Origin of the sequence: Zobellia galactanivorans (genome assembly GCF_000973105.1) — a bacterium.
Taxonomy (GTDB): domain Bacteria; phylum Bacteroidota; class Bacteroidia; order Flavobacteriales; family Flavobacteriaceae; genus Zobellia; species Zobellia galactanivorans.
This window is the reverse complement of record NC_015844.1, coordinates 5,263,249-5,378,591: the sequence shown is the minus strand read 5'-3', so window position 1 is coordinate 5,378,591 and position 115,343 is coordinate 5,263,249. Positions and strand designations below refer to the sequence as shown.

95 protein-coding genes and 2 pseudogenes (2 of these 97 only partly in view) are annotated in these 115,343 nt (G+C 41.8%); 56 read left to right on the top strand and 41 right to left on the bottom strand.

From position 1 onward, the window contains the following. From ZOBGAL_RS21915 to ZOBGAL_RS21865, 11 genes are all read left to right on the top strand, one after another. Positions 1-983, top strand: the 3' portion of a protein-coding gene (locus tag ZOBGAL_RS21915) for a glycoside hydrolase family 117 protein (protein ID WP_231854779.1). Its footprint begins 166 nt before the window's first position; only the last 983 of its 1,149 coding nucleotides appear in the window; its start codon lies beyond the left edge, outside the window; the stop codon is at positions 981-983. A gap of 13 nt (positions 984-996) precedes the next feature. Then, on the top strand, positions 997-2,013 hold the full coding sequence (locus ZOBGAL_RS21910; protein WP_013995984.1) for a (R,R)-butanediol dehydrogenase: 1,017 nt from the start codon (positions 997-999) through the stop codon (positions 2,011-2,013). Positions 2,014-2,043: 30 nt separating this feature from the next. Next, positions 2,044-2,808, top strand: coding sequence for an SDR family NAD(P)-dependent oxidoreductase (locus ZOBGAL_RS21905; protein WP_173427297.1), 765 nt, complete (start codon positions 2,044-2,046; stop codon positions 2,806-2,808). Between the two features lie 45 nt (positions 2,809-2,853). After that, positions 2,854-4,242, top strand: a complete 1,389-nt coding sequence (locus tag ZOBGAL_RS21900; RefSeq protein ID WP_013995982.1) for a sulfatase — start codon at positions 2,854-2,856, stop codon at positions 4,240-4,242. 13 nt (positions 4,243-4,255) lie between these two features. Next, the gene (gene aldA / locus ZOBGAL_RS21895; protein ID WP_013995981.1) at positions 4,256-5,710 is read left to right on the top strand and encodes an aldehyde dehydrogenase; all 1,455 of its coding nucleotides are present in this window, start codon (positions 4,256-4,258) and stop codon (positions 5,708-5,710) included. Further along, complete coding sequence (locus tag ZOBGAL_RS21890; RefSeq protein ID WP_013995980.1) at positions 5,711-6,805, top strand: mandelate racemase/muconate lactonizing enzyme family protein; 1,095 nt, start codon at positions 5,711-5,713, stop codon at positions 6,803-6,805. A 37-nt stretch (positions 6,806-6,842) separates the two neighbouring features. Continuing rightward, on the top strand, positions 6,843-7,886 hold the full coding sequence (locus tag ZOBGAL_RS21885; protein ID WP_013995979.1) for an aldose epimerase family protein: 1,044 nt from the start codon (positions 6,843-6,845) through the stop codon (positions 7,884-7,886). A gap of 60 nt (positions 7,887-7,946) precedes the next feature. Further along, complete coding sequence (locus ZOBGAL_RS21880) at positions 7,947-8,963, top strand: L-rhamnose/proton symporter RhaT (RefSeq protein WP_013995978.1); 1,017 nt, start codon at positions 7,947-7,949, stop codon at positions 8,961-8,963. A 115-nt stretch (positions 8,964-9,078) separates the two neighbouring features. Beyond that, complete coding sequence (locus ZOBGAL_RS21875) at positions 9,079-11,616, top strand: glycoside hydrolase family 2 TIM barrel-domain containing protein (protein WP_013995977.1); 2,538 nt, start codon at positions 9,079-9,081, stop codon at positions 11,614-11,616. Between the two features lie 306 nt (positions 11,617-11,922). After that, positions 11,923-13,224 carry an MFS transporter gene (locus ZOBGAL_RS21870; RefSeq protein ID WP_013995976.1) on the top strand — a complete coding sequence of 434 codons (1,302 nt, stop codon included), beginning with the start codon at positions 11,923-11,925 and terminating at the stop codon, positions 13,222-13,224. 31 nt (positions 13,225-13,255) lie between these two features. Beyond that, positions 13,256-14,416 (top strand): mandelate racemase/muconate lactonizing enzyme family protein, encoded by a 1,161-nt coding sequence (locus ZOBGAL_RS21865; RefSeq protein ID WP_013995975.1) that lies wholly within the window; start codon positions 13,256-13,258, stop codon positions 14,414-14,416. A 9-nt stretch (positions 14,417-14,425) separates the two neighbouring features. On the opposite strand, the gene ZOBGAL_RS21860 is transcribed toward ZOBGAL_RS21865, so the two are convergent. The 5 genes from ZOBGAL_RS21860 to ZOBGAL_RS21840 all read right to left on the bottom strand — a co-directional run bounded on the left by ZOBGAL_RS21860 (position 14,426) and on the right by ZOBGAL_RS21840 (position 18,136). Beyond that, positions 14,426-14,689: a hypothetical protein gene (locus ZOBGAL_RS21860; RefSeq protein WP_013995974.1), complete on the bottom strand. Its 264-nt coding sequence runs from the start codon at positions 14,687-14,689 to the stop codon at positions 14,426-14,428. 100 nt (positions 14,690-14,789) lie between these two features. Next, positions 14,790-16,511, bottom strand: a complete 1,722-nt coding sequence (locus tag ZOBGAL_RS21855; protein WP_046288143.1) for a phytoene desaturase family protein — start codon at positions 16,509-16,511, stop codon at positions 14,790-14,792. 114 nt (positions 16,512-16,625) lie between these two features. Beyond that, on the bottom strand, positions 16,626-17,279 hold the full coding sequence (locus ZOBGAL_RS21850; RefSeq protein WP_231854778.1) for an SGNH/GDSL hydrolase family protein: 654 nt from the start codon (positions 17,277-17,279) through the stop codon (positions 16,626-16,628). A gap of 46 nt (positions 17,280-17,325) precedes the next feature. Beyond that, positions 17,326-17,796: a hypothetical protein gene (locus ZOBGAL_RS21845; RefSeq protein ID WP_013995971.1), complete on the bottom strand. Its 471-nt coding sequence runs from the start codon at positions 17,794-17,796 to the stop codon at positions 17,326-17,328. A gap of 70 nt (positions 17,797-17,866) precedes the next feature. Next, positions 17,867-18,136 (bottom strand): hypothetical protein, encoded by a 270-nt coding sequence (locus tag ZOBGAL_RS21840; protein WP_046287649.1) that lies wholly within the window; start codon positions 18,134-18,136, stop codon positions 17,867-17,869. Between the two features lie 149 nt (positions 18,137-18,285). Between ZOBGAL_RS21840 and ZOBGAL_RS21835 the strand changes: the two genes are divergently transcribed. The 8 genes from ZOBGAL_RS21835 to ZOBGAL_RS21800 all read left to right on the top strand — a co-directional run bounded on the left by ZOBGAL_RS21835 (position 18,286) and on the right by ZOBGAL_RS21800 (position 27,101). Then, a complete protein-coding gene (locus ZOBGAL_RS21835) occupies positions 18,286-19,425 on the top strand; it encodes a Gfo/Idh/MocA family protein (RefSeq protein WP_013995969.1) in 1,140 nt (379 codons plus the stop codon). Positions 19,426-19,683: 258 nt separating this feature from the next. After that, positions 19,684-21,222, top strand: a complete 1,539-nt coding sequence (locus ZOBGAL_RS21830) for a PhoX family protein (protein ID WP_013995968.1) — start codon at positions 19,684-19,686, stop codon at positions 21,220-21,222. 85 nt (positions 21,223-21,307) lie between these two features. Next, positions 21,308-23,155 (top strand): cytochrome-c peroxidase, encoded by a 1,848-nt coding sequence (locus tag ZOBGAL_RS21825; RefSeq protein ID WP_013995967.1) that lies wholly within the window; start codon positions 21,308-21,310, stop codon positions 23,153-23,155. Positions 23,156-23,270: 115 nt separating this feature from the next. Then, positions 23,271-24,389 (top strand): fasciclin domain-containing protein, encoded by a 1,119-nt coding sequence (locus ZOBGAL_RS21820; RefSeq protein ID WP_158499758.1) that lies wholly within the window; start codon positions 23,271-23,273, stop codon positions 24,387-24,389. A 197-nt stretch (positions 24,390-24,586) separates the two neighbouring features. Beyond that, on the top strand, positions 24,587-25,447 hold the full coding sequence (locus ZOBGAL_RS21815; protein WP_013995965.1) for an AraC family transcriptional regulator: 861 nt from the start codon (positions 24,587-24,589) through the stop codon (positions 25,445-25,447). Positions 25,448-25,544: 97 nt separating this feature from the next. Beyond that, positions 25,545-25,928, top strand: coding sequence for a hypothetical protein (locus tag ZOBGAL_RS21810; protein WP_013995964.1), 384 nt, complete (start codon positions 25,545-25,547; stop codon positions 25,926-25,928). A gap of 105 nt (positions 25,929-26,033) precedes the next feature. Next, positions 26,034-26,231: a hypothetical protein gene (locus tag ZOBGAL_RS21805; protein ID WP_013995963.1), complete on the top strand. Its 198-nt coding sequence runs from the start codon at positions 26,034-26,036 to the stop codon at positions 26,229-26,231. A gap of 21 nt (positions 26,232-26,252) precedes the next feature. Then, the gene (locus ZOBGAL_RS21800; RefSeq protein ID WP_013995962.1) at positions 26,253-27,101 is read left to right on the top strand and encodes an SDR family oxidoreductase; all 849 of its coding nucleotides are present in this window, start codon (positions 26,253-26,255) and stop codon (positions 27,099-27,101) included. 12 nt (positions 27,102-27,113) lie between these two features. Here ZOBGAL_RS21800 and ZOBGAL_RS21795 read toward each other — a convergent pair whose 3' ends face one another. Both ZOBGAL_RS21795 and gap read right to left on the bottom strand, forming a co-directional pair. Next, positions 27,114-28,208, bottom strand: coding sequence for an aldose epimerase family protein (locus ZOBGAL_RS21795; RefSeq protein ID WP_013995961.1), 1,095 nt, complete (start codon positions 28,206-28,208; stop codon positions 27,114-27,116). A gap of 128 nt (positions 28,209-28,336) precedes the next feature. Beyond that, positions 28,337-29,326: a type I glyceraldehyde-3-phosphate dehydrogenase gene (gene gap / locus ZOBGAL_RS21790; protein ID WP_013995959.1), complete on the bottom strand. Its 990-nt coding sequence runs from the start codon at positions 29,324-29,326 to the stop codon at positions 28,337-28,339. Positions 29,327-29,925: 599 nt separating this feature from the next. Here gap and ZOBGAL_RS21785 point away from each other — a divergent pair. The 3 genes from ZOBGAL_RS21785 (at position 29,926) to ZOBGAL_RS21775 (ending at position 34,596) form a co-directional block, all read left to right on the top strand. Continuing rightward, on the top strand, positions 29,926-31,188 hold the full coding sequence (locus ZOBGAL_RS21785; RefSeq protein WP_013995957.1) for a TolB-like translocation protein: 1,263 nt from the start codon (positions 29,926-29,928) through the stop codon (positions 31,186-31,188). A gap of 178 nt (positions 31,189-31,366) precedes the next feature. Further along, on the top strand, positions 31,367-33,241 hold the full coding sequence (locus ZOBGAL_RS21780) for a PorP/SprF family type IX secretion system membrane protein (protein WP_013995956.1): 1,875 nt from the start codon (positions 31,367-31,369) through the stop codon (positions 33,239-33,241). 713 nt (positions 33,242-33,954) lie between these two features. Continuing rightward, on the top strand, positions 33,955-34,596 hold the full coding sequence (locus tag ZOBGAL_RS21775) for a response regulator transcription factor (protein ID WP_013995955.1): 642 nt from the start codon (positions 33,955-33,957) through the stop codon (positions 34,594-34,596). A gap of 604 nt (positions 34,597-35,200) precedes the next feature. Here the strand turns inward: ZOBGAL_RS21775 and ZOBGAL_RS23985 are convergent. The 3 genes from ZOBGAL_RS23985 to ZOBGAL_RS21765 all read right to left on the bottom strand — a co-directional run bounded on the left by ZOBGAL_RS23985 (position 35,201) and on the right by ZOBGAL_RS21765 (position 37,552). Next, positions 35,201-35,584: an RlmF-related methyltransferase gene (locus tag ZOBGAL_RS23985; protein ID WP_013995952.1), complete on the bottom strand. Its 384-nt coding sequence runs from the start codon at positions 35,582-35,584 to the stop codon at positions 35,201-35,203. Then, positions 35,500-36,156, bottom strand: a complete 657-nt coding sequence (locus tag ZOBGAL_RS21770) for an RlmF-related methyltransferase (protein WP_013995951.1) — start codon at positions 36,154-36,156, stop codon at positions 35,500-35,502. The genes ZOBGAL_RS23985 and ZOBGAL_RS21770 overlap by 85 nt, the downstream gene beginning before the upstream one ends. Positions 36,157-36,256: 100 nt before the next feature. Next, positions 36,257-37,552 carry an APC family permease gene (locus tag ZOBGAL_RS21765; RefSeq protein WP_013995950.1) on the bottom strand — a complete coding sequence of 432 codons (1,296 nt, stop codon included), beginning with the start codon at positions 37,550-37,552 and terminating at the stop codon, positions 36,257-36,259. A gap of 354 nt (positions 37,553-37,906) precedes the next feature. Between ZOBGAL_RS21765 and ZOBGAL_RS21760 the strand changes: the two genes are divergently transcribed. The 8 genes from ZOBGAL_RS21760 to ZOBGAL_RS21725 all read left to right on the top strand — a co-directional run bounded on the left by ZOBGAL_RS21760 (position 37,907) and on the right by ZOBGAL_RS21725 (position 54,350). After that, complete coding sequence (locus tag ZOBGAL_RS21760) at positions 37,907-38,539, top strand: nitroreductase family protein (protein WP_046288140.1); 633 nt, start codon at positions 37,907-37,909, stop codon at positions 38,537-38,539. A gap of 41 nt (positions 38,540-38,580) precedes the next feature. Continuing rightward, a complete protein-coding gene (locus ZOBGAL_RS21755) occupies positions 38,581-39,771 on the top strand; it encodes a DegT/DnrJ/EryC1/StrS family aminotransferase (protein WP_013995947.1) in 1,191 nt (396 codons plus the stop codon). An 88-nt stretch (positions 39,772-39,859) separates the two neighbouring features. Further along, the gene (locus ZOBGAL_RS21750; RefSeq protein ID WP_013995946.1) at positions 39,860-40,645 is read left to right on the top strand and encodes a 3-keto-disaccharide hydrolase; all 786 of its coding nucleotides are present in this window, start codon (positions 39,860-39,862) and stop codon (positions 40,643-40,645) included. A gap of 378 nt (positions 40,646-41,023) precedes the next feature. Beyond that, positions 41,024-44,098, top strand: coding sequence for a SusC/RagA family TonB-linked outer membrane protein (locus ZOBGAL_RS21745; RefSeq protein ID WP_013995945.1), 3,075 nt, complete (start codon positions 41,024-41,026; stop codon positions 44,096-44,098). Positions 44,099-44,116: 18 nt separating this feature from the next. Continuing rightward, complete coding sequence (locus tag ZOBGAL_RS21740; protein WP_013995944.1) at positions 44,117-45,778, top strand: RagB/SusD family nutrient uptake outer membrane protein; 1,662 nt, start codon at positions 44,117-44,119, stop codon at positions 45,776-45,778. A 97-nt stretch (positions 45,779-45,875) separates the two neighbouring features. After that, complete coding sequence (locus ZOBGAL_RS21735) at positions 45,876-47,927, top strand: glycosyl hydrolase 115 family protein (RefSeq protein ID WP_013995943.1); 2,052 nt, start codon at positions 45,876-45,878, stop codon at positions 47,925-47,927. Between the two features lie 13 nt (positions 47,928-47,940). Further along, the gene (locus tag ZOBGAL_RS21730; RefSeq protein ID WP_013995942.1) at positions 47,941-50,253 is read left to right on the top strand and encodes a GH92 family glycosyl hydrolase; all 2,313 of its coding nucleotides are present in this window, start codon (positions 47,941-47,943) and stop codon (positions 50,251-50,253) included. Between the two features lie 62 nt (positions 50,254-50,315). Then, positions 50,316-54,350 carry a hybrid sensor histidine kinase/response regulator transcription factor gene (locus ZOBGAL_RS21725; RefSeq protein ID WP_013995941.1) on the top strand — a complete coding sequence of 1,345 codons (4,035 nt, stop codon included), beginning with the start codon at positions 50,316-50,318 and terminating at the stop codon, positions 54,348-54,350. Between the two features lie 19 nt (positions 54,351-54,369). Here the strand turns inward: ZOBGAL_RS21725 and ribB are convergent, their stop codons facing one another. The 11 genes from ribB to nhaC all read right to left on the bottom strand — a co-directional run bounded on the left by ribB (position 54,370) and on the right by nhaC (position 66,342). Beyond that, a complete protein-coding gene (ribB, locus tag ZOBGAL_RS21720) occupies positions 54,370-55,500 on the bottom strand; it encodes a 3,4-dihydroxy-2-butanone-4-phosphate synthase (RefSeq protein ID WP_084724411.1) in 1,131 nt (376 codons plus the stop codon). Positions 55,501-55,508: 8 nt separating this feature from the next. Then, the gene (locus tag ZOBGAL_RS21715) at positions 55,509-56,999 is read right to left on the bottom strand and encodes an LptF/LptG family permease (RefSeq protein WP_013995939.1); all 1,491 of its coding nucleotides are present in this window, start codon (positions 56,997-56,999) and stop codon (positions 55,509-55,511) included. A 79-nt stretch (positions 57,000-57,078) separates the two neighbouring features. Beyond that, a complete protein-coding gene (locus ZOBGAL_RS21710; protein ID WP_013995938.1) occupies positions 57,079-57,723 on the bottom strand; it encodes a LolA family protein in 645 nt (214 codons plus the stop codon). A 26-nt stretch (positions 57,724-57,749) separates the two neighbouring features. Continuing rightward, entirely contained in the window at positions 57,750-60,143 is a 2,394-nt protein-coding gene (locus ZOBGAL_RS21705) for an FtsK/SpoIIIE family DNA translocase (RefSeq protein WP_013995937.1), read from the bottom strand. Positions 60,144-60,252: 109 nt separating this feature from the next. Then, positions 60,253-62,202 carry an LTA synthase family protein gene (locus ZOBGAL_RS21700; RefSeq protein WP_013995936.1) on the bottom strand — a complete coding sequence of 650 codons (1,950 nt, stop codon included), beginning with the start codon at positions 62,200-62,202 and terminating at the stop codon, positions 60,253-60,255. 53 nt (positions 62,203-62,255) lie between these two features. Continuing rightward, positions 62,256-62,624 (bottom strand): diacylglycerol kinase, encoded by a 369-nt coding sequence (locus tag ZOBGAL_RS21695; protein ID WP_013995935.1) that lies wholly within the window; start codon positions 62,622-62,624, stop codon positions 62,256-62,258. Then, positions 62,617-63,123: a thiol peroxidase gene (tpx, locus tag ZOBGAL_RS21690; RefSeq protein ID WP_013995934.1), complete on the bottom strand. Its 507-nt coding sequence runs from the start codon at positions 63,121-63,123 to the stop codon at positions 62,617-62,619. Before tpx ends, ZOBGAL_RS21695 begins: the two co-directional genes overlap by 8 nt. A gap of 189 nt (positions 63,124-63,312) precedes the next feature. Continuing rightward, on the bottom strand, positions 63,313-63,570 hold the full coding sequence (locus tag ZOBGAL_RS21685; RefSeq protein ID WP_013995933.1) for a DUF6952 family protein: 258 nt from the start codon (positions 63,568-63,570) through the stop codon (positions 63,313-63,315). Then, a complete protein-coding gene (locus ZOBGAL_RS21680; protein ID WP_013995932.1) occupies positions 63,551-63,865 on the bottom strand; it encodes a thioredoxin family protein in 315 nt (104 codons plus the stop codon). Before ZOBGAL_RS21680 ends, ZOBGAL_RS21685 begins: the two co-directional genes overlap by 20 nt. 104 nt (positions 63,866-63,969) lie before the next feature. Next, positions 63,970-64,614 (bottom strand): peroxiredoxin, encoded by a 645-nt coding sequence (locus tag ZOBGAL_RS21675; RefSeq protein WP_013995931.1) that lies wholly within the window; start codon positions 64,612-64,614, stop codon positions 63,970-63,972. A 249-nt stretch (positions 64,615-64,863) separates the two neighbouring features. Beyond that, a complete protein-coding gene (gene nhaC / locus ZOBGAL_RS21670; RefSeq protein ID WP_013995930.1) occupies positions 64,864-66,342 on the bottom strand; it encodes a Na+/H+ antiporter NhaC in 1,479 nt (492 codons plus the stop codon). 131 nt (positions 66,343-66,473) lie between these two features. On the opposite strand from nhaC, the gene lpdA reads away from it, so the two are divergent. After that, complete coding sequence (gene lpdA, locus ZOBGAL_RS21665) at positions 66,474-67,880, top strand: dihydrolipoyl dehydrogenase (RefSeq protein WP_013995929.1); 1,407 nt, start codon at positions 66,474-66,476, stop codon at positions 67,878-67,880. 83 nt (positions 67,881-67,963) lie between these two features. On the opposite strand, the gene ZOBGAL_RS21660 is transcribed toward lpdA, so the two are convergent. Next, entirely contained in the window at positions 67,964-69,148 is a 1,185-nt protein-coding gene (locus ZOBGAL_RS21660) for a heparan-alpha-glucosaminide N-acetyltransferase domain-containing protein (RefSeq protein WP_013995928.1), read from the bottom strand. 221 nt (positions 69,149-69,369) lie between these two features. On the opposite strand from ZOBGAL_RS21660, the gene ZOBGAL_RS21655 reads away from it, so the two are divergent. The 8 genes and pseudogenes from ZOBGAL_RS21655 to ZOBGAL_RS21620 all read left to right on the top strand — a co-directional run bounded on the left by ZOBGAL_RS21655 (position 69,370) and on the right by ZOBGAL_RS21620 (position 79,371). Next, on the top strand, positions 69,370-69,903 hold the full coding sequence (locus ZOBGAL_RS21655) for an NADPH-dependent FMN reductase (RefSeq protein ID WP_013995926.1): 534 nt from the start codon (positions 69,370-69,372) through the stop codon (positions 69,901-69,903). Between the two features lie 10 nt (positions 69,904-69,913). Then, a complete protein-coding gene (locus ZOBGAL_RS21650; protein ID WP_013995925.1) occupies positions 69,914-71,212 on the top strand; it encodes an anthranilate synthase component I family protein in 1,299 nt (432 codons plus the stop codon). A 61-nt stretch (positions 71,213-71,273) separates the two neighbouring features. Then, positions 71,274-72,581 carry a tRNA lysidine(34) synthetase TilS gene (gene tilS, locus ZOBGAL_RS21645; protein WP_013995924.1) on the top strand — a complete coding sequence of 436 codons (1,308 nt, stop codon included), beginning with the start codon at positions 71,274-71,276 and terminating at the stop codon, positions 72,579-72,581. Next, on the top strand, positions 72,578-74,545 hold the full coding sequence (locus ZOBGAL_RS21640; protein ID WP_013995923.1) for a protein-disulfide reductase DsbD family protein: 1,968 nt from the start codon (positions 72,578-72,580) through the stop codon (positions 74,543-74,545). Before tilS ends, ZOBGAL_RS21640 begins: the two co-directional genes overlap by 4 nt. Before the next feature lie 465 nt (positions 74,546-75,010). Then, positions 75,011-77,410 (top strand): penicillin acylase family protein, encoded by a 2,400-nt coding sequence (locus ZOBGAL_RS21635; RefSeq protein WP_013995922.1) that lies wholly within the window; start codon positions 75,011-75,013, stop codon positions 77,408-77,410. A 51-nt stretch (positions 77,411-77,461) separates the two neighbouring features. Further along, positions 77,462-78,301: pseudogene (locus ZOBGAL_RS21630) on the top strand (YifB family Mg chelatase-like AAA ATPase); the annotation flags it as partial. 57 nt (positions 78,302-78,358) lie between these two features. Then, on the top strand, positions 78,359-79,069 hold the full coding sequence (locus ZOBGAL_RS22975; protein WP_013995920.1) for an SOS response-associated peptidase: 711 nt from the start codon (positions 78,359-78,361) through the stop codon (positions 79,067-79,069). Positions 79,070-79,104: 35 nt separating this feature from the next. Further along, the gene (locus ZOBGAL_RS21620) at positions 79,105-79,371 is read left to right on the top strand and encodes a hypothetical protein (protein ID WP_013995919.1); all 267 of its coding nucleotides are present in this window, start codon (positions 79,105-79,107) and stop codon (positions 79,369-79,371) included. A gap of 167 nt (positions 79,372-79,538) precedes the next feature. Here ZOBGAL_RS21620 and ZOBGAL_RS21615 read toward each other — a convergent pair whose 3' ends face one another. From ZOBGAL_RS21615 to ZOBGAL_RS21590, 6 genes are all read right to left on the bottom strand, one after another. After that, positions 79,539-80,072: a hypothetical protein gene (locus ZOBGAL_RS21615; protein ID WP_013995917.1), complete on the bottom strand. Its 534-nt coding sequence runs from the start codon at positions 80,070-80,072 to the stop codon at positions 79,539-79,541. Then, complete coding sequence (locus ZOBGAL_RS21610) at positions 80,069-80,581, bottom strand: hypothetical protein (RefSeq protein ID WP_013995916.1); 513 nt, start codon at positions 80,579-80,581, stop codon at positions 80,069-80,071. The genes ZOBGAL_RS21615 and ZOBGAL_RS21610 overlap by 4 nt, the downstream gene beginning before the upstream one ends. After that, positions 80,578-81,441 carry a DUF6371 domain-containing protein gene (locus ZOBGAL_RS21605; protein WP_013995915.1) on the bottom strand — a complete coding sequence of 288 codons (864 nt, stop codon included), beginning with the start codon at positions 81,439-81,441 and terminating at the stop codon, positions 80,578-80,580. Before ZOBGAL_RS21605 ends, ZOBGAL_RS21610 begins: the two co-directional genes overlap by 4 nt. Further along, entirely contained in the window at positions 81,426-82,892 is a 1,467-nt protein-coding gene (locus tag ZOBGAL_RS21600; RefSeq protein WP_013995914.1) for a hypothetical protein, read from the bottom strand. The genes ZOBGAL_RS21605 and ZOBGAL_RS21600 overlap by 16 nt, the downstream gene beginning before the upstream one ends. Further along, positions 82,892-83,179, bottom strand: coding sequence for a hypothetical protein (locus tag ZOBGAL_RS21595; protein ID WP_013995913.1), 288 nt, complete (start codon positions 83,177-83,179; stop codon positions 82,892-82,894). Before ZOBGAL_RS21595 ends, ZOBGAL_RS21600 begins: the two co-directional genes overlap by 1 nt. Before the next feature lie 160 nt (positions 83,180-83,339). Next, positions 83,340-83,933 carry a recombinase family protein gene (locus ZOBGAL_RS21590; RefSeq protein ID WP_013995912.1) on the bottom strand — a complete coding sequence of 198 codons (594 nt, stop codon included), beginning with the start codon at positions 83,931-83,933 and terminating at the stop codon, positions 83,340-83,342. 665 nt (positions 83,934-84,598) lie between these two features. Between ZOBGAL_RS21590 and ZOBGAL_RS23645 the strand changes: the two genes are divergently transcribed. After that, entirely contained in the window at positions 84,599-84,742 is a 144-nt protein-coding gene (locus ZOBGAL_RS23645) for a hypothetical protein (RefSeq protein ID WP_013995909.1), read from the top strand. Positions 84,743-85,017: 275 nt separating this feature from the next. Here the strand turns inward: ZOBGAL_RS23645 and ZOBGAL_RS23640 are convergent, their stop codons facing one another. The 7 genes from ZOBGAL_RS23640 to ZOBGAL_RS21555 form a co-directional block, all read right to left on the bottom strand. After that, positions 85,018-85,158 (bottom strand): hypothetical protein, encoded by a 141-nt coding sequence (locus tag ZOBGAL_RS23640; RefSeq protein ID WP_013995908.1) that lies wholly within the window; start codon positions 85,156-85,158, stop codon positions 85,018-85,020. An 8-nt stretch (positions 85,159-85,166) separates the two neighbouring features. Continuing rightward, positions 85,167-85,499: a hypothetical protein gene (locus ZOBGAL_RS21580; protein ID WP_013995907.1), complete on the bottom strand. Its 333-nt coding sequence runs from the start codon at positions 85,497-85,499 to the stop codon at positions 85,167-85,169. 5 nt (positions 85,500-85,504) lie between these two features. Then, on the bottom strand, positions 85,505-86,029 hold the full coding sequence (locus tag ZOBGAL_RS21575; RefSeq protein WP_052725630.1) for a Panacea domain-containing protein: 525 nt from the start codon (positions 86,027-86,029) through the stop codon (positions 85,505-85,507). A gap of 209 nt (positions 86,030-86,238) precedes the next feature. Beyond that, positions 86,239-86,811, bottom strand: a complete 573-nt coding sequence (locus ZOBGAL_RS21570; protein ID WP_013995905.1) for a type II toxin-antitoxin system VapC family toxin — start codon at positions 86,809-86,811, stop codon at positions 86,239-86,241. Positions 86,812-86,815: 4 nt separating this feature from the next. Further along, on the bottom strand, positions 86,816-87,688 hold the full coding sequence (locus ZOBGAL_RS21565; protein WP_148560738.1) for a hypothetical protein: 873 nt from the start codon (positions 87,686-87,688) through the stop codon (positions 86,816-86,818). Between the two features lie 137 nt (positions 87,689-87,825). Next, a complete protein-coding gene (locus ZOBGAL_RS21560; protein WP_013995903.1) occupies positions 87,826-89,436 on the bottom strand; it encodes a recombinase family protein in 1,611 nt (536 codons plus the stop codon). Positions 89,437-89,772: 336 nt separating this feature from the next. Continuing rightward, complete coding sequence (locus tag ZOBGAL_RS21555) at positions 89,773-90,036, bottom strand: hypothetical protein (RefSeq protein ID WP_013995902.1); 264 nt, start codon at positions 90,034-90,036, stop codon at positions 89,773-89,775. Between the two features lie 517 nt (positions 90,037-90,553). On the opposite strand from ZOBGAL_RS21555, the pseudogene ZOBGAL_RS21545 reads away from it, so the two are divergent. Then, positions 90,554-91,252, top strand: a pseudogene (locus ZOBGAL_RS21545) (YifB family Mg chelatase-like AAA ATPase); the annotation flags it as partial. A gap of 862 nt (positions 91,253-92,114) precedes the next feature. Here ZOBGAL_RS21545 and ZOBGAL_RS21540 read toward each other — a convergent pair. Both ZOBGAL_RS21540 and ZOBGAL_RS21535 read right to left on the bottom strand, forming a co-directional pair. Beyond that, positions 92,115-92,678 carry a hypothetical protein gene (locus ZOBGAL_RS21540; protein ID WP_013995898.1) on the bottom strand — a complete coding sequence of 188 codons (564 nt, stop codon included), beginning with the start codon at positions 92,676-92,678 and terminating at the stop codon, positions 92,115-92,117. 17 nt (positions 92,679-92,695) lie between these two features. After that, positions 92,696-93,139 (bottom strand): hypothetical protein, encoded by a 444-nt coding sequence (locus ZOBGAL_RS21535; RefSeq protein WP_013995897.1) that lies wholly within the window; start codon positions 93,137-93,139, stop codon positions 92,696-92,698. Positions 93,140-93,422: 283 nt separating this feature from the next. On the opposite strand from ZOBGAL_RS21535, the gene pxpA reads away from it, so the two are divergent. From pxpA to ZOBGAL_RS21460, 15 genes are all read left to right on the top strand, one after another. Next, positions 93,423-94,166, top strand: a complete 744-nt coding sequence (gene pxpA, locus ZOBGAL_RS21530; RefSeq protein ID WP_013995896.1) for a 5-oxoprolinase subunit PxpA — start codon at positions 93,423-93,425, stop codon at positions 94,164-94,166. Continuing rightward, on the top strand, positions 94,163-94,900 hold the full coding sequence (pxpB, locus tag ZOBGAL_RS21525; protein ID WP_013995895.1) for a 5-oxoprolinase subunit PxpB: 738 nt from the start codon (positions 94,163-94,165) through the stop codon (positions 94,898-94,900). The genes pxpA and pxpB overlap by 4 nt, the downstream gene beginning before the upstream one ends. Continuing rightward, on the top strand, positions 94,893-95,732 hold the full coding sequence (locus ZOBGAL_RS21520; RefSeq protein ID WP_013995894.1) for a 5-oxoprolinase subunit C family protein: 840 nt from the start codon (positions 94,893-94,895) through the stop codon (positions 95,730-95,732). Before pxpB ends, ZOBGAL_RS21520 begins: the two co-directional genes overlap by 8 nt. 425 nt (positions 95,733-96,157) lie before the next feature. After that, positions 96,158-97,834, top strand: coding sequence for a dihydroxy-acid dehydratase (gene ilvD, locus ZOBGAL_RS21515; RefSeq protein ID WP_013995893.1), 1,677 nt, complete (start codon positions 96,158-96,160; stop codon positions 97,832-97,834). An 82-nt stretch (positions 97,835-97,916) separates the two neighbouring features. Next, positions 97,917-99,650 carry a biosynthetic-type acetolactate synthase large subunit gene (ilvB, locus tag ZOBGAL_RS21510; protein ID WP_013995892.1) on the top strand — a complete coding sequence of 578 codons (1,734 nt, stop codon included), beginning with the start codon at positions 97,917-97,919 and terminating at the stop codon, positions 99,648-99,650. 28 nt (positions 99,651-99,678) lie between these two features. Beyond that, on the top strand, positions 99,679-100,260 hold the full coding sequence (locus ZOBGAL_RS21505; protein WP_013995891.1) for an O-methyltransferase: 582 nt from the start codon (positions 99,679-99,681) through the stop codon (positions 100,258-100,260). A gap of 350 nt (positions 100,261-100,610) precedes the next feature. Then, positions 100,611-101,141, top strand: a complete 531-nt coding sequence (gene ilvN, locus ZOBGAL_RS21500) for an acetolactate synthase small subunit (protein WP_013995890.1) — start codon at positions 100,611-100,613, stop codon at positions 101,139-101,141. 95 nt (positions 101,142-101,236) lie between these two features. Further along, positions 101,237-102,712 (top strand): ketol-acid reductoisomerase, encoded by a 1,476-nt coding sequence (ilvC, locus tag ZOBGAL_RS21495; RefSeq protein ID WP_013995889.1) that lies wholly within the window; start codon positions 101,237-101,239, stop codon positions 102,710-102,712. A gap of 77 nt (positions 102,713-102,789) precedes the next feature. Then, positions 102,790-104,040, top strand: a complete 1,251-nt coding sequence (gene ilvA / locus ZOBGAL_RS21490) for a threonine ammonia-lyase (RefSeq protein ID WP_013995888.1) — start codon at positions 102,790-102,792, stop codon at positions 104,038-104,040. A 138-nt stretch (positions 104,041-104,178) separates the two neighbouring features. Continuing rightward, positions 104,179-105,759: an NADP-dependent glyceraldehyde-3-phosphate dehydrogenase gene (locus ZOBGAL_RS21485; protein ID WP_013995887.1), complete on the top strand. Its 1,581-nt coding sequence runs from the start codon at positions 104,179-104,181 to the stop codon at positions 105,757-105,759. A 278-nt stretch (positions 105,760-106,037) separates the two neighbouring features. Next, positions 106,038-107,237, top strand: a complete 1,200-nt coding sequence (locus tag ZOBGAL_RS21480) for an MFS transporter (protein WP_013995886.1) — start codon at positions 106,038-106,040, stop codon at positions 107,235-107,237. A gap of 295 nt (positions 107,238-107,532) precedes the next feature. Next, complete coding sequence (locus ZOBGAL_RS21475; RefSeq protein WP_013995885.1) at positions 107,533-108,384, top strand: helix-turn-helix domain-containing protein; 852 nt, start codon at positions 107,533-107,535, stop codon at positions 108,382-108,384. A gap of 235 nt (positions 108,385-108,619) precedes the next feature. Next, positions 108,620-109,456 carry a helix-turn-helix domain-containing protein gene (locus ZOBGAL_RS21470; protein WP_013995884.1) on the top strand — a complete coding sequence of 279 codons (837 nt, stop codon included), beginning with the start codon at positions 108,620-108,622 and terminating at the stop codon, positions 109,454-109,456. A gap of 118 nt (positions 109,457-109,574) precedes the next feature. Then, complete coding sequence (locus ZOBGAL_RS21465; RefSeq protein WP_046287640.1) at positions 109,575-109,934, top strand: hypothetical protein; 360 nt, start codon at positions 109,575-109,577, stop codon at positions 109,932-109,934. A gap of 302 nt (positions 109,935-110,236) precedes the next feature. Next, on the top strand, positions 110,237-110,812 hold the full coding sequence (locus ZOBGAL_RS21460) for a hypothetical protein (RefSeq protein WP_013995882.1): 576 nt from the start codon (positions 110,237-110,239) through the stop codon (positions 110,810-110,812). A 157-nt stretch (positions 110,813-110,969) separates the two neighbouring features. On the opposite strand, the gene leuB is transcribed toward ZOBGAL_RS21460, so the two are convergent. The 4 genes from leuB to leuC form a co-directional block, all read right to left on the bottom strand. Further along, on the bottom strand, positions 110,970-112,025 hold the full coding sequence (gene leuB / locus ZOBGAL_RS21455; RefSeq protein ID WP_013995881.1) for a 3-isopropylmalate dehydrogenase: 1,056 nt from the start codon (positions 112,023-112,025) through the stop codon (positions 110,970-110,972). A gap of 211 nt (positions 112,026-112,236) precedes the next feature. Further along, positions 112,237-113,754, bottom strand: a complete 1,518-nt coding sequence (locus ZOBGAL_RS21450; RefSeq protein WP_013995880.1) for an alpha-isopropylmalate synthase regulatory domain-containing protein — start codon at positions 113,752-113,754, stop codon at positions 112,237-112,239. Between the two features lie 131 nt (positions 113,755-113,885). Beyond that, the gene (leuD, locus tag ZOBGAL_RS21445) at positions 113,886-114,482 is read right to left on the bottom strand and encodes a 3-isopropylmalate dehydratase small subunit (protein ID WP_013995879.1); all 597 of its coding nucleotides are present in this window, start codon (positions 114,480-114,482) and stop codon (positions 113,886-113,888) included. Between the two features lie 39 nt (positions 114,483-114,521). After that, positions 114,522-115,343, bottom strand: partial view of a 3-isopropylmalate dehydratase large subunit gene (leuC, locus tag ZOBGAL_RS21440; RefSeq protein WP_013995878.1) — the 3' portion only. Its footprint extends 594 nt past the window's final position; the window shows 822 of its 1,416 coding nt (coding positions 595-1,416); its start codon lies beyond the right edge, outside the window; the stop codon is at positions 114,522-114,524.

The window sequence follows — 115,343 nt, the reverse complement described above, 5'->3', positions numbered from 1 at the left end:
CTTTAAAGGGGGATTTGGCTTATGAGGAAGGTGTCGTTCGTCGTGATCCAAGTGCCATAATCAAAGAGAATGGAAAGTACTACGTGTGGTATTCTAAAAGTACCGGGCCAACGCAAGGTTTTGGTGGGGATATTGAAAAAGATAAGGTTTTTCCGTGGGATCGATGTGATATTTGGTATGCTACCTCCGAAGATGGTTGGACGTGGAAAGAAGAAGGTCCCGCAGTAACAAGAGGTGAAAAAGGGGCTTATGATGATCGCTCCGTTTTTACCGTTGAGATCATGAAATGGGAAGATAAGTACTACCTCTGCTATCAAACGGTAAAATCACCCTATAATGTCCGTGTTAAAAATCAAGTAGGTCTGGCTTGGGCGGATTCTCCCGACGGGCCATGGACCAAAAGTGAAGAGCCTATTTTGAGTCCTGCCGATAACGGAGTGTGGAAGGGTGAAGAGCAAGATCGTTTCGCCGTGATTAAAAAAGGTGATTTTGATAGCCATAAAGTACATGATCCATGTATTATACCTTATAAGGGGAAATTCTATCTCTATTACAAAGGGGAACAGATGGGTGAAGCGATTACTTTCGGCGGAAGACAGATACGTCATGGTGTGGCCATAGCCGACAATCCCAAAGGGCCTTACGTGAAATCTCCATATAACCCTATTAGCAATAGTGGTCATGAAATCTGTGTTTGGCCTTATAACGGAGGTATTGCTTCGTTGATCACTACAGATGGTCCTGAAAAGAATACGATCCAGTGGGCTCCAGACGGAATTAACTTTGAAATTAAATCGGTAATACCAGGGGTCAATGCCCATGCTATCGGACTGAACCGAACAGCGGATGTTGAAAAGGAACCGACCGAAATTTTACGATGGGGATTGACGCATATATACAATAATGGCGATTACCAGAGTATCATGCGTTTTTCTTCGGAAAGAAAAACACGTCACGTAGCTAAAGGAGTAAAAAAACAATAGGAAAATAAGTTTGATGAAAGCAACTGTTTACAAAGGAAACAAAACCTTTTCCGTAATCGAGAAGGAAATTGAAGCACCGGAAAAAGGTGAGGTTAGAATTAAAGTGGCCTATTCAGGAGTGTGTGGCACCGATGTGCATATCTATCATGGTATGATGGACAAGCGGGTGGCCATGCCTCAGACCATTGGTCATGAAATGTCGGGAATCATCGACGCCGTTGGCGAAGGGGTTGAAGGCTACGCGGTTGGCGATAAAGTTGTGGTCCGTCCCTTGGACGATCGTTTGGTAAAGGCTTCCGATAAAGGCTTTAACCATATTTGCGAAGATTTAAAATTCATCGGTATCGATAGTCCGGGTTCTATGCAGCAGTATTGGAACGTACCTGCCTTCGTCCTTCATAAACTAAAGGCGGAGACCGATTTAAAATTGGCCGCTTTGATCGAGCCCCTATCGGTTGCTACCCACGACGTTCGTAGAAGTGGTTTGGTAGCCGGTGAAACGGCCGTGGTTTTGGGCGGCGGCCCTATAGGTCTTTTGGTGGCCATGGTAGCTAAGGAAGTAGGGGCAAACGTCATCGTTTCAGAAGTGAACGAAAAACGTATCGCTAAGGCCCAGTCAATGGGATTACATGCCGTAAACCCTACGAAGGTAGACCTAGTAGAGTATGTGAAGGAGCAAACCGATAACCGTCGTGCCGATGTGGTTTTTGAAGTTGCAGGGGTACAGCCTGCTTTGGATATTATGTGTGAGGTTGCCGGTATTCGCGGGCGAATCTTGATGGTGGCCATTCATGGGGAAAAGAAACCGGTAGACCTTTTCAAGTTTTTCTGGAAAGAATTGAGCCTGATCGGGGCTAGGGTATACGAAAAGGAGGACTATGAAAAATCAATCGATTTGATTACAAAAAACGAACTGCCCTTCGAGGATATGATTACCGATGTTCAGCCATTGAGCAATATTCAACAAGTATTTGAAAATATAGATAATAATCCTGATGGTATGAAAGTACTTATGGATTGTCAACAATAATTAAAGGGAAACAACGCATAGAAAATGAGCATATTGAATCAATTTAGCCTGAAAGGAAAAACAGCTTTGGTAACGGGGTGTAAAAGAGGTATAGGAAAGGCTATGGCCGTAGCATTGGCAGAAGCGGGAGCCGATATCATAGGGGTTAGCGCCTCTTTGGAGAAGCATGGTAGTATGGTAGGGCAGGAAGTCGAGGCCACGGGAAGAAAATTTAAGGCATACACTTGTGATTTTAGTAATAGGGAAGCTTTATATGAATTTATAAAGGAAGTGAAAAACGATTTTCCTAAAATCGATATCCTAGTAAATAATGCAGGTACCATTCTTCGGGCCCCTGCAGTTGAACATTCCGATGAGTATTGGGATAAGGTAATCGAAATCAATCAAACGGCGCAATTTGTCCTTACCCGCGAAATCGGTAAGGAGATGGTGGCCCGAGGGGAAGGTAAAATTATTTTTACGGCTTCGTTGTTGACATTCCAAGGTGGTATTACAGTGCCTGGTTATGCGGCCAGTAAAGGGGCGATCGGTCAGATGACCATGGCCTTTGCCAATGAATGGGCGGCTAAGGGAGTGAACGTAAATGCCATAGCGCCAGGTTATATCAGTACCGATAATACCGAGGCTTTAAGGAACGATCCTGAAAGATCGGCGTCTATTTTGTCGCGAATACCAGCTGGTAGATGGGGTAAACCTGAAGATTTTGCGGGACCTATAGTCTTTTTAAGTTCAGATGCAGCGGCTTATATGCACGGTGTTACCATGTTGGTAGACGGTGGCTGGATGGGAAGATAATGGTACCGGGAATTGTAAAAAATAATCCACAAAAAATATAGAAAAATGAAATGGTCAAGACGTGTGTTCTTGTTCTTTGCGTCTTTCACTATGCTCTTTAGTGGCTGGGCCCAAGACAAACCGAACATTGTTTTTATATTGTCCGACGATGCCGGTTATGCCGATTTCGGATTTCATGGGAGTAAAGAATTCAAGACGCCCGAACTAGACAAATTTGCAAAAAATGCCGTACGCTTCTCGCAGGCCTATGTGTCTGCGGCCGTGTGTGGTCCGTCAAGGGCGGGACTCCTAACCGGAAAGTATCAGCAGAAATTTGGGTTTGAAGAGAACAACGTTCCTGGTTTGATGAGTAAAAACGGTCTTACGGGTGACGATATGGGCTTGCCCCTTGATCAAAAAACTATTGCCGACTACCTAAAGGAACAGGGGTATAGAACAGCTTTGTTCGGGAAGTGGCATCAAGGGAATGCCGATCGGTTTCATCCGACCAAACGCGGTTTTGACGAGTTTTATGGTTTTCGCGGAGGTGCAAGAAGTTATATGCCCTTCGGAGCCGATAACGAACTTACGAGAAACGAAGATAGGTTAGAACGTGGTTTTGGAGGTTTTCAAGAACACGAAGGCTATCTAACGGAGGAATTGGCCGATGAGGCCATTGCATTTATCGAGAGGAACCAGAAGAATCCGTTTTTTGTTTACTTGGCTTTTAATGCGGTACATACCCCAATGGAAGCAAAGGAAGAAGACCTTAAAAAGGTCAAAGGCCTAAGCGGAAAAAGAAAGACGCTAGCGGCAATGACCATTGCCATGGATAGGGCTTGCGGTAAGGTTTTGGACCGGATCAAGGCATTGGGCCTCGATAAGAATACACTAATTGTTTTTACTAACGATAACGGTGGGCCATCGGATGCAAACGAATCTTCGAACCTTCCTTTAAGCGGCACCAAGGCCAACCATTTAGAAGGGGGGATTCGCGTTCCTTTTCTAATGTCATGGCCCGGTAAATTAAAGCCGAATACGGTTTATGAAAACCCAATTAGTACATTGGACCTATTGCCGACTTTTGTTACGGCGGCCGGTGGTGACGTCAATGCTATCGACGGATTGGACGGGGTAGACCTCCTGCCTTACCTACAAGGAAAAAAGCAAGGGAGGCCACATGAAACACTGTATTGGAAAAAAGAAGCTAGGGGAGCCATTAGGCATAACGATTGGAAGCTGGTACGCTTTCCCGATCGCCCTGCGGAACTCTATAATATTAAGGAAGATATATCCGAAACTAATGATTTAGCTTCTAAATATCCTCAAAAAGTCCGTGAACTTTATCAAATGCTCTTTAATTGGGAATTAACCTTGGAGCGACCTCTTTGGCAATTGGAAAGAAGGTTTGAAGGTCTTGCGGCCAAACGAATGGATTCATATAGAAAACACTAATAATTAACGAAAAATGTCAGGAATTAAAGAATACCAACTATTTATCGACGGAAAATGGGTTACCTCAACCTCAGGTGAGACCATAGATATTATAAACCCATCTACCGAAGAGGTCGTTGCAAGGGTTCAGAACGGTACGGTCGAAGAGGCCCATCTAGCGCTACAGGCGGCCGAAAAGGCCCAAAAGGAATGGAAGAAATTACCGGCCCGTTCGCGTGCCGAGCTCCTGTATAAGTTGGCCGATGAGATTAAGGCGAATTCCGATTTCTTGGCCGAGCTCTTGGTCAAGGAACAGGGGAAACTGCTAAAAGTAGCTAAGGGGGAAGTGGCTGTTACCGCTTCTTTTATTGAATATGCTTGTGAAGGGGCTAGAAGAATCGAGGGGGATATTGTGCCTTCCGACAACCCTAACGAGCAAATTTGGATCCAGAAAATACCTCGCGGCGTAGTGGTTGCCATTACCGCTTGGAATTTCCCATTGGCCTTGGCCGGTCGTAAATTAGGTCCAGCCTTGGTTGCCGGAAATACTATCGTTATAAAACCGACTTCCGAAACGCCTTTGGCTACTTTGGAATTGGGTAATCTTGCGAAAAAAGTGGGTATTCCAGATGGGGTCATCAATATATTGACCGGTCCGGGTAGGGCCATGGGTAATGCCCTTGTTGAAAGTCCTATTACTAAAATGGTGACAATGACCGGTTCTACGCCCGTGGGTCAGTCTATTGCCAGGGCCGCGGCACAAAACCTTACGCACGTTCAGTTGGAACTTGGAGGGAAAGCTCCTTTTATTGTTTTTGAAGACGCCGATATCGATGCCGCTGTAGACGCTGCCCTACACTCGCGTTTTGATAACTGTGGACAGGTGTGTACCTGTAATGAAAGAATGTACGTTCATGAGGGCATTTACGATGCCTTTATGGAAAAATTTATCGCCAAGACAAAGGCTATTAAGGTAGGTGACCCTATGTTGGAGGATACCGATATGGGACCTAAAGTAAATGCTTCCGAATTAAAGCATATGGAGCATTTGGTTGCCGTGAGCCTAGAAGAAGGTGCGACTTTGGCTACAGGGGGTAAAAAACTTGAAGGTGGTGCTTTTGAAAAAGGATTTTGGTTTGAGCCTACGGTTTTGACCAATGTAACCCAAAATATGACCATTGTTCATGAAGAATCTTTTGGGCCAATTCTTCCCGTCTTGAAATTCAAGACTTTTGAAGAAGTGGTCGGTTATGCCAATGACTGTGAATACGGACTTGCGGCCATGGTCTTTACCAATGATATGAATACCATCATGAAGTGTAATGATGAGTTGGAATACGGTGAAATCTACGTAAACCGTGGTCATGGTGAACAACACCAAGGCTTCCATAACGGATATAAGCTAAGTGGCTCGGGAGGTGAAGATGGGAAGTACGGCTTTGAGCAGTACATGGAGAAAAAGACGTTTTATATTAGACACAAGGCATAAATGGGTACAAGTATAAAATCGGTTGACTGTAAATTGTTCAGGGTTCCCTTGCCGGAAGTTATGAACGATGCCAAACACGGAGACCATACGCATTTTGAACTGATTACTTCTACGATCACTTTAGAAGATGGTAGTACGGGCACTGGATATACCTATACGGGTGGAAAAGGAGGAAATGCCATTAAGGCCATGGTCGATTACGATATAGCACCGGCCTTGATAGGTAAGGACGGTTCCGATATTGATGGGATTTACGATTTTCTTGAATGGCACATGCACTATGTAGGTAGAGGGGGTATCGTTTCCTTTGCCGTTTCTACGATAGATATTGCACTGTGGGATATCCGTTGTAAGAAGGCCGAAAAACCACTTTGGCAAATGGCCGGTGGTGCGGGTAATACCTGTAAAGCTTATTGTGGGGGAATTGACTTACAGTTTCCTATTCCAAAACTTTTGAAGAATATGGAGGGCTATTTGTCGGCGGGTTTCAACGCGGTCAAGATTAAGATCGGAAGGGAAAATCTCGATGAGGACATAGAGCGCATTAAAGCGGTACGTGAGTTCATCGGGCCCGATGTGACCTTCATGGTCGATGCCAACTACTCAATGACCGTTGATAAGGCCATTGAGGCTATTAACCGCTTTAGGGAATACGATATCACTTGGTTCGAAGAACCGATTATTCCTGATAACTATATAGGTTTCTCACAAATTGCCGATGCTACAGGCTTTCCTTTGGCTATGGGCGAGAACCTGCATACCATCCATGAATTTGAATATGCCATGGATCAGGCAAAATTATCCTTTGTACAGCCAGATGCTTCAAATTGTGGTGGAATCACAGGTTGGTTGGCCGCCGCACGGTTGGCCGATAAGCATAATATTCCAGCCTGTTCGCATGGAATGCAGGAACTACATGTGAGTTTGGTATCCGCCCAACCGAATTCAGGTTGGCTAGAGGTACATAGTTTTCCTATTGACCAATACACCAAAAGACCGTTGGTGGTAGAGAACCATCTTGCCGTAGCACCAGATACGCCAGGGGTAGGAGTGGAGTTCGATTGGGAAAAACTGGCAGCTTTTCAATCGAAATAAATAATTCTGACTAGAACATTCAAAAACGCTTACGATAATGAAAACGACACAGACAGATTTCGGTGTATTGAGCGGTGAAAACATTTACCGCTATACTTTAGAGAACGATAATGGGCTTAGTGTAAAGATTTCCAACTATGGGGCTACCATTACCTCTATTCTTTTACCGCAAAAGACAGGGAAAACGGATGAAATCGTTTGTGGTTTTGATACGTTCGAGAGCTATTTCTCCGAGGCCTATCAAGCCAATGCCCCATATTTTGGGGGAACGGTTGGCCGCTATTGCTCGCAAATAAAAGATGCCCGATTTTCTTTGAATGGAAAGGAATACCAATTGGCAAGAATAGTTGGCGATAATAACCTGCACGGAGGAAAAATCGGTTTCGATAAAAAAATATGGAAGGTAAAGGCGTTTTCGCCTGAAGTTGCCAGTGTTCAAATGGAGCTTGAGAGTAAACATTTGGAAGAGGGCTTTCCAGGAAATGTTACGGTTCAGGTGACCTTCACATTGACCAATGACAACGAACTTAAAATACGGTATGGGGCTATCACCGACCAAGACACGCCTTTTACGATTACGAATCACACCTATTTTAATCTTTCGGGCTTTGCTGAAAATGTTGAGGGTCACACCGTAATGGTAGATGCCGATACCAAACAGCTTTGGGATGAAACCGGAGCTGCCACTGGGGAAAACGTCTCTGTTGCGGGCAAGGTCGACGACCTGCGCTCTCCAAAGACCATAAAGGAAGTACACGAGGCTATGGGCGATGGCTTTGAACATTTTTACCTCTTTGAGGATAAGGGGTTTGAACTGGGTAAAGTGGCAGAAATTAGTGAACCTAAAAGTGGTCGCACCATGGAAGTTTTCACCACGGAACCCGGAATGTTACTCTACACCGGAAAATATACTTCAGATGAGCTCAAAAGAGAATCGGGATTGCAATACGGTAAATATCGCGGCTTTTGCTGTGAAACTCACCGCTACCCAAATGGCCCCAATATTTCAGACGCCCCGAAGACAATCTTAAAAGTGGGGGAGGATTACGATAGTACGACGATTTTTAAATTCAACTGGTAAACCAAACACGGCCTGGTATGCCCGAACCGGTGTACTTGGCCCCAATTAAATATTATAGTTATGACCGAAGGTGTATTATGGGCGATTTTCGCCGGATTGATGTTGGGCCTTTATGCCCTTCCCGAAAAATTTACAAAAGGTTTCAAGTATGAGAATACATGGAGTCTCTTCTTTCTTTTGACCATGTTCGTTGTGCCGATTATTGCTTCTTTGACCCTTATCCAGGGTTTTGGGGAAATTTTCGGAAATATGCCGACCGATATATGGGTGAAAATGGGCCTTACCAGTTTCCTTTGGGGAATTGGGGTTATGATGTGGAGTAAGGCCATTAACCATATTGGTCTCTCCCTTGGTTTTTCCATCTTTATCGGAACCATAATTTTGGTAGGCTCCCTATTGCCGTTTATTGAAGACGGACTTCCTCCCTCAAATGTATTGACCTTTATTTTGCTCGGTATTCTAGTAGTGTTGTTAGGGGTTATCTTAAACGGTAAAGCCGGACTTACCCGAGAAAAGGACGAAGCTAAAATAGCCTCCGAAGGTGCGCCGGCCAAAGGTTCAATGGTGACCGGCATTATGATCGCCGTTGTTGGTGGATTATTGGCCACGGGCTTTAGCTATGCCAATGCCGCAGGTCGACCTTACTTGCATGAGGCCAGTGTGGCCCAGGGCAATGCCGATTGGATAACGGCCGTAGCCGTAATGTTCCCGATCTTTATTAGTGGGGGTATCGTTATGACCGCCTATTTCCTATGGCAATTGAACGCTAAAAATGCATGGGGGGAATTCAAGACTCCGGCTTTCGGAAAAAACCTGTTTCTGATATTGATCATGGCGGTTTTTCATTATGCCGCATCCGCCCTTTTTGCCTATGCAGCCTTTAAGTTGGGGGCATCGGGGAATACGGTCGGATATGCCATTTTTAATACGGCTTCCGTAGCTACCGCCATCGTTAGCGGTATCGTAACAAAAGAATGGGTAAGTGCCTCCCCCAAGGCCAGGAATCTTTTATACGGAGGTCTTGGTTGTATGGTGGTAGGTATCATAATTGTAGCATATGCCAATGGTTTAGGATAATGATGGTTCCGTTTTTGACAAGTAAAAATATTGTTCTTTAGTAGTTGAGTCCGGTTGTTTGTTCCTATTCAATCGGGCTTTTTTTATTTCAGGCTTTAAAATAAAGATTAGACCTATGATAAAACACTTTTTATACGTAGTAATTACAGCCGTGTTGCTCTCTTCATGTGGCCGCGAGCCGTCAAATGACTCGCAGTTTAATGTTATGACCGATTTTAATTTCGATTGGGAGTTTCGTTTGGTCGATTCAACGGGGCAAAACGATGATTGGAAAAATATTAGGCTTCCTCATGATTGGAGTGTAGAGGCTTCTTTTGATTCTATAAACGGGGAAGGGGCTACGGGATACCTTCCAGGAGGTGTGGGAATATATCGTAAAAAATTCCCGCTTCAATTGAAATCGGATGAAAAGGCCTATATCTTGTTCGACGGCGTCTATAACAATTCCGAGGTTTCCCTAAACGGAAAGGAAGTAGGGGAACATCCCTATGGATACTCTCCGTTTTACTACGATATCTCGCCCTATTTGAATTCGGAAAAAGATACCAACCTGATAGAGGTGAAAGTAGATAGAACCCGTTATGCCGATAGTCGTTGGTACACCGGTTCGGGTATTTACCGAGACGTAAAACTCTTGGTGAAGAACAAATTGCATATACCTATTTGGGGCGTATTCGTAACCACCCCGAAAATAGAGGAAAAACAAGCGGAGGTGTCGGTGTCGGTTCAAATTCAGAATGATTTTCCTGAGGATAAAAAAGCGGAACTCCGAATGGAGATTTATACTAGGGACGGGCAAAAAGTCAACAGTCATATACAACCTATTGAGGTTCGAGGGAATAATCAAAGCCTTCAATTACAGTCTGTATCCCTTGAAAACCCAATTTTGTGGGATGTCGATAAGCCTTATCTCTACAAAGTGGTAAGTTCAATTCTTTATGAAGGAAAGCTCATAGACCAACAAGAAACTGCTTTTGGTGTACGGTCCATCCGTTTTGACCCTGATCAAGGTTTTTTCCTTAACGGTAAAAATCGAAAAATAAAAGGGGTTTGCTTGCACCACGATGGTGGATTGGTAGGGGCGGCCGTACCCGACGGTGTCTGGAGAAGGCGTCTACAGAAGTTAAAGGAAGCGGGGTGTAACGCCATCAGAATTTCTCACAATCCCGGCTCACAAGCGTTTTTGGACCTGTGTGACGAAATGGGCTTTTTGGTGCAGGACGAGTTCTTTGATGAATGGGACAATCCGAAGGACAAAAGAAAAAATATGAACGAGCAGAGTGTAGACTATATCACAAGAGGCTATACCGAGCATTTTCAAGAGTGGGCCGAAAAGGACTTAAAGAATACGGTTTTGGCCCATAGAAACCATCCGAGTATCATTCAATGGAGTATCGGGAACGAAATAGAATGGACGTATCCGCGAAATGCCGAAGCTACCGGTTTTTTCAATAATATGGAATGGCAGGGCAATTACTTCTTTTCAGAGCCACCGTATTCGGTAGAACAGATAAAAGAGAAACTCAACACCTTGCCCAAGGAAAAATATGATATTGGGGTAACCGCTAAAAAATTGGCGAAATGGACCCGGGAATTAGATACTACGCGATATGTTACGGCCAATTGTATTCTGCCCTCCGCAAGTCATCTCTCAGGCTATGCCGATGCACTCGACGTAGTAGGCTACAGTTATAGAAGGGTGATTTATGATTATGGCCACAAGAATTACCCGGATAAAGTCATCATGGGAACCGAAAATCTACCGCAATGGCACGAATGGAAAGCGGTGATGGAGCGCCCATTTATTTCCGGCCTCTTCCTTTGGACGGGAATCGATTATATGGGCGAATCGAATGGAGGTTGGCCCAAAAAAGGTACTCAAAGCGGTTTATTGGATCAGGCCGGTTTTGAAAAGACTTCGTACCACATGATGAAAACTTTGTGGAACGACGAACCGCATTTGCACCTGACCACACAGTCTTTAGACAAATCGATCTATAAATTGAACGAGGCGGGCGAGCCCGTGGAAAAGAAAGAGAACGGGTGGGAGAAGGCACTGTGGTTCTGGCATGAAAGTAATGAATATTGGAACTACGAGACCAACGAACCGACCGTTGTAGAGGTCTATTCCAATTGCGATGAAGTGGAACTCTTTTTAAACGATGCTTCGCTAGGCAGAAAACAACTTAAGGATTTTGACGATCGCATTTATAAGTGGTCTGTGCCCTTTGTTGCCGGTGAGCTTAGGGCGGAAGGTTTTATAAATGGAAAGAAAGTAGGGGCAGAGGCTTCATTAAAGACGGCTCAAGTGCCTTATGCCGTTCAACTTTCCGTAGATAAGAACCAACTATCTGCCAATGCCTACGATGTGGCCCATATAGTGGCCCAAATTGTAGATGAAAAAGGGAACCCTGTAAGACATGGTAACGCTGAAATTTCTTTCTCCATTACCGGCGATGTAAGATTGTTGGGGGTAGACAATGGTTCGGCCAGGAATGTTCAAGATTACCAATCGACCAAGATCGTAACCGATAAGGGGCGCTGTCTTCTTATCGTACAATCGAATTTCAACGTAGGCGACGTAAGGATAGCAGCAGAATCAGAAGGGTTGAAAACGGGTGAGTTGATGTTGAAGCTCAAGGCAGTGGACTAGTAAATGGTAATTTCAAGGAAAGCCCTGTTTCTTAAGGAATTGGGCTTTTTTTGTTTTGGGTGTTAGGTAGTAACCAACTAAGGAATCTCCATAGAGACCGGTCATGGGATATAGATGCGTTGTCCTATATTTTTATAACGAATTCGCTAGGGGATAGTATGTTTTAAAACGAACTTATCAGACACTAAATTATATTAATTGTTATCTTGACGCTTTTAAATTTGAGTGTTGGATTTTTACACCGTTTGTTTCTGAACAGATAAAGGGAAGCACTTGAAAATCAACCTAAAAAACACAACCGATTCAATGACCGATTTACACCTGAATGAAAAATCTTCACGGAAGCGTTACAATATACTGGCCATGGTTTTTATTACCGTGGTGATCAATTATTTGGATAGAAGTAATATCTCGGTAGCGGCTTTTGCCATGAAGGAAGATATTGGCCTGAGCAATGTGCAAATGGGCTATGTTTTTTCGGCCTTTGGATGGACCTACGCTTGCCTTCAGATTCCGGGAGGGATTATCGCCGACAAATTTCCGACACGCATATTGTACTCGTTGATAATGGCATTGTGGTCCGTAGCGACCTTGATACAGGGTATGGTAAGTTCTTTTGCGGCCTTGATAGGCCTTCGGGCCAGTATTGGGGTGTTTGAGGCGCCTTCCTACCCAACGAACAACTTAGTGGTGACCAAATGGTTTCCTGAAAACGAAAGGGCCTCTGCAATAGCGGTGTATACCTCGGGCCAATTTCTAGGTTTGGCCTTCTTGACCCCGGTACTTGTAGCCATACAGAGTTATTTTGGTTGGCGCGGACTTTTTATTATTTCCGGGATCATCGGTCTGGTATGGGCGGCTATCTGGTATTTTTTCTACCGAGACCCGAAAGACTATAAGTCCATCAGTAAAAAAGAACTTGAGTACATCGAAAAAGGGGGAGGTCTGATCGGTAAGAACGATGTGAAAAAGGAAGAGAGGAAAAAATTTGACTGGAACGATTTCAAACAGGCTTTTATCTATAGAAAACTCTGGGGACTTTACATCGGTCAATTCTGTTTGGGAGCTACCACCATTTTCTTTTTGACTTGGTTTCCGACGTATTTGGTAGAGTTTAGGGGATTGGATTTCCTAAAATCGGGATTTTTGGCTTCCATTCCTTTTTTAGCGGCATTCTTCGGGGTGCTTCTATCGGGCTTTACTTCTGATTATTTGATTAAAAAAGGCTATTCCGTAGAAATTTCACGAAAGACCCCTATCATCATTGGAATGCTTTTATCTACATGTATTATTGGGGCGAATTATACAGATAGTACTTTCTTCGTAATACTATTTTTAGCTGTCGCATTTTTCGGTAATGGATTGGCAAGTATCGCTTGGATATTTATTTCGCTTATGGCACCTAAAAAACTAATAGGACTTACCGGCGGGGCGTTTAACTTTATCGGTGGTCTTGCAGGTATAGTTGTACCCATTGTTATTGGCTATTTGGTTGAAGATGGCGATTTTAGCCCAGCTCTTTTCTTTATTGGGGGAATAGCATTGCTCGGATTTATATCTTACACCTTTATAGTAGGTAAAGTGGAACGTATCGTGCCAAAAAAATAATAAAATAAAAACATAGTAAATAGGCATTTTTATGAAAATATCAGCAATAAAAACATACCCTATCAATGTAGGTTTTGGAAGTCAGTTGGTCGTTAAGGTTGAAACGGATTCCGGAATATACGGATGGGGAGCTTCCGGTCTTTCCGGTAGGGAATTGGCCGTTATAGGGGCCATAGAACATTTTAAAGGTTTTTTGATTGGGAAAGACGCCCGAAATATTGGTGCTCTTTGGCAAGAAATGTACCGAGGACAGTATTTTGAAGGCGGAAGAGTACTTACGGCGGCTATTTCCGCAATCGACATTGCGCTTTATGATATTAAGGGAAAAGCCCTTGGTGTACCGGTATATGAACTTCTAGGAGGTAAACATCGTGACTATGTAGATTGTTTTGCTTCGGTTCGTTTTAGAACAAGGGAGGAGCTCTTTGAGTATTCTAAAACTTGTATTAAAGAGGGGTGGACCATGCTTCGTTTGGCACCTGCCGAGTTTGAAGCCGAGGGAGATAAAGAGCTTTTTGAACCTCGCCAGTCCATTGCTATCATAGCCGAATGGCTTACGGACCTGCGTAAAGAAGTGGGTACGGCTATTACCATAGGCATCGATTACCATACAAGACTTACTCCGGCACAGACGTATTCGTTCATGAAACGTATGCCGCCGGGAACATTGGATTATATAGAGGAACCTATCCGTGATGAAAACCCCGAAGCCTATGAGAACCTTCGTAAAATGGTTGATATCCCTTTTACCATAGGTGAGGAGTTTTCCAGTAAGTGGCAGTTTCTACCTTTTTTGGAAAGGAACTTAACACAATATGCACGTATAGACATTTGTAATGTAGGCGGGATTACAGAAGCGATGAAAGTGGCCAGTTTGGCGGAAGCACATTATATTGATTTGATGCCACATAACCCATTAGGGCCCATTTGTACGGCGGCTACCATCCATATGGCGGCAGCTTGTCCTAATTTCGGTTGGTTGGAAGAAATGAATACCCCTGCACAGTATATGGGTACGGATGCTCCTGAATTCTATCCGATACGACCTATATTGAACGGGCCGACCTATCCCGTATTGGATACCCCGGGACTTGGAGTGGAATTTAATGAGGAATTGGCACAGGAACATACTTTCAAACCAATTGAAATACCAAGATTACGACGTAAAGATGGCTCGTTTACCAACTGGTAATAAAACATACTATTCAACGAATTCCATTAAGACAAAACGGTGGGGTTGATATACATTTTTGGAAATGTCATAAATTGGAAAGACCGTTGAAGTAGATCGCCTCTTGCCATTGGCATCATTGCGGTCTTGACGAATAGCGAGGAAGGCCCACTTATTTCCAGCTTCGATCGCAACCACTTTACCAAGCTCACCAAAGTTTGAATAGGGGATGGCCATTTCCATGGTCCATCCCTTATCGATATCGGATTTACGTTCTTGGTCTTGACTGCTCACTTAAAAAAGGTCGATTGCGGTAAACCTTTTGTGTAGGGTGAAGCAAAATCAAATGATTTAAAGCTTAGTTTAAATTTGATTTACCTTTAAAATGAAGGGTTTATGAGTTTATTTCTTGGGTTTTGCTCTTTGTTCTCGCAGTTTTGACCGCTATTTTCTTCAGCATCCACTCCGGATAATCGGAAGCATCTTCGGCTTCGTAGATTCTAATATGTTGATCTTCTTGTGGTTTTTTAAGTTCATCAGGGTCACAACCTAGAATTTGGGCAGCCGTATCTACGCCTGAATGCGAAACTCCCGCTACACCATGGGAAAGAATGCTTGCGCCGCATAAGTATAGATTTTCTATTTCACTTTTTGCCTTGTAGGCAAAGGGACCAATATGTTTTAGGCTTTTCTCGGTCCCGTAAATATTACCATCGGTGGTGTTGACGTAATACTTATTGGTCAAAGGGGTTCCCAAATCTTTCTGAACGATGTGTTTGCTGATGCCGGGTATGGCCTTTTCTAAGCCGTTAATCATCTTTTGCATCAATAATTCTTTAAAATCCAAGTAAGCTTGAGAGCGTTCTTGACCTTCGTTTTTGAACTTTTCAAAGGCTTTGTAGTCAACCAGGGTAATAGCCTCGATACTATGGTGCTTCCCGTCAAAACTTGAAGGATCTTTTAAAGTGGTACAGCTAACGAACATTCCCTCAAAAGCATCGCCTTGGGAAATATCGGAAGCTAGCATACTGTCGTAAAAATCGTCGGTGTCTTTATTGGGCATCATCCAAATATTACCGGAGTCGAGGCCTGCTGCGCGAAGGTCCATATCGACTATCAAAAACAACATTAGAGATGTACTTGAATATTTGGTGTTCGCCAGTTTTTTTTGAAATTTACGACTTAGGTTTTCCCTTCCTACCAAATCGTTATAGGTAATACCCACATCGGCATTGGAAACAATATTTCCCGCGTACAAATTTTCGCCATTCGACAAGGTTACTCCTACGGCCTTTTTTTGTGTATCCCCTTCAAGAAGTATTTTGCTTACCGCGGTCGAGGTGCGGAGCTCACCACCATTTTTTTTGAGGGTATTGGTCATGGCTTTAATAAGTGCGCCACCTCCGCCCATGGGGTAGTAACCGCCATCGAAATAATGGTACATAAGGGCACTGTGCATCACAAAAGGTACTTTTTTTGGCTGTACCCCGTGGTCTCCACATTGAATGTTGAGAATGTTTTTTAGAAGCGGATTTTTTATGTGCCACCCAATTACCTTTCTTACGCTGAACATTCCGTATTTGCCAAAGTGTTTGGTTTTGAAGGGAATAGTGAGTTTTTGCCAGAATCCTTTGAAATAGGGAAGGGAGTAAAGCTCTTCACTTACTTTTCTGGTAAGGTGAAGGTAGTTGTAAATCTGTTTTTTTTCTTTTGGGAATCGTGCTGATAATCGCTCAATAAGCAAATCGAGATTAGCGGGAAAATCAAATCGTTCTTGACCAATGCGTACATGTTCGTAGGCGTCGGGATTCATTCTAAAGAACACCAGTTCGTTGGCAATGCCCAAGCCCCTGTACAGATCGTTGGTAGCTTCACCTTCGGCCATGAGCCCAACGTAATGCACGCCCGGAGTAAACCGATGTCCGTTCAAGTAAAAACTATGGCACCAACCTCCGGGAACGTCGTGTTGTTCGAGAACGACCACCTTTTTTCCGGCCCTAGCCAAGCAAATGGCCGTCGCAAGTCCGCCCGCTCCGGAACCGATTACTATGGAATCGTAGGTCTGGGCGGCATCTTTGGTTCGCGTTGCACTGGAATCCTGGTTTGTGTTTTGCATTGGCAAGTTTAAAGGGTGAAATTCAAAATAGAATGACATATCCTAAGATATGTATAAAAAACGAAAGCATTTTCACGCTTTAAACGGGCCTCCGGTGTAGAAAAATAAGCTTTTCTATTTTTTTAAGGCCTGTGCTATGGCTTTTTCTACCATAGGCTCCATTACTTTGTAACCTTCCACGGTAGGGTGTACACCGTCATTGGCATACTTTTTTGGTAGGCCGTTGCGTTCATCTGCCAATGCGGAAAAATAGTCAAGATAGATATGTCCTTTTTCATCGGCATATGCCTTGATCATTTTGTTTAGGTCTACTATTTTTTGGGCAGGTTCCATTCCCGGTTTCCACGGATAATCGAAGGCGGGTAGGGTGGAAGACAGTATCACTTTGATATCATTGGCCACCGCTATTTCGGCCATTGATTTTATGTTGTCCATGATCATATCAAGGGTAGAGGGCCCTGTATTTCCTGCAATATCATTGGTGCCGGCCAACAAGACCACTACTTTGGGCCGAAGGTCGATTACATCCTGTCTAAAACGAAGGAGCATTTGTGGCGTGGTCTGGCCACTGATACCTCTGTTGATATAGGGTTTGTTCGCAAAAAACTCAGGTCGGGAGTTCAGCCATCCTATGGTAATGGAGTTTCCCATAAAAACGACCCGGTTTTCATTTGGGGCCGGTTTGGCCAATTTGGCGTTTTCTGATTGAAAATTGGCTAAATTCGGCCAATCTTGTCCTTTTATCCCATTGATTATTCCTAGTCCCATTAAAAAAGCAAGTAAAAGTGATTTTTGTTTCATTGTCTTCGGTAGGTTATTTTTTCTGATTGTTGAACTGCTTTTTGTCCTCCAAGCTCAAGGGCACCTCTTCGGTAAATTTTCTTTCTGAGGGTTTTTGCATAAAAAGGTATACGACCAAGAAAATCGCGACGACCAAAAACAAGGCATTGCCACTTGGATTATAGGCAAATATGGCAAGAATGGCAGGCCCTTCTAACAGGGCGTATTTTGTAATGGATGCGGACTGGTATTTTCCGAGTTTTAAGGATAGGCTATCGTTTTCATCAATGGTCTGTAATTGCTTTTTAAACAAGAACTGGCTCAAGAAATACCCCAAGGCCCCAACTACGGGAACCACGTAAATGTACATATCGTTCGGGTCTGCATTGGCTATAAAACTACCGTTGTTAAGATAGGTTATCACGCCAAAGACAGCAATGCCGCCAACCAATGCAAGGTGAATAATAGATAGGGTTTTAAGAGATGCAGAAGGATTCGGGTCCATTAAATGTAAGTTAAACTGCTTATAAAGGTAGCTAATCAACAGGAAAGATAAAAAATTAATTAGGCGGTCACTACCCTACGATGAACCAATAGATGTAATAAAGAATGCTAAAGGCGGCTACTATGGATAGGGAATAGATAATGATTTCAATACTTTTATTGTTTTGGTGCTGTTCTTTAATTTTTTGCTTCAGTATCGCCCGCTCTTTACTATTTAGCTTTTTAAAATCAACCTCATTTTTATAGAGTTTTCTTAAACCTTTGAATTTTCGTTTTTTAAGAAGAGTCCTGTTTTGTTTTAAACTGCTTATGACTTGCGCCATGAAACCTTCACTAGCCATAATTTAGTTTTAGGTATAGGTATCCGTTCAGACGTATAAGTTACAAAGTATATAAGTAGATATTTCTTTGCTACTGAACTTAGGTGATGGAATAGGGGGAACCTAATTTATATGTATTTTAGGAGAGGAAATTATAAAAGGGACACAAAATGAAAAAAATATCAAGAAGAAGTTTTAATACAAAGTTGTCGCAAGGCATTGCCGGAACCGCGATTATAGGAAGTGTTGGATTGGGTTATGGGTTTTCACCTAGAAAAGAAAAAAAGAAACTGGGCATTGCCTTGGTGGGGTTGGGAAGCTATAGTGGCGGACAGCTGGCTCCCGGCTTACAAGATGCGGAACATTGTTATTTGGCGGGTATTGTTACGGGAACCCCGGCAAAGGAAAAGGAATGGATGGCGAAGTACAACATTCCTAAAAAGAACGTGTACAACTATGAAAACTTCGACTCCATCGCCAAAAACCCCGATATTGATATCGTTTACGTGGTACTTCCCAACAGTATGCACGCGGAGTTCTGTATCCGTGCGGCAAAGGCGGGCAAACACGTTATTTGCGAGAAACCCATGGCGGTAAGCGTAGCGGAATGTGATGCCATCATTAATGCGTGTAACGAGGCGGGGGTTAAACTATCTGTGGGCTATCGCATGCAGTCGGATCCCTATACCAATGAAATTAAGCGCTTGGTAAAGGAAAAACCTTATGGTAGCGTACGTTATGTGTCTTCCGATGCAGGTTATATCTCACGGGGCAATCCCGATCAATGGCGATTGAACCATGCGCTTTCGGGTGGTGGTGCCTTAATGAATATGGGGGTTTACTCCATACAGAGTAATATTTACGGTACCGGACAAAACCCGGTATCCGTTTCCGCACAGGAATTCAGTTCAAAACCGGAGTATTTTAAGGATACCGATGAGACCATTACGGCCCAGATGGAATTCCCAGAAGGGGTAGTGGGCAATTTGTTCACTTCACATAATGCCAATGCCAACCGACTTTTCGTTTCGTTCGAAAAAGGCTGGGCAGAATTAAACCCTTGCCATAGTTACGGACCTTTGAGCGGACGCACATCGAATGGTAAGGAAATAAAATTCCCACACCAGAGCCAGCAAAAATTGCAGATGGACGATTTTGCAAAGCACATAATGCTAGGGACGACCAACTATGCGCCAGGTGAAATGGGCAAGCGCGATATGATAATTGTAGAGGCCATTTATAGATCCATTAAGGAAGGCGGGAAAAGGATTCCTCTCGATTTAGGGGATATGGGTATCGTACGCGAATAGGTTTTCTTCTACACATAGAATTTGAAAGGGACGTTTTTGAAAACGTCCCTTTTTTTGTTTGAAGGCTTACCTCTAATCTGATTTTCCCTCCAAAACCACGCTGTTATTTAGAATCAAAATAGATGGTAACGTTAAGCTAACGATTTAACGTAATGATGAACTTTAATTTAAGGTAACACCATGGTCAGTTAACAATATTTGGGTTTTGCTAAGATATTTTTGTTCCAAATTATTGTAACAAATAACCAAAAGAACAAAATGAAAACAGTATCTAAAATGTTATTACTGGCAGGTTTGGTGGCAACTACTTCCTGTGAAAAACTTGAAAACTATCTTGGCCATGGCAATCAGGGGGAAGAAGAGGGGACCATCTTCGAGAACAAATCCGAGCTTGAGCCTTTAGTGGCCATTAACTCGAACTTCAACTTTGTCAAGGCATATTCTTTAATTAGTTCAACCGATATTTTGGAAGACGGTTTTCAATTGGTGGGTGCCCAAGATGGTGCTGGTTTTTTGAAAGATGGTGATGGATATATGTACGTTGTGAACGCAGAAGACGATTACGCTGTTAGCCGTATTCACTTGGATAAAAACCTCAACCCAATAGGAGGTGAATGGTTGTTGAGCTCCGGTGTTGCAGATTTTGCCCGTCAATGTTCCGGTACCATGTGGGAAGCCGATATTCACGGTGGGCCAAGGGATATATTCCTTTCTGCTTCTGAGAGCTTTCATTACGATGTTAAGGGAATAGACCCTCATGTTGCCGTACCTACACCGACCGCAGATTTTGGTCTGGATGCATTGGGCGAATTCTCATGGGAGAATGCGGTTCCTTTACCACGGGATACGTACAAAGGAAAAACGGTTATCATCGGTGGCGATGATGATTCATCGGGTTCGGAAGGACAGGTTACACTTTACTATTCTGAAAATGGCGATGCCGATTTCAATAATGGTAAAATTTATGTTTTGAAATTTAAGGAAGTGGCTTCTGGTTCTACCGATGCCAATGGAAACCCAATTGCTCCAATGGCAGTTGAAGAAGGTGTGATCTACAATGAAGGTCAGTTGGCTTTTGGGGAAACCTATGAAGTGGAATTTGTTGAAATCGAAAATGGTGCCGATTTGACCAAAAACGAAATGGAAGATGCTTGTGTTGCCGTTGGCGCCTCCGCTTTCATGCGTGTTGAAGATGTAGATTACCAAAAAGGCTCTATAGACAATGCAAGAAACGTATTCTTTGCCGTAACGGGTAGGGGTCCGGGCAGGGGCACGTATAACGACTGGGGTACCGCCTACAAATTAGAGTTGGATGAAGATTCTCCTTTGACGGGTAAATTGACCCAAATTATAAGTGGTAACACCGATACGAACAATATGGACGGAAACATTTCGAGACTTCAGAGTCCGGATAACATTACCGTTACCGAGAACTTTGTTTACCTTCAAGAAGACCCCAACTCTTTTGATAGGGGGCATGCCGCTGCAATCTACCAAACCGATTTAAATGGTAACAATGCCAAAGTCGTATTGGAATTGGTGGTTAGAAATGACCTTGATCCCTCTGGAAGCACTGGTTTCAGTGGAGAGTTCGGTGCCTTGGTCGACATATCCGATAAAGTTGGTGTCGATGATACTTTCCTATTGAACCTACAGCCCCACTACTGGCAGAATGACGACTTCAAGAGTAAAGACGGCCACGATATGGAATCTGATAGGCCTGATGCCATTGCCGCAGGTGCCAGGGAAGATAATCAGGGTGGACAAATCGTTATCTTAAAAGGTTTGCCTAGATAAGACCTTGCTATATGATGTTGAAAGACCTCCATGGATTGCATGGGGGTCTTTCCCTATTTATAATTTTCTTTCAATTTACCGAGTTATGTATAAATCGATTTTCTTTCTTACACTACTATTGGGTTCTTTCTCCTGTAAAAATCAAAATGAGCAATTGGCTACGGTTCTTAAGACCGAGAATGTCGACTGGGGCTATGCCCAAAAATACTACCATAAAAATATGACCGAGGCCGTTGAGTTGATCGATGCCTTGAGTAAAGTGGATGCGGAGAGCGATGAGGCCAAACGAATCTTTACGGACCTCCGTATAGCCTTTAAAAAAGCGGAACCCTATGCTTCTTACCTGAACCCTGAAGTCGGACATCGTGCCAATGGCCCGGCCCTGCCTGTATTTGCGGAAGACACGGAACGTGTGCTAAACCCTATAGGGCTCCAAAAAATAGAGGAATCTATTTATGAAGGAGGGGAAGACCCGGCAATTTTTGTACGGGAGACCCAGCTGACCAAGGGCCTATTGGTAAACCTGATGCAAAACGTGGGCGAACGCAAATTGAATGCCGAACGTTTTTTTATCGCTACCCATCAACAACTCTTACGGATCATAAGTATGGGTATTTCTGGCTTTGATACTCCTGTGAGTCAATTGGGACTTTCCGAAACCGTAGTGTCGCTAGAGAGTTTAAAAGAAGTGTATGACCATAGTCTAGGTGAACTTATAAAAGAAAAAAATGCGGAATTGGATACGGAGTTCCTCCTTAACATAGCGCGGGCGGTCGCTTTTATTGAAAAGAATGCCGATTTCAATGCCTTTGATCGCTATACCTTTATTCGAGAGTATATGAGCCCCATTACCCGAAACTGGGTGGCCATACGAAAGGAGAGCGGACTATGGGAAGGGGTGAACAACAAACCTTTTAATTTTGATGCCCCCACCTTTTTTGAAAAAGACGCTTTTAACCTAGAATACTTCACTCCCCCGATCAATAGGAACCCGTCCGAAAAACAGATCGCCTTGGGCAAGAAATTGTTTTTAGATCCCAATCTTTCGCAGTCGGGCACGATGGCCTGTGTTACCTGTCATATGCCAGATAAGGCCTATACCGACGGAAAAATGGTCAGTATCGGGAATAATGGGAGTCCGTTGCAACGCAATGCCCCCACCTTGATCAATTCGGCCTTTCAAAAAAGTTTTTTTTGGGACGGACGTGCCGAGAATATTTTAGATCAGATTTCATCGGTATTTAATAATGAACAAGAATTCAATACGGGCGTACACGAGTTTTCCACCGATATTCTAAAAGATAGCACCTACCATGTTTTGTTCGAAGATGCCTTTGGTAGAATTTCCAATAGAAATACAGATATTATAAAGGCGATTTCATCGTATATCTCTACTTTGAACGGTTTTGATTCTAAGTTCGATAAAAACATGAGAGGTGAAGAAGATTCCTTCTCCGCCGAAGAAAAATTGGGTATGAACCTGTTTATGGGGAAAGCCCTTTGCGCTACCTGCCACTTTATTCCCTTGACCAACGGTACGGTACCTCCCTTTTATGCAGAAACTGAAAAAGAGGTTATTGGGGTTCCGGAAACCAAAGCGAACAAAACTTTAGACGATGATTTGGGTTTCTATTGGCGCTACAATAAAGAAGAACATTTGGGCATGTTCAAAACCCCAACGGTACGGAATGCCGAATTTACCGCACCTTATATGCACAATGGGGTTTACAATACCTTAGAGGAGGTTATGGATTTCTATAACAAAGGCGGTGGCGGCGGAATGGGATTCGACTTACCGCACCAAACTTTGCCATTTGATGAGCTGAACCTGACCGAAAAAGAGCAGCAAGCACTCATTGCATTTTTGAAAACCTTGTCCGATACGAATGTTGAGGAAGGGGAAATGCCTCAATTGGCCAATGCTACCTCCTAAGTGTTTGGGGCTGCACTTACAAATTTAAACTTTAACTAACCTAGAATTAAAGAAAAGCACGAATTACAACTTATATAAAGAAGTACTTTGTGGCTAGATACTAAACCGCATGAAAATGAAGACTACAAAAGGATTTCTTAAAAATTTGGCGATGCTGCTTATGGGAGTATCAATGGCCATAGGATGTTCAAAAGGAAATGATATTGCCGATGATGTTGAGAAGGAAATTAGTAAAGAGGAAGACAAGACCGAGGAAACTGCAGGGGAGACTCCTGGGGAAGAGGCGACTGATGATGAAACCTTAGTGAATGCTGCCGAGTTTATTCAATCGGAAGATAGTTTGACCATTGCTGTCGAAGCCTTGGAAACTATTGACGATGCCCTTGTGGAAAAACTTTCGGATGAAAACGGAAAGCTTACATTTTTTGTGCCGAGCAATGAAGCCTTTACCGAATTCTTAGCTTCCTTAAAGGAATATACCGATGTACTTGATTTTGATGAAGAGCTCGAAAAAGAGATCCTTGCGCAAGTATTGAAGTACCATGCAATTATAGGAGGGGCCAATTTTTCTACCGAACTCTCCAACGGTTCCATTTTGGAGACCATGCAATCCGAAGAAATTAAAATTACGGTAGATGGCGACGTGTATATTATTGATACTACGGAGATGCAAGCCAAAATAACCACGGCCGATATCGAGGTGGCCAACGGGGTTCTCCACATCATCGACAAGGTTTTGATACCGGAGTCCGTGCTGGAGGCCTTGTTCCCGAAATCATCCTTGATCGATTTGGTAAATGAAAGCGATGACTTGTCAATGTTCGCAGAGGCCATTGCGGAAGCCGGATTGGAAGGTAGGTTCAATGATGGCGATTACACGGTTTTCGCCCCAACAAATACTGCAATCGAGACCCTGTTCAAAACGCTTGGGGATGACTATAATTCTTTTCAGGACTTTTCAAGTATTCTAGAAAAACAGGCTTTAAAAGAAATTATTCTAGGTCATGTGCTAGAACAAGTGATAGCCCGTAATGATTTAAAGGTAGGGGTGTTACCTACGCTGATTTCCGGTGATTCAATAGAGGTGGTAGAAGGGGCAGGTGGCTTGGCGATACAAGATGCTTCTGATGAGCAAGCCAATTTTGTTGAGTTCGATATTGAAGCTTCCAACGGGATCATACATACCATAGATAAAATTCTTATTCCCCAAAAAGCGTTATTGTTGCTCAACTAGGTCGTTTTTCTCTACAGTGAAATAAAAATACCTTGTAACTCGAAAACATCGGGTTATGGAAAATGGGGAGCTTTGGTTTTGGTTAAAAAGAAAAAGCTAAAGCGACTGCTTTTGTGCCAGTTGTCAGACTTTAGGCTTCTGTTTTAAGCGAATCGTCTTAACTTAGCATATTCGATAAGCAAGAAAACCAAACGGCATTGAACAATATCCCCAGTATAGCATTTGAAGGGCAAGAGCACATAAGGGACTTTGATGTTTTGAGCATGGCTGAACTGTCCGCTAAAATAGACAAAGGTCTAGACCATAATCCGTGGCAGCCGCACCGTATCACTTTTTTTGCCCTGCTCTTGGTGACCGAGGGGAGTGGGTACCATAAAATCGACCTTAAAACCTATCCGGTAAAAAGAGGGAGTGTCTTAAAAATAGCCAAGGGACAAGTACATGCTTTTCAAGAGGATATCAACTACCAAGGCGCCTTGGTTATCTTTACCGAGGATTTTATCCTAAAATATTTCTCAAAGTTCTCTGTTGAATATATTTCCCATCTCTACAACTACCACCTTTCCGAACCCTTGGTGGAAAATACCCGATTGGAACCCTTTCTTAAACAATTAGGGGAGGAATTCAAACGTGGGCCTAGTGTGGCCCAACAGAACATTCTCGCCAAAATTCTTGAACTGTACTTGTTAAGACTGGAGCGCGATGATGCCTCCAATTCCTTGGTAAGGCAAAATCAGCCTCATTACCCCTTGTTTCTTGAATTCAGGAATTTGGTGGAAAAGCAGTATGTGAAGACGCGAAATGTAAAGGATTATGCAGAAATGCTGCACGTTTCTACCGCACATTTGAATCAGGTCGTAAAAGAGTTTACCTTGAATACGGCCAAGCATTTTATTGACGGATTTGTGATTCTCGAAACAAAAAGAGCCATTGCGAGTACCAATTCCAGCCTAAAGGAAATCGCCTATGCCATGGGCTTTGATGAGGTAACGAACTTTACCAAATTCTTTAAAAAGCACAGCGGCATTACTCCAAAACGGTTCAAGGCCGAATTTTAGCGCCCCTGTTCGCATATTTACCATTCTTTTAGAACATTTACCTACCTGGGGGTGCCGTACTGTACCAACTTTGTACCCAACTTAAAATCTTGGAGAAATGAAAACAAAATGGGCTAGCTGTATTTGGCTTGTCTTGTTTGGTGTCGGACTTGGTTTTGGTCAGGGTAAGGCCATGGAAGTAAACAACTATCGGTTCGGACAGCCGGAACATTATTTGGATGGCTACTCCATGAACTTTCAGTATCAAAATGGGGTGGCCATACACATGATATTTTATGATGGGAGGGCCAAGTACGAATGGGTGGGCGGACCTTCAAGAGGAAACGAAGATACATGTTGTCGGGATTGTCAGGGTCTATTCGACTTTGATAAAATGCTCATGCACATTTCAATTATTATCGGCTACCGGAACAAACCTGAAAGAAGGCTAAAAACAATTTCACAAAGTGGTATTATCGATCATTTGAAGATAGCCGAATAAGTAGGTTACCATCATTATATTGTCATATTTACCATTTTTAATAGTGGATTTACCTTTAACGGAGCTTCTTGTTTTTTGAATTTTGTAAAAGAAAAAGATACAATTATGAGTCAAGTAGCAATATGCCCTACATGCGGCAGCAAATCAAAGATAAAGGAAAAAGAAGGTGTTGTTACCTATCAGGCGGTACAAGACGAAGAGGCCTTCAAAAAGATTGGCCAGATGAAAAAGGCCATGGAGAAATTCAAGGCAAAAGCCAATAATCTAGAGAAAGAACTAGAGGCGCTAAAAGCAAAATTGTAATTTAGGACAAATACGACAATCATGACAATAGCAGTAACCTCCGCAAGTGGACAATTAGGGGCTTCAATCGTGCGCCAATTGATAAATGAGATCGGAAAAGAAAATGTAATAGGAATTGCCCGAACTCCCGAAAAGGCCACACATCTTGGTGTAGAGGTCAGAAAAGGTGATTATAATAGCCGTCAAGATTTTGATGCCGCATTAAAGGGCATCGATACGGTTCTTTTGGTTTCTGGGATGGATGACCCCAAGAAACGAATCCAACAGCATAGAAACGTTATTGAGGCGGCAAAACAAAACGGGGTTCAAAAAATAGTCTATACCAGCATTGTTGGCGATGAAGCGAACACGGCTTTTAGTCCGGTCGTAAAAAGTAACCGCCAGACCGAAGAGGATATCAAAGAGTCTGGACTCGAATGGGCCATCGGTAGAAACGGCATTTATATAGAGCCTGATTTAGAGTATATTGACCATTATGCGAAAGATGGTGAGATTCGAAACTGTGCCGGTGAAGGAAAGTGTGGCTATACCAGTAGGGGGGAATTGGCTTATGCCTATGCCCAAATGCTTTTGGATAATAAGCACAACGGACATGTCTATAACTTAGTGGGCGAGGCCATTACCCAAGCAAAGTTGGCCGACCTCATTAACGAGGTATATGGCTTAAACCTAAAATTTAACTCCGTGTCCGTAGCGGAATATGCAGCGGAAAGAAAGGAAGCCTTAGGTGATTTTATGGGGACCATAATAGCAGGTATATATGAAGGGATCCGCAATGGGGTCAATGATGTTCCATCTCACTATGAAATGGCTGCAGGCAGACCCCATAGACCACATATTGATATTATAAGGGATTTTAAAAAGGCATAGGCTGGCCCTAGCTTATTTAACGATGCCGAAATCGTATACAACGGTTTCGGAATAGGTTTCACCTGGTTTTAAGAGTGTGGATGGAAAATTAGGATGGTTTACGGCATCCGGTAAATCTTGGGTTTCTAGACAAAGGGCCATATGGGGGATATAGTCAATGCCGTATTTTCCGGTAATGTTGTCCAGTCCATTACTGGCGTAGACGGTTATTCCCGGTTGGGTGGTGAACACTTCTAGTTTTCTGCCCGAGTTCGGTTCTATAACTTCTGCGGCCTTTTTCATTTCGCCATCCTCCTTATTCAAAACATAACAGTGGTGATAGCCGTTTAAGGGGATATCGTGAATTTTATCGCCTAACCGGGTCATCGAAGAAAGGTCCCATGCCGTTTCTTTTAACCGAGGTAATTTTCCGGTTGGGGTAATATCCTCATCAAATTCCGTATAGGTATCGGCATCAACGAGTACCCTGTGGTCATAAATCAACTCTTTGGCTCCGTTCAGGTTAAAATAGCTGTGGTTGGTCATGCTTACATGGGTATCCTTATCGGTCTCCGCCTCAAAAGTCACATAAATGGCATTGTCGTCATTGAGAAGATACGTGGCGTAAACATCAAGTTTTCCCGGAAAACCAAAAGAACCATCGGGCGATAGGTAATGAAATCGCAGACCTTCACCATTTTCATTAGAAACGATCTCGGCATCCCAAACGGCGTCCCTGAATTCGTTCCCACCATGTATGGCGGTACCTTCTTCGTTAGCCGTAAGTTTATAAACGGAATCGTTCATAACGAATTGGGCATCTTTAATTCGGTTTGCATACCTTCCCACGGTGGTACCGAAACTAGGATGGCCCTTTACATAGTCTTCCAAATTATCAAAGCCTAGGACCACATCGTCCAATTTTCCGTTTTTATCGGGAACGAAGAGTGAGGTAATAATGCAGCCCAAATTCATGATCTGCATTTTCATTCCATTTTTATTGGTAACGGTGTAGAGCGAAACTTCTTTCCCCTTTACGGTTCCCCATTGCTCTTTTTGAATGGATTGAGCATACATAGGATAGCTGACCAAGGTGAAAAATACCGCAAAGCAAAGTATCTTCTTCAAAAGATAAATTTTAAAAATCGCATCAAATTACAAAAAAGAAAAAGGGGTATAAAGTAAAAACAGGTCAAACTATAAAAGCTTGGCCTGTTTTTTATAAGTGAATTATGATTAATCTAATCTGTTTTCAATTACAAACCGAGGATTTGACGGATCATCTGATTGGTGAAGCCCCATTCGTTATCGTACCATGCCAGTACTTTCAGTAAATCACCGTCTACAACCTTGGTTAGGGATAGATCGGCTATGGATCCGTAAGGACTTTTGATAATATCGCTGGAAACCAAAGGGGCATAGGTGGTCTGCAATACTTTTTTATAACGGTCCGTTTGCGCTTCTTCCTCCAAAATTTTGTTTACCTCTTCAGCACTTACCGGTTTCTCCGTTACGATGGTAATGTCGGAAATAGAACCCACGGCAACGGGTACGCGAACCGCCATACCATCAAACTTACCGGCGTATTCGGGCAATGCCTTGGTCGTGGCAACGGCTGCCCCTGTTGTTGTGGGAATAAGGTTGTTGATACCTGAACGTCCCATTCTAAAATTACCTTTGTTCGGTGAGTCGACCATGGCGTTAGAACTGGTATCGGCGTGAATCGTGGTCATAATGGCCTTTTTGATTCCGATACGCCTCCCTATGATTTCAATTATGGGGCTAATGTTGTTCGTGGTGCAACTGGCGCACGAAAAGATGCTGGTTTTGCCGTCGTCGGAATTGACCCCGTGAACTACGGTAGGTATTTCAGGGCTCTTTGAAGGGCCCGACAAGACTACGGTTTTCGCTCCTGCTTTAATATGCCTGTCCGCATCCTTATACTTCGTAAAAATACCCGTGCTTTCGATTACCACATCAATATCCAATTCCTTCCATGGTAGGTCTTCCGGATTTCTTTCGTTCAGGAAGCGAATGGCTTTTCCGTCTACGATTAACTTTCCTTCTTGAAAATCGACTGATTTCTCGAACTTTCCATGTACACTGTCGTATTCCAATAAATAGGCGATGTTTTCAATGGATGCAATATCGTTGACCGCAACTACTTCCAGTTCAGGGGTATCTAGTATGACCTTTAATGCGGTTCGGCCTATTCGCCCCATTCCGTTAATTGCTATTCTTTTCATAGTGTAATTTTTAAATTGATTGTTTTTAGGTTATGTCAAAAGGCGACTTTTTACAGCCATCGCTTCCTGCTTCATTGGTCGTAGGCAAAAGAGGGAACCGACATTCGGTACGTTAAAATGCTGTTAAGGCACAAGGGAACGATAAACCGGTTTCAATACGCTTGCCATGATAATGAAAGTGTCCCCATCAAAGTAACCTTATCCGATATTTGAGGTGCTATATAGGTTGGAAGATGGTTTTTGCGATCGAATCCGAACGATTTTTTTCTTTTATCGATTCGGAATTTGTTCCAAAGAACATCCGTGTGTCTTCAAACTAGAAAAGTGTCGTATGATGGAAACTAAAATTAAGATGGGATAACTGCTTTATGGAAAAATCGAATGGGGAAAATAACAGGACGTACTAGTAGGAATTAATAGGTGGCGAATTGGTTACTTCATCCGATTTTTTGGTTCTTAAACTGAGAAAAGTGCAGTTTATCGATAATTTTAACATAAAAAAACCGCTTTTGGGGCAAAACCTATGAATTTTTACTAAGTGTAGATATAAGAGTTTTAGTGAACTTTGTCGAAGATATTAACCCCTAATCGAATTTATTATGAAAAATGCGCTATTTTACAATGTGCTTTTCGCCGGCTTCTTTTCGTGCTGCTGCAGTTCAGTAACTGCTCAGTATTCGACTAGAGACAATGCTGCCGAAACTCTCCAAGCTACCAACAAAAGGATGGAAAATTACCAATACCTTAGGAGTCAAGGTTACCAAGATAAAGAAATTTTTGAAGACTTGGGTAACGCTAACTTCTTGAATAAAAATTATGATACCGCCTTGTTTTGGTATGATAAATTAAAAGAGGTCAGTAAGTCTGGCAGCTTGAGTAAAAACTATCAAAAGCGTTACGACTACGCTTTGGCCAAATATCATAATATCGGTTCAGCTACCAGTTCCGATAACAATGACTGGGTCGCTCAAATTGCTTCGGATTATAAAGTAAAATCTAAAACATCTAAAAATATACTAGATCAGCCTTTGACCGAAAGGTATAGGGAGCTAGATTTTCAACGAAAGGATGGCAAATTCATAGTAGATGACCAAACCATAGTTGAAAACGAACTTAGGACCTTTTTAGGAGACGGGAACGTAGACCACAATGGCTATAAGATGCCAGTGGCCGTTTCGCCCGATGGTAAGACCGCCTATTTTAGTAAAAAAGTAATGGTTAAGCCTTTGTACGGCCTGTTTTCTAAAGAAGAGGAAGTACACAAAATATTCAAGGCAGAAAAAGTACGCGGCAAATGGAAGAACATTCAGGAAGTGGCCGTAGCCCCAAAACACGCGTCGGCAATGCACCCTTCCATATCTTCCGATGGTAAACGTTTGTTTTTCGCCTCTAACATGCCAGGTACCTTTGGTGAGTACGATATATATGTATCGGCCATTCGTAAAGACGGAAGCATGGGCGTCGCCAAAAACCTTGGTCAAAAAGTAAATACAAAGAAAGATGACCTTTATCCGAATGTGGTCGGAACAAATACCTTGTTCTTTGCCTCTGAAGGAAGAAAAGGTCAGGGCGGACTCGATGTCTACATGACCCAAGTAGGTCAGAAGCATGTTGGCCTAGCGGTTAACTTGGGTAGCCCGATAAACAGTAGCGAAGATGATTTTGCTATATCGTTTACCTCTGAAAACGGAAAAGGATATGTGATGTCTAACCGAGGCAATCGTAATGCCGAGGTACAAAAAGTGGCCTTCACTTATGCCAATAAAAGACCGACTGAAGACAACAGCGACTATCGTACGCTCGAAGCCTTCAATACGGATTCAGAACTGCGCTTTACTTCAAATTTATTTGAAGAAGATTAATTAAAGGATGGGGTTTAAGATACACCGGCGATTACCGTCGCCGGTTTATAACCCAAATCCTAGGTAGTCTAAACATTCTTAGAATTTACGGGCATCTACCACTTGAGTCCCGATTTTCGACCCAACAAGAATAGATAGTGTTACCCTTAGTTTACAATAATCCCAAATTTTCACTACCATGAGCTACAAAAAAAATAATATCCGCAAAATTTACCTGCTCCTTCTATTATGTGCCATCTTCGGTACAGAGTCTAACTACGGACAAGAAGCCGCGGTGACCGAGATCAACTCTAAGAGCACTTATCACAACCAGTTGTTCTTCAATAGATTTTTGATCAATCCTACCTTTTCTTTGGTAAGGGAAAACAAATCATATATCAATATTTTGCATAGAAACCAGTACGCTACGTTTGAAGACAACAACCAGAACTACTTCTTGGGCTTCAGTAATAGAATAAACGACCGTACTGCATTAGGAATCAGTGTTTATAGTCAATGGTCAGGTGTCGTTCAAGAATTTGGTTTCAATGCGAACTATGCAACGGCAGTAAAATTAGGTGAAGAGAGTAAATTGACTTTTGGCACCAATATTACCTATTATACCGAAGGTTTAGACCAAAACCGCGTGGTAGTGGCCGATACCGACAATAAAATTTCAGATGCCAAAAAAGAGAGCAAGGTAGCCGTTCAACCTGGCGTGACCCTATCTTTAGGAGGATTCGACTTTGGCCTTTATGCTACCGAACTTTTTAAATATAACCAGACCACCAATGAATTTTTAACGAACCTAAGTACCAAGAGCGTAAAGGCTTCGGTACAGTATACCCATCAATTTATGGCCAATAGGGGACTTTTTGCCCACGCCCGTTTGATGCCAATGGTACAAGTCGGAAAGAACAAGGAAGGCGGATTGGGCTACGTAGGTTCTATATTGTTAGACTTACCGGATTACGGTTGGTTCCAAACGAACTTTGACGATGATTACGGACTTTCATTGGGCCTAGGCTTTAACCTGAGCAAGCGTATGTCATTGGGATACTTATTGGAAAAAGACTTGATGACCGATGATGCCGACTTAGGCTGGAATCACGAAGTATCTTTGGCCTATACCTTTGATAACCATGGCTCCAGTATGGATGCATTTGCCGATAGCTCTGAAGATGCCAAAGTTGACCGTATCGTAAGAAACTACGAAGAACAGATTTTAAGATTGACTGCCGAGAACCAAAAAAGCCTTGCCAATAACAGTACTAGAGGGGAAAGGGAAGTGCAAAAAAGTTTCTCTCCCGAAATGGAAGGCGATATCAACAGTATGGCCTACGAGAACCGCTTGATCTTAGACGAACTGATCATCAGACAAGACTCTATAGATGCCGCTCGTGATGCCGCATTTGAAAAGCAATTGAAGTCTTTGGTAGATGTGCTTAAGAAGGAAATAAAAGAGAGCTTGAACAACGATGTTGAAGAAAAGCCAAGAACACCGGTAAATACGGCAAATACGGCTTTGGCCAGCAATGTTAAAAAGACGAGATACAATCCTAACGACGGAACGAAAATAGAAGAGCCTAAAAGGTTCAATAGTTTAGATAGCTATGTGGCCATGAAAGAGAACATGTCTACGGCTTCAGCCGACGCAAAGGAAAGCCTACAGGAAAAGACGATAGAACAAGTTGCGGAAACCGAGGCACAACCCATTGTGGCCAAGGAGGAAAGTACGGAACAAATTAAAGATTACGTAAAGCTTCCGATCAAGATTCTTAACCAGTCCGATATCGTTGGTGTAAAAGCAGGGTACTATGTAATAGCCAATGTATATAAGAACGAAAAGTACTTGAACGCCTTTATGGAAACCTTAAAACAACAAGGTTTAGATGCCCGACAGTTTTACAACAAAGAGAACGGATTGCACTATGTGTACTTGGCCGATTATAATTTCAAGGAAGAAGCCCAAATGGCATACGTATCTAACTTGAACGGAAAGTACCAAGATGAAAAGTGGATCATGCAAGTAGATGATCATTCAGCTATAGTGAACAATATATACGAAGACTAATAACAATATTAACTTATGGTTAGTGGGACCTGATTTTTTGGTAGAAAATTAGGCTAAAACAGCGGGGGAGGCCCCGCTGTTTTATTTGTTTTATAGGGGTATGGTTAAAGGCATTTTATGATATATTCACTTCTTATTCTTCGATAACTGGTATTAAAAAACGGATGTAATGCACCTGAATAGGGTGCTTGGTTGCATTTTGGCGAAAATGTGAGGGTAGGCAATATTCACGATGGAAATAATGCTTAAGTTTGAGTATAACCATACCAAATGAACCTATTTATTAACCCCAAATCCACAAGCCATGTACCATTATTACCTACGACATTATCACAAGAAGAGCACACTTGAACCCTTCAACAAAGTGCATTGTCCCTACGTTTGATAGAGACAAATTTTCAAAGCGATCATTTTAGGTTTTAAAGCTTTACCTACAGCGTTAAAACTTATCGATTCACCCAGCGTATAGCGCATTTATCCGTTTCGTTCCGTAACCGAGACCCGGCAGAGTACTGCCTTAACCATAGGTCTTTGTTCAAAACAAAAAAAACGGATATCACAATCTCTTGATTTATGAATCAACGGGAAAGAGCCTTCCTACGCCGAATTTGAAAATAAAAATCGTTTTACCGAACGATAAATTAGTAAGAGTAAACCCAAATTTAACCAGGTATTTTATTGATTTTCAATAAGATGCTAAAAATCCCACTACCATGGAAACTAACATTTTAAAAATTATCGTTATCGATAATGATTTATCATCGCACGAATCTTACCAGAAGTATTTTGAGTCTTATACCGAGTATTCCCTAAAAGGAATCTACGTTTCGGTCAAGGATGCCTTGGCGGAATATGACACCATTTCGCCAGACATTGTTTTTTCAGAAGTAGCTCTTGACGAAATTGACGGTATAGAGGGTATTAAACTCTTTAGAAAGAAAGACCCAAAGGTGAAGATTATCATGCTCAGTGCCCAGAACAACTTTGACTTGGTCAAAAAAGCGTTCAAAAATACCGCAAATGGCTACCTATCCAAACCGGTGAGTGAACGTACGCTTTACAACGCCCTTGATTCGATCAAGTCAGATGGTGCAACGATGAGCAATGATATCATCAGACAGATTATTTCAAAGTTTCAGCGAAAATCGATCGAGATTTTCTCGGAAAGAGAAAACCAAGTGATCGATTACCTATCCCAAGGCGCAACTTATAAGACCATAGCCGAAAAACTTTTCGTTACGGCCAGTGCCATTAATTTTCACGTGCAGAACATCTATTTAAAATTAGATGTCAATTCAAAATCGGAAGCACTTAGAAAACTGCAAGAGTTGGAATATGCCAACTCATTGGCCTAAGCGCTTAAAGATTGTTTGCTTTCCTGGAGGTTCTGTAGGTGGACCTCCATCCTCCGAAGAAAGAGGCCGTCTAAAAACATTTAGGCGGTCTTTTTATTTAGGGATGATTTGTGGGCGCATGGTTTAATGTTGCGTTTTTTCGATTTATTTCCCTTGGACAGAATTGGGTAAGAGGCCCCCTATGCCCTTAAAGTTGCCTTTTTAAGGTCGTGGGCCATATTTTTGGGCACCAGATCATCATAACTGAGGGGGGAAGAAGGCTCAACTGGTCCTGGTCATGGGGCTTCCATACTACTTTTCGGCTAATAACTAAAGTTACGATCCTTTGAACTTATTACAAAAAAAGAGGCCGCTTTTTTAGACAGCCTCTTTTTGTTTTATAGCCTGGTAAGTTTAGAACCCAAAGTCTCCAAAACAAAGTCCTTTTGTTCTATCATATTTTCCAGATAGACGCATCGTACGCCCTTGACCTTAGGGGGTAAGCTTGACTCGAACGCCATAATTGGGGTTGGGGTGAAAATTTTTCTGGAACAGGGGCTTTCACCACAATATTTGCATTTGACAAATTTATTCGAACCCGAACCGAAAGTCTTGCGTATCGACCTTACCACCTAGAGGCGACCCACTCTTTCTGTGCTTCTTCTGAAAAAAAGGTCCATGCTATTATCCGGCTCGATTTATTGCCCGTTCCCATGGGGATAGTTTTGATGGAATGGGCTTCGACCTTTTCCAATAATTTATATATTCTTCTAAGATTGGATTCTTTTGAGACCAACGTTGAAAATAAATAACAGTTTTTGTTGAATTTTCGGCTTTCCCATATCATATTTTCAATAAATCTGGCTTCACCCCCATCATGTATAAGCTCATTGCCGATTCCTGAAAAATTGAGTTTAGGGGTCTTCACTTTTTTCCCCGAGAGGTTCTTTTTTTTCTTCGAGATCCTTTTTGGGCTTCTTCCATGGAAGAATGGAAAGGGGGATTGCATATGACGAGGTCGATTTTCTCGTCTGGTGACAGTATGCCACGAAAAATATCACGTGCACTTTTTTGTAACCTACATTCGATCTTGCCTTTTAAGCTAGGGTTGGAATTGACAATGTGTTTTGCGGAAACAATTGACTTCGGGTCAATATCTGAACCGATAAAATTCCACCCGTATTCCGTTACTCCGATTATGGGGTAAATGCAACTGGCGCCTACGCCTATCTCAAGGCAGGTTATTTTATTTCCCGATGGGACATTGCCTGCATTCGTATCGCCCAGCACGTCTGCAATATGATGAATGTAATCTGCTCTTCCGGGTATGGGCGGACATAAATTTTCATCGGGAAACTCCCAGTTTTCAATCCCGTAATAGTGGTTCAACAGTGCTTTGTTCAAAAGCTTGACCGCACGCGGATTTGAAAAATCTATTGATTCTACACCAAACTTGTTGGGTTTGATAAATCCTTTTAATTCAGGTTGAACCGTTTTTAACGCCTCTAAATCATATCTCTCCCGGTTTTTGTTTCGGACATGAAGTCTTGCTTTTTCCTTTGGTTTTTTTTCTGAAGACATGATTTTTTTGGGTTTAATGTAAATCGAATAAATAATATCGTACTTGCAAATAACGGTTATAATGAGAACTAATTACACCCTTGTTCTATAAAATAGTGCGCTATTTCGAGGGGGTGTTTTTGTAGGCCCATTCGAGTAAAAAGCAAAGTAAAATGATACCCACTGCCGTTATGACCCCCGTTTTATTTTGGGAAAATTGTTGGATGATTAAGGTCAAGAAAGCGGCAAAGCAAAGAATACTGGCCGCTATATGGATCCACTTTTTAGAGTTTAATTCAATATGCTTTTTGTAACCAATATAGTTGACGATACCAAAAATCAATAAAAACCCGACACTTCCCGCAGTTGATATACTTTGTAAGTTGAAAAAGTTCACCAATGTTACCGACAATACTGCGGTTATTACCAAACCTACGGGCTTACCCCACAATTGATGACAAAAAAAAGAGGGAAGCTCTTTATCTACGGCAATGTCATAATTTACCCTGCCACTTCCCAAAATAGTGGCACTTATGGCCGAAAAGGTAGAGATTAAGGCGGTTACGGTTATGATGGTAAATCCAATTTGCCCCAAAGTGGGTTCTGCCGCTTTGGCCAAAACATAATCTTCGGCATTGGTAATCTGCTCAAAAGGTAAGGCTCCTACGGTAATAATTGCAATTAGAATATAGAGTATGACTACGAAGCCTACCGCTCCAAAGTAGGCCTTTTCAGTGTTCTTTTCTTTGTTTTCAAGATCGGCAATGGAATTGGCTATTAATTCAAAACCTTCATATGCCACGAATATGACCATGCCTCCGGAAAGTAGTAAAATGGGACTTTCCCAGTTTTCAGGCAATAGTTGCCCTAAGTTTTCCGGGTGTAGCGTAAACCCGTAAAAGCCAACGCCAATAAATGCAATTAGAATAATCAGCTTGACGATGACCGCAATGGCTTCAATGTCACCAACAAGTTTTACGCTTAGATAATTGATTAACAACGCCACTATGATTATCGCAGATTGAAAAATTCTGACATCAATTTCCTTATCGCCGCTCATTGGCGCCAATTGGGCACCATAGGAGCCAAAAGCTGAAGAATACAATGCCAGCATAACAATGTAGCTGACCCATAGTAGATTGTTTATTCCGCCGGCAAAAATACCATTTCCGTATTGCTGGTGAACAAACCTGACCGTACCCCCATTTTCGGGATATTTTTTTGAGAGTTTGGCGTATGAATAGGCTGTTGATAATGCAATTATACCAGCAAAAAGAAAAGCAACGGGCGTACCTCCTTTGGCAAGGGAAACGGCCAATCCAAGAACGGCAAAAATTCCACCCCCGACCATACCGCCAATCCCTATAGAAATGGCATCTTTTAAACTAATTTTCTTATCTATTTCAGTTTTTTCCAAATCGGGGCTGTCACTAACTTTATGGTAAAGTCGATTAAATACCTAAAATAATCTTTTTTTTCAACCTTAATGGTAATAGTAGGGATGAAAGGTCTTTTTAGTATCGTTGACCATGGCCTGAATTTTCTAAAAAGTTCGTTCGATAAAAAACGAAAACCATATAATCCGTTCCGTATACGTTAATAATGGGCCGGGTTTTATAATTATCCTATTTTTGCAGAAGCTTATACCAAAAAGTATCGGGGCTAACTTGAAAGATTCATTAGGTTTAAGCCGATACGTAGTACAAGCCTGATTTTTAGAACATGGCTGATCATCATTTTTCACATCGGTGAAAACATAAATAAAGTGAGTTTGGATTCTATTAAAAATTTAGAATGGCGTTACGCCGTAAAGAAGTTCGATTCGGAAAAAATACTTCCGCAAGAAAAAATTGAACGGTTAAAACAGGCCTTCAACCTCACGGCAACTTCCTACGGTTTGCAGCCCATTACTTTGGTGGTCATTCGCAATAAAGAACTACAAAAGGAATTGGTCGAGCACTCCTTCGGCCAACAACAAGTGGTACAAGCCTCCCACGTATTGGTTATTTGTATTCAAAGTGATATCGATGAGGCCTATATAAGTCGCTATTTTGAACAGGTCAAAAAAATCAGGGGTACAAGCCCGGATATTTTAGATCCTTTTAAAAAGGCACTAGTGGCCGACTTCTCAAAAAAGGAAGTGCACGAAATAGAGCAGTGGTCTAAAAATCAAGCCTACTTGGCCTTGGGCAATTTGTTGACCATTTGCGCCATGGAGAAAATAGACTCGTGCCCTATGGAAGGCTTCCTTCCCTCTGCCTACGATACGGTTTTAAATTTGAAGGAAAAAGGACTCACCTCGGTTTTGGTACTTCCGGTTGGCTATAGGGCCGATGACGATATGTTTTCCGAATTTAAAAAAGTCAGAAAAAATATTGAGGAAAGCATCATTGAAATAAACTGATATTTAACCTAACACCTAACACCTAACACCTAGAATAACATATGCCAGGATTTGAATTATTCGGAGATAAGGAACGCCAACAGCTAAACGACGTATTGGATTCAGGGGTCCTGATGCGATACGGTTTTGACGGTATGCGCAATGGCCACTGGAAGGCCCTTGAACTTGAAAAGGTACTTGCCCATAAAATGCAGGTAAAACACGCCCAATTGGTAAGCAGCGGTACGGCAGCTTTAACGGTTGCCTTGGCCAGTGCCGGTGTAGGTGCGGGCGATGAGGTTATTATGCCCACATTTACCTTTGTGGCCAGTTTTGAGTCCATTTTAGCGATTGGCGCCGTGCCTATTTTGGTCGATGTCGACGATACCCTGGCCTTGGATCCACAAGCCGTGGAAAATGCCATAACGGAGCGTACCAAGGTGGTCATGCCGGTGCACATGTGCGGTTCTATGGCCGACCTAAAGGCTTTAAAGGCTATTTGCGAAAAACATCAGCTGTTGTTGTTGGAAGATGCCTGTCAGGCCATAGGAGGTACGTTTGAAAACAAACCCTTGGGCAGTTATGGCGACTTGGGCTGTTTTTCCTTCGATTATGTTAAGACCATTACCTGTGGGGAAGGTGGTGCGGTAATAACCAATAACGACGATTATAAAACCAATGCCGATCATTATTCGGATCACGGACATGATCACCTAGGGAAGGACAGGGGAGCGGAAACCCATCCCTTCTTAGGATATAATTTTAGAATATCGGAACTGCACGCCGCGGTAGGTTTGGCCCAAATTGAAAGGTTAGACGAGTTTTTGGCCATTCAGAAAAAAAATTACACCATTCTAAGGGAGGCTTTACAAGACTTGCCGAACGTAAGCTTTAGAAGGGTTCCTGAAGGAGGGGAAGAGAGTTATGCGTTTTTGAACTTCTTTATGCCCGATGCCGAAAAAGCTAAAAAAGCACATACCGAATTGGGTAAGGCCGGGGTCGATGCCTGTTTTTACTGGTACGACAATAATTGGCATTATTACCGTAAATGGGAGCACCTGATAGAAAAACGTTCCTTGGGCAGGCTGCCCAAAGATGTCTATGAACGATTGCCCGACTACTCCAAGTCTGACTTTTCGGCTAGCGATAAATGGGTGGGCCGTACGGTTTCTTGTCTTATAAAATTAGGATGGTCGGAAAGCGATTGTAAGGAGAGAGCGGCCAAAATGGTCAGTGTGGTTTCTGGTATTTAGCAATTTTATTTCGATGATTTTGGTCGGTTATAGCTATATTTAGTTTTTTATAGAACTATACTGAATCAAAACAAAATGTAATCTCATTATGAATTCAAAATTATCACTAGTATGTGCCTTGGCCTGTTTGTTCTCCATACAGCTTTCGGCACAAAAACACTCCAGTACCCCTCCCGAAGTTTCTCCTATGCCCATGAAGCCTCAGATGACCGAAATCTGGGAACCGGAAGTTCCGGTGGTAACCCCAGGTGAAAAGCTAGGGGATGCCCCTTCCGATGCCATCATTTTGTTCGATGGAAGCAATCTTGACCAGTGGGTAAGCCAAAAAGATAATACCAAGCCTGCCCCTTGGAAAATAGTGGACAATGACCACTTTGAAGTCGTACCGGGTTCCGGAGGGATTAGTACAAAAATGAAATTTGGCGATTGCCAGTTGCATATAGAGTTCAGTGCTCCCGATAAGGTAGAGGGAGAAAGCCAAGGACGTGGAAATAGCGGTGTATTTTTACAGAACAGGTACGAACTCCAAATTTTGGATTCATATAACAACAGAACCTACCGTAACGGTCAGGCAGGAAGCATTTATAAAGACCATGCACCCTTGGTCAACGCCATGCGCAGTCCCTTGGAGTGGAATACGTATGATATAATCTACAGGGCTCCACGTTTTAAAGAAGATGGTAGGTTAGATTCTAAAGCTACGATTACCGTACTTCATAATGGGGTTCTTGTTCAAAACCACAGTGTTATAAATGGAAATACCTATTATATCGGTCTACATAATTATCCTTCCGCACATGGCGATGATGTTATTTCATTGCAAGACCATGGCAATAAGACACAGTTTAGAAATATCTGGTTGAGGAAATTGTAAACCGCGTATTTGTTATTGATGCCCACTGAAGAAGGGGCCTCGTTTTAAAACTTTAAGACCTCTGGGATTCGTAAGAACCCAGAGGTTTTTTGTTGCATTCAATTTGATTTTAAGGGGGGGATGGGCGTCGTTAAGCTATTAATTTGACAAAAAGAGGCTGAAATTGATTTGGCAGTTTTTAGAATAAAAAAAAGGAATATTAGTGTTTTTGCCCTCTTTTTTTACGATATCTTAAATTAATTATTAGTATTTAACATACTTGGCAACCCTTGTAAAATAAGGGGATGGGAAATCTATCCATGTTTTTGGAGAATATGTCCATAAGGATCGGGGGCAAGAGTCTTAGGTTTGGTATAATGTTCAACTAACTAAATTAAAATGAAAAAACTCAGACTTTTAATGGCATTCCTCCTTTTAGGGGTGACAACAGTTTCATGGGCGCAAACACAGATTTCCGGTGTTGTGGTCGATGAGGCTAATATACCTTTGCCAGGTGCCAGTGTTTTAGTAAAAGGTACGAACAATGGTGTTGTATCTGATTTTGACGGAAATTTTGTCATATCGGTAGGCGATTCCGATAAGGCTTTAGTGGTTTCATATATAGGATATGAAGACAAGGAAGTTGCTTTGACCGGTACCTCGACCTATACCGTTCAACTGAGTGAATCCTCTATGGGACTTGATGAAGTTGTGGTAATTGGGTACGGTTCGGTAAAGAAAACCGATTTGACCGGTGCCGTTGCATCTATCGGAACGGAGCAATTGACGGAACAACGAAAAACCGATTTGGGACAGGCTGTACGGGGTACGGTAGCAGGTGTAGATGTAAGAAGGCTGAACTCAAAACCAGGGTCGCCCTTGTCTATCCGGATTAGGGGTAATACGGTAATTACCAACAGCAACCAAGCGAATAAAGATGGTCAGAGCGACAATGTAACGGAAGATTTATCAAGGCCCCTATATGTAGTCGATGGTATTTTTCTCGATAACATTAACTTGCTTAACCCGGCCGATATCCAGCAAATGGATATCTTAAAGGATGCTTCAGCAACCGCCATTTATGGTTCAAGAGGTGCCAACGGGGTGGTAATCATTACCACAAAAAACGGAATAGAAGGGAAGACCCAGTTTTCCTACGATGCCTCATTCGGTATCAGTACGGCGACCAATCTTCCGGATACCATGTCGGGAAGCGAGTATGTTGATTTTATCGATGATAGCTTGCGGGCTGAACAATGGAAAACAGATTGGTTGAATAACCCTTCATCAAACCTTTCGGCCGCGGATTTCAATAATTATACCCTTAACCGGTCTACCGAGTTTTTTAATAATGGGGAAACCGACAACATAGCCAACGGAAGATATTTTGATTGGGTAGATTACATTACTAGGGCGGCAATGCAGACCAGCCATACCGTTTCTATGTCGGGTGGAGAGAATGGATTGGTCTATAGTGGATCTATTGGCTATTTAAAAGATGAGGGCGTAGTGGGCAATGATCAAGCCTATGAGCGCTATACCGCATCGGTGTCTTTGTCAAAAAAAATAAACCGATTGACCATAGGTCTACGCGCCTATCTTTCGTATTCGGAGCAAGAATCAGGTAGTCGGGAACTTTTTAGAAGTGCCTATAGGTTGCCCGTTACCGTAGATCCTTATGATGATAATGGGGAATTGATATTGGTTCCCGACGATGAAGACCCAAGGTTTATGAACCCCTATTATGAGGTGAACGGGGCTTGGAAGGTCAACCAAAGGATATTGAACGTGATATCGAACTTCTACTTGCAATATGCGGCTAGCGATCAGGTAACCTTGAAAACAACTTTTTCTCCCAACTTATCTACTACAAGAAACGGGGAGCATAGGGGCTTGCTTACCAAAGCGGCAAGGAACGACCCTTCAAGAACAAGGGCTTATTACGGTACGGATTGGAACAATTCTTATACTTGGGACAATACGGCGGACTTCAACTTCGATATAACCGATAAGCAAAAACTGAGTACTACTTTGATCGCTTCGGTCTATTATGATCAACTCGAAGGTAATAATATAGAGACGAGAAATGTTCCTGATTTTCACGGCTTCTATAATACAGGTGCGGGTACCGATATTCGTGAGAATAGCTCGTACTACCAAAAAGAGACCACGGCTTCATTTGCCGGTCGTTTAAACTATAATATTAACGACAAGTACTTGTTTACCTTTACCGGAAGATATGACGGGGCCTCTAAATTGGCCGAGGGCAACAAATGGAACTTCTTTCCATCTGCAGCATTCGCATGGCGGGCAAGTGAAGAGAAATTTCTACAGGGCGCCGATTGGCTGTCTAACCTAAAACTAAGGTTGAGTTATGGTAAATCGGGTAACTACAATACCGTAGGGCCTTATCAATCTTTTGCCTTCCTTGAAGGGGCCAATTACCTCTATGGTGATAATTTGACCAACGGGAATATTGTTAGCGGCTTCTCCAATAACAAGTTGACTTGGGAAGAGTCAGAAGAGATCAATTTCGGACTCGATTTTGGAATGCTCAACAACAGGGTCAATTTTTCATTGGAATTGTACGATAAAAAGACCGAAGGGGCTATATTCTCTAGAGACCTGTTAATGTTGACCGGTTTCGATAGTGCGGTGGGGAACTTTGGTTCAATGAAAAACAGTGGGGTAGAGTTTACCTTGAACACCAAAAACATTCAAACCGAAAACTTCAGTTGGAACACCAGTTTGAACTTTGCCAAAAACAAAAATGAAATATTAAAACTGGAAGGGGATTTAGAATTACAGGTTTTCGGTACACACAGTGCCTTGATCGTAGGAGAACCTTCTGACGCCATTTATTCATATGAAAAATTGGGTATTTGGCAAATAGATGAAGCCACGGAAGCCGCGGTTTATGGGGCGGTGCCCGGTGAGTACAAATTCAAGGACCAAAATAACGACGGAGCCATCGATGCCGTAAACGATAAGGTGGTCATTGGTACAACGGCACCCGATTGGACAGGGGGTATGACCAATACCTTTAAATATAAAAACCTTGATATGTCGGTTATGATGTATACGAGACAGGGAGTTTTTGGCCATTCCGAATTTCATCAACATCACGATATAAATGCCAGTGAGACTGCATTTAATAAAATAAGTACTTCGTATTGGACCCCCGACAACCCCGATGCGGAAAACCCCTTGCCTGGTGTTACGCCAAATGTAGGTGAGTACTGGTTTGAAGATATGTCTTTCGTTAAGATAGGGAATATCGGGGTAGGATATAATTTTCCTAGCGAGCTATTGGATAGGTTGAAAATGTCTAGTGCAAGATTGTCGGTCGATGTTCAAAACCCTTTCACTTTTACCGATTATGAAGGGCCAGATCCTGAAACAGGGTTGCAAAACTCATACAATATGAGCTTTCAGACACGTACTACCTTGATAGGTTTAAAAGTTGCATTCTAAAGATAAAATTTTAAGAAAATGAATAGATATATAAAGAACATCGGAAGGTTGCTATTGGGTTTGGCCCTAAGCTTTGCCACATATTCCTGTAACGACTACTTAGAGGAAGAGAACTACACCAACCTAACAGGTGAGGACTTTATTTCGGAAGATAACGCGGATAGATTGGTGGTTGGTATTTACGACGCCCTAAGACCGGTATACAAGGGGTATGATGTAGCCATGTTGGGAACGGATATTTTTACCACCCAAGGAAACATCAGTACCGATTTAAGTTCGTTGAACGTTTATTTTAACCTTAACAGCAGTAACGGTAGCTTCTCTTCCGAATGGGGTAGAAATTACAGTGTAATCAGTAAGGCCAATATAGTCGTCAACCGGTTTACCAATGAAATCTCTTGGGTCGACTCTAACCTATCTGCCCGTGATAATGGTATTGCCCAGGCAAAAGGTTTGAGGGCCTTGGCCTATTTCAATCTAGTGCAACAGTTTGGCGGGGTTGTAATTTCCTTGGAAGAAATTACGGAAATTAGTTCCGATTACACCCGTTCGACCGAAGAAGAGACCTATACCCAGATCATTACCGATCTAGAGGAGGCGATTCCCGATTTAGAGGCCTATCCTGAAACCGGTCGGTTTTCGAAAAGGGCGGCCCAGCATTTATTGGCAAAGGTATACCTGACAAGGGCTTATACCTCCTTTGCCGGTTCTGATGATTTTGAAAAAGCCGCCGCCTTGTCAGAAAGTGCGATTGATGGCTATGATATCAAGTCACAAACGTACGCCCAGGTATTCGACTACGACAACCAGGTAAATGATGAAGTGTTGTTTGCCATACAATACGGTGCAGGTGGTGATTACGAAGACCGTAACAACAACAAGCACTCCATATTAATGTACAGCGTGGACCAATTGCCTGGAATGAATAGGCAAAACCCATATGGTTTCAGGGATGGTAATGCAATGCCTACCGAGTTCTTCTATTCCTTGTTCGATGATAACGATACTAGGGAAGAAGCAACCATTCATAGGACGTTGTTCGCCAATGTCGTAGATTCTGTGGGTACCGATATAATTGCCGTGGGTGATACGGTTGCTTATTTTCCTAAGAATGCATTGACCGCCGATCAGTTGGCCGATAAATTAGACCGATATTATGTCTATCAGCCCGATCAGTATTACTACAACGATGCTCCCGTAGACGTGCCTGGGGTCAACTACCTTTATACGGCGAATACGAACACCACGAACTTCCCCATTTTCAAAAAATTCGACGATGTCGGCTTTGATGAGGCGGAAGGCGGTTATAGGGACACTTTTGTGTTCAGGGTGGCCGAATCGCATTTGATTGCAGCTGAAGCTTACCTAGGTGCGGGTAATCCGGCTATGGCCATTTCCCATATGAACATCGTTAGGGAGCGTGCTACGGGCGTGGCGAACCACTATGCCGCCGTAACCATAGACGATATCTTGGATGAAAGGGCCTTGGAACTTGCAGGGGAAACCAATAGATGGAACGATTTAAAAAGAACGGGCAAACTAGAGGAGCGTATGAAGCTTTACAATCCCCATGTGATCGATCATGGTTCTTTTGATCCATCGGTGCATTTATTGAGACCTATTCCTGCTAGCGAAATTATTCTGTCCGATAACAATATTGAACAAAACCCTGGTTATTAATTGAAGTTTTGAGTTGGTTAAATATGGACGGGAGTGGTATTCCTGTCCATATTTTTTGAAATGCCCCCAATGCTAAGACCAGTATATAATCCATAAAATGATAAGAACGTTACGATTTAGCCGAATCCTCATAGTACTTGCGGTTCTGGGTGTGCTCTTGTTTTATTCCTTCTCCAAAGAAAAGACAACTTCCTGTTTTTTAGTGATAGGTAAAGGGGCAAGTGAAACGGAACGCAATGCGGTTGACGATTTTAAACAAGATTTAGAGAAAACCGTATCGGCAAAAGTCCATATCGTTTCCGATGTCAACGACCTTACCGATAAGGGAGCCGTAATCGTATTGGGAACTCCGGCTTCAAATGATCTGATTGCCGTGCTGAACGAGGAGGGTAAAATTAAGATTACAAAAGAAACACCTGGTCCTAGGGGAGGTATATGGGCGAAAACAACGTTACAGGGAGAAGAGGAGGTCATCGTTATTGCAGGTTCCGATGTACAGGGCTTTCAATATGCGGTTTACGACTATTCAAACGAAATGCTGGGTATCGATCCCTTGCAATATTGGACCGGTAAGGAAGTTACACCTAAATCGATAAAAGACCTCTTTAATTTTACGGATAGAAAAATAGCACCTCCTAAAGTACCCTTGCTTTGCTACTTTGAAAACGATGTGGATGAGTTGGCCAATTATAGGGGCGATTTACTGTCGTACGATTGGGAGAGCTATACCGAAATGATCAATTCATTGGTACGGCTAAGGTACAATGCCATCCAAATTTTTGATATGCTGGGACGACCCGAATTTTTTATTCGTCCGGAATATAAAGAACTGACCGATTACAAGCTAGATATCGCCTATGTAGAAAAGATGATAGACTACGCACAGAAAAAAGGGATGAAGGTGGCTATAGATTTTGCCCTTGGCTATCAAATACACCCTATGTCGGCCGATAAAGCTACTTGTTGGGCCGATTATAAGGAAGACTGGTTGACCGCATGGCGTTATTATTTAGAGGAGACCCCATTGCGTAAAACCGATATTTTTATTTTACGCCCCAGACACCAAGTGTGGGATTGGGAGTACGAAAGTAGTTGCGGGGAAGATAAGGTAGAGGTGTTCAATGAGGTATATAAAGCGTTTGGTGATTTGGTGGATGCCTATAAACCAAATGCCGATAAGGTCTTGGTTTGTTATTCCGATGGAATGGAAATGTGGAACGATGGCTTCCGACCTCCTAAAGATTGGATTGTGGCATGGTCCGACCATGGGTTTGGCGATTTTGAATATTATCCCGATACCACCGATGGTTACGATTTCGGTACCTATATGCATGCCGGGTTTTGGCTGAACCATACCGTGCATAACCCTTATCCTGAAAAAGTAGAATCGGTAATGAAAGAGATGTTCTCAGGATATGATGCCGATACGTTTTGTCTGGTAAACGGACAGAATTTTAGACCCTTTCTTTTAAACATCGAAGCTTATGCCGAGGTTTGTAATTCCCCCAACAGTTTTGAGGCGGATGCTTTTTACAAAAAATGGACGGAAGGCTATTTTGATGGGGAAAGTGCCGAACATGCAGTAGCATCGATGAAATATTTACACAGGGCACAACAGGAAAGGATAGGCTATGTACAGCACCTTTGGGAAATAAGGGAAGCCATATCCTATTTATCCGATAGCCCTATTCAACGTCCCGGAAAATTACCTGTAGCGCATGACTATAAAAGGGTCGAGAACGATTTGGAGCGTGTCAGGTTCATACGGCAAGAAATAAATAGGGCCGTTCAAGAAGCCGAAAAAGGATTGGGGAAAGTGAAGAGGAACAAGAATTTTTACCACGACTATATCTATCTTCCTGCTCGCCTTTATCAAGATTTGGTCGATTTTGAACAAACCCTGCACGACATGTCCGTCTTTAAGAAACAGTTCGAAGACACGGGTGACGATAAGTTTTTGAACGATGCCCAAGCCTTGTTGCCACAAGCAAAAGAACAACTGGAGATCATTTATCGTAACCGAAAAACCGGTGACAAAGAAGTAAAATGGAAGAATTGGTACAACCCTGAAATAAGAAGGCCCAACAATGGCTTCCCAACTTTTCAAATGTTAGATCAAATCACCTTAAACCTTAATACAAAAAGCTAAAGAAACTCTTTATATGAATTTATTTTCAAAAGTTTCCCTATACGGAATTTGCATCTCATTAGCGGTTGCACTCTCGTCTTGTGGGGCTGAAAACCAAGGCCCTCAAACAGTTGAGATGGTAGAACCTGTAGATATGGTCTACCCTCAGCTCGATACTGAAAATTCAAGATGGTTCTTCTTTTCGTCGGCGAGTAGGCCGTTCGGAATGGTCAACTTGAGTCCCGATACCGAAGTGGATGGTGCCTGGGGAAGTGGGTATAGGTACAAGGTAGACACCGTTCAGGGGTTTAGCCATATCCATGCATGGCAACTTTCAGGTTTGTCGGTTATGCCGGTAACCATAGATGATACCAATAGAAAAGAGATATTCACCGATTTTCGGTCTAAGTTTGACCATGACAAGGAAAAGGTCTCCCCTGGGTATCATTATCTAGAATTGGAAAAGTACAATATCAATGTTGAGCTCAGCAGTACAACACGTGTGGGATTACATAAATATGCCTTTCCTAAAAAAGGAAAAAGACCGGCCGTACTTTTTAATTTAAACGGAATGTTGGGGCCTAATAAAAATACTGACGGACGACTTGAAATTGTGGGGAACGGTTCCTTGATAGGGGAATTGCTTATCACTGAAACAAGTAGAAGGCCCAAACCCGTAAAACTCTTTTTTGCCATAGACTTCAATTCTGGGATCGATTCGATAGAACGTGACGAAACCACGGGGAATTATTTGGTCTTTTTAAAGGATGGTGTTGATGAAGTTCTTATGAAAGCCGGTATTTCGTATACCTCTGTTGCCAATGCCAAGGCGAATATCGATGCCGAATTGCCGCATTGGGACTTTTATAAGGTCGTTCAAGATTCTAGAAAAGAATGGAACGGTCTACTGGCACGAATAGAAGTCGAGGGCAGTACAGAGACCGCCAGAAAAAGGTTTTACACGGATTTGTGGCATGGACTTCAAGGCCGAAGGATCATCAGCGATGTCAATGGGGCCTACCCCGATAATACGGGGGAGGAGTTTAGAGTAGGGCAATTGCCTCTCGACGACCGTGGAAAGCCTCAATTCAATCATTACAATTCCGATTCCTTTTGGGGTGCGCAATGGACCATCAACACGCTTTGGGGCTTGGTATATCCCGAAATCATGGAAGAATTTGTGCATTCGCTCCTACAATACTATAAAGATGGGGGAATGGTGCCAAGGGGGCCATCCGGAGGAAATTACACCTATGTAATGACCGGTGCTTCGTCTACACCGTTTGTTGTAAGTGCCATCCAAAAAGGTCTGATTACTGAAGATTTAGAAGGGATTTACCAAGCTTTAAAGAAAAACCATATGCTAGGTGGTATTATGGGCAAAGCAGGGTATGAACACCATACAACGATAGGTGGCGGACTCAAATATTACTTAGAGAACGGATATGTACCACACCCCATTCCAGAGGGAAGATTCGGTGGCCACCAAGATGGGGCGAGCATGACCATGGAGTATGCCTATCAAGATTGGACCTTGGCCCAATTGGCAAAAAAGCTAGGATACCTTGAGGACTATTCCTATTTCATGAAGCGTTCCGATAATTATAAAAATGTATTCGACGCTTCCGTAGGATGGATGCGACCTAAAGATGTTTCGGGCAAATGGCGTGAAAATTACGATCCGTACGAGCATGAAAACGGGTTTATTGAATCGAACGGGGCACAATCCACATGGTTCGTACCCCATGACCAAGAAGGACTTGCCGCGTTAATGGGAGGGAAGGAAGCAGCTGCCAAAAAATTGAATATGCAATTCGAACAGGCCGAGAAGTTAGGCTTTACCGCAGGGAGTTCACATTCGCAGGAACTGCATCCCGAATATCGCAATATCCCCATCAACTACGGGAACCAGCCTTCCATACAAACGGCCTTTGTATTCAATAAGCTAGATAGGCCCGACCTGACCCAATACTGGTCGAGAAAGGTGGCGCAAACCGTTTTTGGAGGATTGTCGCCGGCTACCGGCTATAACGGGGATGAAGATCAAGGCCTGATGGGCAGTTTGGCCGTGCTTATGAAAATTGGATTGTTTCAAATGAACGGGGGAACCGAGGAAAACCCAAAATATGAATTCGGGAGTCCTAGTTTCGATAAAGTGGTGATTAATCTTACCAACGGTAATAAGCTGACTATAAATGCGAAAGGGGCCAGTTCGGGAAAGGTCTATGTAAACGGAATTCAACTAAACGGGGAAGAATACAATGCATACAGTGTTTCCCACGACCTCCTCGAGAAAGGTGCCGTATTGGATTTTAACATGGTCGGACATAGGCCCGAGCTAGATTAATGACGTATGGGCTAGCAGTTCTTCTTTAATGTCATAAATTGTAGTCACAATTCAAAAAATTAATGGGCTATCGATTAACATGCATCTTCTGGATTATAGTCTCCATATGGGGACTGCATGGGCAATCGTTAAAATTTGAACATTATAACGATGCAAGTGGACTTTCCCATAATTCGGTCAGGCATATTGTTCAAGATAATAATGGTTTTTTATGGTTCGGTACCTTTTCTGGCCTGAACCGCTTTGATGGATATGAGTTTAAATCGTATACCAGCGCTTCGCCATCGGAAAACACCATTCCAAATGACGATATTACCGCCTTGGAATTTGATCAAGAGGCAAACCAACTTTGGATCGGAACGCGAAATGGGCTCGCTCGATTTGATTTGAATACCTATAGGTTCAAGGTCTTTTTGCCCGACCCTGCAAATGTAGGTTCGTTACAGGATAAGGAAATCAGGTCGGTGCATATCGATTCGTTCAAAAGGGTGTGGGTCGGTACCAAAGATCAAGGGCTTTTTATATACGATTCCCATAACGAGAGCTTTAGCAAGGTGCCCCTGGAAGGATTTACCTATATCAAGGAGATTTTTGAAGATTCAAAAGGACATATATGGGTAGGGAGTTATGGGGCCGTAGGCATCGCCAGGATTTCTTTGGACAACCTAGGCTCTATCGTTCAGGTGAAGCAGTATTCCTTATTACCGGAGAACTTAAAGGAGTCCAACCCTTATATAAATTTCATTTATGAAGATCATAAAGCCGATCTTTTTGTAGGCAGTAGAAATGGCCTGTTTAAGCTGAACGCCAGCGAAGACCGTTTTGAAGACCTTCCTATAGAGGATATGGGGGTGCGTGACAAACTTGGGCCTTACTTTATTTCAATAGCCAAGGCCCCTAACGGGAAATATTGGCTCGGAACCTTGGGAGGGATTGTTCAAGTCGACGAATTGGAAGATTTACGTAAGCAAAAGTACCAATGGTATTTTTCCGAGTTGTCAGATGATGATTCCCTAGTCGATAACTTGGTCTCCGCCTTGTATTTTGATGCTTCGGGGGTGCTTTGGGTGGGTACGGAAGAAGGCCTTGATAAATACGACCCTTACGAAAACCAGTTTACCTACAATACTTCGATCAGTCGTTATATCGATAATCAAGTTCCGCGTATACGTGATTTTTCGAAAACTTTTGACGGAAAAATAATAGTGGCTACACGTCATAACGGTCTCTTTGTTTCCGAAGGCAATCGTTATATTCCTCTGTATCAAACCGCGAAAGATATCGCAAGTATGTTTTCTATAGACGGCAAAGTCTTTTACTGTGGTCTATGGGACGGGAAAATTCTTATTTATGATTATGTAAGGAAAACCAATAAGGTGATCGATGTGGGGATTGATAAAGCCCCTATTTTGGCTTTTGAGCCCTTGGGAAATCGGCATATGGTCATTGGGTCCCATGGTGAAGGGGCCGTGGTCTTAGATGTAAAAACCAAACAGGTCGATACGTCTTTCGGCAATTTGCTGCCTGGCCTAGACATTAACGCTATTAAAGAGAGCGATGAAAAAATTTGGTTCGCTACCCAAATGGGCGCCTATTGTTATGATAAGTCGTCAATGAAGGTCAAGGTGTTTGAGGCCCGTTCGGAAGACCATATCGGAGTACCCCATAATAATGTGAGCGATATAGCCATAGATGTTTCCGGTAAAGTTTGGGCGGCTACTCGAAAAGGACTTTGTTACTACGATGTTTCGCTTGATGATTTTGTTCCCATTACCGATATCGATGGCCTAAAAGACCGTTGGGTCACCAATTTTGTGGCCCAAAAAGATGGTTTTTTGTGGCTTAATATGAACAATAATAATTTGGGGAAGCTCGACATTGCGTCAAAAGAATTGAAATTGTACCATACCGAAAGTGGAAACCGACTTGATATATTCAGTACACGAGGTTTCTATTATGCCGATGAGACCCATATGTACTTAGGAGGGAAGGATGGCGTAATCACCTTTTCCCCAAAAGGACTTTCGGTGAACGAATACGCGCCCAAGCCTATTATCTCAAGTATTCGGGTACAGAACAAGGCGGTAGAGATCGGTTCGGTGGTCAACGGCCAAGAAATATTGAAATCCGATATTAATTTAGGCCGAAAGCTGGTACTGGAGAATTCGAACAAAAATTTCTCGCTTACCTTTTCGAGTCCCTCTTACGTTAACGGAAGGCAAAACAGATACAGTTATATTCTTGAAGGCTTCGATGAAAACTGGAATACCGTAGATGTCAGGCAACGCACCGTTCAGTATACCAATCTTTTTTCAGGCGATTATGTGTTCAAGCTAAGGGCTATGAACAGTCATGGGGTATGGAGCGATGTGTCTTCGTACCAGATTGAAATTCTTCCCCCATTTTGGTTTACATATAAAGCGTTTTTTCTGATGCTTTTGGTACTGGCCCTGGCTTTCTACCTTATCCGTAAACAGATACGGGCACGAATAGTGCTCAAGCAACAATGGTTGATGGAGAAGGTAAAACGTGAACGCGATGAGAAACTCAACAACGAAAAGCTGCGTTTCTTTACGAATATATCGCATGAGTTACGAACTCCATTGACACTGATTCTCGGTCCTGCAAAGCAACTGATAGAAGATGGAAAGGACTCCGGTAATTATTTTCAGCAGAGCCGGTACAACCTGATTCATCAAAACGCAAATCGATTACTGAATTTAGTGAACCAAGTATTGGATTTTAGAAGGGCGCAGTCCGGTGAATTGCGTTTGAAGGTGACCAAGACCGATATTCTTCTTTATACCAAAAACACCTTTCGCTCCTTTGAGGAACTGGCGGACGACAAAAAAATAAACTTCAATCTTATCTGTGAACACCAAAACATCGAAGGTTATATCGATAGGGACAAGTTTGACAAAATGCTTTACAATCTTTTGTCCAATGCCTTAAAATTCACCCAGGGTTATGGGCATGTAGACCTTTTTATAGAAGTAAAGGAAGAAAAAGGCGGAGCACACCTTCTGGTTGAAGTCAGTGATGATGGTATCGGGATTCCCAAAGAAAGCCAAGAGAAGGTTTTTTCTAGATTCTATCAAGCCCCGAACAGTACCAGCCTTAATACGGGATCGGGCATAGGTCTTTCTTTGGTAAAGGCCTTGGTTGAATTGCATAAGGGAAAAATAACGATTGAAAGTGAGCTTAACAAAGGCAGTGTGTTTACCTTAAAGCTTCCTATAGATCGAAAGGCCTACGATGACGATGAGGTATTCGATTACGAAAAAAGCCAAGTCGTGGAAGAGTCGCCACAGCTCATCACCGCCAAAAAAATCATCCAAAGTACCCATTTAAAAGAGCGGATATTGATCATAGAGGACAATGCCGAACTGCGGAGCTATTTGGTCGATTACCTGTCCGATTACTACAAGGTCTTTGAGGCGGAAAATGGGAAGAAGGGGCTAGAGGTATGTTTAAAGGTAAAGCCCGCCATCTGTATTGCCGATATTATGATGCCGGTCAAGAACGGGCTCGAATTTTGTAAAGCCTTGAAGAACGATGCCGATATAAGCCATATTCCCGTCATTCTTCTAACGGCCCTATCGGATAACGATGACAAGATCAAAGGATATAGCTCGGGAGCGGATGGGTATTTGGTCAAGCCTTTTGATCCTTCGCTTTTAAAGACGAGGATTGAAAACATCATCAATTCTAGAAAAGAATTGAAAAATAGGTTTTCCGAAGAAATCGAAAGTCAGGTAAATACCTTGACCCATTCGCCCATAGATCAGTCTTTTATGGAAAAATTGACGGAACTGATACATGAGAACATGGGCAATAGCGACCTGAACACCTCCTTGCTCTGTCAGGCATTGGGTATGAGTTCGTCCAAATTGTATAGAAAGATCAAGGAACTTACCGATTTGGCGCCCAATGAGTTTATACGGACCATTCGACTGAAAAAATCGGCCCAATTGCTACGGACCAAAAAGTACAACGTATCGGAGGTCACCAGCCTTATAGGCTTTAGTGATCCCCTATATTTTAGTCGCTGCTTTAAAAAGCAGTTCGGATATCCGCCTAGTCAGCTGATAAAATAAAACGAAGGAGAAAGATGTTCTAATACCCGACGTATTCTACGATTTCAAGGCCGTACCCTACGATACCCACACGTTTGGTTTGGGGCGAGTTGGATAAGATTCTCATTTTGGCGATATCCAAATCGTGGAGAATTTGTGCGCCGATACCAAAGTCGCGGGCATCCATATCTATTTTTGGCGCTTTTCGAATTCCTTTTTTCTGTAGTTCCTTTAGTTCGGCCAATCGGGACAATAGGTTGAGCGATTCGGCATCTTGGTTTATAAATACAATGGCGCCCTTTCCTTCCTTATTGATGGCATTGAACATATCTTCGAGCTTGGCATCGGGATTGTTCGTAAGCGTGCCCAAGATATCGTTATTGACCAAGGTCGAGTTGATTCGGGTAAGTACCTTTTCATCTTTTTTCCAAGAGCCTTTGGTCAACGCAATATGTACGTGGTTGTTCGTCGTCTGTTGGTAGGCGCGTAATCGGAACTTTCCGAAACGGGTATCGATATCAAAATCTTCTTTTTTGGCGATAAGGCTGTCATGTTCCATTCGGTAGGCTACCAAATCTTCAATGGAAACGATCTTTAAGTCGAACTTTTTGGCAACCTCCAAGAGTTGGGGTAGGCGGGCCATGCTTCCGTCTTCGTTCATGATCTCAACAATGTAGCCCGCAGGTTTGAGTCCGGCCAGCCTTGCAAAGTCAATCGCAGCCTCTGTGTGGCCCGTTCTTCTTAGAACGCCCCCTTCCTTGGCTACAAGGGGAAAGATGTGTCCTGGGCGTGCCAAATCGTGCGGTTTGGTGTCTTCCTTGGTCAGGGCAAGAACCGTTTTGGCCCTGTCCGCTGCCGAAATACCTGTGGTAACTCCGCCACCGCGCAAATCTACTGACACTGTAAAGGCGGTTTCCATAGGGTCGGTATTGTTGCTGACCATCATATGTAGGCCCAATTCTTTGCACCTACCTTCGGTTAGTGGGGCGCAGATCAATCCTCTGCCGTGGGTCGCCATAAAATTCACGGTTTCGGGCGTAGCCAGTTCCGCAGCGGCCAAAAAGTCGCCTTCATTCTCCCTGTTTTCATCATCTACAACGATAATGACATTGCCTTTTCGAATTTCTTCAATCGCTTCCTCTATAGTATTCAATTGACTTTTCTTATCCATGTCGGTACTCATTCTTCTTCTTCGGATTGGTCTTTTTTTGAAAAAAGACGTTTGATACGGTCAAAGGCATTTCCGAGATTCATCATACCTCTGTCCGCCGTTGCACGTTGTGTTAGATAAACTCCCAATGGCAGCATGATCATTGATGGTAACCAAGCTCCTATAATGGGGTGAATGTTTCCTTTATAACTATAGTTTTCGGCAAATACACCTAAAAAGTAATAGACTAAGAACAGTAAGATGGCTACTACCATTGGTAGGCCAATACCCCCTTTTCGTATAATGGCACCCAATGGGGCACCTACAAAAAATAAGATAATACACGAAAGGGCCAAGGCGTACTTATCGTGTAAGGAAAAAACATGTCGCCTATGTATTTCATATCGTTTGTCGAGTTCCTGTTTTTTACCTTCGATAGAAGTCATGATATTCGATACCGAATTCTTCGCCGAATTCATCACTTGGATCTTTTGCCAATCTTTAAAGAAATCGATGATGTTTACGGGAGGCTGCTCTTTTTCTGCCGTTTCCGTAGTGGTTTCTAAACTGTCTACTTTTGCTTCCGTCGTTATGTCGGGGGTCGCTTTCTTTTGGATAGTGTCGATTGCAGCTTCCTTTGGTTTCGGCAGTTTTTCTTTTTGTCTAGCTATGGTATCTGCCGGGCTAAGGGGAATAAAGGCTCCCATTCGGTAGACAATGTTTTTCGAAAAGGCCTGAACGATCCTTCGGTTATCGGTCTCCAATGAATCCATATCCTTTAGCAATCGTGAAACGTTTTTCATCTTTTCACGATTCGATACACTTTCCTCTTCAAGGTCTTGCTCCATTTCTGGAATTTCGATATTCATTCGATAGACTTCGAAATTGGTCTTGGTAAAGGGGTATTTTCTTTTTTCGGTGCTTTTGGTTTTATCCATGTCCCGGTAATCGTGACCGTCACGTAGAACCAATTGAATAAGTTCGGAATCTTGGCTACTGATAAGTTCGCCCGTTTTGGCCTTGATGACCGTTACGTTTACATTGGAGGCCGATTTTTCGTGGATAATTACGTTCTTCAGAAAACGGTCTTGTTCACCGTATTTTTCATCTACCTTGATACTCATTCCCTCAAAATCGCTAAACACCCCTTTTTCAATAGCGGCAGCGGGCTTTACCTTGGCAATGTTGCGCCGCATATTGTAGATTTTCTGTTCGGAAGCCGGTATAACGCTATTGGCAAAATAGAAGGTGACCCCTCCTAATATGGCCATAAAGATAATGAGGCTGAGCATGGAGCGTTGAAGTGAAATACCCGAGGCTTTCATTGCGGCGAACTCGTAGTTCTCCGCCAAGGTTCCAAAAGTAAGTATAGAGGCCAAAAGAACGGTCAGGGGTAAAACCTTCTCCGTTAAGCTGGGCATCATATAAAAGAAAAACTTGCCTATAATGGCAATATCTAGACCTTTTCCCGCAAAATCATCAATGAACAACCATATCGTTTGAAATATGAAGATGAACATCAATATTACGAACGAACTCAAAAAATTATAAAGGAACCGCGATAAAATATATCGGTCTAGAATTCTCAATGTGGCAATATTAATTTCTTACTATGTAGTACCCGTCATTTTTGTACTTCGCCTCATCAAAAGTAAACAAGGTTTTTGACAAAGGCTGGTCCGTTTTGAAAGAATTAACGGTAAAGGTCGAGGTCGTTCCATTTTTACCGGTTTCTATCAGTTTGTAAATATGCTTTGTTTCGGCATCGATACCCAATAAAATAGTCTTTATTTCAGAATTGGTATCGATAGGGGTGAGCTTTACATACTGAATTTTCCTGCCATTGACATTTTGTAAAATGTCCATTCCGTAATTGTGGCCTTCCCTGTAAAAGGTCAACATTTTTGCCGGGGTCAGTGCATTTTCATCTTCTGATTTATCGTCAATGGTAACCTCTTCGTTCTCCGGTATAATGGTGTACACCTTAGAACCGTCGAACAATTGGGTGGTGCCAAAGATATTGGCGAGATATTTATCGCCTTGGAGGGTTACCTCTCCACGTGTTTCCTGGTTGATGCCCGCCTCTGAATTGTTCAGTACGTATTTAAAATCTACGTATATGTTGTCGTAACTCTTTACTTTGTTGTACACATCATCCAAGAGTGCCTTTGCTTTTTCGGAATTTTGGGCAAAGGTTGAATTTGATAGCAATACCAAGGCAAATAGTAAAAAAATCTTTTTCATTTTACGTTTTAAGTTAATAACTCGTGTTACGAGCGTTCGTTGCTTAATAATTGATCTAATGCGGTAAGGTCGGGCACCAAAACCTGTCGTGCCTTACTTCCTTCGAACGGACCTACAATGCCTGCTGCCTCTAACTGGTCTACGATACGGCCGGCGCGGTTATAACCCAATTTCAGTTTTCGTTGGATCAATGAGGCCGAACCCTGCTGTGCCGTTACGATGACCTCGGCAGCTTCACGGAACATCGCGTCGCGGTCGGCAATATCATAATCAATACTTGTGCCAGAATCTTCCCCAGAGTACTCGGGTAGTTCATGGGCGTTCGGGTAAGCTCTCTGAGCCCCTATGTATTCGGTAATCTTGGCTACTTCGGGCGTATCTACAAAAGCACATTGGATACGGGTAACATCGTTACCTTGGGTGTACAACATGTCACCACGACCGATCAATTGGTCGGCACCTTGGGCATCCAAGATCGTTCTTGAGTCGATTTTTGAGGTTACCCTAAAGGCTATACGGGCAGGGAAGTTTGCCTTGATGATACCGGTTATTACGTTGACCGAAGGCCTTTGGGTGGCAATAATAAGGTGTATACCGATGGCTCGGGCCAATTGCGCCAAACGGGCAATAGGCGTTTCTACTTCCTTTCCGGCGGTCATGATCAAATCGGCAAATTCGTCAATGACCAAAACGATATAAGGCAAGTACTTGTGTCCGTCGTTGGGATTCAACTTCCGCGCCTTGAACTTGGCGTTGTATTCCTTGAGGTTACGCACCATGGCAACTTTCAACAGTTCATACCTGTTGTCCATTTCGATACAAAGGGAATTCAAGGTGTTGATTACCTTGGCGTTGTCGGTGATGATCGCCTCTTCGGAATCGGGTAATTTAGCCAAAAAGTGGCGCTCTATTTTGTTATAGATGGAAAGTTCTACTTTTTTTGGATCCACCAATATGAATTTCACCTCGGCTGGATGTTTTTTGTACAGGAGGGAGGTCAGTACGGCGTTCAAACCTACCGATTTACCTTGTCCCGTAGCACCGGCCATCAGCAGGTGGGGCATTTTTGCCAAGTCAACAACAAAGGTTTCGTTGCTAATGGTCTTACCGAACGCTATTGGCAGTTCCATTTCGGCCTTTTGGAATTTGCTGGAAGCGATGACGGACCGCATGGAAACTATGGTCGCATTTTTGTTCGGCACTTCAATACCGATGGTTCCTTTTCCGGGAATTGGCGCGATGATACGTATTCCTAGGGCAGCCAATGAAAGGGCTATGTCGTCTTCTAGGTTTTTAATTTTTGAAATTCGAACCCCGGCCTCGGGAACAATTTCGTAAAGTGTAACGGTAGGACCAATGGTAGCCTTGATCTGGGAGATTCCTATTTTGTAGTTTTTAAGGGTATCTACAATCTTGTTTTTGTTTTCTTCCAGTTCTTCCTGGTTGATGGTAATTCCGCCCGTAACCCCATGTTGATCCAAGAGTTCCATGGTAGGGAACTTGTAATTGCCCAGTTCTAGGGTAGGGTCGAACTCACCGAAATCTTCAACCAATTTATCGGCAATATTGGTAGACTCTTCTTTTTCCTCCACAATTTTCTCGACTTCCATGGCGAGGTCTTCCTCGGTTTCTTCTTCCACGGGAACGGTCACCTCAAAATCGTCAATGGGCTCCACTTCGGTCTTTAGGGGGGGGATATCTTTTTTATGGGTATAGGTGTCGAGCACTATGGGCTCTTCTTTTTCCGCTTTGGTTACCGCTTCCTTTGCAGGGGCGGGAGCAGTGGCAGGCTCGGCTTCCCCAGTTGATTTTAATTCCGATTTTAAACTAGAGGTCTTTTTCTTAAAGGCACTGGCAACCCCTTCTGGCGTAAGTTTAAAGAAGCGGACCAAAATAAAGATCAGGCCGAAAATAAGGATGAGTACCACGCCTATCTTTCCTGTGTAGTCTTGTAGGAAATCGTTCATTTCATACCCTACCAGTCCCCCTAAAAGCGGTTTGGTCTCGGCAAAAAAGCCAAGGGCAATGGAAATCCATATCATAAAAATGAGTCCCCATATCCACTTTTTCAAAAGGCCCTTTTTGTCAAGGCTTAAAAAGAGGTAGAGGCCCGTTATGCATAGCATTACGGTAAGTATCAATGAAGCGACACCAAAACCTTTGTAAACAAAGAAGTGGCTTACACTGGCCCCGAATTTGTTCAGCAGGTTCTTGGCCTGTTCGTTTCGGTTGGCAAATTCAGAAAGTAAACTTTGGTCGTCTTGCCAAGTAAAATAATAAGATACGAACGAGAAGAACAGGGCCATACTGAACAGTATCAGAAGGCTTCCCAATATGATCTTGTTCTGTTTCGATAGCCCGAGGCTTACCTTTTTAGAACTTGTCTTCTTTTTTGTTGTCGTTGTTTTCTTTTTGGCCATTACTTTTTTTCCACTGGGTGCAAAAATACGTATTACGAAGTTTTCGACGTAAGGATTGCGAAAAGTCTTTTCGATTTTATAAAATGCCCACTTGTTTTAAACTTATGGGTTATTCCGTTTCTGTACTGTTTTCGGCATCTAAACGACCATCGAGGATGCGGTTCATGTAATCTTGAATAAACCCTTTGGTCATCTCTTCCATCTTTTTGGTCTTAAACGGGTTTTTCTTGGCAATGTTGTTTATAAGGCCCTTATCCTTTATATCGTAAAGACCTAAAGTGTTTTCGTCGTTACGAACTACAATAAGGCTGTCTCTCATAAAAAGAAAATTGGTACTGGTGTTCGATAGGGCATAGGGTTTCTGGATCGTATCGGAAATCAAGCTTCGGCCCCAACTTCTAAACGGTTTTTGATAGCCCGTAAGTGATACCAGGGTAGGGTATATGTCTATCTGTTGAGCCAAATCGCGGTTTACGCCTTTGTATTTTCCGTTCGGGTCAAAGATAAGAATGGGCACGCCATAACGATTTACTATTTTTTGATACTCTTCATAATAGATTTGGTTGCCATGGTCGGCGGTTATCACAAAAATGGTATTCTTGTACCATGGTTCGTTTTCTATTTTTTTGAAGAACTGCTTTAGTGCGTAATCGGTATACCCCACACATTTGTGTATGTCTAAAGTCCCTTCTGGAAACTTTCCTTTATATTTTTCGGGAATCTGATAAGGGGCGTGTGAGGAGACCGTAAAAATCGTTGAGAAAAAAGGCTCTTGTTTTTCTGAGAGTACATCGGCGGTATATTGAAGGAAGGGCTCGTCCCAAATGCCCCAGATACCATCAAAATCCTCATCGTTATTGTATTCGGTTTTCCCGTAGTAATGGTCGTATCCAAGCACGTTGCCAAAACCTAGGAAGCCCATGGAGCCATTGGGGGCACCGTGAAAGAAAGAGGTGTCGTAGCCCATTTCGTTAACGGCAGAGATGATCGATTTTATTTCCCTATTGGCATATGGGGAAGAGGTATAGGCTATTTTAAACGAAGGGATACCGGCAAGGATCGATGACATGGCGTGAATCGATTTTCTTCCGTTTGCAAAGGCATTGGGGAAAATCAGACTATGCTGTGCGAGCGAATCGATAAAAGGGGTGTAGCCTACATAGTTGTCTATGTTCATATCCTTATTGAACGAACCTAAATATTCACGGCCAAAACTTTCCAATATAAAAAGAACGATATTGGGTTTGTTGGGAACGCTATCCTTATACTGTTTTATAGGATGAAAGGTAGAGTCGATAACGGCTTGGGGCACGCCTTCCATTCGCTTAAAGTCGGAAGACTTGACCGTTCTGATAAAGGCAAATGGTGTGTTGAGAACAATGTTGGCATGTTCGGGAACCTTCACATGTCTGCTGGCATCAACCATGTTGATAGGTCTAGTGCTGTGTTTAAAGTCACCACGTATGCCCCCCACAACGAGGGCAGCGGTAACTAAAAGGGCAGCTACCGAGCTTAAGAAATAGGGCAACTTTTTGGAAGGGACGGCTTCTCGAACCTTAACACCTTTGTATAGTTTGACCCAAATAAAGGCGCATATAAAGAAAATAAGGAATACGTGCCAGTAATCCGTTATAAAGGATAGTAGTAGCTCTTCTTTATTTTTTTCGTTTTCAAGCGATTCAAAAGAGGCGAATGTACTTCGGGTAAAGGTATAGTTGTAGTATATGAAATCAACGAAATTGGTAGCAAAGGCTATCAGGTTGGTGGTCATATAGATCCACAGCAGTGTTTTTTGGTACGTTTTGGAAGTGTTCACCCATAAGGGGAGAAGGCTAAGGGCAATGAACAGGAGGTTTACGTACAATATTGCGGTGGTATCGAACGCAAGTCCCCAAAAGCACAAGGCCAACAAATCGCCAATGCCCCCTAGTTTAAATAGGTCTTGATTGTACAGATAAAATAAGAGTCGTGCTACAAAATAAAATATGTAGGCCAGAAATATGCGGTATAAGGTTACGGCATATTCGTTCAGTCGATATATGTTCTTAAAATCTAACAAATAAAATGTCTTTGTCTAGCGAATAATACCCTACACCATTTAATAGGGGAGCGCTAGAATATTTTCGGTATGTAAATAATACAGCCTATGACAATGGCCCCAATGGAGACCAGCATTACTGCTCCTGCAGAGATGTCTTTTATAAAACCTATTCTTTTGTCAAAATCGGGATGGATGAAGTCGCATATTTTTTCTATTGCGGTATTGGCTCCTTCAATTCCGACGACCAATGAGACCGCAAAGATTTGAAACATCCATTCCGTAGGGGATATGTTGAAGTAAAATCCGGCAATGGTAACGGCAATGGCCAAGCATACCTGGATTTTAATACTTGCTTCGGTACGAATCAAAAGAAGGGCCCCACGTAAAGCGAAGCCCACACTTTTTATTCGGTTTACAACAAACGACTCTTCCTTAGGCATCTGCTAAAGCTTCAAGGGCCGCTTTATAATTCGGTTCATCTACGGTTTCACCGACCTGTTCGGTATAGATAACCTTACCCGATTCGTCGATCACCACTACAGATCTTGAGTGTAGTGGGGCCAATGGGCCGTCTGAAAACGTAAGTCCGTACGCCTGGCCAAAGCTGCCATCGCGAAAATCGGAGAGCATTATAACGTTGTCAATGCCTTCGGCACCACAAAAACGGGCTTGGGCAAACGGTAAATCTTTTGATATACATAGAACTACGGTATTCTCAAGTTCTGCCGCTTCTTGGTTGAACTGCCGTACAGATTGTGCACAAGTACCTGTGTCGACACTTGGGAATATGTTTAAAACCACCTTTTTGCCCGCAAAGTCGGAAAGTGATGCGGAAGAAAGGTCGTTTTTCGCCAAGGTGAAAACAGGGGCCTTACTTCCGGTTGCGGGAAGGTTTCCCAATGTGTGTATTTCGTTTCCTTTTAAGGTTACTGTAGCCATGATATGTTCTGTTTATATTGGGCGTGAAATTAAAAAAATAATAGCTAAATATAGAGGTGTACGAAAGAAATCTCCTTATAAAGAAGAAGAGGGGCAAAACAAAAAAGTGAAACAACTATTTCGATTCTCTTGAAAATCAAAGGTTGTTTCACTTTTTCGGTAAAATGTAAAGCTGTTTTTTTACTGGGTCTATTTGTCGATAGCCCCCATAACACGCTGCATAAATTCATTGAGCGCCTCTTTTTTTGGTTTGCCTTCCTTTATGCTTTTGTGCACTTCAATGGCTCCGTACATGTTCGATATCAACTCGCCGATCACATCTAGCTCTTCGTCTTTTAAAGAAGGTACCTCGGTCAAGGCCTCTAGTGTTTCGATGGTCTCGATAACAAAATCTTCGTCGTTCTCTTCGATAAAGTTTGTCAAATGCTTAATTACTGGCAACTTCACTGATCAATTCTTTTAGAACATCGTATTTGTTCGTTTGTACTTGGTTTTTTAACTCCCCATTGATAAAAGTAGCGAATGTAGGCAAGTTGTCAACGTTGGCCAGTTTTCGGCTTTCGGGAAATTTTTCCGCATCAGCGATTACAAACGTCAAATCTTCGTGAGACGCCGCCTCTTTTTTGAATTTAGGCTTCATGATACGGCAATTACCGCACCAGCCGGCAGAATATTGCACTACTACGTTCTTTTTCTCCGCAATGATATCTTGCAGATTGTCTTGTTCTAATTCTAGCACCATAATCCTAGGTTTTAAAATTCGTAAATGATTAGACTTGTAATAAAACCGCTTGTACCTGTATAAAGCTGATACAAGCGGTTTTCTTTAGGTTTGTAAGGCCTAGATTAATTGGAGTGTGTAGAAAGGTATTCGGCAACACCTTTTCTGTCGGCGGTCATTGCATCTTTACCTTCTTCCCAGTTTGCTGGGCAAACTTCACCTTTTTCCTGTACGTGGGTATAGGCATCGATAAGACGTAAATATTCGTTTACGTTTCGGCCCAAGGGCATGTGGTTGATTCCTTCGTGGAACACGGTACCTTCTTCGTCGATAAGGTAAGTGGCACGATAGGTTACGTTATCGCCTTCAACGGTAATAACACCTGTTTCTTCATCGTACTGCTCGTTGGTAATGTCAAGAATACCCAAGGTAGAGGCAAGGTTACGGTTGCTGTCTGCCAATAGCGGATAGGTAACGCCTTCGATACCACCGTTATCCTTACTTGTGCTCAACCAAGCAAAGTGCACTTCTGCAGTATCGCAAGAAGCACCGATTACCAAAGTGTTTCTTTTTTCGAACTCACCTAAAGCCGCTTGAAAAGCGTGCAATTCGGTGGGGCAAACAAATGTAAAGTCTTTAGGGTACCAGAAAAGAACAACTTTCTTGTTGTTTTTTTGAGCTTCCTCTAAAACGTTCAATTTGAATGTGTCGCCTAATTCGTTCATTGCGTTAACACTCAAGTTTGGAAATTTTTTACCTACAAAAGCCATAGTCAAATATTTTTTAGTTTCAATTTACTACAAAATTACAGGAATATTGCGGTGAAAAAAGCGGTAGGGCATCTAAAAAATCAATACTGTGATAGCTATTATGTATGCAGGGAAGGTGTTGTGTGTTTTGGTGGGATTGTGATAATATTAAATCCTAAAAATTAACGAATTGACAATAATATGGCATATATTTTTTCTTTTTGTTAATATTGAATTTGTAGGGAGGTCAAAGTTTTTCCGGAAAGTGGGTTATTTTGTAACCAGCTGTTTGATTTTGATATGGAAAGCGGCGAAAATCAAGGTTACAATGGGGCTTAACCAATTGAATACGGCGAATAGGGCGTATTCTGCCGTACCTACCCCTAAAACACCACTGTGATAAGCACCACAAGTGTTCCAAGGGATCAATACGGAAGTTACCGTACCGGAATCTTCAAGGGTTCGGCTCAGGTTTTCGGGAGCCAAATTTTTGTCGGCATAGGCCTTGCTGAACATTTTTCCGGGAACCACGATAGCGAGATATTGATCGGACGCGGTAATATTCAGGGCTAAACAGCTTCCTACCGTACTGGCGAACAGTCCGAAGGTCGTTTTGGCCATATCCAAAAGTGATTTTGTAATACGGTCGAGGGCGCCTATGCCGTCCATTATCCCTCCAAAAACCATAGCGCATACAATCAGCCATATCGTGCCGAGCATACCTGCCATTCCTTTTGCGGAAAACAAGTCTTTCAGGGTTTCGTTATCGGTCGGAACCGAAGTTTCAACGGTAATGGCGTTCATAACGCCTTTGTAGCCCGACTTGATGGTTAATTCTTTGGCTCCGGTAATGCCGGCTACAACTTCGGGTTGAAAAATCAAGGCGAAAAGGGCACCCAAAAGTGTGCCGATCAAAAGGGCGGCAAGTGGCGGTGTTTTTTTTACGATCAATACGACTACTATGATCGGGACCAAGAAGAGCCATGGACTAATATTGAACGATGAGTCGATGGAGGTCAAGATCGAATCGATATCGGCAGACCCTGTGGTTTCGGCGGTAAGCCCTAAAATAATAAAGAAGATCAAGGTTACGCTTATGGTGGGTACCGTAGTATATAACATGTATTTGATGTGTTCAAAGAGTTCCCCTCCTGCCATGGCCGGGGCCAGGTTGGTAGTGTCGCTCAAAGGCGAGAGTTTGTCTCCGAAATAGGCGCCTGATAGTACCGCACCTGCGGTCATACCCAAGGAAATGCCGAGCGCGTCCCCAATGCCGATCAGGGCAATACCTACGGTGGCCGAAGTGGTCCAGCTGCTTCCGGTGGCGACCGATATTATGGCACATATTACTACGCAGGCCGCTAAAAATATAGTGGGGTTTAAAATCTGGAGTCCGTAATAGATCATGGCGGGAATGATACCGCTTATTAACCATGAGCCGGCCAAGGCCCCTACCATGAGTAGAATGAGAAGGGCTCCGCTAGTAGACTTGAGGTTTTCGGCGACCTCTGCCATCATTTGTTTGTAAGAGACCTTGTTGAATATCCCTACGACGGCGGCTACGGCGCCACCAAGCAAGAGTATAAACTGATTGGAACCGCTTAGGGCATCGTCTCCGTAAACGTAAACGTTGTAAGCTAGCATTGCAACAAGGGCAAGGACAGGGGTTAAGGCTTCCCAGATGTTCAATTCCTTATTTTTTACGATGTTTTCGTTTTCCCTGTGCTCCCCAGAATTTTGTTCTGTCATTAATTACGGTTTAGCTATGAGGTAATATTACGATTTTGGAGTCGTTTGTGCAACTTTTGTATTAATCGTCAAAGGATACCTCAAACCGGAAAATAGTGTTAATTTTGTATTTCAAACACAAAGAAAATTTTATGAGTTCATACGATGTGGCCATTATTGGCTCAGGACCAGGAGGGTATGTTGCTGCCATTCGTTGTGCGCAGTTGGGCATGAAAACCGCAATTATCGAAAAATATAGCACATTGGGCGGTACTTGCTTGAATGTTGGCTGTATACCGTCAAAAGCTTTGTTAGATTCTTCGCACCATTACGAAGATGCGATAAAGCATTTTGAAGAGCACGGTATCGATATACCGGGTGAGATAAAAGTTAACCTTGGGCAGATGATCGCAAGAAAGGCCGCTGTGGTAAAGCAGACTTGTGACGGTGTGAAGTTCTTGATGGACAAAAACAAAATCGATGTTTTTGAAGGATTCGGAAGCTTTAAGGACGCTTCACATATAAATATCAAAAAAAATGATGGTAGTACGGAAACTATCGAGGCCAAGAACACCATCATAGCCACAGGAAGCAAACCTTCTACACTTCCTTTTATCAAAATAGATAAAGAACGTATCATAACCTCTACGGAGGCTTTGGAGTTGAAGGAAATACCGAAACACTTAATCGTTATCGGTGGTGGGGTGATAGGCTTGGAACTTGGTCAAGTGTATAAGCGTTTGGGTGCCGAAGTTACCGTAGTGGAATATATGGATCGTATTATTCCGACCATGGATGCGGGACTTTCAAAAGAGCTTACCAAGGTTTTGAAAAAACAAAAAGTAAAACTCAATGTATCCCATAAAGTAAAATCGGTAGAAAGAAAAGGCGATGAGATTATCGTTAAAGCCGATGATAAAAAAGGACAGGAAGTAGAGTTGAAAGGCGATTATTGTCTGGTGTCGGTAGGGCGTAGGCCATATACCGATGGACTGAACGCAGAAGCTGCCGGGGTTAAAATCGATGAGCGCGGAAAAATTGAAGTAAACGACCACTTGCAAACCAGTACCCCTAATATTTACGCCATTGGCGATGTGATCAAAGGTGCGATGTTGGCACATAAGGCCGAAGAGGAAGGAACCTTTGTTGCCGAACAATTGTCGGGACAAAAACCACATATCGATTACAATCTAATACCTGGTGTGGTCTATACTTGGCCTGAAGTTGCTTCTGTAGGAAAAACGGAAGAGCAGTTGAAGGAAGCTGGTGTGGCGTATAAAACAGGACAATTTCCAATGCGTGCCTTGGGACGTTCCCGAGCCAGTATGGATTTGGACGGATTTGTAAAAATCCTGGCCGATAAGGAAACCGATGAAGTTTTAGGTGTACATATGATCGGGGCACGTGCTGCCGATTTGATTGCCGAAGCGGTTACGGCCATGGAGTTTAGGGCGTCTGCGGAAGATATCTCTAGAATGAGCCATGCGCATCCGACATTTGCGGAAGCCGTAAAAGAAGCGGCCCTTGCCGCTACCGATAACCGTGCCTTGCACGTTTAAATCTTGGTTTAATATTAAAAAAGCCCCGGGTGAAAGTTCATCCGGGGCTTTTTTATGTCTTTTTTTAAGAGAATATATCAGGGTTAGTTTTTTGCCAAACCGACCCGTCTAAGTAATCTAAAGAATAGGGTTTTAGCTGTCTGGAATCCACTGGTCGCCAATACTTCGCCCTTTACCAGGGCAAACCTTACCGATGTGGCTATTTTGAGCCGTATCACCTCTTTATTGTCTTCGTAGCGAAGTGCGGTAAAGGTGCATATGACCATAAAGCACAAGGCTCCTGAAATCGCTACGGCAGGTGTGAGCGAATGGTGGAAAAACCGGTAGAGTCCCACTCCTGTAAAACTTCCGTAAAGGATAATAAAGTGAACGATGTATACCGATAAGGTGCTTTGTCCGATTTTGAGTAGGGTGCTGTTTTTAAGTATTCCGCGTATAAGCATAAAAATGCTAAAAACAACCAGGACATTACCGAGTCGTATGAATAAGTAATTATTAAAATAGATATCGGCAAACAGTTGTAAACCCGTTGTTTGCGAAAGTAACAAAAATAACTTCGATGAATACGAAACAAGGGCCATGCCCACGGCGGCAAAAAGCGGTATGGTTACAAAATAGAGGTATTTAAAATCTTTGAACTTGGTAAAGATAATCGATAGAAACGAACCGAAAACGGCATAACCAAACCAAGGTATGATGGTAAAAACGGAGCCGTTGTTCTTGGTTAAATAGTTGGCGAAGGCATCGGGTAGAAAGGAGAAGCCCCACGTTTTGTAAGTCGGTTCAAAAAGGAATAGCGTAAGGGTGATTCCTAGCAATACCGTTGGAAAGACAAATTTCTTTCTGTTCTGGGTAAGTAGGTATATACCTATAATCCCTAATAAGGAAAGACCGATACAATGCAATACGTCTACCAAATAAAACGAATCGTAAATCTTGCCTTGTAGAAGGCCAAAAAGGTTCATTCGCAGTAAATAGCCTATAAATAGGAGTTCGAGACCTCTTTTGACCCCTTTCTTGACCCTAGGGTTTTGGAGTCCGGTTTTGTCTCCCTTGATGAGAAGGAAGGTGAATATAAAGCCTGAAACGGTAAAGAATACCGGAGCGGTTATGCCTCTGAAATATTTCCAGATATTAAAAGCGACATTTGAAGTGTCCCTAAACATAGGGTCTAGCAAACCATCAATAAAATGCCCTTGTAGCATCATTAGAATGGCCCATGCCCGCATAGCGTCTATAAAATAGAGTCTTTTTGTCTTTTTGTCCACGTTAAAACAATTTCACTAACACCTAAAACCTTCATTATAACTCAGAACTTCCGTTTTTAGTACAGTCGTTCTTTTTCGATATTTCTGGTCAAGCAAAAATCTTTGATCTATATACTTGTAAAACAAGGGGTTTGGATGTTTTCGCAGCAAAATTAGATAAAATACTCGCAATTCAGTCGTATTTGCCATAATTTCGCCAAAACACCTTTTATTTAAAAAATATGGCTCAAATATTAGCATTCGCGGGAAGCAATTCCTCTAAATCTATTAATTACGAATTGGTAAAGTATACGGCATCACTTATAAAAGACCATGAGGTGCAGTTGTTGAACATGGTGAACTTTCCTTTTCCGATGTTCAGTGAAGATTATGAAAGGGAGAACGGTTACTCGAATTCCTTAGTAGAGCTTAAGGAAGACTTGGTGAAGGCGGATGGGGTAATTATCTCGGTGAATGAGCACAATAGCGGTCCATCGGCGTACTTTAAGAACCTCACTGACTGGTTATCTCGGGTCGAACGCAAGTTTTTGGAAGATACCCCGGTTTTTTTGATGGCTACTTCCAATGGAAAAAGAGGGGGGATGGGCGCCTTGGAAATTACCCAAAATGTGTTGCCGCGTTTCGGGGCCGAAGTTGTCGCAAGCTTCTCTTTGCCATCGTTTGGGGAAACCTTTAATAAGGGAGAAGGTATTGTTTCCGCTGATTTGGCAAAAGCACATCGCGAGGCTTTAAACCAATTTTTGGGTAAACTATAAAACCATTCGTTTGCGAACCAATAGCTCGTTTGTCGTTTCCGATATCGAAAGTTTTAAGGAAGGGCTGTTGCTGTGGGCCCAACAATATGACGATGTCCTTTGGTTAGACGGCAACGGGCACAAAAACCGTTATGGGTCTTTTGATGCGCTATTGGCGGTAGATGCCCTTACTTTGCTTCAAACCGATAGTGAGGAGGCTTTTGAAAAGCTCAAGGAATACCAGGTTTTGACCAATGACTATATTTTTGGCTACCTCTCTTATGATCTTAAGAATGATGTTGAGCGTTTGTTTTCCAAAAATGCGGATCATTTGCATTTTCCCGAGCTGTATTTCTTCCAGCCTAAAAAAATCATAAAGATTATAGGGGATACTGTGAGTTTCGACTACCTCAGGATGGTCGATGATGAGATCCAATCGGATTTCAAAGCTATTTCCGGGGGTGATACTTTCAATGTTGGGGAAGGCTCCGCAACTAAGAACATACGCATTAAACTGCGTATTTTTAAGGATGAATACTTCCGTCAGGTACAGCAAATGTTGGCCCACATCCATAGGGGGGACATCTATGAGGCCAACTTTTGTCAAGAGTTTTATGCCGAAGACACAAAAATACATCCTTATAGAACCTATCAAAGGCTAAATGCTATATCTAAGGCGCCGTTTGCGGCCTTTTTAAAGATGTACGATAAGTTCTTATTGTCGGCCTCGCCGGAACGCTATCTACGTAAGGAGGGCGATAAAATCATTTCCCAGCCGATCAAGGGTACGGCCAAGCGTTCGCAACAAGATTCGGCCGATGCCAAATTGGTCAGTGCGCTTCAAAACGACCCTAAAGAACGGGCCGAAAACATTATGATCGTAGATTTGGTCCGCAATGACCTCTCGAAGCACGCTATTAAGGGAAGTGTCCAAGTTGAAGAGTTGTGTGAGGTATACACTTTTGAACAGGTGCATCAAATGATATCTACCGTGGTGGCCGAGGTGGCCCCTGGGGCGAATCCCGTAGATTTGGTAAAAGGGACCTTTCCCATGGGGAGTATGACCGGGGCGCCAAAAGTCTCGGCCATGAAAATAATCGAGGAGCTAGAGGCTTTTAAGAGGGGCTTGTACAGCGGGGCCGTAGGGTATTTTACCCCCGATGGCGATTTCGATTTTAATGTGGTGATCCGAAGTATATTGTACAATGCATCGGAGGAGTATGTTTCGTATTCGGTAGGAGGGGCGATAACTGCAAAAGCCGTGGCGGAAAAGGAGTACGAGGAATGCCTTTTAAAGGCGAAGGCCATGCGTGAGGTTTTGGAGAGTTGAAGTCAGCTTTCATAAAGCGTTTACATTAAAAAAGATTCTAATTGTTGCTTACCTTTGAACCGTGTTGGAAGAGTTTAAAAAACATATAGAAGATCAATTTACGGAGTTGGTCGATGACCGCTTTTTATTGGCGTGCTCGGGGGGTGTTGACAGTGTGGCTCTTTTGCACCTGTGCGCACGATTGGATCTTGATTTTGCCGTGGCCCATTGCAATTTTAACCTGAGGGGAGCTGAAAGTGATGCCGATGAAGGTTTGGTAAGGGATTTGGCTAAAAAGCACAAGGTAAAAATATACGTAAACCGCTTTGATACAAAATCTTACTCGACTCAAAATAAAGTATCTATTCAGGTAGCGGCCCGGGAGCTTCGGTATCGCTGGTTTTCTGAAATTATGGATAGGGAAGGTATAAAAACCTTGGTGACGGCCCATCACGCCGATGACAGTTTGGAAACTTTTTTGATCAATCTTTCCCGGGGAACGGGTATAGATGGTTTGACCGGAATACCCGTAAAATCCCATAATCTTTCACGGCCTTTATTGCATTTTACAAGGGAGTGGATCTTGTCTTATGCCCGAGCGGAAAATTTGGTCTGGCGAGAAGATGCCAGTAATGCCGATACCAAGTATTTAAGAAATAAGATCAGGCATGAAATCGTACCGGCCCTAAAGGAATTGAACCCTGCCTTTTTGGCGAATTTCCAGAAAACGCAGAATTACCTTTCCCAGACAGCCCTTGTTTTGGAACATCATATTTCCGATTTAAAATCACAATGTTTTGAGGAAACTGCTGGTGTAACACGTATTTCTGTAGCAAAGTTATTGCAGCTGAAACCTGTTTCGACCTATTTATACCTGCTTTTTAAGCCCTATGGTTTTACGGAGTGGAACGATGTCGAAAACCTTCTATCGGCTATGAGCGGAAAGCAAATACAGTCAAAAGATTATCGTTTGGTAAAGGATCGGGATTATCTTCTATTGGTGGCCAAGGAAGCGCCCGATGTTAACGAATACCATATCGATGAAGGGGATACTGTGGTAAGTGAACCTGTTTCCTTGAAAATTGAAAAGGTAGGCGAATATGTTAAGTCTGATCTAAATACACTTTACATAGATAAAAAAGCGTTAAAGTATCCGTTAACGATAAGGAAATGGAAAAAAGGCGACTACTTTTATCCCTTGGGAATGACGGGCAAAAAAAAGCTGTCGAAGTATTTTAAGGACGAAAAAGTAGATGTGGTTTCGAAAGAGGCGCAATGGCTTTTGTGTTCGGGCGATGCTATCGTTTGGGTTATCGGACGTAGGGCCGATGAACGTTTTAAAGTATCGGAACACACCAGTGATATTATAAAGATTACATTAAAGCAATGAAACATATAATTGTATTTATCTCCCTGTTTTTTAGTTTTTTGTCTTTGTTCGGCCAAGATGACGACAACCCTGTAAAGTGGTCGCAAGAGGTGCGCAAGATCAATGATACGGACTATGAGCTTGTTCTTAAGGGCGATATCTACGAGGGGTGGCATATTTATTCGCAATTTACTTCCGAAGGCGGTTCCTTACCGAGTGAGTTTACCTATAAAAAAGCCGGCGAGACCTATGAACTTTTAGGGGAAACGACCGAAAGTGAAACGGTGGTGGAATATAGTGATATTTTTGAAGTCGATGAGACTTTCTTTAAGGGAAGCGCCATTTTTACCCAGAAAATAAGATTACTCGACCCTAGTGTCAACCAAATCGATATTAATTTCTTTTACCAAATCTGTAAAGAGGTATGTATACCTGTGGATGAGGATTTTAGTTTTGTTTTGGATGGAGGGGTTGCCGTAACGGAGAACAAAACGATAGATGAACGCAGTAAACAGCTTTCATCTGCGTTAAAACTCGATTTGAAGAATAAGGAAGCCTTAAAGGATGTCAAGGAAGATATAGGAACGGGGTCAAGTCTTTGGATGGTTTTTGGACTTGGGTTTCTCGGAGGCTTGATCGCATTGTTGACGCCCTGCGTTTTTCCTATGATTCCCCTTACGGTCTCATTTTTCACCAAGCACTCAAAACAAAAGTCGAAGGGAGTCGTAAATGCCTTGTTGTACGGCTTCTTTATCGTACTGATATACTTTTTGCTCAGTCTGCCCTTTCATGTTTTCGATTCGGTAGATTCGCAAATTCTCAATACCATCGCAACGAATATTTGGTTGAACATAGCCTTCTTTTTGATTTTCGTGTTCTTTTCCTTCTCCTTTTTTGGGTATTATGAGTTGACCTTGCCGAGCTCTTGGGCGAACAAGATGGATGCCGCATCTTCCAAAATTGGAGGGGTTATCGGTATTTTCTTTATGGCCGTTACCTTGGCTATTGTGTCTTTTTCATGTACGGGGCCTATTTTAGGGGGACTCTTGGGGAGTACGGTTTTGGAGGAAGGTGATGTGGCTATGAACCTTTCCGCCGGTATGACGGGATTTGGAGTGGCCCTGGCCTTGCCGTTTGCACTCTTTGCCCTTTTTCCTGCATGGTTGAATTCCTTGCCAAAATCTGGTGGGTGGATGACGACCGTAAAAGTGGTGTTGGGATTCTTGGAATTGGCCTTGGCCCTTAAATTTCTTTCCAATGCAGATTTGGTCGGCAATTGGGGGATTCTAAAACGGGAAATTTTCTTGGCGATTTGGGTGGTGTTGTACGTTTTGCTCACGCTCTACCTCTTCGGTATTTTTAGATTTCCGCACGACGGACCAAAAGCAAAACTCTCCATGGGCCGAAAGGCGGTAGGCTTGCTGAGTATGGGGGTTTCCATCTATATTTTATTGGGGCTCCTAGGGGTTTCCAACCTCAAGTTGTTGAGCGGTTTTCCTCCTCCTGCATTTTATAGTGTTTCGGAAACTGAAAGCGATTGCCCTTTGGGGATAAATTGTTTTAAGGATTTTGAAGAGGGCGTAGCTTATGCCAAGAAGGTAGATAAGCCCATACTGTTGGATTTTACGGGTTGGGCCTGTGTCAATTGCCGAAAGATGGAAGAGAATGTATGGAGCGAACCTGATATCTACTCTATTTTAAACGAAGACTATGTATTGATCTCCTTGTATGTTGATGATCGAAAAGAACTTCCCGAGACTGAAAAGTTCGATTTTCAATATGATAGTGGACGAATCAAACACATCGAAACCGTAGGGCAGAAGTGGGGTACTTTTCAAAGTGTCAATTTTAATGCGGCCTCGCAGCCCTTTTACGTGTTGATGACCCCTGACCTGGAAATCCTGAGCCATCCGGTGCAGTATACCGATTCGGAAACGTACCGTAAATGGCTCCAGTTCGGATTGGCTCGCTATAAGGAAAAATAAGAGCTTCCGTTTATTGCATGATCAGTGGGAAAATCCTTTTTCATTAGCGCCTTCGTCAACAATATGCTTTGATGGTTTGGTCTGGCCAATCTAAAAAAAAGGATTTGGGTATACATGTGACGGATAGATTCCCCTCAAGGATATTTTGTCGGAATTTTTTTATTCGTGCCTAATTTTTAAATTGTCGGCCAAAATCTTAATTTTTTAACAAGAAATGTTAAATTTAAAACAGTTATTGTAGGTATTGGCTGTATTTTTATTGATGGTTTGAAGGTTGATTTGACCACTCCGGTTTTGATGGCACTGCTATTTAGGAGGGTTTTGGCGCTTGATGTAGTTCCTCTGATTTTTCTTAATAGAGAAGGAATGTTCGGGTTGTCGCTAAAAACTCAATAACCCTTCGGCGATCAATTTTAAGCGCCTTGCAAATAATTCTTATATTTCCTTAAAAAAAATTGATCTTGAATGAAAATACTAAAACGGTTAGGAAAGGGGCTTCTTTTGATATTCGGCCTGCTGGCTGTGGTTCTGGGTCTATTCGCATGGCAGCTGACTCCAGATTATGATGGCGAAAAAACACTAAAACATTTAACGGAAAACGTACAGGTCTACTACGATACTTTTGGCATACCCCATATTTATGGGGAAAACGAGATGGATGCGTTCAGGGCACTGGGCTATGTACATGCCCAAGACCGTTTGTGGCAAATGGAATTGTTGCGGCGAATTGCCAGTGGTAGGTTGGCCGAGGTTTTCGGGGAGGAATTGGTAAAGACCGACAAATTCTTTTTGGCCCTTGGGGTTGATGATGTTTCCGTTAAAACGGTATCGGAGCTAAATCAAAATGAAATACCGGTTCAATTGTCCCAGGCCTACTTAGATGGGGTCAACGAATTTATAGCCGAAGGGGCTACCCCAATTGAATTTTATTTGACCGGAATAGATAAAGAACCTTTCGAGCTCAAGGATATTTACAATACTATGGGGTATATGGCCTTTAGTTTTGCCATGGCACATAAAACGGACCCTTTGTTGACCCAGATCAAGGATAGGTTGGGGTATGAATATATTAGGGATTTGCCGATCAATTCCGATTCCACTTCACTGCGAATTCAAAGTACTCCCCTTGCTGCTGCCGATTCCGTTAAGCGGAATGTTGTAGATGGGGTGATGGCTTCATTGGAAAAGCTTTCCATTCCACTGTTTGAAGGGAGTAATAGCTGGGTACTTTCTCCTGAAAAAACCAAGAACGGCAAGGTTATTTTTGCAAATGATCCACATATTGGCTTTTCCCAACCCTCCGTTTGGTACGAAGCCCATGTGAGCACACCTGCTTATGAAAAATACGGCTACCATTTGGCAGGGGTTCCTTTTCCCTTGTTGGGACACGACAGAACCTTGGCTTATGGTATGACCATGTTCGAGAACGATGATATTGATTTCTATTATGAGGAGTCACATGCTACGGATTACCTAAAGTATAGAAAAGGGAGTAGTTGGGGAAATTATGAAACGGTGCATAAGACCATCAAGGTAAAAGATGCCGAAGATGTGCAATTTTCCTATAAAAAAACACATCGCGGACCTATTCTGAACGGTTTGGCGGATCAAATAGCAGGAGATAGGCCGGTGTCTATGTGGTGGGTATACACCGAAGCGAAAAATAAGGTGTTAAATGCCCTTTATGGGATGTCGCATGCGCGCGACCGTACCGAATTTGAAAACAGCCTAAAGGATATTCATGCCCCGGGCCTCAATATTATGTATGGTGATGTAGAGGGGAATGTAGCTTGGTGGGCCTCGGCAAAACTGTACCACATACCCGATAGTGTAAATACCAAATTTATTTACGAGCCAAACCAAGGTTTGCCAACGCAAAAACAATATCTTGATTTCAGCAATAATCCCCATGCGATCAATCCCGAGTCGCGTTATGTCTATTCGGCCAATAATCAACCCGATTCCATAGGAGGAAGGTTGTATCCTGGTTATTACCTTCCGGAAAACCGGGCCAGGCGAATCGTTCAGTTGCTAGATGCTAAGAATGATTGGGATATGCAGTCGGTCAGTAAAATGATCAACGATGTAACCTCGCCGGTAAACATCGAAATAGTACGAAACCTTCTGGATAAGATCGATACGGAAGGCTTGAATGCCGAACAACTCGAAATCGTGGGGAAGCTTAAGGACTGGAAGGGGGATTACCCCTTAGATAGTATAGAGGCTACGGTGTATCACCGCTGGTTGTATTTGGTCTTACGCAATATTTTTCAAGATGAGCTGGGGAAGGCATTGTTCGATGCTATGCAAAATACCCATTTTTTAAAGCGGACCATAGCCCCGATTATAGCCAATGAACAATCTATTTGGTGGGATAATATCTCCACTGAGGTCCGTGAAACCCCGTCTGACATCATTACTTCGGCGTTTAGGCAGGCTTGGTTGGCCTTAAGTGTTTCATTGGGGCAGGATAGCTCAAAATGGGAGTGGCATCGGGTACACACCTTAGAGCATGCCCATCCCATAGGGCAGCTCGAATCCCTTAGGCCTTATTTCAATGTCGGACCCTTTCCGGTCAACGGAAGTCGCGAGGTTATTAACAATATGTATTTTCCCTACACCGAAGATGGAGTTTACAAGGTGAGTTCGGGGCCATCCACTAGGCGGGTTATCGATTTCTCCGATGTGGAGAATTCCATTAGTATTCTGCCCACCGGCCAAAGTGGAAATCCGTTTAGCCCTCATTACAAGGATCAGGCGGAAATGTATATCAAAGGGGAATTCCGAAAGATGATGATGAACAAGGAGGAAATCGTGAAGACGTCTGAATCATTACTCATATTTGAACCGGCCGATATGGATTGAGGGGAAGGATGTGATTTAATCGATAAATAGTTACTCGAAACAACCATAACAATGCTAACGAAAGTTTACGGAAGTTCGGTTTTTGGGGTTGATGCAACCACTATTACCGTCGAAGTCAACATAGATAAGGGGGTAGGTTACCACTTGGTAGGCCTTCCCGACAATGCCGTTAAAGAAAGTAATTACCGTATTGCCGCTGCCTTACTGAACAATGGGTATAAGATACCGGGCAAAAAAATCACCATAAATATGGCTCCGGCCGATTTAAGAAAGGAAGGTTCGGCTTATGACCTTACCTTGGCCATTGGTATTTTAACGGCCTCGAACCAAATAAAGTCCAATGACCTTGATAAGTATATCATTATGGGCGAACTATCGCTAGATGGTAGTCTGCAACCCATAAAGGGAGCTTTGCCCATTGCTATCAAGGCTAGGGAGGAAGGTTTTGAGGGATTTATTCTTCCCATGGAAAATGCCAAAGAGGCAGCTATAGAACCAGGATTAAAGGTGTATGGGGTTACCAATATCAGTGAGGTCATTTCCTTTTTTGATAAAGGTACGCCCTTGGAACAAATCATAGTAGATACCAAAGAGGAGTTTTATAAGGCCTTGGATTTTCCCGAATATGATTTTGCCGATGTCAAAGGGCAGGAAAGTATCAAGCGTTGCATGGAGATTGCCGCGGCTGGAGGCCATAATATCATTTTAATAGGTCCCCCGGGGGCCGGAAAGACCATGTTGGCCAAACGCTTACCGTCCATACTCCCGCCAATGACCTTACATGAGGCTTTGGAAACAACAAAGATCCATAGTGTTGTAGGGAAAATCAAGAATATGGGCCTGATGAGCCAACGTCCTTTCAGGAACCCGCACCACACGACTAGTGCTGTTATTGTATAGAATGAGGGGGAAACCGTAAAAATAAAAATTATTTCTTAATTTGTAGGTATGTGCTATTCTACAACATTAAGAAAACAAAGGGAGGAAATCGAACGTAATACCAGACGGCAATTCGCTATACCGTTGGAATACACTCCCTACTATCGGGCAAATGGATTTGCCCACCCTAATTTATACATCGTAAAAATGGATGAACCGGACATGATTTATCCGGCAATGTGGGGTTTGATTCCTGATTTTGGAAAGAAGGATATACAAGCTTTTCAAAAGAAATACAATACGCTTAACGCGAAATCCGAAACGGTCCTAACTTCCAACACTTATAAAAACTCGGCCGAAAACTATCGTTGTTTGATACTTGCGGACGGCTTTCATGAACCGCATCGTTTTAACAATGCTTCTTACCCTTATTTCTGCCATTATGATGATGATTCTTTATTCTGTTTTGCTGGCCTTTATACCGAATTGGATGATGATTTTTTTAGCTGTTCAATACTAACTATGCCGGCAAACGAACAATTTTCAAAAATTCATAATCAAAAGAAAAGACAACCCTTAATATTAGATGAAAGTTTTGAAACCGATTGGTTACGTCCTGATCTTACATCAAATGGCATTACAGAATTAATGAAAGTGGGTTTCACTACCAAAGAAATTGAGGCGTACCCAGTAACTAGGGATATATATAAGCGTGGTTTTGATGCCGACAACTTGCAATCAATAACTAAAATTGATTACCCAGAATTGAATATTCAATAAATGATATTTATGGAAATAATCCGTATTTTTGGATTATGTCCAAGCAAGTATTTAGAAACTACGATAAAAAGGCTATTCGGCAATTATTGGTCGAAATTGGCAAAGAAAGGTATGAGGAAGCAATAAAAGACGAAGGTTTAGAGGAAATTAGACCTTTGGGTTTAGAGGGTTTTTATGTGGAATGGGATAATCGTAGCTTAAATTTATATTATCGTTATCCAGGAGGTACGGTAAGGCATGTAATGAATGTTTTGGGGTATTGGGCTATACCAAAATACGGGTGGGAGTTGACGAGGTTTTAATTCTTCCATCTGCTTTTGTAGGCCTTATCGTTGACCCAATTACCAACTATAAAGACTACAACAAACAGAATCGCCGCTCCAACTATTTCGTACCAAGTCCAATCGCTGAAATCCATACTTAAAAATAATAAAAAAGCCCAGAAGAATTAACCTCTGGGCCTGTGATTTTAATCCGCGAAATAATATTCACTTATTGTCATTTGCGCTGAACCTTGAAACCTACAACCTCCGCCATTCCTATAGCGGGTATCCAAAGAATTATAGAACTTTTGGAACTCCTTCATTTTTAAGTAAATTTCAAGTCGTTCACCTTCGATATAATTTCCGCAGTCGTTAGCAATTTGTTCGGCAGCCTCTTTTGTAAAGATAAAACTACCATTCTTTAGTTTTACCAAGTCCCCATTTTCATCAGTTTCAAAAATACCTTTATCAATTGTTGCATCAGCAACTTTGACAAATGCGTCGTATTCGTCTTGAATATTAAAAGCCAATGCGGACATGCTTCTATTTGGGAAACCTGTTTTTTCATCCAAAAAAATGTTAAGTTCTTCAATTGTGGAGAAATTCGCCTTTAACGATTTGTTTATCGAATCTAAAGCTGTCTTTCGTGCTTGCCACTTTACGGCCTTGGCTTGTAGTTCACTTTCTAGTTTGACTTTCTTTGATGTGTTAATCCCTACTCTTATTCTCTTGTTTTTCATTTTTCGTTTGTTTTTAAAGTGTTAGAAATAAATGCTTTATAAATTTTTACTATTAATTCTGTTCGCCTGTGGTCAAATAAAATGGATGGGTCTTTTGTCGAATTGTATTTTGTCCAACCGTTCATTTCCGCCAAACTGTTTAATCTTGGATGTGCGGCATAATTGAAACCGAATTTTTTCAATAGTTCCCAAGCAAGATTAAATTCGTTTTCCCCATAGTATAGATAGAAGTCTGGGGTGTGTCGGTAAAGTTCTTCGTATCTAAATGCGATATGTTGCCATCCGAAGTCAACCCGATCCTGTCCCCAATGAACTATTTTAGTGCCTTTTCCAATGAGTTTGTCTATGTAATAAGCGTAATCGTCGATTGCGCTTAATTCCCCTTTTTCAGAGCCGTTAGAACAAAAGCTTTTAAGGTTTCCTTCATGGTATATATATAGACCGTAAATTGCGCCGGAATCCTTATCAAATGGCTCTCTAGCATAATGTACTATCGCTGTATCTTTCATAGTTTTTTCAATATTAAGTCTGCAAGGTCATCACCTTCTTTTACCTCGCTTTTCGTTTCTAAATAATCACTAACCGTTATCGATGCTGTGCCTTTTATTTTTGCAGCTTTCATTTTCCAAATGGCAAAAGCTTTTCCCTTATCAGGGTAAAGTATAAGTTTTCGCCCTTTTAGAAATGCGCACCTTTGAGGGGTTAACATTGTGAGGCAACCAGTTGCCAACCATATATAATCAGGTATGAAATAAGAACAAATCAAAGCTGTTTTTTCGCTTTCAACCAAGGCGATTGGCTTTTCATTTCCGGCAATTAGATGTGATCCAAAAAAACATTGTTCCAAGTTTAAATTAGGGTATCTGAATTTTTCAAAAGCCCATCTTTGCGCCCCTTTAATCTTCTTTCTTTTTCCGGTTTTGGGGTCGTAAAGCATCTCTTTAATTTGTCTGCATCGACCCTTTTCATCTATCTGGGGGAATGCGACAAATTTGCTGTGTTCAATAGATGTTCCAAGCCGATATTTCATTTTGACATGATTTAAACCATCAGTTCCAATACAACCCCGTAAGAAAGTGAAAAAATGGTTGTTACCTTCTAATTCTCTATTGATAACTTCTTGGATGTCGATATAATCTATTGGCTTTGGGGGTGTCGGTTTTATTACCTCTTTAGAAGTCCTTGTAGTACGTTTCGGCCGATTGTTATATCCGCATGATTCTTGGCGATCACAAGTGCCAAAGGTATCGGGATATACCTCGCCAGTTAACCGATTCATAAATAATGTCAAGGTCTTTTTTCCTCCGCATTTTGGACAGTCCTTTTTACTGTTCGGCGTGTACGGAACATAGATTATTTCGTACTGCATATCTTTATTTTTTTGACTTTAGCATGTTCAACAATGTCGATTGGTTTTTCTAGCAAATCGGCAACCTCATTTAATCGTTTTGAAAAGATGTTTTTACCCATAGGCTTTGACACATGCCTTGAACTTGAATAATCTATATAGACATCACTAAAAGGTAAATATTCGCCTTCCGTACTGTATTCGGCCAACCAGTCATAAAGATCCGCAGCCCCGTAAGCTTCAAGTACTCTTTTCTTTTTGGCAGAATGAGATTCACCTATTCGCGGAAACCCTTTACTTAAATACTGGGCAACGCAAATGAATAAATACGAATAGAATTTGTTCCAATCTTCGTCGTTCCAGTCCTTAAAAAACAAGTGGCCGTATTTATGAACTGGGGTATGTTCGGCATTAAAGTAAGGCGCAAATTCAACCAATCTAAGACGGCGATTTCCATGTCCAGTACTCATATCGATACTGTAATTAGTAGATGCCAGAATCTTTGGTGAATTTTCAAACTCGATAATTTCTACAGGTTTGTTTTTTCGGTTGACCTCAATTGAATCCGTAACCATGTTATACAGAATGGAATGATCAAACCCTTTTTTTAAGTCCGATAGAACTAGAATTTTGGTCTGATTAGTTACACCGCTCCAAGCAAAGGGGTCTTGGGGGGAAAATTGGCGCATGTCCTTGAACGTTGTATTAACAACGTAGGATAAAGCATTTGAAACCAACCCCTTACCCGCGCCCCCGCCTTTGCTCGAATCATCAACCGATTCGCCGAAGACTGTAAAAAATGCGTTCGATTGGTCTTTGTAATCGTGTAACAAATAACCAAGGGCATTGTTTAGGTTGTCGACTAATTCTTGAGTTCCGCCCGCAGCATGAAAAATAAAATCGGCCCAATCCGAACCATCCGGCTCAAGTAATTCAAAATCCCTGTCAATTATTTGTGATTTCCATATCACTCGATCGCCTAAAACATCATAGGAAACGGTTTTTACATCGTTCTTGACCACTTCGACAATACAGTTATTAAAGGGAAAATAAGCTGTGTCTTTTGTCGCTCTAAGCCAATTAAATTTCTTCGTAGGCAAGAACTCCAAAACTCCTTTAGCTCTAAATAGTCGCGCTTCATTGGCCATTATCATATTAAGAACGACATCTTTTGTTATGTCCTCGTCTATTACGTCAGGCATTTCCAAGATAGCGTCGCGTACAATATGCTTCAATTGGCCGATTTCAATTGGCGTGATAATTCCGTTTTTCTCTTGAACTAAAGAATTTGTAGCGTATTCAAAACAAACACCTAACGATTTGAGCCATTCAATAAAATCTACTTCATTTGGTAGAACGACAAATTTAGAAGGGTCTTTAGAATTTCGTTTTACCTTCCAAAATCTATGAACTTCAAGATTTGCCGCTTCAATGTGTAAGTCTGAAATTATTTTGGATAAACTGCTGTTCATTAGGCAATTTTTTTAGTTGTTATTCCTAATTTTTTAGCGAGTTTCAAAACTTCATCGTACCTATATAGGGCTACGCGACCCCTATAGACGGGGCTTAATTGGTTTTCCTTTAGATATTTCATTACCGATTGATAAGAGCGGTTAAGTAGAAATGAAATTTCTTTAGGACTTAATAATTCGGGTTGCGGTGGATTAAGAATACTTTCTAATTTTTCTTTTAACCCTTGTGTTAGTTCTATTGCTTGATTCTGTTTTTGCAGCAATAAATTAAATTGCGAATGATTCATAAAAAAGTGATTTTATAAACCCTTCACGGAATATGATTATATTTGAAGTGATTTGAACGTCCAAAAACAAATCGCAGTAATATAACCCGTAGTTCCGCTATGGGTTTTATTATTAATTCTGCGCAATTTTATATCCGTTTGACAAATGGATATTGTGTAACTATCGAATGTTATCGAATAGATGTTTTTTTACTTTCCTTACTGTATTTACCGAAACATCACAAAGCTTTGATGTATTGCGTAAACTATGGCCTTGCTTTAATCTTTTTACGACCTGTGGGTATTTGGATAGGAAAACTTCTTTATCTTCTTTAGAGCCTCTTAAACGGCCTTTATATTTGCCTTTGGCCTTAGCTATTGCAATGCCTTCGCGCTGTCTTTCTAACATCGTTTCGCGTTCCATTTCGGCGACGTTGGCCAGTACGGAAGTAATCAGTTTAAATACTTGATTAGGCTTGCCGTCTATTCGCGATTCAATACCAAGGTTTTCGATTTTGACCGTAACGCCCTTTTGATCTAGTTTGTCGAGCGTCTGCAAGATGTCTAAGGTATTGCGCCCTAATCGGTCTATTGCGTGGACCGTTAAGTATGTAACGTCCGAAGAATTTAAAAGGACCTTTCCTTGTGGCCGCTCATTAAATGGTATCGAGCCGCTGCAAATATCAATAAACAATGTTTCGTCGGCGTGTTTCTTGGATAGTTGGCGTTCTAGTTTTTGATCAGGTGTCGAAATTCTTACGTATCGTGCTTTCATAAACTCTAATTTACTGTATCAAAAATAAGGTAGGTACAATTGACACACAAATAACCCCTATAAAAAGTAAGCTTTACTAATAAAAAAAATGGTCATGAATAAATCATGCCCTAAAACTGATACACCTTGGAATTAACCCAAACTTTGTAGCATGATTTGCGTTCGGGGGGTGGGCCTGTCTTTTTCAAGCGCATTGGCTAGGTAAACATTAGCCTTTAAGTAAAATTTATGATTTTCTTGCTTGTTAAAATTCTTAACATTTTGGCCCAAATTTCAATAAAAGGGTGTCACTTTTGCTAAAATCTAAAGGTTTGGAGTGAGTTGTTTTTTAAGTTAATTCCTTTGTAAACACAAGTAAAATAAGGGAGTTCCAAGGAATTAGACTAAATCTTGGGTTCACTGGTCTAAAAAGTCATTCCCTTGGAATTGCCCGTAAAATAAGGGTGTTCCAAGGGAATGGAGTCACTTTTTTGTTTTTTTCCGATTATTTATGGAAAATAATAGAAAAAATAAATAAAGTATAAATAAAAAGACCTGTAAATAGGAAAAGTTAATCCAGTTACTCCTTTTTTTCTTGGAACTCCCATAAATAGGGGGTTTCGGGGCGGAATGACCCTTTCGTCGAATTATTTCAAGAAAATACAAGTGGATTCCGTTATAAGTACATGGAAACATCAAACATCAGAAAAGAAGAACTAATAACAAATCTATTGATCGATTCCCTAGGGGGAAACGGGGAACGCTTTCTTGATTACGCCATAGATGTTGCTGTGGCATCTATATTCAATGTGGCCGAGTGTATAAATTGAGAGTAGGATAAACCTATTTTGGTCTTTTTTTTAAAGGAGCGGTTTCAGGATTTCTAACCCTCTACGCTCTTGCAGAGAATTCAAAACCAACCTTTATATGTGAAGGAACATTTGACGATTTCCTACACGCCCTGATTTCGCTTTCATTCATGTCACCTAGGTTGTGCCACCAAAACAGATCTGTTATTTCTTGCTGACCTCTTCCATAAAGGGGGCGTATTCTTGACCTAAAGACATAATATGACACCATGTACAGTTTAAATTGTACCAGACAATCATATACCATCTAGGCATTTTTCTTTTTTATCCTTTTTAGGTATTGAAACCTTTAGAACATCTTCTAAAGAGGTATTTATCTTTAGAGTTTCATCGTACTTGGAGCGTTCTTGAGAATCTTTACCTTTTTCTTTTGACATGCTTAGAATTATTTGAAAAGGTTATTTCCATATCTACCAATCACTGTTCCAACAGTACCACTAAAAAGCAACTTATCTAATGACTGTATTTGTTCTAAAGAAAGCCACTGGTAACAATCAGAAGCGATAAAATGATAAACTCTAACCAAAATTATTATAATTCCAATTCCCCAAAAGAGATATAACGAACAAATAAAAACTGTATGTCTATGTTGACTTTTTGAGCCTTTATTTAATTCTTCATAAATTTGATTTTCTTTCTTGGTTACTTCTAAATCATCTAATGGAACATTTTCCCCAATTGAATCTAAAAGTTCATCCTGATCAAAAGAGTCATCCATCAAGGCTAATTTTTATTTTCAATAGATTTTTTTGTGTAATACTCCTTTATTAAGGAATTAGGGATAATAGCTCCATTCATCAAACTACCTCCATTTTTGTTCCATGTTACATCCCAAGGAGTATTAGGCAAATGAGTTAAAGACGATAATTGGATTCCTGAATAAGACTTATAGGTATTCCATATCTTTTCAAGAAACTGAACATCATTATTATTAGAAGTTAACTCAACAAACTCTTTTTTATCTCGGATCGAAAAAAATCTAATTTTATCAATATCATTTTTTCCGAAATCTTTAAAGGCCCTGTATACGGATTCCACAACCGGACCGTATTTCCAAGCTTCTGTTTGTTCTGTTAAAAGTGGCCTATCTTTTAAGCCTAAATGCCATCCGTGCGCAATATAAACCAATTTTAAAACCTTCATTGGGGTAATTGGCACACCTTCGTCTATAGACTTATAGATAAAGTAATTGGCTATAGTAATTGGATTGTACATTGGATTAATTTTTTCAAAGATAGTGATTAGCATTTGATTATAAGATAAGGCATATATCCAAAAAATTGGACATATGCCTTATTATATTTCTGTTAAAGTTTTGTAGCTCAAACAACTATCAGAACCTTCCAAAAATTTATCGAAACGCTCATTAGGCGTAATTTGTTTATTATTGAACCTAGCTGCATATTCATCTAAATAACGTACGATATGCTTATCGCTAACTGTAAAACATCATTAAATCACTCATCCTCTTGAAAGTCTGGTAAATCGTTTAGAAGGCTGAATTGATTAGATTGGGACAATTGCCTTTTTGTAATTTTTTCTTCTTCCTTCTTAAGCTTATCCACGTAGTCTAACGTGTAAATAGGAATTCGATGATCTATAAATTTCTCAAAATCCTTTAAATTATGTGAAAAAATTGCATCACATCCACTAGATAAAGCAACAGCGCATATGTTATAATCATTTATCATCATGCATTTTGGTACACTTTTCTTGTTTGCGTATTGCTTTGCGTTTTTTTTCGACAGTTTAGCTCTTAAGTCTGCGTACTGTCTGGATGAAACAATATCGTATTGGGCTATTTCAAAATTACTGTTCAAATAATCAAAATACTCATCTCTTTTATCTTCGTCAGCAACACTTCCTAGTAATTCCGCAAGAACTATACTAGGTATTACTATAGTAATGTTCTTTTTTTCAAAATGTTTAAACAAATAATCTACTTTAGGTATAAATCCCTCTTGACCTTTTGTAGCTTGACGTTTAATGTACCAAACCAATATATTAGTATCTAGGCAGACTTTCTTCATTTAATTATTCTCGAATTGATGCTATATAATCATCCGGATTATCAATATTTTTCCAATAATCTCCAATAATCTCACTAAGGCCTTTTAGTTTTTTTGTGAGTGGTTCATCTGATATAATGACAAATGACTCAGCCTTTATTTCCTCTAATTCATTATTATATTTTTTCCATTTGCCAGTGCCTTTTATACCTATTCTGCTGTAAAGATTAGGAGATAATTCTTTAGCAACTTCTTTAGAAACAACTACTGAAAGATATATTCCATCATCTGTTTTTATTCTCACTTTAGGCTCAGACCCCCCTATTCTCATTATTTTCCCGTAAACAGTTGTTTTTCCCTTAAAATAAAGAGAATCGCTAATTTGAATGCCGCTATCTTCATTTATTTCGGCGGATTCAATATCATCAATCCCATTTAAAAGAGCCCTACATTTATGTTTATTTACGAATGATTGTAATACCGATAAACTATCTACAGCATCGTAAGGAAGTCTATTGAAAGTTTTATTTTTTATAGCTTTATTTATAGTATTAGCAGCCTCTTTAACCTCTAATGTATGAGGTTGTGCTTCGATAGTTAGGCTTTCATTTTTCACACTTACAACACTAATAAAGTCTACTGAATTTTTTTTTGGTTTACCATTATTTAAAACAGATAACAATGCATTTTCATACGACGCAACAAGTTTAGCGAACTCGTTAGCAGTCACTTTAGAAGGCTCTATTTCGTTGCCTGTAAATCTTATTTTAAGTCTTTCTGACAAATCTTTATCGGTTAATACACCTTTTGACAAATATATGCAAAAGTCAATCTGTTTGTTAATAACTTCAAAAATATATACGAAATTGCCTAGCCCACAGCCTTTATTTAGTTCCAAATTTTTATTGTTTTCGCCCACATTGTGTATAGATGCCGTCGCGGTCCTTGAATTTGACAACCCCGAAGAAATCAAACCTATATTGAAGGCGATATATTACACTTGCGATACGGAAGACGAAGTTTTATCCGGTTGGGCTAATGTTCTTGATGATTATTGTAAATTATCCCCTCGATAGATTTCCAGTCCTTGCCGTTTAGTTCCAATCCAAGTTTTTTAAGCTTGTGACCTCTATTGGTAAGGAATTTTTCGTTCGGAATAGGGAGGTTGAAAGATACCTCGATAATATGTTCGAAAACTTCGGGCCACCAAGTAATATAGATACGCTTTATATATTTGTGGATCATATCCCTCTTAATATTAAACGGTGTATTGTCTTTCATTTGGGAAATATCGTTTTGTATTTCATTTTGAGAGTTAAGGCCCTTTTTCAGAAATTCAAGTTCGCTCTTTATGTTGGAAATCCTGATATTGGCGTCTGAATGTTCTTGATCCATACCTTTTAAAATGTTCGAAAGGTCCGATTCCGAAACTTCATCAAGCAAGGTAAGGCGAATTGCTTTTTCCTTTTGGCGTTCCAATTCCTGTTTTCTCTTTTCGAGTGTTTCAAGTTCTTTGTTAAGCTTGAGAGAGCGTTGATTATCTAGGTCGTTTTTGGTGGATTCCCTGACCATTTCCAAGAGTTTGTCACCTTTTAAGAATCTACTGAAAATAACATCTTCCAAATAATCGATATTTATCCCCCTACTACCGCAATTTTGACTTTTAATCCTCTTGCTGCTACATATATAGGCGTTGTCCTTTAAACTGACCCTACGGTGTCCGTACAAATTTCGACCACATTTGGCACACTCTAAAAGGCCTTTGAGCAAATATTTATGGTCGACTTTCTTTCCGGAATTATGCTTGTTTTTAGGGAGGTTGTCGTTTACTTTCTGCCAATAATCCGCATCAAGGATAGCGGGACAATCGTAAAACTCTTTGCCCCACCTTCTTTTACCTTTATATATGGGGTTTCTTAGTATATCTTGAACGGTTTTATCCGACCATTTAATATCTGATTTTTTCTTTGTTGTCTTTTTTCCCGTGTATTTGTTAACGGTCGTCAACGTACCCGATAATTTGTTGTACCGCGTCGGAACTCCGGTTTCGTTCAGCCAGTTTTTTATCGTGCTTGACCCTATGCCCGAAAGGGATTTGGCGTAAATCTCTTTTACTATTTCCGCTTCCTTTTCGTTTATCGTCAAATACCCTTTTTCATCTTTGGAATACCCGAACGGCAATATGTTTCCGTGTACCTTTCCTTCTTTGGCATTACGCTTTAGTACGGATTTTATTTTTCGGGCAGTAATTCGGGCGTAATACTGGTTTATGATGCTCAAGAAATCGCCCATCATTTCGCCTTCTTCGCTCTCGGTGTCGACTAAACCGTTATCGGTGTATAGTTTGACGTTGTTTTCCTTTAACAGCCTTTTAAAAACGAAGCGGGTTTCCGGTGAACGCTCTAAACGTGATTGATCATAGGCGTAGACGGACGTAATTTTTCCGTCCTGAATATCGTCCAACATTTCGGAAAAGGCGGGGCGGTCCGCAATGGCCTTTGTTCCGCTGATTCCTTCATCAATATAAACTTTGTAGGGCAGTTTCAGCGATTCCGCAAGTTCGATCCCTAAAAGTTTTTGATCTTTGATCGAACGGTCTTTTCCTTCTAGTTTCTCTTGTGAGATTCGACAGTAAATTGCAAGCATGGGGTTGTACTGAAAATGAATTAATTTATTTCTAATTTAAACGTTCATTGTTCCTGTAGAAGAATAAATATTGTTAGCCCCTCGTAAATATTAACTACATCAAATATTAAAAGAAAAGAGGCTACTTAAGAATACTATTTTAGTTAAATAACCAATTAGATGCTGCATCCGTACAGCATTACAAATTTTATTGAATTATTAAATTAATCCAAAAATACACCCACAAGAAACACTACTACTCCATATTTCAGGGAAAAATTCACTCATAAAATCCATCGTTTATTTAAACTTTTTCATTTATTCCAATAAGTTTAAAAAATTCATCCTTAGAATCCCTTATATAGTCTTTTGATTTAGCAAATAACAAAGTGAATAATACAATATTTTATACTCCAAGTTTTCTTTTTGCCAAGTTCCTTTGTTGAATTTTCTCATTTTTGAAATAAGTTTATTAAATACATACCGATCTGATGAATCAATTTTGAATTCTCCTTCTATATATTTATGCTCAATAGCTTTAAGATGTTTATCAATCATTCCACGCTTATCGTTGCTGTAGATGTGATCAGAAAGCTTTCCAATATGATATGTTATGTTCATTTTTTTTATTTAGTTTTTCTATTGGATTCTATATAACCAAAACCTCCTATTACAATAGAGCCAACTACAGTATACAATAACGATAATTTTGACTTTGTGTAAATGTTTCGTTTAACGTATTCTATATGTCGAGTACGTTTTTTTACTGTCACATATTCCGGATATATATAGAAAAATCCAGTAAAACCTATTCCAATGGCTATCCACAAAACTAAAATATTCTTATAGTATTTAATAAATGTCTTCATGTGATGATTCAAATTCAATTGTAGGTTATCTAAAATTATTTAAAGATTAAAATCAAGTTGTGGTCGTAAAATAATAATTAAGTTTCAAACTGGATTGTACTACAATACTTAAATATTCTTTTAATCAGCTTTTAAAATTGTTATTGAAGAACCACCAACATGATACACATATTATTGAAAATCAGATTGATGAATCAAATACTTTCTTACCTATCTAAAATAGTGCATTTGTTCTGAAACTTACCCCCACATTCTACAATATGACGGCTGCCGCATTAGTGGGCGGGGGAAGTTACCCGCAGCCAGGTGAAATATCATTGTCGCATAATGGGGTTCTGTTCTTAGATGAACTTCCTGAGTTCGAACGTAGGGTGCTGGAGGTAATGCGGCAACCTATGGAGGACCGCGAGGTTACCATTTCACGGGCGCGTTTTACCGTTACCTACCCCAGTAGTTTTATGCTGGTGGCAAGTATGAACCCGAGTCCCGGAGGGTATTTCAATGATCCCGATGCTCCCGTGACATCTTCTCCTGCCGAAATGCAACGGTATCTGGGGAAAATATCGGGCCCCTTGTTGGACCGTATCGATATCCATATCGAAGTGACCCCGGTTCCATTTGAAAAATTATCGGAAGATAGAAAGGGGGAAAGCAGTGTGGAAATCAGAAAACGGGTGACGGCGGCCCGTGACATTCAAACCAAGCGGTTTGCGGAAATAGAAAATGTACACTACAACGCCCAGATGAATACCAAACAAATACGGGAATTCTGTACTTTGGATGTTTCTTCCAAGGCATTGTTGAAAAATGCAATGGAGCGGCTTAATCTCTCGGCCCGGGCCTATGACCGCATTTTAAAAGTGGCACGAACCATAGCTGATTTGGAAGGTGTGGAACAGGTAGGTGGCAACCATATTGGCGAAGCTATTCAGTATCGCAGTCTAGATAGGGAAGGTTGGCTGGGTTGACCGGTTCCGATCGTATGATTCCCTTGGCTGTTAAAAGCAAGAGGCCGTAATTTTGAAATTACGGCCTCTTGCTTTTTTGATCTGTTCAAAACTTGTGTAAAAGCACTATCTTTTCATTAGTGAGATGGGGCAAGCATGTTCTGAAAATAGATGGTTAATTATTAAAATGGCTGGTTTTTATAAAGAAAAATGGCCATAACAATAATAAAAATTACATTGAATGCTACATAAACGTAAGTGAGCTTGTCTTTTGTTTTCATAAAATTGCTGGTGTTGTTCCGTAACAAAAATATGAGTAAGTAATTGTAAAATATTAAAGAAAATCCCCACAATTTTTGGGTTATTTTATTTGTTATTTGGGATTTGGATCACATCGAGTTGTGCTAAAAGTGTGGTATTCTATAATCGAATGAACATGGGTATTCGTTGATTTAGGGTGTAACTTTTTGATAATCAATAATTTCAATAGAGACTAGCAAAGAATATCACATAAAGTGACCATAAGAAACAGAAAGCGCAAAAAATATAAACAAAGTAATCGTTAAGGGTAGTTTTTTCCTTCATAGCAATTGTTTAATAATAAAACGGAAGCTAGGGGCTGTATGTTTATACGGCTCGGGCAAGGGGGCTTATATTCGACGGATGACCTAAAAATCGATAAAAGGCGGGTGAGCTCTTTAAAAGGTAACGGTCGGCTTATCCTTTTAACGATATAAAGTGGCGTTTGTCTCTCGGTGTATAGGGGGTGAAGTGGGGGAGGGGTAAAAAAATGAAATATTGTGCAATGCACAAATGGCATTTTTAAAAGAAAACGTAAAAAAACGGCTTTAAGGGAACTGTAGGAAAAAAAGGTATAGCTGGCTTACAATTGATACTCCTCGTTGCCTTGGTCTTCCTTTTCGTTCTTGCCGGCGGCGAATACGTCCTTCAATATGTAGGCTACGATAATTGCGATTCCTACGGCCATAAGGGGTATGGCATATGTTTCGTTCAAAATATTCAACAGGCTTCCTACAATAATGGCCAAGGCACCTATGACCATGGCAAAATTCCATATTACCCGTGCCATACTGTTTTTGGCCCTGCGGTCTTCATCTAAGAAATAAGCGGTTCCTTCCATAATAAACCATGTAATGAAAGAAATGGCGATAAGAATCTGAAAGAGTAGGGTGAAGGGTAGGTCTAAAACCCTAAAAATACCGTTCAGGGTCCAGCTGACCACCATTACCAGTTTTACGTAATCTATAAATTCTTTGGTATGCTTTCTATAGAAGCGAATTCCGTACAGTACCAAAATGGCTATAAAGGCCACTAATATGGCCTTGGGTGCGTGTGGCCAATGGAAGATACGTGACAACATGCCCAAAAGTAAAACAGCAATTGAAATTCTTAAAGGAGTCTTTAAGATCTTTGTAGTGTGTGGCATGGCATTAAGGTTTTGGTTTATATCGCTTTGATATGTACGCGCAAGCCTTCCATTATCCCTAGAATATTAGTAACGGTTTCTTTAAGATAATATTTTATTAGGACATGGGGAATTCTTATGGTCGTAAAACCATTTTGAAAGGAATGCATGGCCTCTTCGAGGTCGTTGATGGCCTGTTCATGGGTCATCATATGGTATTCTGTGTCGATTTCGATATTGAGTTTGACCCTTGAAATGGCTATGTCGATAGATTTTTTACCGTCCCACCACTCAAGCATTGAGCTCACGCCCGCTTCTTTGAGTCCATAATACAGTTGTATGGCCTCTCGAGGGGTGTTGTTCGTCAGCATTAATTTTTTTATCCTTGGTCGGTGTTCGCTGCAAAGTTCGACACCTAATTCGTCCATCGAATTTTTGTGGTCGGTGTAGCCAAGCTTTCTGTTACATTCTAAGCACTTCATTTCAGTAGGTCAATTTGGCCCCGATTAAAATGTAGGGGGAGTTCGATTTGGGATAATAATAACCCGTAATTTTTTCGGATATTATATACTCTCGATATATGACACCCTAGTTTTAGACGAACTGCAATTTTTTAGATAAACGACATTAAAAAATGTTAAAACTGTTGTGAAATGAAGGGTTGAAAGGGAGCCGAATTTCTACTCTTGCCCTATTTAAAAAACCATTTTAAGGTTTTAACGGTCTAAAAGATTATGAGTAATTTAGAAATTTTAAAGACGAAGGATGAAGCCAAGTTATATAGACTTAAATAGTGATGTGGGTGAAGGTATAGGTCTTGAAAAGGATCTTTTGCCCTTGATCTCATCGTGCAATGTGGCCTGTGGAGGGCATGCGGGTAACGCGCAGAGTATTTCCGATATCGTAGATCTTGCGCATATATATAATGTAAAAGTGGGGGCGCATCCTTCCTATCCCGATACATCCAACTTTGGCAGGGTTTCTATACAAATACCCGAAGCCGAACTGATAGGCAGTATTAGGGAGCAGATATCCCTTTTGGAAGGAACGCTTCTTGAGAAAGGAAAATCTATGCACCATATTAAGGCCCATGGGGCCTTGTATAACGATATTGCCAAAGATGTCGATTTGGCCCGTCTGTTTTTGATGGCTGTGGAAAAATACAAGAAAACTACCTTTATATATGTGCCCTATGGCTCAGAAGTGGCAAAGGAGGCCCTGTGTTCAGGGTTTAAGATAAAGTATGAGGCATTTGCCGATCGTAACTATAACGACGATTTAAGTTTGGTTTCCCGTCGGTTTGGGAACGGGCTGATAACATCTAAAGAAGAGGTCTTGGCGCACGTAGCCGAAATGGTAGGTACACAGCAGGTGGTTACGGTTACGGGAAAGAAGGTAAAGATACTTGCCGATACTTTTTGTGTTCATGGGGATACCCAAGGTGCATTGCAAATAGTATTGTATCTTACTCAAGAATTGTCGCACCTAAATATATTGATAGAAAAGTGAAAAAGTATTCTATTTCCATACGGCCCTTTGGTAGGCATGCCATCCTTTTGGAATGGCCAAGTAGGGTGGATCGTGATATATTGGAAGATATTCTTCAATTTACCCAGTATTTGAGGGAGTGTTGCTTAAAGAGTGACCGTTGGGAAATTGTGCCGGCCTATAATTCCGTTGCGTTGATCTACCGGGAAGAGCCGATCGAGTTCGATGCTTTTAAGGAGAAGCTTCAAAATTGGTATAACGAGGATATTAAAGTGGTCAAGAGGCAGCGTGTGCTTTGGCGTTTGCCCGTATGCTATGATTTGGACTTCGGGATAGATTTAATTGAAATCGCCGAGAGGTCCGGAATGTCTATAGGTGAAATTGTAACCTTGCATACTTCCCATGTTTATACGGTATTCGGTATAGGATTTTTGCCGGGCTTCACTTATTTGGGGGGACTTCCCGAAACATTGGAGTTCGATAGGAGGCCGCAGCCCCGTCCGAAGGTGGTGGCGGGATCCGTGGGCTTGGCAGGGAAGCAGACGGGGATATATCCTCAAGAATCGCCTGGGGGGTGGAACATTATCGGAAACTGCCCGGTACCCATGTTCAACCCTAAGAAAGAAGAGCCCTGCTTTGTCAGTGTAGGTGATCAGGTGCAGTTCTATTCCGTAAGTAGGGCGGAATACGATTTGCATAAGATCGAAGGTGAAGTGGGTATTTACAAATTGGAAAAAATTTTGCTAGATGCTTAAAATACTTAAATCAGGACTATTTACTACGGTCCAGGATGTGGGTCGTTATGGTTTTTTGGACAAGGGGGTGCCCGTTGCGGGGTTTATGGATGGTTTTTCGGCAAAAAAAATAAATCAGCTTTTGGAGAACGATAGTGCTTCGGCCGTCTTGGAAATAACCATGACCGGCCCGACCTTGCTTTTTGAGGAAGCTACGTATATCGCTATAGGGGGAGCATTGTTGAGTGCTACCTTGAACAATGAACCTGTGGCCAATTACGAGGTAATCAAGGTTTCCGAGGGCGATATCCTCTCCTTTGGGAAACTTGAAAAGGGATTTCGTAGTTATCTGGCTGTAAAAGGCGGCTTTAAAACGCCTGTGGTGTTGGGTAGTCGTTCCTTGTTTTCTTCCGTAACCAAAAAGAGCCACCTTGTAGATGGGGAAGAGTTGCCTTATGAGACTTGCCTTGATTTTAAACCTAAAATCAGCAAATTGAAAGTTGATTCCTTTTTGGAGGAACAGGTGTTGACCGTGTCAAAAGGACCGGAGTACGACAGTCTTTCCGATAAGCAGTTGGAGATGTTGTTTTATAAGGCATTCTCCATAGCGAACGAAAACAATAGAATGGCCTATCAATTGGAAGAAAAGATTATAGGCATCAAGACTTCGATGATTACCTCGGCGACGCTTCCCGGAACGGTGCAACTCACCCCTTCCGGTAAATTGATTATTTTGATGAAAGACGGGCAGACCACTGGTGGCTATCCGAGAGTTTTACAGCTTTCCGATAGGGCGATTTCGATTTTGTCCCAGAAAAAGTATGGTGATGAGGTGCATTTTCAATTGAATTGATAAAAATAGATGTGTATTTCTGTGAATTATTCATTGTTGTAAAACCTCATTTTACGTAATATTGTTATGATGAAAATAAGTACACATACTATCGTGGTTGTGAGAGTCATTCCTAAAGAGGAATGATGCAGATTTTCATTGTTTGGAAAGGCCTGTATCATGTAAAACTGATACAGGCCTTTTTAATTTTAGTGATGAAGTGGGCTTTAAACCTGTGGTTATGCGGCCTGTAAGGTCGATGGAAGACGAATTGAATATGATAAAAAATAATAGTTAAACAGTTGTTTTTTAGTGTGTTGTGTAATTTTTTTAACTATTGGATTTAGATAGGGGAGCGCAATGGAAAATACTGAAATATAGAAAACGATACCTTTGAATATAAAGAACATTTAGTGTAAACTGAACAATCAATTTTAAATCTCTCAATGGAACTTAACAAGTATAGCAAAAACGTAACTCAAGACCCAACTCAACCGGCTGCTCAGGCAATGTTATATGCCATCGGTTTTAAAGACGAAGACTTCAATAAACCCTTGATCGGTATTGCCAGTACGGGCTATGAGGGCAACCCTTGTAATATGCACCTTAACGATTTGGCCAAGTTGGTCAAGGAAGGGGTCAATTCAAAAGAAACGGTCGGCCTTATCTTTAATACGATTGGGGTCAGTGATGGTATATCTATGGGTACACCAGGGATGCGTTTTTCCTTGCCGTCAAGAGATTTGATCGCCGATTCTATGGAAACGGTGGTTCAGGGTATGTCTTATGATGGATTGGTAACCGTTGTTGGTTGTGATAAAAATATGCCAGGGGCCTTGATGGCTATGTTGCGGTTGAACCGTCCTGCTATTTTGGTCTACGGTGGAACCATTGCTTCAGGATGCCATAATAATAAGAAACTGGACATTGTTTCAGCTTTTGAGGCATGGGGGGAGAAAGTTGCGGGAACCATGGAGGAGACCGAGTATAAATGTATTATTAAAAAATCCATTCCGGGCGCAGGTGCGTGTGGTGGTATGTATACGGCCAACACTATGGCCTCGGCAATTGAAGCCTTAGGGATGTCCTTGCCGTATAACTCTTCAAACCCGGCCATAAGCGACGATAAGAAACAAGAATGTATTGCTGCCGGTAAGCAAATGCGTGTATTGATCGAAAAGGATATCAAACCTTTGGACATCGTTACGCGAAAATCTTTGGAAAACGCTATTCGATTGGTCACTATTATGGGGGGCTCTACGAATGCGGTACTACACTTTTTGGCCATCGCAAGAGCGGCGGATATAGAATTTACTTTACAAGATTTTCAACATATAAGTGATACAACACCTTTTATCGCCGATTTGAAACCTAGCGGTAAATTTTTAATGGAAGATGTTCACCGTGTAGGTGGTATACCTGCTGTATTAAAGTATTTGTTGAAGAACGGTTTATTACATGGTGATTGTTTAACGGTTACAGGAAAAACATTGGCGGAGAACCTTGAAAATGTTCCGGATTTAGAAGAAGGGCAAGAGGTTATTATGCCGCTCGATAAGCCGATCAAGGCAACGGGCCATTTGCGTATGCTTTATGGAAACCTGGCCGAAAATGGTTCGGTCGCCAAGATTACGGGTAAAGAAGGCTTGTTGTTCAAGGGAACTGCCAAAGTGTTTGATAGTGAATATGCGGCCAACGACGGTATTCGTACCGGATTGGTAAAGAAAGGCGATGTAGTGGTCATTCGTTACGAAGGACCTAAGGGAGGACCGGGAATGCCGGAAATGTTGAAGCCTACCGCAGCTATTATGGGTGCGGGCCTAGGTAAGGATGTGGCCTTGATTACCGATGGTCGTTTCTCGGGAGGGACGCACGGTTTTGTGGTAGGGCATATTTCCCCCGAAGCGCAAGAAGGTGGAACCATAGCCTTGGTACAAGATGGTGATATCATTACCATCGATGCTGAAACCAACTCTATAAATGTTGAGGTTTCCGATGAAGAATTGGCTAAACGCAAGGAATCTTGGGTAGAGCCTGAATTGAAGTTTAAAAAAGGAGTGTTGTACAAGTATGCCCGTTCGGTCTCATCGGCGGCGCAGGGTTGTGTAACGGATGAATTTTAATAAAAAATAAGAACCTCTTGTTATGGGAGGTGTTTTGGCAGAGAGGTCTCTGCAGATTAGCTATTTAAGGATTTAAAGACCTATGGAAACAGTAAAAATAAAAACACAGGAAAACCCAAAGAAGGAAACTCTGAAGATCAGTGGGGCCGAAGCTATTATTCATTGTCTGCTGGCCGAAGGGGTCGATTTACTTTATGGGTATCCTGGCGGGGCCATCATGCCGGTCTATGATGAGCTGTACAAGTTTCAGGATAAGCTTACCCATATTTTAACGCGCCATGAACAGGGTGCGGCGCATGCGGCCCAAGGTTATGCCCGTGTTTCGGGTAAAGTGGGGGTGGCTATGGCTACTTCCGGACCGGGTGCGACCAACTTGGTGACAGGTTTGGCAGATGCTCAGATAGATTCTACGCCCATGGTGTGTATTACAGGGCAGGTCACCCGTCATTTGCTGGGGTCCGATGCTTTTCAAGAAACCGATATTATCGGAATTTCGACTCCTGTGACCAAATGGAACTATCAGATTACCGAGGCTTCCGAAATTCCTGAAATCATGGCAAAGGCTTTCTATATTGCCAGATCGGGAAGACCGGGTCCGGTATTGGTGGATATCACTAAGAACGCCCAGTTCGACGAATTTGAATTTAGTTATGAAAAATGCACTGCCGTAAGAAGTTATGATGCGGTGCCTAAACCAAAGGTCGAATCTATTGAGGCGGCGGCCGAACTGATCAATAATGCAAAGAAACCATTTATAGTTTGGGGTCAGGGTATTATTTTGGGAAGGGCCGAAGAGGAGCTTAAGGCCTTGGTCGAAAAATCGGGTATTCCCGCAGCTTGGACGATCATGGGGGCTTCGGCCTTAGATAGCGAGCACCCTTTGAATGTTGGTATGGTAGGAATGCACGGAAACTACGGACCTAATATGTTGACCAACGAGTGTGATGTGCTTATAGCAATAGGTATGCGCTTCGATGATCGTGTTACGGGAAGTCTGGATACCTATGCCAAACAAGCTAAAGTTATTCACTTTGAGATAGATAAGGCGGAGATAAACAAGAATGTCCATGCCGATGTAGCGGTTCTGGGCGATTCTAAAGAGACTTTGGGCTTGTTGCTTCCATTGATCAACGAGAACAAGCATGAAGCTTGGCATAACGAGTTCAAGGAAAAATATAAAATCGAATTTGATCAGGTGATCAAGAACGATATTCACCCTACCAAAGAAGGTTTGACTATGGGCGAGGTAATCGAGGAGATAAACATCGCATCCGAGCAAAATGCGGTTATCGTTACCGATGTAGGTCAGCATCAAATGATAGGCTGTCGGTATGCGAAATTCAAAAAGACTAAGAGTAATATTACTTCCGGGGGATTGGGTACAATGGGATTTGCCCTTCCTGCGGCCATAGGGGCCAAAATGGGTGCTATGGACCGTGAAGTGGTCGCCATTATCGGAGACGGGGGCTACCAAATGACCATTCAGGAACTTGGGGTAATTTTCCAGCATAACGTTCCTGTTAAGATCGTGGTATTGAACAATGACCATTTGGGTATGGTACGTCAGTGGCAAGAGCTTTTCTTTGATAAGAGATATGCTTCTACCGTAATGGTAAACCCTGATTTTGTCAAGATTGCCGAAGGTTACAGCATCGAGGCGAAAAGGGTGAGCAAAAGGGAAGATCTTAAAACGGCCATTCAAGAAATGATCGCTTCTGATAAGCCTTATTTCCTAGAGGTTAAGGTGGAGAAGGAAGACAACGTGTTTCCGATGATTCCTTCCGGGGCTTCTGTTTCCGAAATACGATTGAAATAATAGGGGCTTGTCCTCATAGACTAGAGATATGCTCGACTCCCAAATATCGGATCAACCAAAAATCTATCAAGAGATTCAGCGAAAATCGAAGGAAGTGGGCTTTACCATGCCTTCCGATCTATATGTCGGTAGCTTGTTGAAAACATTGATGTTGTCAAAGCCCAACGGAAGATTTTTGGAGATGGGCACGGGCATTGGCTTGAGCCTATCTTGGATGATCGATGGTATGGGGCCTGATAGCAGTTTGGTTTCGGTAGACAATGATAGTGACCTCATAGAGATCGTATCGGAGTATTTTGGGGCCGACGAACGGGTGGAATTGATTTGTCAAGATGGGTCGGATTGGATCCGTTCGTATGAAGGGGGGCATTTCGATTTGATTTTTGCCGATGCTTGGCCTGGAAAATACAGTGAAATAGATGAAACGCTTCGTCTTTTGGCTATAGGAGGTTTCTATGTTGTGGACGATATGGCGGTCCAACCCAATTGGCCTGAAGGCCATGAAGATAATGTAGGGCGTTTGATAGGCTATTTGGAAGGCCGGGATGATTTTGTTTTGACCAAGTTGGACTGGTCGACAGGCCTCATCGTTGCGGTAAAAACCAAATAGGCGCAGGTCTTTGAAAAAAAGTATGGATGAGTCAAGTAGTACAGAGTTGGAATGCTTGATTTTACGATAATAAGCATGCTTTCGTATACGATTATAGGAAAGCCTTGATAGGGCTTTTCACCAAAATCGCATGAAAGAATCCTTGATTTGGATTGTGGTTCGGGTGAGTTGATCTTTGAGGTAAAAAAGACGAACGATTTATAGGGAATAAGTGGTATACCGATTACAAACGTATTCGGATTATAGCGAATAAATAAAGAAGATAATAACCCTCGAGCGCAGTTGGGGGCGAATAAAATTGAATAATTTGGTTGTCGACTGCGCTCGATCAGATACTATTAAAATACGCAATGGAAAAACAATGGTTTACCATATCGGTATATTCCGAGAACAATGTAGGTTTGCTGAATAGAATTTCAGGGATTTTCTTAAAGAGACACATTAACATAGAGAGTTTAAACGTTTCTAAGTCAGAGATAGATGGCGTATCTAAATTTACCATTGTTGTGCATACCACCGAGCGATGGACGCACAATATCGTAGGTCAGATAGAAAAACAGATCGAAGTGATAAAGGCCTTTTATCATACCGACGACGAAACGATCTATCAAGAATCGGCCCTGTTTAAGATTGCATCGGCGCTCTTGTTCGATGAAAGACAGATCCAAAATATCATAAAAGAGAACAACTCGCAGATCGTTACCGTGGCGCGCGACTTTTTTGTGATCGCTAAATCGGGACGTAGAAACGAAATCGATGAAATGTACGATCAATTAAAGCCTTTCGGTATTATGCAATTTGTACGTTCGGGCCGTATTTCGGTATCTAAGGAGGAAATGCGGATTACCGCTTTGCTCAATGAATTTTATCAAGAAAAATAACAAAATTATATTCAATAATTAATTTAATAAAAAGTCTTGTTGATGTCTATGAAGTAAGATAGCTTTAGCGAGAATTTGAAAAACACGATTGAAAAATGGCAAATTACTTTAATACACTTTCTTTAAGAGATCAATTGGCCCAGTTGGGAAAATGTAGGTTTATGGAAGCTTCGGAATTCTCCGAAGGTGTATCGGCTTTAAAAGGAAAGAAAATAGTTATCGTTGGTTGTGGGGCCCAAGGTCTCAATCAAGGACTTAACATGCGTGATTCGGGTCTTGATATTTCGTACGCGCTAAGGGATGCCGCAATTAAAGAAAAAAGACAATCGTTTTTGAACGCTACGGAAAACGGTTTTACCGTTGGTACCTATGCGGAATTGATTCCTAGTGCCGATATGGTGATCAACCTTACTCCTGACAAACAACATACTGCCGTTGTTGGAGCGGTAATGCCATTGATGAAAAAGGGAGCGACTTTATCGTATTCACATGGTTTTAATATTGTGGAAGAAGGTACCCAAGTACGCGAAGACCTTACCGTTATTATGGTAGCGCCTAAGAGTCCGGGTTCTGAGGTGCGTGAAGAATATAAAAGAGGTTTTGGTGTACCTACCTTGATCGCGGTTCACCCAGAGAACGATCCTGAAGGAAAGGGCTTGGAGCAGGCCAAGGCATATGCCGCCGCCACAGGAGGCCATAGGGCAGGTGTTTTGGAATCTTCCTTTGTTGCCGAAGTAAAGTCCGATTTAATGGGTGAGCAAACTATCCTTTGTGGATTGTTGCAAACAGGTAGTATTCTTTGTTTCGACAAAATGATCGAAAAGGGAATCGATGCCGGCTATGCTTCCAAATTAATCCAATACGGATGGGAGACCATTACCGAAGGAATGAAATACGGTGGTATCACCAATATGATGGATCGTTTGTCGAATCCCGCCAAAATCAAGGCTTTTGAACTTTCTGAAGAATTGAAAGAGATTATGCGTCCGCTTTTCCAAAAACATATGGATGATATTATGACCGGTCATTTCTCAAAAACCATGATGGAAGACTGGGCCAATGACGATAAAAATCTTTTGACTTGGCGTGCGGAAACCGGTGAAACGGCTTTTGAAAAAACTCCTGCAGGTGACGATAAAATATCTGAGCAAGAATTTTATGACAATGGAGTGTTAATGATCGCTATGGTAAGGGCCGGTGTTGAATTGGCTTATGAAAGCATGACGGAATCGGGTATTATCGGTGAGTCGGCTTACTATGAGTCATTGCACGAAACCCCGCTAATTGCAAATACCATTGCAAGAAAGAAATTGTTCGAGATGAACCGCGTTATTTCCGATACCGCTGAGTACGGTTGTTACCTGTTCGATCATGCCTGTAAGCCTCTATTGGCCGATTTTATGAAGAAAATCGATACCGACGTTATCGGTAAGGCTTATGGCGAAGGTAAAGATAACGGGGTAGACAATGCTAAACTCATAGCAGTGAACAAAGTACTTCGTGAGCATCCGGTCGAAATCGTAGGCGCTAGACTTCGTGCTTCTATGACGGCCATGAAGCCGATTGTATAATTGATAAAACGACCCTGTCCGGTTTTTTTAGTCTTCCAAACTATAGGAAGTTAAAATTCTAGACAGGGTTTTTTAATATGACGTATTTTCCTAGTATACCGGATATCAAAAAGGCGGCTGTGACCATAGCCCAAGTGGCTACGGAAACCCCGCTAATGCAAAGCATACGGCTGTCAAAGGCTTACGGTGCCAATGTCCTTCTTAAGCGGGAAGACTTGCATCGGGTGCGTTCCTATAAAATTCGTGGGGCATTCAATAAGATCAATTCGCTTTCTGAAGGGGAAAGGGCAAAGGGAATTGTGTGCGCCAGTGCGGGAAACCATGCCCAAGGCGTAGCCTTTGCTTGTAATCACCTAAAAATTCAAGGGACGGTATATATGCCTTCGGTAACACCGAAGCAAAAAATAGAGCAGACCAAAATGTTCGGCGGTGAATGGGTCACCGTTGTTCTTGAGGGCGATACTTTTGACGACTCGTCCAAAAGTGCCAGGGCATTTTGTGAAAGCAACAATAAGACCTATATCCATCCTTTTGACGACCCTAAGGTCATTGAAGGGCAGGGTACGGTAGGCTTGGAGCTCTTGGAGCAGTTTAAAGAGCCTATAGATTACATTTTTGTGGCCGTGGGCGGAGGTGGACTCGCTTCGGGTTTAATAGGCGTCTTTAAAGAACTGTCGCCTAGTACCAAAATCATAGGTGTTGAGCCAGAAGGGGCGCCATCGATGAAGACTTCCATGGAAAACAATGTGAATACGGAGCTTTCCAAAATCGATAAGTTTATTGATGGGGCTGCGGTGCAAAAAGTGGGGGATTTGACCTTTTCCATCTGTAAGGAAGGTCTTTATGATATGGTAACCGTGCCGGAAGGTAAAGTTTGCCAGACCATTCTTGATCTGTACAATAGGGATGCCATTGTAGTCGAACCTGCCGGAGCATTGACCATAGCGGCTTTGGATGGATTTGCATCCGAAATAAAGGACAAGACCGTTGTTTGCATTCTTAGTGGAAGCAATAACGATATTACCCGAACAGCGGAGATTAAGGAAAGGGCGCTTTTATACGGCCGCCTCAAACATTATTTTATTGTCAGGTTTCCACAAAGACCCGGTGCCTTAAAGGAGTTCGTAGCAGAGATCTTAGGTCCTGATGATGATATCACCCATTTTGAATATTCAAAAAAATCGAGTCGTGAAAATGCGCCGGCCATTGTCGGTATCGAGCTTAAAAGTCCTGACGACCTAGAACCCCTGGTACAGCGTATGAAGGCAAACAATTTTTATGGGGACTACCTGAACGACAAACCCGATTTATTCCAATATCTCGTGTAAAGGTTTCACGATTTTCGGTTGTTTTATGAAATTCGTGTAAGGAAGGCCTATTTTAGGTAACTTCGATTTTTTTAATTATGTACTTTTGTAAGAATTGTACTCCTTAATTTTTTAAGTTAAAGAACTAACCTTTTTAAAATGACAACTATACCTGAAGAATATCAGATTAACAACACAATAGACCAAAGAAAATACTTGGTAAACGGAGAGCTGAAAACATGGGAAGGCAAGACCACTGAGGTCTTTTCCACTATATCTTCTACCGAAGCCTATAAGCCCACATTGTTGGGAAGTATTCCCGATATGGGCGAGCCTGAAGCCCTTGATGCCCTAGATTCCGCCATGAAGGCTTTTAATAGGGGGCAAGGCGTTTGGCCGACCATGCACGTAAAAGACCGTATTGAATGTATGGAGAATTTCGTACGGCAGATGAAGACCAAACGGGAGGAAATCGTAAAATTGCTGATGTGGGAAATCGGTAAATCATTACCCGATAGCCAGAAAGAATTTGACCGTACCGTAGATTATATAAACGATACCATTGAGGAGTATAAGGATTTGGACCGTAATTCGGCCAAGTTTCAAAAACATGATGGTGTGTATGCCCATATTAAAAGGGGACCTGTAGGCGTTGTACTTTGTTTGGGGCCTTACAACTATCCGCTCAATGAAACCTTTGCATTGCTTATTCCTGCCATTATCATGGGGAATACCACGATTTTTAAGCCGGCAAAGCACGGGGTCTTATTGATTACGCCTTTGTTGGAGGCCTTTCAGACGAGTTTCCCTAAAGGTGTAGTAAACATCCTTTTCGGAAGGGGTAGGGCCGTTGCCGCACCCATTATGCAGACCGGTAAGGTAGATGTATTGGCCTTGATAGGAAACAGTAAATCGGCAAATGCCTTGCAAGAGCAACACCCTAAAAGTAACCGTTTGCGTTTGGTTTTAGGTTTGGAGGCTAAGAATCCGGCCATTATTCTTCCCGATGCCGACCTAGATCTGACCATCGACGAGTGCATTGCCGGAACCCTATCTTTTAATGGTCAGCGATGTACGGCCTTAAAGGTGATCTATGTACATGAGGATATTAAAGACGAGTTTTTGAAACGGTATTCAAAAAAGGTCGATGCTTTGAAATTCGGTAATCCTTGGGAAGACGGGGTGAAATTGACGCCTCTTCCAGAACCGGGAAAACCGGCCTATATTCAAGAGTTGATCGATGATGCCCTTGAAAAAGGAGCAAAAATAAAGAACAAAAAGGGAGGTCAAAAATTTGATAATTATATCTGGCCTGCCGTGCTTTATCCGGTAAGCAAGGATATGAGGGTATACCAAGAGGAACAGTTCGGACCTGTGGTACCTGTACTTTCATTCTCCGATATTGAAGAGCCCTTAAACGATATGGCGGAAAGTAATTACGGACAACAGGTGAGTTTGTTCGGAAAGGATGTATACGCACTTTCCCCCTTAATTGATTCCTTAGTTAACTTGGTGTGTAGGGTGAACTTGAACAGTTCTTGCCAACGTGGTCCCGATGTGTATCCCTTTACGGGAAGAAAAGATTCGGCCCAGGCCACTTTAAGCGTTCATGATGCTTTGCGATCCTTCTCTATTCGAACATTTGTCGCCTTTAAGGATAACGATTTAAACAATGAAACTATTCAGCAGTTATTAGAAGCCAAGCTGTCTAACTTCGTGAGTACGGATTATATTTTGTAATCTATCCCGTTAAACTACAAAAGCACAAAGGTTTCAATCGTAGCTTTGTATATCTTTCAAGGTTTCCCTTGAAACGCTAACATATGTTTGAAGTATAAGATTTTACCCCTATTTACAGGGGTATTCTTTTTTTATGGGTAATTATGAACATAAATCTGATAATCGCGCATATTTTTAATTGATTTTCTCGCCATAACTTTGCTTAAAATTTTTGTTAATTTTTAATGTAAGCTCCAAATCTTACAAATAAATTTTGTTTAATTAAAAAGGTGTGTGCTATGAAAACAAACACAGCAAATAGAAAAGCGCTAATAGCTTTAGCGATAGGAGGTTTCGGTATTGGATTGACGGAGTTTGTGATTATGGGCATTCTTCCCGATGTGGCCAAAGGATTGAATATTAGTATTCCCGAAGCGGGCCATTCCATTGCCGCTTATGCCCTTGGTGTAGTGGTCGGAGCACCATTATTGGCCAAAATAGGCTCAAAATTGAATTCCAGGACCGTTTTGTTGTTGTTGATGGGATGGTTTACCCTCTTTAACACCTTATCCGGTTTTGCCGATAGTTACGGTACGTTGTTGGTGACCCGATTCTTATCTGGTTTGCCCCATGGTGCCTTTTTTGGTATCGGCGCCGTTGTAGCGGGTAAATTGGTCAAGGCGGGCAAGTCTGCTCAAGCAATTGCCGTAATGTTCTCAGGGTTGACCATTGCAAATGTTATTGGTGTGCCAACCGGAACTTATATAGGACACCATTATGATTGGAGTTTATCTTTCTTTATGGTGGGAATTGTTGGATTTATGGCGATTTTAAGTGTGTTTTTTTGGATGCCAAAAATAGAACCAGAGCTTCCCAAAGCGCGATCAAATGAGAATAAAGGTTTAAGAAATGGCGAATTATGGGCGCTTATTGCATTAACTACTATAGGTACAGGAGGCTTTTTCGCTTGGTATAGCTATATAGCCCCTTTGGTAACCGATATTGCGGGAATGGGAGAAAACATGGTCAGTTACGCCATGATTTTGGCCGGTCTTGGTATGGTGGTCGGCAATTTCTTAGGAGCAAAAATGGCTGAGTGGTTTGTACCTTTAAAAGCAGTAGCTATAAGTTTGAGTTTTATGGTGCTTTTATTACTTATCAATGCGGTAGTAGCAACAAACCCACAGATGTTATTGATTATGACTTTCTTGATGGGGTTAGCTTCTTTTACGGTTTCGACCCCCATACAAATGGCGATAATCAACACCTCAAAAGGAAATGAAATGCTGGGATCATCAATGAACCAAAGTGCTTTTAATATGGGGAATGCATCTGGAGCCTATTTGGCCGGACTGCCAATTGCCTATGGTTATGGGGTGGTCTATTCAGGAGTCGTAGGTGCGGTACTGGCCGGTACCGGGGTGGCTATGGCTATAGGTATTCTTGTATATAGAAGGCAAAGGGCCAATAAGTACCGAAAGTTGGCGTATAATAGCTAATTAAGGTAGCACGCAAAAAAATCACATTATAAAATGAGATAAAAAAACTCCCAAGGGTATTCTTGGGAGTTTTTTTGTGGCCAATGAGGCGAGACCTTTTCGCTTTTGTATAGTAACTCTGCTTGTTTTGTGTACTTTTTTTCAGCGGCTATATATTGATTTTTTTCTTTATTAATCCTTGTGTTTATAAGCAAAGGGTAGATGGTCGATTATACCGTATTCGCTACAAACTATACAATTCATACGTTATAAATGTCTGTTTTTTACTACTTTGGTAATAATCAATTCGTTAAATATGCATACTGCATACCCTCCACCCGAAGCATTGCTCCCTTTTGTTTCTTTCTTTTATGAAATAAAATGGGAGCGAAAAGATTATGGGGAAAAGATAGAGGAATTCATACTTCCTAGTGGAATGGGCTTTATGGTGTTTCAATATTCAGGGAGCATTTATGGTCGTTCTATAGGCGGTAAAAAGCCTTTTGTCCCAAAGTGCTATACTACAGGTCAACAAATTAACGCCTACACCCTTACTTCCGATGACGAAATTGTAGCGTTAATTGGTGTAGCCTTTAAGCCGGCAGGACTCCGTAAATTGTTTGGTTTTGATATGCATACTTTGGTAGATACTCCCTTGAGTACGGAAAGCCTTCTCAATGTGAATCTCACTAAGTTTTCACATCAGCTTGAACGGACTACAGACCCACAAGAAAGAATTTCAATGGTAGAGCAATTATTGTTGGACAGAGTAGACAGGGCCAATAAAACTAGCCCTATGGTTGATTTGGGCTTAGAAATGATGTACGAATCTTATGGGTGTATTCAGGTAAGGGAAGTATCGGACAAACTGAATGTGAGTATGCGTTATTTTCAAAAAAAATTTAAGGAGGTCGTCGGAATTCCCCCTTCGACCTTTAACCGTATCGTACGCTTTAATAATCTGTTTTCTGAAATTGATATGAATGCGCAAAACGATTATGCCAGCCTAGGTACATTGTATAATTATTATGATTTTTCACATTTTTATAAAGACTTTAAAAAGTACTGTGGCCATACACCTCGCGAGTTTCATATAGAACGATTTAAATTTATTCAAGAAGTATTTGTCAAGGATTCACTTTTTATAAAAAATGTACAAACGCTTTGATATATTTCATTTGATTATCAGTAAGTTAGTTTTATTTCTGGGTATTTAGAACGCATTTTTACATTCTTTCCTAAAACCTATTTCTTTTCTTCGTTGTCAAGTGTAAAAGACGAATGTATCATTGACGATTCCCCTGTATCACATCAATAAATGAGTTTGCAAAAGCTCTTTTGTTTTTGCGCTCTGTACGAAGGCCCTCTAGGGTTCGATGACATTCTAATTCAATTTTTGTAATATGGCTACACATGATTTTATTACTAAGGCGCCTTCCAAATTATTGGAACCTTACGTTTATTTCTATTTTCAACAAAAGATTAGTGGAGATAGGCAAAAGAATCCTCATTTGTATCGGCAGACCACCTTACCCACAGGATGCGTTTTTCTTGGGTTTAATTTTAATGGTTCATTGGTTTTTGACTACAGCGATCAAATTGGACTTATTGATTACCCCGTTTATATAGCCGGTCAACAAGACTGTATGTACGCAATGGAAATGCCTCAAGATAGCGATTTGTTTGGGGTGGTTTTAAAGCCGACGACGGCTTGTCGTTTAACGAGAATACCTATTAACGAATTACGGAATTTTGCAATTGAGGCCAATTACCACTTAGACAAAAGTTTAAAGGAGCTCCATGGTAAAATGATGGGGAGCGATATTAATAGTCGGGTTTTACTTTTTGAACAATGGCTTGGTTCCCAAGTTTTGAAACAGAGACAAGATCCGGTATTCACTGATTGGGCGGTTGAGGAAATCATCAATCGGAAAGGAATCATTCATACCAATACCTTGGCCCGAACGCTAAAAGTAAGTGAACGTCATTTACAACGTGCATTTAAGGAACGTATCGGTCTTCGGCCCCATCAATATGCCACCATTGTTAAGGTCAATCATATAGTAAACGATTTTAATCGTACCAAAGCTCCCTTGATCGATTTATTATGTCAATATGAGTATTATGACAAATCACATTTTCGCAAACAATTTCGAGCGATAACACATACAACACTTTCTTCCTACATGGGCTTTCAGAATGAGGCCGCCCAATCATTTTTAAAGCAGATTGCATTTTAGTCGGTTTTTTACCCCCATAACAGTCTTTCTTCCAAGTATTTTGGCTTCATAAAAGCTTGAGCGGAGTAAATGACCGCGCAGATAGTATATATGATTGTTTAATTTAAATATATAAGCTATGCCTATTGTATCGGATTTTATTACAGTTATTGGTAATGACCATGTATTAATCACAGATGTAGAACGAGATTTTCCTTTCGGAACAGGTGGGAGGGAAGGTAATCGTAATGCTATTATTTTTATTATGGTTAGAAATTTAAGGGAGACTCTTCCTGTTAAAATTAATGGAAAGCATATCGGTGACTTGACTGCTTATGATCCTTCTTGGGATTTTCAAGATGCTTGGTTTACACAGATCCTTACTTTTCCAGGGTCTTATTTGAAAGTGCAAGGGAATAATGAACTTGAACTGGAATCGTCTACTACGGATAATTACTTTGTTAAAAATGTGCAGTGCTTTTTTCATCAAAATGCTTAGGCCTTAGAATTTAAGGAAGACATAATTTCTTAAAACGGGGCGTAATCTCATAGAAATCATTCGGAATCAAGATGAAGGTGCTTTTGTTACATTTTTTCTTGATTCCGATTTAAAATTCTACGGTCTAAAACCTATAAGAACAAGGCAGATGGCAAATTCTACGCTTAGAAACCTTACAACGTAGCGCTGCCACTAACAAATCAAAAAGAAGAGTATGAATAAAACTTGAATGGGATGATTCAAGCCGTTTGCTAAGATTACAAATCACGAAATTAAATATGAACCTCTAAACACTATAAATTATGAAAACTACAATGAAATTTTACTTATCGATTTTTGCTCTAGGGCTATTTTTTGTTGCTTGCGATAAAAGCGATGATACTGAGGATAAAACAGATGGGGAAGATATAGAAGAAGTCACTATTGTTGAAATCTGGAAATCTACCGCTTCAATTATGGAAGAAGCCAGTGACTTTAATAATGACGGGACGAAGAATACGGATTTTAATAAAGAGGTAGAAGGTGTCCCTCAGGGAACTATTACTCTTAAGAGTGACGGCACAGGAACGGCATCTAGCTTTGGTGCTTTGTATATAATATATTCAGAAGAGGAGGATACCTACGAAACAATTTACGAGCCAGTAGAAGAATCAGAATCTGAAGTTGCAATAGTTTGGACTAAAGATGGAGATAAACGGATTTTGAAATATGATGCGGATACTGATCAGCCATACACGCAAACTGGGGTTGTTTCCGGTGAAACCCTTGAAATCTTGAATGTACTACCAATTTTTACGCATAATATCGAAGAAGATATATATCTGTTTTATGAAGAAATAAACATTGCTTGGCTTTATGGAAAAGAAGATGTTGAGTAGTTTAATATGTCAATATTGTCCTTTTAGCATTTTTTAATGTTGGCCGGATAAATAGAAAAGTGCTAAATCCTAAAGCCTCCTTTGGAAAGGATGTTCAGAGATTTAGCACTTTTAAATATTAATTGTCCCACGCTAGTTGTCGGGAAAAGGGTTCTACTTAAACGTTCTTCGCTAACCAATCGCCAACTTCGCTTGTCTTGTATGCTTTAGCATCTTCGGAAAGGTCTTCGGTTACAATACCTTCGGCTAAAGACTTATTCACTACACGACGGATATCGTCTGCTTCCTGTTGTAGACCAAAATCTTCAAAAAGCATAGCTGCTGAAAGTACAGTTGCCAATGGGTTGGCAATGTCTTTTCCTGCGGCCTGTGGGTATGAACCGTGAATAGGTTCGTACAGTTTTGTTTTTTCGCCTACGGAAGCAGAAGGCATTAATCCCATAGAGCCTGAAATTACAGAGGCTTCATCGGTCAAAATATCTCCGAAAAGGTTTTCTGTGATGATAACGTCGTATCCTTTTGGCCATTGCACCAATCGCATGGCAACGGCATCAACAAATTCGTAAGAAACCTCAACCTCAGGATAGTCTTTTTCCATGGCCTGTACGGTTTCTCTCCATAAACGTGATGACTCTAAAACGTTGGCCTTGTCAACACAACAAAGGCGTTTAGAACGGTTCATGGCCATCTCAAAACCTTTTTTGGCCAAACGTTGAATTTCGGCGCGCGTGTAGGTCATGGTGTCAAAAGCCGTATTGCCATCGTCTTTTCTACCGCGCTCTCCAAAATATACACCACCGGTCAATTCACGAAGAATTATCAAATCGGTACCTTCAATGCGCTCGCGCTTTAAGGGCGACTTATCGATTAAAGAAGGGAAGGTGAAAGTCGGGCGTACATTGGCAAAAAGACCCAATTTTTGTCTCATTTTCAATAAACCTTGCTCAGGGCGTACTTTTGCGGAAGGGTCATTGTCAAATCTAGGGTGGCCTATGGCTCCAAAAAGAACGGCATCTGCACTGGCACAAACTTCATGGGTTTCATCCGGATATGGTTCTCCAACGGCATCAATGGCCGCGGCACCTGTCAACGCAGGTTTCCAGCTGATCTCATGCTTATATTTGGTTGCGATAGCGTCGCAAACTTTTACGGCTTGGTCAATAACTTCGGGGCCGATTCCATCTCCGGCCAATAGTGCAATGTCTAGTTTCATTCTTTTTTAGCTTTACGCTACACGCCAATTACTTTGTGCTGTGTATCTATTTTGGTGTGTAAGGTTAATTAAATTTTATTTATCAAATTATTTAAACTTTTTCTGGTCCTGTCAACTTTGTCATTAAGGTCCTCAAAAAATTGTCGTTCTATATACCCCAAATCCTTCCCTGGAACCGTAAAGTGTTCCAGTTCGTGGGTCGATAGCGTAACTAAATGATATTGAGCATCTTTTCAGTCGCTTTGATCGCTGATACCGTTTGATCGGAATCCAGTCCCCGGGTAATCAATTCCTTACTTCCATTCTGCCAGGTGATTATGGTCTCACATAGGGCGTCTGAATTACTGCCCGGTGGAATCCTTACGGCATAGTCCGTTAGTTTCGGAAACTCCATTTTCTTTGAGGAGTAGAGTTTGCGAAGGGCGTTCATAAACGCATCGTATTGTCCGTCTCCTTGGGCATGGGCCTCTAAGAGTTCGCCATTGATTTCTAAGGAAACCGTAGTCGATGGGCGAAGCCCCTTTGAATGGGTGAGTACGTAGGATCGTATGAATACTTTCTGTTGATGGTCGTCTCCCTCGCCTAAAACATCGGAAATGATATAGGGCAGATCATCTTTGGTTACCCTTTCTTTTTTATCGCCCAATTCAATGATGCGTTGGGTGACTTTTTTCAGCTCTTCATCGTTAAGGGTGAGTCCGAGTTCCTGCAAATTCTTCTGTATGTTGGCTTTTCCCGAGGTTTTGCCTAAGGCATATTTTCTTTTGCGACCAAAACGTTCGGGCAATAGGTCGTTAAAATACAAGTTCTTTTTACTATCCCCATCCGCATGTATGCCAGCGGTTTGTGTAAATACATTATCCCCTACAATAGGTTTATTCGAAGGAATTCCGACCCCGGTAAAGGCCGAAACCAATTTACTGACTTTGTAGAGCGAAGACTCGTTGACCTGAATCTGGATGTTCGGTAAAAAATCGTTGATTACGGCAATGGCACTTGCCATTGGGGCGTTACCGGCCCGTTCTCCCATACCGTTCACGGTTAGGTGAAGGCCATGGCAACCGGCTTTTACGGCTTCCATTACATTTGCGACCCCGAGGTCGTAATCGTTATGCCCGTGAAAATCAAAATGGGTATCGGGGTAACGTGTTACGATTTCTGAAATATAGGCGTAGGTTTCCGAATAGGTGAGTACGCCCAAGGTATCGGGAAGCAAGACCCGTTTAATGGGTTGCTTTGTTAAAAAATCGAGGTATTGAAAAACGTACTCCTTTGAAGAGCGCATACCGTTGCTCCAATCTTCTAAATAAACATTGGTGGAAATGCCGTTTTTTGAAGCCTGTTCTATAGATCTTGCAATATCGGCAAAATGTTCTTCAGGCGTTTTTTTAAGTTGATAGGTAAGGTGGTTCAACGAACCTTTGGTCAAGAGATTCTGTACTTTGGCCCCGGCCGTTTTCATCCAATCTATCGATACACCGCCATCAACGAAGGTGAGCACCTCTACTTTGTCGATACAGTTCTCCTCGGAAGCCCATTGTGCGATTTGTTTGACGGCTTCGAGTTCCCCATCGGAAACCCGTGCCGAGGCAACTTCGATACGGTCAACTTTTAATTCTTCTAAAAGTAGTTTGGCCAAGGTCAGTTTCTCGGAAACGGAAAAGGATACACCAGAGGTTTGCTCGCCGTCTCGCAGCGTAGTATCCATAATTTCCAGTTTTCTTTTCATTTGCTCTAGGGTTTCTTTAGAACTGTATTAGGGTGATTTTGTAGCGATTGATGTAAAGGAAAAAACAACCTGCCGAAACGCTGATGGTCCGGCAGATTGCGTTAATCTTTTAGGAGGTCTGCAACAGAAGCCTATAATGGTCTGTCTGCGGCAAACTCCTTGATTTCGTCCTGAATGTTCAAAAGGTAGTCGATGTCGTCAAAACCGTTTAACATATTCGCTTTTTTATAGGCGTTGATGTCAAAGCTTTCCGATTCCCCTGTGCTTTCAATGGTAATGGTCTGCTCAGGAAGGCTCACCTCAAAAGAGGCCTTAGGGTCGGCTTCGATGGCCTTAAAGATTTTGTCTAAAAATTCGGCACTTACCTGTACGGGAAGAACACCGATGTTCAAACAGTTGTTTCTGAAAATATCGGCAAAGAAACTTGATACTACACAACGGAATCCGTAATCGTAAACGGCCCAAGCGGCGTGCTCACGGGAAGAACCTGATCCGAAGTTTTTGCCACCGACCAAAATACGGCCGCTATAGGTTGGGTTGTTCAGTACAAAGTCTTTCTTTTCGGTACCGTCGCTGTTATAGCGCCAATCCCTAAAAAGGTTGTCGCCGAAACCCTTGCGTTCGGTAGCTTTTAAGAATCTAGCAGGTATGATCTGGTCGGTATCCACATTCTCTATGGGAAGTGGTACGGCCGATGATTTTAATATATTGAATTTATCGTATGCCATAATTTCAAATTGTAATTCTGAATTAAAAGTAAATTAGGGTTAGGCGGTTTCAAGTTCCATTAAGTCCCTTGGGTCGGTAACCTTTCCTGTAACGGCAGCTGCAGCGGCAACTAAGGGACTGGCCAATAAAGTCCTTGAACCTGGGCCTTGTCTTCCTTCAAAGTTTCTATTTGATGTACTCACCGCATACTTTCCGGCAGGTACCTTGTCGTCGTTCATGGCCAAGCAAGCCGAACACCCAGGCTCGCGAAGTTCAAAACCGGCTTCGTTTAAAATGGCCAATAGGCCTTCGTCTTTAATGGCTTTTTCTACCCTATGTGAACCGGGAACCAACCAAGCGGTAACATTAGGGGCTTTTTGACGGCCTTTTACCAAGGAGGTGAACAATCTGAAATCTTCAATTCTTCCGTTCGTACAGCTTCCCAAGAAAACAAAATCGATAGGTTTGCCCATCATGCTGTCTCCTTCACTGAAGTTCATGTACTGTAAGGACTTTTTGTAAGTGGCAACACCACCTTCAACAGCTTCCGCTTGCGGAATACCGTGTGTAATTCCGATGCCCATACCAGGGTTGGTACCATAGGTGATCATCGGTTCTATGTCGGCAGCGTTGAAAGTGATCTCTTTATCAAATTCTGCGCCTTCTTCGGTAGGAAGGGATTTCCAATAGGCCATAGCCTTGTCCCATGCCTCACCGGTCGGTGTAAATTCTCTTCCTTTTACGTATTCGAATGTTTTTTCGTCAGGGGCGATCATTCCTCCACGGGCACCCATTTCAATACTAAGGTTACAGACCGTCATTCGGCCTTCCATGGTCATATCCCTGAAAACTTGTCCGGCATACTCCACAAAATAGCCTGT

Coding starts and splice junctions, on each gene's coding strand:
- ZOBGAL_RS21910 (WP_013995984.1), top strand. CDS start 997: ATGAAAGCAACTGTTTACAAAGGAAACAAAACCTTTTCCGTAATCGAG.
- ZOBGAL_RS21900 (WP_013995982.1), top strand. CDS start 2,854: ATGAAATGGTCAAGACGTGTGTTCTTGTTCTTTGCGTCTTTCACTATG.
- aldA (WP_013995981.1), top strand. CDS start 4,256: ATGTCAGGAATTAAAGAATACCAACTATTTATCGACGGAAAATGGGTT.
- ZOBGAL_RS21890 (WP_013995980.1), top strand. CDS start 5,711: ATGGGTACAAGTATAAAATCGGTTGACTGTAAATTGTTCAGGGTTCCC.
- ZOBGAL_RS21885 (WP_013995979.1), top strand. CDS start 6,843: ATGAAAACGACACAGACAGATTTCGGTGTATTGAGCGGTGAAAACATT.
- ZOBGAL_RS21880 (WP_013995978.1), top strand. CDS start 7,947: ATGACCGAAGGTGTATTATGGGCGATTTTCGCCGGATTGATGTTGGGC.
- ZOBGAL_RS21875 (WP_013995977.1), top strand. CDS start 9,079: ATGATAAAACACTTTTTATACGTAGTAATTACAGCCGTGTTGCTCTCT.
- ZOBGAL_RS21870 (WP_013995976.1), top strand. CDS start 11,923: ATGACCGATTTACACCTGAATGAAAAATCTTCACGGAAGCGTTACAAT.
- ZOBGAL_RS21865 (WP_013995975.1), top strand. CDS start 13,256: ATGAAAATATCAGCAATAAAAACATACCCTATCAATGTAGGTTTTGGA.
- ZOBGAL_RS21855 (WP_046288143.1), bottom strand. CDS start 16,511: ATGCAAAACACAAACCAGGATTCCAGTGCAACGCGAACCAAAGATGCC.
- ZOBGAL_RS21850 (WP_231854778.1), bottom strand. CDS start 17,279: ATGGGACTAGGAATAATCAATGGGATAAAAGGACAAGATTGGCCGAAT.
- ZOBGAL_RS21845 (WP_013995971.1), bottom strand. CDS start 17,796: ATGGACCCGAATCCTTCTGCATCTCTTAAAACCCTATCTATTATTCAC.
- ZOBGAL_RS21840 (WP_046287649.1), bottom strand. CDS start 18,136: ATGGCTAGTGAAGGTTTCATGGCGCAAGTCATAAGCAGTTTAAAACAA.
- ZOBGAL_RS21835 (WP_013995969.1), top strand. CDS start 18,286: ATGAAAAAAATATCAAGAAGAAGTTTTAATACAAAGTTGTCGCAAGGC.
- ZOBGAL_RS21830 (WP_013995968.1), top strand. CDS start 19,684: ATGAAAACAGTATCTAAAATGTTATTACTGGCAGGTTTGGTGGCAACT.
- ZOBGAL_RS21825 (WP_013995967.1), top strand. CDS start 21,308: ATGTATAAATCGATTTTCTTTCTTACACTACTATTGGGTTCTTTCTCC.
- ZOBGAL_RS21820 (WP_158499758.1), top strand. CDS start 23,271: ATGAAGACTACAAAAGGATTTCTTAAAAATTTGGCGATGCTGCTTATG.
- ZOBGAL_RS21810 (WP_013995964.1), top strand. CDS start 25,545: ATGAAAACAAAATGGGCTAGCTGTATTTGGCTTGTCTTGTTTGGTGTC.
- ZOBGAL_RS21805 (WP_013995963.1), top strand. CDS start 26,034: ATGAGTCAAGTAGCAATATGCCCTACATGCGGCAGCAAATCAAAGATA.
- ZOBGAL_RS21800 (WP_013995962.1), top strand. CDS start 26,253: ATGACAATAGCAGTAACCTCCGCAAGTGGACAATTAGGGGCTTCAATC.
- gap (WP_013995959.1), bottom strand. CDS start 29,326: ATGAAAAGAATAGCAATTAACGGAATGGGGCGAATAGGCCGAACCGCA.
- ZOBGAL_RS21785 (WP_013995957.1), top strand. CDS start 29,926: ATGAAAAATGCGCTATTTTACAATGTGCTTTTCGCCGGCTTCTTTTCG.
- ZOBGAL_RS21780 (WP_013995956.1), top strand. CDS start 31,367: ATGAGCTACAAAAAAAATAATATCCGCAAAATTTACCTGCTCCTTCTA.
- ZOBGAL_RS21775 (WP_013995955.1), top strand. CDS start 33,955: ATGGAAACTAACATTTTAAAAATTATCGTTATCGATAATGATTTATCA.
- ZOBGAL_RS23985 (WP_013995952.1), bottom strand. CDS start 35,584: ATGCAATCCCCCTTTCCATTCTTCCATGGAAGAAGCCCAAAAAGGATC.
- ZOBGAL_RS21770 (WP_013995951.1), bottom strand. CDS start 36,156: ATGTCTTCAGAAAAAAAACCAAAGGAAAAAGCAAGACTTCATGTCCGA.
- ZOBGAL_RS21755 (WP_013995947.1), top strand. CDS start 38,581: ATGCCAGGATTTGAATTATTCGGAGATAAGGAACGCCAACAGCTAAAC.
- ZOBGAL_RS21750 (WP_013995946.1), top strand. CDS start 39,860: ATGAATTCAAAATTATCACTAGTATGTGCCTTGGCCTGTTTGTTCTCC.
- ZOBGAL_RS21745 (WP_013995945.1), top strand. CDS start 41,024: ATGAAAAAACTCAGACTTTTAATGGCATTCCTCCTTTTAGGGGTGACA.
- ZOBGAL_RS21740 (WP_013995944.1), top strand. CDS start 44,117: ATGAATAGATATATAAAGAACATCGGAAGGTTGCTATTGGGTTTGGCC.
- ZOBGAL_RS21735 (WP_013995943.1), top strand. CDS start 45,876: ATGATAAGAACGTTACGATTTAGCCGAATCCTCATAGTACTTGCGGTT.
- ZOBGAL_RS21730 (WP_013995942.1), top strand. CDS start 47,941: ATGAATTTATTTTCAAAAGTTTCCCTATACGGAATTTGCATCTCATTA.
- ZOBGAL_RS21725 (WP_013995941.1), top strand. CDS start 50,316: ATGGGCTATCGATTAACATGCATCTTCTGGATTATAGTCTCCATATGG.
- ribB (WP_084724411.1), bottom strand. CDS start 55,500: ATGGATAAGAAAAGTCAATTGAATACTATAGAGGAAGCGATTGAAGAA.
- ZOBGAL_RS21715 (WP_013995939.1), bottom strand. CDS start 56,999: ATGTTCATCTTCATATTTCAAACGATATGGTTGTTCATTGATGATTTT.
- ZOBGAL_RS21710 (WP_013995938.1), bottom strand. CDS start 57,723: ATGAAAAAGATTTTTTTACTATTTGCCTTGGTATTGCTATCAAATTCA.
- ZOBGAL_RS21705 (WP_013995937.1), bottom strand. CDS start 60,143: ATGGCCAAAAAGAAAACAACGACAACAAAAAAGAAGACAAGTTCTAAA.
- ZOBGAL_RS21695 (WP_013995935.1), bottom strand. CDS start 62,624: ATGCCTAAGGAAGAGTCGTTTGTTGTAAACCGAATAAAAAGTGTGGGC.
- tpx (WP_013995934.1), bottom strand. CDS start 63,123: ATGGCTACAGTAACCTTAAAAGGAAACGAAATACACACATTGGGAAAC.
- ZOBGAL_RS21680 (WP_013995932.1), bottom strand. CDS start 63,865: ATGGTGCTAGAATTAGAACAAGACAATCTGCAAGATATCATTGCGGAG.
- ZOBGAL_RS21675 (WP_013995931.1), bottom strand. CDS start 64,614: ATGGCTTTTGTAGGTAAAAAATTTCCAAACTTGAGTGTTAACGCAATG.
- nhaC (WP_013995930.1), bottom strand. CDS start 66,342: ATGACAGAACAAAATTCTGGGGAGCACAGGGAAAACGAAAACATCGTA.
- lpdA (WP_013995929.1), top strand. CDS start 66,474: ATGAGTTCATACGATGTGGCCATTATTGGCTCAGGACCAGGAGGGTAT.
- ZOBGAL_RS21655 (WP_013995926.1), top strand. CDS start 69,370: ATGGCTCAAATATTAGCATTCGCGGGAAGCAATTCCTCTAAATCTATT.
- ZOBGAL_RS21640 (WP_013995923.1), top strand. CDS start 72,578: ATGAAACATATAATTGTATTTATCTCCCTGTTTTTTAGTTTTTTGTCT.
- ZOBGAL_RS21635 (WP_013995922.1), top strand. CDS start 75,011: ATGAAAATACTAAAACGGTTAGGAAAGGGGCTTCTTTTGATATTCGGC.
- ZOBGAL_RS22975 (WP_013995920.1), top strand. CDS start 78,359: ATGTGCTATTCTACAACATTAAGAAAACAAAGGGAGGAAATCGAACGT.
- ZOBGAL_RS21620 (WP_013995919.1), top strand. CDS start 79,105: ATGTCCAAGCAAGTATTTAGAAACTACGATAAAAAGGCTATTCGGCAA.
- ZOBGAL_RS21615 (WP_013995917.1), bottom strand. CDS start 80,072: ATGAAAAACAAGAGAATAAGAGTAGGGATTAACACATCAAAGAAAGTC.
- ZOBGAL_RS21610 (WP_013995916.1), bottom strand. CDS start 80,581: ATGAAAGATACAGCGATAGTACATTATGCTAGAGAGCCATTTGATAAG.
- ZOBGAL_RS21605 (WP_013995915.1), bottom strand. CDS start 81,441: ATGCAGTACGAAATAATCTATGTTCCGTACACGCCGAACAGTAAAAAG.
- ZOBGAL_RS21600 (WP_013995914.1), bottom strand. CDS start 82,892: ATGAACAGCAGTTTATCCAAAATAATTTCAGACTTACACATTGAAGCG.
- ZOBGAL_RS21595 (WP_013995913.1), bottom strand. CDS start 83,179: ATGAATCATTCGCAATTTAATTTATTGCTGCAAAAACAGAATCAAGCA.
- ZOBGAL_RS21590 (WP_013995912.1), bottom strand. CDS start 83,933: ATGAAAGCACGATACGTAAGAATTTCGACACCTGATCAAAAACTAGAA.
- ZOBGAL_RS23645 (WP_013995909.1), top strand. CDS start 84,599: ATGGAAACATCAAACATCAGAAAAGAAGAACTAATAACAAATCTATTG.
- ZOBGAL_RS23640 (WP_013995908.1), bottom strand. CDS start 85,158: ATGTCAAAAGAAAAAGGTAAAGATTCTCAAGAACGCTCCAAGTACGAT.
- ZOBGAL_RS21580 (WP_013995907.1), bottom strand. CDS start 85,499: ATGGATGACTCTTTTGATCAGGATGAACTTTTAGATTCAATTGGGGAA.
- ZOBGAL_RS21575 (WP_052725630.1), bottom strand. CDS start 86,029: ATGCTAATCACTATCTTTGAAAAAATTAATCCAATGTACAATCCAATT.
- ZOBGAL_RS21570 (WP_013995905.1), bottom strand. CDS start 86,811: ATGAAGAAAGTCTGCCTAGATACTAATATATTGGTTTGGTACATTAAA.
- ZOBGAL_RS21560 (WP_013995903.1), bottom strand. CDS start 89,436: ATGCTTGCAATTTACTGTCGAATCTCACAAGAGAAACTAGAAGGAAAA.
- ZOBGAL_RS21555 (WP_013995902.1), bottom strand. CDS start 90,036: ATGAACATAACATATCATATTGGAAAGCTTTCTGATCACATCTACAGC.
- ZOBGAL_RS21540 (WP_013995898.1), bottom strand. CDS start 92,678: ATGCCACACACTACAAAGATCTTAAAGACTCCTTTAAGAATTTCAATT.
- ZOBGAL_RS21535 (WP_013995897.1), bottom strand. CDS start 93,139: ATGAAGTGCTTAGAATGTAACAGAAAGCTTGGCTACACCGACCACAAA.
- pxpA (WP_013995896.1), top strand. CDS start 93,423: ATGAAGCCAAGTTATATAGACTTAAATAGTGATGTGGGTGAAGGTATA.
- ZOBGAL_RS21520 (WP_013995894.1), top strand. CDS start 94,893: ATGCTTAAAATACTTAAATCAGGACTATTTACTACGGTCCAGGATGTG.
- ilvD (WP_013995893.1), top strand. CDS start 96,158: ATGGAACTTAACAAGTATAGCAAAAACGTAACTCAAGACCCAACTCAA.
- ilvB (WP_013995892.1), top strand. CDS start 97,917: ATGGAAACAGTAAAAATAAAAACACAGGAAAACCCAAAGAAGGAAACT.
- ZOBGAL_RS21505 (WP_013995891.1), top strand. CDS start 99,679: ATGCTCGACTCCCAAATATCGGATCAACCAAAAATCTATCAAGAGATT.
- ilvN (WP_013995890.1), top strand. CDS start 100,611: ATGGAAAAACAATGGTTTACCATATCGGTATATTCCGAGAACAATGTA.
- ilvC (WP_013995889.1), top strand. CDS start 101,237: ATGGCAAATTACTTTAATACACTTTCTTTAAGAGATCAATTGGCCCAG.
- ilvA (WP_013995888.1), top strand. CDS start 102,790: ATGACGTATTTTCCTAGTATACCGGATATCAAAAAGGCGGCTGTGACC.
- ZOBGAL_RS21485 (WP_013995887.1), top strand. CDS start 104,179: ATGACAACTATACCTGAAGAATATCAGATTAACAACACAATAGACCAA.
- ZOBGAL_RS21480 (WP_013995886.1), top strand. CDS start 106,038: ATGAAAACAAACACAGCAAATAGAAAAGCGCTAATAGCTTTAGCGATA.
- ZOBGAL_RS21475 (WP_013995885.1), top strand. CDS start 107,533: ATGCATACTGCATACCCTCCACCCGAAGCATTGCTCCCTTTTGTTTCT.
- ZOBGAL_RS21470 (WP_013995884.1), top strand. CDS start 108,620: ATGGCTACACATGATTTTATTACTAAGGCGCCTTCCAAATTATTGGAA.
- ZOBGAL_RS21465 (WP_046287640.1), top strand. CDS start 109,575: ATGCCTATTGTATCGGATTTTATTACAGTTATTGGTAATGACCATGTA.
- ZOBGAL_RS21460 (WP_013995882.1), top strand. CDS start 110,237: ATGAAAACTACAATGAAATTTTACTTATCGATTTTTGCTCTAGGGCTA.
- leuB (WP_013995881.1), bottom strand. CDS start 112,025: ATGAAACTAGACATTGCACTATTGGCCGGAGATGGAATCGGCCCCGAA.
- ZOBGAL_RS21450 (WP_013995880.1), bottom strand. CDS start 113,754: ATGAAAAGAAAACTGGAAATTATGGATACTACGCTGCGAGACGGCGAG.
- leuD (WP_013995879.1), bottom strand. CDS start 114,482: ATGGCATACGATAAATTCAATATATTAAAATCATCGGCCGTACCACTT.